Origin of the sequence: Blautia sp. OF09-25XD, from assembly GCF_003482095.1 — a bacterium.
Lineage (GTDB): Bacteria > Bacillota > Clostridia > Lachnospirales > Lachnospiraceae > Fusicatenibacter > Fusicatenibacter saccharivorans.
Genome location: NZ_QUMG01000005.1, coordinates 57672 through 173014 on the forward strand (window position 1 = coordinate 57672; position 115343 = coordinate 173014).

At 48.2% G+C, this 115343-nt stretch carries 111 protein-coding genes, 9 pseudogenes and 1 riboswitch (2 of these 121 cut by a window edge); of the genes and pseudogenes, 30 read left to right on the forward strand and 90 right to left on the reverse strand.

The window, feature by feature from the left end:
• From DXA93_RS05785 to rsmH, 17 genes and pseudogenes are all read left to right on the forward strand, one after another.
• Positions 1–501: the final stretch of a penicillin-binding transpeptidase domain-containing protein gene (locus tag DXA93_RS05785; protein WP_118666237.1), read on the forward strand. The gene continues 2484 nt to the left of window position 1, outside the view; the window shows 501 of its 2985 coding nt (coding positions 2485–2985); its start codon lies beyond the left edge, outside the window; its stop codon occupies positions 499–501.
• 129 nt (positions 502–630) lie between these two features.
• Positions 631–1409: pseudogene (gene minD, locus DXA93_RS05790) on the forward strand (septum site-determining protein MinD).
• A gap of 12 nt (positions 1410–1421) precedes the next feature.
• Positions 1422–1682, forward strand: coding sequence for a cell division topological specificity factor MinE (locus DXA93_RS05795; protein WP_022462853.1), 261 nt, complete (start codon positions 1422–1424; stop codon positions 1680–1682).
• Positions 1666–2862 carry an FtsW/RodA/SpoVE family cell cycle protein gene (locus DXA93_RS05800; RefSeq protein ID WP_118700302.1) on the forward strand — a complete coding sequence of 399 codons (1197 nt, stop codon included), beginning with the start codon at positions 1666–1668 and terminating at the stop codon, positions 2860–2862. Before DXA93_RS05795 ends, DXA93_RS05800 begins: the two co-directional genes overlap by 17 nt.
• On the forward strand, positions 2837–3241 hold the full coding sequence (mgsA, locus tag DXA93_RS05805) for a methylglyoxal synthase (protein ID WP_022462855.1): 405 nt from the start codon (positions 2837–2839) through the stop codon (positions 3239–3241). The genes DXA93_RS05800 and mgsA overlap by 26 nt, the downstream gene beginning before the upstream one ends.
• The gene (locus tag DXA93_RS05810; protein WP_242998322.1) at positions 3216–4301 is read left to right on the forward strand and encodes a D-alanyl-D-alanine carboxypeptidase family protein; all 1086 of its coding nucleotides are present in this window, start codon (positions 3216–3218) and stop codon (positions 4299–4301) included. Before mgsA ends, DXA93_RS05810 begins: the two co-directional genes overlap by 26 nt.
• Before the next feature lie 221 nt (positions 4302–4522).
• Positions 4523–4942 (forward strand): hypothetical protein, encoded by a 420-nt coding sequence (locus tag DXA93_RS05815; RefSeq protein WP_022462857.1) that lies wholly within the window; start codon positions 4523–4525, stop codon positions 4940–4942.
• A 205-nt stretch (positions 4943–5147) separates the two neighbouring features.
• The gene (locus DXA93_RS05820) at positions 5148–6431 is read left to right on the forward strand and encodes an HlyD family efflux transporter periplasmic adaptor subunit (RefSeq protein ID WP_147398221.1); all 1284 of its coding nucleotides are present in this window, start codon (positions 5148–5150) and stop codon (positions 6429–6431) included.
• 20 nt (positions 6432–6451) lie between these two features.
• The gene (locus DXA93_RS05825) at positions 6452–7147 is read left to right on the forward strand and encodes a YggS family pyridoxal phosphate-dependent enzyme (protein WP_022462859.1); all 696 of its coding nucleotides are present in this window, start codon (positions 6452–6454) and stop codon (positions 7145–7147) included.
• A gap of 89 nt (positions 7148–7236) precedes the next feature.
• Positions 7237–7848 (forward strand): cell division protein SepF, encoded by a 612-nt coding sequence (locus DXA93_RS05830; RefSeq protein ID WP_055217838.1) that lies wholly within the window; start codon positions 7237–7239, stop codon positions 7846–7848.
• Between the two features lie 133 nt (positions 7849–7981).
• Complete coding sequence (aroB, locus tag DXA93_RS05835; protein WP_055217839.1) at positions 7982–9094, forward strand: 3-dehydroquinate synthase; 1113 nt, start codon at positions 7982–7984, stop codon at positions 9092–9094.
• The gene (gene lspA / locus DXA93_RS05840) at positions 9084–9620 is read left to right on the forward strand and encodes a signal peptidase II (protein ID WP_022462862.1); all 537 of its coding nucleotides are present in this window, start codon (positions 9084–9086) and stop codon (positions 9618–9620) included. Before aroB ends, lspA begins: the two co-directional genes overlap by 11 nt.
• Complete coding sequence (locus tag DXA93_RS05845) at positions 9613–10542, forward strand: RluA family pseudouridine synthase (protein ID WP_118640613.1); 930 nt, start codon at positions 9613–9615, stop codon at positions 10540–10542. Before lspA ends, DXA93_RS05845 begins: the two co-directional genes overlap by 8 nt.
• Positions 10543–10715: 173 nt before the next feature.
• A complete protein-coding gene (locus DXA93_RS05850) occupies positions 10716–11354 on the forward strand; it encodes a cytidylate kinase-like family protein (protein WP_117508930.1) in 639 nt (212 codons plus the stop codon).
• A 75-nt stretch (positions 11355–11429) separates the two neighbouring features.
• Positions 11430–11870 carry a D-aminoacyl-tRNA deacylase gene (gene dtd, locus DXA93_RS05855; RefSeq protein ID WP_022462865.1) on the forward strand — a complete coding sequence of 147 codons (441 nt, stop codon included), beginning with the start codon at positions 11430–11432 and terminating at the stop codon, positions 11868–11870.
• A 166-nt stretch (positions 11871–12036) separates the two neighbouring features.
• Positions 12037–12984: an RluA family pseudouridine synthase gene (locus DXA93_RS05860; RefSeq protein ID WP_118640612.1), complete on the forward strand. Its 948-nt coding sequence runs from the start codon at positions 12037–12039 to the stop codon at positions 12982–12984.
• 29 nt (positions 12985–13013) lie between these two features.
• Positions 13014–14063, forward strand: a complete 1050-nt coding sequence (gene rsmH, locus DXA93_RS05865) for a 16S rRNA (cytosine(1402)-N(4))-methyltransferase RsmH (RefSeq protein ID WP_118640611.1) — start codon at positions 13014–13016, stop codon at positions 14061–14063.
• A gap of 97 nt (positions 14064–14160) precedes the next feature.
• Here the strand turns inward: rsmH and DXA93_RS05870 are convergent, their stop codons facing one another.
• Positions 14161–15237: a tyrosine-type recombinase/integrase gene (locus tag DXA93_RS05870; protein ID WP_022462868.1), complete on the reverse strand. Its 1077-nt coding sequence runs from the start codon at positions 15235–15237 to the stop codon at positions 14161–14163.
• Between the two features lie 206 nt (positions 15238–15443).
• Positions 15444–16112 carry a transcriptional repressor LexA gene (gene lexA, locus DXA93_RS05875; RefSeq protein ID WP_055217843.1) on the reverse strand — a complete coding sequence of 223 codons (669 nt, stop codon included), beginning with the start codon at positions 16110–16112 and terminating at the stop codon, positions 15444–15446.
• Between the two features lie 253 nt (positions 16113–16365).
• Between lexA and DXA93_RS05880 the strand changes: the two genes are divergently transcribed.
• Positions 16366–16740 (forward strand): LysM peptidoglycan-binding domain-containing protein, encoded by a 375-nt coding sequence (locus DXA93_RS05880; RefSeq protein WP_022462870.1) that lies wholly within the window; start codon positions 16366–16368, stop codon positions 16738–16740.
• Between the two features lie 193 nt (positions 16741–16933).
• Here DXA93_RS05880 and DXA93_RS05885 read toward each other — a convergent pair whose 3' ends face one another.
• From DXA93_RS05885 to DXA93_RS05905, 4 genes and pseudogenes are all read right to left on the reverse strand, one after another.
• Positions 16934–17308 (reverse strand): ArsR/SmtB family transcription factor, encoded by a 375-nt coding sequence (locus DXA93_RS05885; RefSeq protein WP_055217845.1) that lies wholly within the window; start codon positions 17306–17308, stop codon positions 16934–16936.
• A gap of 17 nt (positions 17309–17325) precedes the next feature.
• Positions 17326–19193: pseudogene (locus tag DXA93_RS05890) on the reverse strand (heavy metal translocating P-type ATPase).
• 186 nt (positions 19194–19379) lie between these two features.
• Positions 19380–19598, reverse strand: a complete 219-nt coding sequence (locus DXA93_RS05900) for a cation transporter (protein WP_055266075.1) — start codon at positions 19596–19598, stop codon at positions 19380–19382.
• A gap of 195 nt (positions 19599–19793) precedes the next feature.
• On the reverse strand, positions 19794–21527 hold the full coding sequence (locus DXA93_RS05905; protein ID WP_119207881.1) for a glycoside hydrolase family 5 protein: 1734 nt from the start codon (positions 21525–21527) through the stop codon (positions 19794–19796).
• Positions 21528–22126: 599 nt separating this feature from the next.
• On the opposite strand from DXA93_RS05905, the gene DXA93_RS05915 reads away from it, so the two are divergent.
• Positions 22127–23824, forward strand: a complete 1698-nt coding sequence (locus DXA93_RS05915; protein WP_022462875.1) for a carbon starvation CstA family protein — start codon at positions 22127–22129, stop codon at positions 23822–23824.
• A gap of 167 nt (positions 23825–23991) precedes the next feature.
• On the opposite strand, the pseudogene DXA93_RS05920 reads toward DXA93_RS05915, so the two are convergent.
• The 8 genes and pseudogenes from DXA93_RS05920 to DXA93_RS05950 form a co-directional block, all read right to left on the reverse strand.
• Positions 23992–24135: pseudogene (locus tag DXA93_RS05920) on the reverse strand (aldo/keto reductase); the annotation flags it as partial.
• Positions 24136–24300, reverse strand: coding sequence for a hypothetical protein (locus DXA93_RS17770; protein WP_022462877.1), 165 nt, complete (start codon positions 24298–24300; stop codon positions 24136–24138).
• A 46-nt stretch (positions 24301–24346) separates the two neighbouring features.
• On the reverse strand, positions 24347–24841 hold the full coding sequence (locus DXA93_RS05925) for an HD domain-containing protein (protein WP_117508936.1): 495 nt from the start codon (positions 24839–24841) through the stop codon (positions 24347–24349).
• Positions 24842–24994: 153 nt separating this feature from the next.
• Complete coding sequence (locus DXA93_RS05930) at positions 24995–25870, reverse strand: phosphoribosylaminoimidazolesuccinocarboxamide synthase (protein ID WP_055217859.1); 876 nt, start codon at positions 25868–25870, stop codon at positions 24995–24997.
• A 159-nt stretch (positions 25871–26029) separates the two neighbouring features.
• On the reverse strand, positions 26030–26623 hold the full coding sequence (locus DXA93_RS05935) for a glycoside hydrolase family 1 protein (protein WP_330416875.1): 594 nt from the start codon (positions 26621–26623) through the stop codon (positions 26030–26032).
• 27 nt (positions 26624–26650) lie between these two features.
• Positions 26651–27697, reverse strand: coding sequence for an electron transporter RnfD (locus DXA93_RS05940; protein ID WP_118594433.1), 1047 nt, complete (start codon positions 27695–27697; stop codon positions 26651–26653).
• A gap of 174 nt (positions 27698–27871) precedes the next feature.
• Entirely contained in the window at positions 27872–28285 is a 414-nt protein-coding gene (locus DXA93_RS05945) for an SGNH/GDSL hydrolase family protein (protein WP_147342480.1), read from the reverse strand.
• A 57-nt stretch (positions 28286–28342) separates the two neighbouring features.
• On the reverse strand, positions 28343–31444 hold the full coding sequence (locus tag DXA93_RS05950; protein WP_158583266.1) for a glycoside hydrolase family 2 TIM barrel-domain containing protein: 3102 nt from the start codon (positions 31442–31444) through the stop codon (positions 28343–28345).
• 226 nt (positions 31445–31670) lie between these two features.
• Here DXA93_RS05950 and DXA93_RS05955 point away from each other — a divergent pair, with 226 nt between their 5' ends.
• Complete coding sequence (locus DXA93_RS05955) at positions 31671–32540, forward strand: helix-turn-helix domain-containing protein (RefSeq protein WP_158576321.1); 870 nt, start codon at positions 31671–31673, stop codon at positions 32538–32540.
• Here the strand turns inward: DXA93_RS05955 and DXA93_RS05960 are convergent.
• From DXA93_RS05960 to DXA93_RS06090, 28 genes and pseudogenes are all read right to left on the reverse strand, one after another.
• A complete protein-coding gene (locus DXA93_RS05960) occupies positions 32526–33062 on the reverse strand; it encodes a nitroreductase family protein (RefSeq protein WP_117508939.1) in 537 nt (178 codons plus the stop codon). The genes DXA93_RS05955 and DXA93_RS05960 overlap by 15 nt on opposite strands.
• 20 nt (positions 33063–33082) lie before the next feature.
• Positions 33083–33619 (reverse strand): DUF3877 family protein, encoded by a 537-nt coding sequence (locus DXA93_RS05965; protein WP_158583267.1) that lies wholly within the window; start codon positions 33617–33619, stop codon positions 33083–33085.
• A gap of 220 nt (positions 33620–33839) precedes the next feature.
• Positions 33840–37934, reverse strand: a complete 4095-nt coding sequence (locus tag DXA93_RS05970) for a penicillin-binding Tp47 domain C-containing protein (protein WP_119207885.1) — start codon at positions 37932–37934, stop codon at positions 33840–33842.
• On the reverse strand, positions 37934–38686 hold the full coding sequence (locus DXA93_RS05975; RefSeq protein WP_158583268.1) for an FMN-binding protein: 753 nt from the start codon (positions 38684–38686) through the stop codon (positions 37934–37936). Before DXA93_RS05975 ends, DXA93_RS05970 begins: the two co-directional genes overlap by 1 nt.
• Positions 38687–38968: 282 nt before the next feature.
• Positions 38969–39493, reverse strand: coding sequence for a Gx transporter family protein (locus DXA93_RS05980; RefSeq protein ID WP_055266099.1), 525 nt, complete (start codon positions 39491–39493; stop codon positions 38969–38971).
• 30 nt (positions 39494–39523) lie between these two features.
• On the reverse strand, positions 39524–39907 hold the full coding sequence (locus tag DXA93_RS05985) for a NusG domain II-containing protein (protein WP_117804978.1): 384 nt from the start codon (positions 39905–39907) through the stop codon (positions 39524–39526).
• A 20-nt stretch (positions 39908–39927) separates the two neighbouring features.
• The gene (locus DXA93_RS05990; protein ID WP_117761496.1) at positions 39928–40800 is read right to left on the reverse strand and encodes a 4Fe-4S binding protein; all 873 of its coding nucleotides are present in this window, start codon (positions 40798–40800) and stop codon (positions 39928–39930) included.
• A gap of 1 nt (position 40801) precedes the next feature.
• Complete coding sequence (locus DXA93_RS05995; RefSeq protein WP_055228158.1) at positions 40802–41290, reverse strand: FMN-binding protein; 489 nt, start codon at positions 41288–41290, stop codon at positions 40802–40804.
• A gap of 12 nt (positions 41291–41302) precedes the next feature.
• Complete coding sequence (locus DXA93_RS06000) at positions 41303–42367, reverse strand: FMN-binding protein (RefSeq protein ID WP_119207887.1); 1065 nt, start codon at positions 42365–42367, stop codon at positions 41303–41305.
• Positions 42253–43341 carry an FMN-binding protein gene (locus DXA93_RS06005; protein ID WP_119207888.1) on the reverse strand — a complete coding sequence of 363 codons (1089 nt, stop codon included), beginning with the start codon at positions 43339–43341 and terminating at the stop codon, positions 42253–42255. The genes DXA93_RS06000 and DXA93_RS06005 overlap by 115 nt, the downstream gene beginning before the upstream one ends.
• 2 nt (positions 43342–43343) lie before the next feature.
• Entirely contained in the window at positions 43344–44507 is a 1164-nt protein-coding gene (locus tag DXA93_RS06010; RefSeq protein WP_117804979.1) for an FAD:protein FMN transferase, read from the reverse strand.
• 246 nt (positions 44508–44753) lie between these two features.
• The gene (gene pflB, locus DXA93_RS06015; protein ID WP_117508947.1) at positions 44754–47006 is read right to left on the reverse strand and encodes a formate C-acetyltransferase; all 2253 of its coding nucleotides are present in this window, start codon (positions 47004–47006) and stop codon (positions 44754–44756) included.
• Between the two features lie 195 nt (positions 47007–47201).
• The gene (locus tag DXA93_RS06020) at positions 47202–49082 is read right to left on the reverse strand and encodes a DUF5696 domain-containing protein (RefSeq protein ID WP_055267920.1); all 1881 of its coding nucleotides are present in this window, start codon (positions 49080–49082) and stop codon (positions 47202–47204) included.
• A 116-nt stretch (positions 49083–49198) separates the two neighbouring features.
• On the reverse strand, positions 49199–49552 hold the full coding sequence (gene rsfS / locus DXA93_RS06025; protein WP_022462899.1) for a ribosome silencing factor: 354 nt from the start codon (positions 49550–49552) through the stop codon (positions 49199–49201).
• Positions 49553–50154, reverse strand: a pseudogene (gene yqeK / locus DXA93_RS06030) (bis(5'-nucleosyl)-tetraphosphatase (symmetrical) YqeK).
• Between the two features lie 12 nt (positions 50155–50166).
• On the reverse strand, positions 50167–50499 hold the full coding sequence (locus DXA93_RS19570; RefSeq protein WP_330425719.1) for a nicotinate-nicotinamide nucleotide adenylyltransferase: 333 nt from the start codon (positions 50497–50499) through the stop codon (positions 50167–50169).
• A gap of 92 nt (positions 50500–50591) precedes the next feature.
• A pseudogene (locus tag DXA93_RS20515) lies at positions 50592–50786 on the reverse strand (nicotinate-nicotinamide nucleotide adenylyltransferase); the annotation flags it as partial.
• A 67-nt stretch (positions 50787–50853) separates the two neighbouring features.
• Positions 50854–51147, reverse strand: coding sequence for a ribosome assembly RNA-binding protein YhbY (gene yhbY, locus DXA93_RS06040; protein ID WP_022462902.1), 294 nt, complete (start codon positions 51145–51147; stop codon positions 50854–50856).
• A 28-nt stretch (positions 51148–51175) separates the two neighbouring features.
• The gene (gene obgE / locus DXA93_RS06045) at positions 51176–52474 is read right to left on the reverse strand and encodes a GTPase ObgE (protein WP_022462903.1); all 1299 of its coding nucleotides are present in this window, start codon (positions 52472–52474) and stop codon (positions 51176–51178) included.
• Between the two features lie 110 nt (positions 52475–52584).
• Positions 52585–52875 carry a 50S ribosomal protein L27 gene (gene rpmA / locus DXA93_RS06050; RefSeq protein ID WP_022462904.1) on the reverse strand — a complete coding sequence of 97 codons (291 nt, stop codon included), beginning with the start codon at positions 52873–52875 and terminating at the stop codon, positions 52585–52587.
• A gap of 4 nt (positions 52876–52879) precedes the next feature.
• Positions 52880–53200 (reverse strand): ribosomal-processing cysteine protease Prp, encoded by a 321-nt coding sequence (locus DXA93_RS06055; protein WP_055228163.1) that lies wholly within the window; start codon positions 53198–53200, stop codon positions 52880–52882.
• Between the two features lie 5 nt (positions 53201–53205).
• Positions 53206–53510, reverse strand: a pseudogene (gene rplU / locus DXA93_RS06060) (50S ribosomal protein L21).
• 115 nt (positions 53511–53625) lie between these two features.
• Positions 53626–54501, reverse strand: coding sequence for a DegV family protein (locus DXA93_RS06065; protein WP_055267903.1), 876 nt, complete (start codon positions 54499–54501; stop codon positions 53626–53628).
• 156 nt (positions 54502–54657) lie between these two features.
• Entirely contained in the window at positions 54658–55668 is a 1011-nt protein-coding gene (locus DXA93_RS06070; protein ID WP_055267901.1) for a type II CAAX endopeptidase family protein, read from the reverse strand.
• A 27-nt stretch (positions 55669–55695) separates the two neighbouring features.
• Positions 55696–56895, reverse strand: a complete 1200-nt coding sequence (locus tag DXA93_RS06075) for a ribonuclease E/G (protein ID WP_118594426.1) — start codon at positions 56893–56895, stop codon at positions 55696–55698.
• Positions 56888–57595 (reverse strand): TIGR03936 family radical SAM-associated protein, encoded by a 708-nt coding sequence (locus DXA93_RS06080; RefSeq protein ID WP_117508951.1) that lies wholly within the window; start codon positions 57593–57595, stop codon positions 56888–56890. Before DXA93_RS06080 ends, DXA93_RS06075 begins: the two co-directional genes overlap by 8 nt.
• Positions 57579–59444 (reverse strand): TIGR03960 family B12-binding radical SAM protein, encoded by a 1866-nt coding sequence (locus tag DXA93_RS06085; protein WP_118594425.1) that lies wholly within the window; start codon positions 59442–59444, stop codon positions 57579–57581. The genes DXA93_RS06080 and DXA93_RS06085 overlap by 17 nt, the downstream gene beginning before the upstream one ends.
• 25 nt (positions 59445–59469) lie before the next feature.
• A complete protein-coding gene (locus tag DXA93_RS06090) occupies positions 59470–60516 on the reverse strand; it encodes a M42 family metallopeptidase (protein WP_117509152.1) in 1047 nt (348 codons plus the stop codon).
• A 294-nt stretch (positions 60517–60810) separates the two neighbouring features.
• On the opposite strand from DXA93_RS06090, the gene DXA93_RS06095 reads away from it, so the two are divergent.
• A complete protein-coding gene (locus DXA93_RS06095; RefSeq protein ID WP_055267889.1) occupies positions 60811–61686 on the forward strand; it encodes a YitT family protein in 876 nt (291 codons plus the stop codon).
• A gap of 80 nt (positions 61687–61766) precedes the next feature.
• Here DXA93_RS06095 and DXA93_RS06100 read toward each other — a convergent pair whose 3' ends face one another.
• On the reverse strand, positions 61767–62354 hold the full coding sequence (locus DXA93_RS06100; protein ID WP_118600932.1) for a 50S ribosomal protein L25: 588 nt from the start codon (positions 62352–62354) through the stop codon (positions 61767–61769).
• A 230-nt stretch (positions 62355–62584) separates the two neighbouring features.
• Positions 62585–63586 carry a DnaJ C-terminal domain-containing protein gene (locus DXA93_RS06105; protein ID WP_117804994.1) on the reverse strand — a complete coding sequence of 334 codons (1002 nt, stop codon included), beginning with the start codon at positions 63584–63586 and terminating at the stop codon, positions 62585–62587.
• A gap of 216 nt (positions 63587–63802) precedes the next feature.
• On the opposite strand from DXA93_RS06105, the gene DXA93_RS06110 reads away from it, so the two are divergent.
• From DXA93_RS06110 to DXA93_RS06120, 3 genes are all read left to right on the forward strand, one after another.
• Complete coding sequence (locus tag DXA93_RS06110) at positions 63803–65005, forward strand: iron-containing alcohol dehydrogenase (protein ID WP_055267885.1); 1203 nt, start codon at positions 63803–63805, stop codon at positions 65003–65005.
• An 85-nt stretch (positions 65006–65090) separates the two neighbouring features.
• Entirely contained in the window at positions 65091–65570 is a 480-nt protein-coding gene (locus DXA93_RS06115) for a DUF6465 family protein (protein ID WP_055267883.1), read from the forward strand.
• Between the two features lie 130 nt (positions 65571–65700).
• Positions 65701–67086: an MATE family efflux transporter gene (locus tag DXA93_RS06120; protein WP_119207889.1), complete on the forward strand. Its 1386-nt coding sequence runs from the start codon at positions 65701–65703 to the stop codon at positions 67084–67086.
• A gap of 82 nt (positions 67087–67168) precedes the next feature.
• On the opposite strand, the gene DXA93_RS06125 is transcribed toward DXA93_RS06120, so the two are convergent.
• The 12 genes and pseudogenes from DXA93_RS06125 to DXA93_RS06180 all read right to left on the reverse strand — a co-directional run bounded on the left by DXA93_RS06125 (position 67169) and on the right by DXA93_RS06180 (position 79386).
• Positions 67169–67942: a histidinol-phosphatase gene (locus DXA93_RS06125; RefSeq protein ID WP_055217914.1), complete on the reverse strand. Its 774-nt coding sequence runs from the start codon at positions 67940–67942 to the stop codon at positions 67169–67171.
• Positions 67943–67969: 27 nt separating this feature from the next.
• Positions 67970–68827 (reverse strand): transporter substrate-binding domain-containing protein, encoded by an 858-nt coding sequence (locus DXA93_RS06130; protein ID WP_055217916.1) that lies wholly within the window; start codon positions 68825–68827, stop codon positions 67970–67972.
• A 122-nt stretch (positions 68828–68949) separates the two neighbouring features.
• The gene (locus DXA93_RS17945) at positions 68950–69693 is read right to left on the reverse strand and encodes an amino acid ABC transporter ATP-binding protein (protein WP_055267879.1); all 744 of its coding nucleotides are present in this window, start codon (positions 69691–69693) and stop codon (positions 68950–68952) included.
• Between the two features lie 3 nt (positions 69694–69696).
• Positions 69697–70371: an amino acid ABC transporter permease gene (locus DXA93_RS17950; RefSeq protein WP_022462789.1), complete on the reverse strand. Its 675-nt coding sequence runs from the start codon at positions 70369–70371 to the stop codon at positions 69697–69699.
• 207 nt (positions 70372–70578) lie between these two features.
• Positions 70579–71879: pseudogene (gene eno, locus DXA93_RS06145) on the reverse strand (phosphopyruvate hydratase).
• Positions 71880–72076: 197 nt separating this feature from the next.
• Positions 72077–72505: a Fe-S cluster assembly sulfur transfer protein SufU gene (gene sufU, locus DXA93_RS06150; RefSeq protein WP_055267877.1), complete on the reverse strand. Its 429-nt coding sequence runs from the start codon at positions 72503–72505 to the stop codon at positions 72077–72079.
• Positions 72495–73712, reverse strand: a complete 1218-nt coding sequence (locus DXA93_RS06155) for an aminotransferase class V-fold PLP-dependent enzyme (RefSeq protein WP_118659664.1) — start codon at positions 73710–73712, stop codon at positions 72495–72497. The genes sufU and DXA93_RS06155 overlap by 11 nt, the downstream gene beginning before the upstream one ends.
• Positions 73699–74757 (reverse strand): SufB/SufD family protein, encoded by a 1059-nt coding sequence (locus tag DXA93_RS06160; RefSeq protein ID WP_118659666.1) that lies wholly within the window; start codon positions 74755–74757, stop codon positions 73699–73701. The genes DXA93_RS06155 and DXA93_RS06160 overlap by 14 nt, the downstream gene beginning before the upstream one ends.
• A gap of 13 nt (positions 74758–74770) precedes the next feature.
• Positions 74771–76177, reverse strand: a complete 1407-nt coding sequence (gene sufB, locus DXA93_RS06165) for a Fe-S cluster assembly protein SufB (protein ID WP_118659668.1) — start codon at positions 76175–76177, stop codon at positions 74771–74773.
• Between the two features lie 30 nt (positions 76178–76207).
• The gene (sufC, locus tag DXA93_RS06170) at positions 76208–76960 is read right to left on the reverse strand and encodes a Fe-S cluster assembly ATPase SufC (RefSeq protein WP_055217927.1); all 753 of its coding nucleotides are present in this window, start codon (positions 76958–76960) and stop codon (positions 76208–76210) included.
• 175 nt (positions 76961–77135) lie between these two features.
• Entirely contained in the window at positions 77136–78458 is a 1323-nt protein-coding gene (locus tag DXA93_RS06175) for a sodium-dependent transporter (RefSeq protein WP_055217929.1), read from the reverse strand.
• A gap of 88 nt (positions 78459–78546) precedes the next feature.
• Complete coding sequence (locus DXA93_RS06180) at positions 78547–79386, reverse strand: helix-turn-helix domain-containing protein (protein WP_117761482.1); 840 nt, start codon at positions 79384–79386, stop codon at positions 78547–78549.
• A 231-nt stretch (positions 79387–79617) separates the two neighbouring features.
• Here DXA93_RS06180 and arfA point away from each other — a divergent pair.
• Both arfA and DXA93_RS06190 read left to right on the forward strand, forming a co-directional pair.
• Positions 79618–81116 (forward strand): annotated as a pseudogene (gene arfA / locus DXA93_RS06185) (arabinosylfuranosidase ArfA).
• An 80-nt stretch (positions 81117–81196) separates the two neighbouring features.
• Entirely contained in the window at positions 81197–81496 is a 300-nt protein-coding gene (locus DXA93_RS06190; RefSeq protein WP_118594421.1) for a hypothetical protein, read from the forward strand.
• A 192-nt stretch (positions 81497–81688) separates the two neighbouring features.
• Here DXA93_RS06190 and DXA93_RS06195 read toward each other — a convergent pair whose 3' ends face one another.
• The 14 genes from DXA93_RS06195 to DXA93_RS06250 form a co-directional block, all read right to left on the reverse strand.
• The gene (locus tag DXA93_RS06195; RefSeq protein ID WP_022461732.1) at positions 81689–82291 is read right to left on the reverse strand and encodes a folate family ECF transporter S component; all 603 of its coding nucleotides are present in this window, start codon (positions 82289–82291) and stop codon (positions 81689–81691) included.
• A 67-nt stretch (positions 82292–82358) separates the two neighbouring features.
• A riboswitch (THF riboswitch) is annotated at positions 82359–82458 on the reverse strand.
• A gap of 100 nt (positions 82459–82558) precedes the next feature.
• On the reverse strand, positions 82559–82711 hold the full coding sequence (locus tag DXA93_RS17780) for a DUF6198 family protein (protein WP_156338179.1): 153 nt from the start codon (positions 82709–82711) through the stop codon (positions 82559–82561).
• A gap of 134 nt (positions 82712–82845) precedes the next feature.
• Complete coding sequence (locus DXA93_RS06200) at positions 82846–84090, reverse strand: glutamate-5-semialdehyde dehydrogenase (RefSeq protein ID WP_055267915.1); 1245 nt, start codon at positions 84088–84090, stop codon at positions 82846–82848.
• 40 nt (positions 84091–84130) lie between these two features.
• Positions 84131–84679, reverse strand: coding sequence for a 5-formyltetrahydrofolate cyclo-ligase (locus DXA93_RS06205; protein ID WP_055228183.1), 549 nt, complete (start codon positions 84677–84679; stop codon positions 84131–84133).
• The gene (locus DXA93_RS17955) at positions 84657–84875 is read right to left on the reverse strand and encodes a DUF896 domain-containing protein (protein WP_055267865.1); all 219 of its coding nucleotides are present in this window, start codon (positions 84873–84875) and stop codon (positions 84657–84659) included. Before DXA93_RS17955 ends, DXA93_RS06205 begins: the two co-directional genes overlap by 23 nt.
• A 278-nt stretch (positions 84876–85153) precedes the next feature.
• Positions 85154–86308, reverse strand: coding sequence for a DUF3048 domain-containing protein (locus DXA93_RS06210; protein WP_055267863.1), 1155 nt, complete (start codon positions 86306–86308; stop codon positions 85154–85156).
• Positions 86309–86358: 50 nt separating this feature from the next.
• On the reverse strand, positions 86359–86862 hold the full coding sequence (gene ybeY, locus DXA93_RS06215; protein WP_055228185.1) for an rRNA maturation RNase YbeY: 504 nt from the start codon (positions 86860–86862) through the stop codon (positions 86359–86361).
• Positions 86859–87890, reverse strand: coding sequence for a PhoH family protein (locus DXA93_RS06220; protein WP_055267861.1), 1032 nt, complete (start codon positions 87888–87890; stop codon positions 86859–86861). Before DXA93_RS06220 ends, ybeY begins: the two co-directional genes overlap by 4 nt.
• Positions 87877–89037 (reverse strand): sporulation protein YqfD, encoded by a 1161-nt coding sequence (locus tag DXA93_RS06225; RefSeq protein WP_119188718.1) that lies wholly within the window; start codon positions 89035–89037, stop codon positions 87877–87879. The genes DXA93_RS06220 and DXA93_RS06225 overlap by 14 nt, the downstream gene beginning before the upstream one ends.
• Complete coding sequence (locus tag DXA93_RS20850) at positions 89034–89174, reverse strand: sporulation protein YqfD (protein WP_158580094.1); 141 nt, start codon at positions 89172–89174, stop codon at positions 89034–89036. The genes DXA93_RS06225 and DXA93_RS20850 overlap by 4 nt, the downstream gene beginning before the upstream one ends.
• 45 nt (positions 89175–89219) lie before the next feature.
• Complete coding sequence (locus DXA93_RS06235) at positions 89220–89513, reverse strand: YabP/YqfC family sporulation protein (RefSeq protein ID WP_055267857.1); 294 nt, start codon at positions 89511–89513, stop codon at positions 89220–89222.
• Positions 89514–90027: 514 nt separating this feature from the next.
• A complete protein-coding gene (locus DXA93_RS06240) occupies positions 90028–90567 on the reverse strand; it encodes a DUF2284 domain-containing protein (RefSeq protein WP_055217961.1) in 540 nt (179 codons plus the stop codon).
• 21 nt (positions 90568–90588) lie between these two features.
• The gene (locus DXA93_RS06245; RefSeq protein ID WP_118594418.1) at positions 90589–91569 is read right to left on the reverse strand and encodes an alpha/beta fold hydrolase; all 981 of its coding nucleotides are present in this window, start codon (positions 91567–91569) and stop codon (positions 90589–90591) included.
• A gap of 7 nt (positions 91570–91576) precedes the next feature.
• Complete coding sequence (locus DXA93_RS06250) at positions 91577–92272, reverse strand: YjjG family noncanonical pyrimidine nucleotidase (protein ID WP_158564995.1); 696 nt, start codon at positions 92270–92272, stop codon at positions 91577–91579.
• Positions 92273–92440: 168 nt separating this feature from the next.
• Between DXA93_RS06250 and DXA93_RS06255 the strand changes: the two genes are divergently transcribed.
• On the forward strand, positions 92441–92719 hold the full coding sequence (locus DXA93_RS06255; protein WP_055228190.1) for a type II toxin-antitoxin system HicB family antitoxin: 279 nt from the start codon (positions 92441–92443) through the stop codon (positions 92717–92719).
• A 65-nt stretch (positions 92720–92784) separates the two neighbouring features.
• Here DXA93_RS06255 and DXA93_RS06260 read toward each other — a convergent pair whose 3' ends face one another.
• A complete protein-coding gene (locus DXA93_RS06260) occupies positions 92785–93480 on the reverse strand; it encodes a DNA alkylation repair protein (RefSeq protein ID WP_022462562.1) in 696 nt (231 codons plus the stop codon).
• 160 nt (positions 93481–93640) lie between these two features.
• Between DXA93_RS06260 and DXA93_RS06265 the strand changes: the two genes are divergently transcribed.
• Positions 93641–94102, forward strand: coding sequence for a hypothetical protein (locus DXA93_RS06265; protein ID WP_117812766.1), 462 nt, complete (start codon positions 93641–93643; stop codon positions 94100–94102).
• Positions 94103–94166: 64 nt separating this feature from the next.
• Here the strand turns inward: DXA93_RS06265 and DXA93_RS06270 are convergent, their stop codons facing one another.
• The 13 genes and pseudogenes from DXA93_RS06270 to DXA93_RS06330 all read right to left on the reverse strand — a co-directional run bounded on the left by DXA93_RS06270 (position 94167) and on the right by DXA93_RS06330 (position 106635).
• A complete protein-coding gene (locus tag DXA93_RS06270; RefSeq protein ID WP_117812765.1) occupies positions 94167–95108 on the reverse strand; it encodes a GTP-binding protein in 942 nt (313 codons plus the stop codon).
• 57 nt (positions 95109–95165) lie between these two features.
• Positions 95166–95663, reverse strand: a complete 498-nt coding sequence (locus tag DXA93_RS06275; protein WP_117812764.1) for a pyridoxamine 5'-phosphate oxidase family protein — start codon at positions 95661–95663, stop codon at positions 95166–95168.
• A gap of 26 nt (positions 95664–95689) precedes the next feature.
• A complete protein-coding gene (rlmH, locus tag DXA93_RS06280; protein ID WP_117508974.1) occupies positions 95690–96169 on the reverse strand; it encodes a 23S rRNA (pseudouridine(1915)-N(3))-methyltransferase RlmH in 480 nt (159 codons plus the stop codon).
• Between the two features lie 105 nt (positions 96170–96274).
• Positions 96275–97669, reverse strand: a complete 1395-nt coding sequence (gltA, locus tag DXA93_RS06285) for an NADPH-dependent glutamate synthase (RefSeq protein WP_022462566.1) — start codon at positions 97667–97669, stop codon at positions 96275–96277.
• Complete coding sequence (locus tag DXA93_RS06290; protein ID WP_055217977.1) at positions 97669–98556, reverse strand: sulfide/dihydroorotate dehydrogenase-like FAD/NAD-binding protein; 888 nt, start codon at positions 98554–98556, stop codon at positions 97669–97671. Before DXA93_RS06290 ends, gltA begins: the two co-directional genes overlap by 1 nt.
• A 123-nt stretch (positions 98557–98679) precedes the next feature.
• Positions 98680–101220: an FtsK/SpoIIIE family DNA translocase gene (locus DXA93_RS06295; protein ID WP_055267847.1), complete on the reverse strand. Its 2541-nt coding sequence runs from the start codon at positions 101218–101220 to the stop codon at positions 98680–98682.
• Between the two features lie 24 nt (positions 101221–101244).
• Positions 101245–102111 (reverse strand): undecaprenyl-diphosphate phosphatase, encoded by an 867-nt coding sequence (locus DXA93_RS06300; RefSeq protein ID WP_022462569.1) that lies wholly within the window; start codon positions 102109–102111, stop codon positions 101245–101247.
• A gap of 121 nt (positions 102112–102232) precedes the next feature.
• On the reverse strand, positions 102233–102892 hold the full coding sequence (locus tag DXA93_RS06305) for a ClpP family protease (protein ID WP_022462570.1): 660 nt from the start codon (positions 102890–102892) through the stop codon (positions 102233–102235).
• A gap of 83 nt (positions 102893–102975) precedes the next feature.
• Positions 102976–103704 carry a YebC/PmpR family DNA-binding transcriptional regulator gene (locus DXA93_RS06310; protein ID WP_022462571.1) on the reverse strand — a complete coding sequence of 243 codons (729 nt, stop codon included), beginning with the start codon at positions 103702–103704 and terminating at the stop codon, positions 102976–102978.
• Between the two features lie 137 nt (positions 103705–103841).
• Positions 103842–104189, reverse strand: a complete 348-nt coding sequence (locus tag DXA93_RS06315) for a type II toxin-antitoxin system PemK/MazF family toxin (RefSeq protein WP_022462572.1) — start codon at positions 104187–104189, stop codon at positions 103842–103844.
• Between the two features lie 6 nt (positions 104190–104195).
• Complete coding sequence (locus DXA93_RS18900; protein WP_256372507.1) at positions 104196–104330, reverse strand: hypothetical protein; 135 nt, start codon at positions 104328–104330, stop codon at positions 104196–104198.
• 51 nt (positions 104331–104381) lie between these two features.
• A pseudogene (locus DXA93_RS06325) lies at positions 104382–105889 on the reverse strand (NAD(P)H-hydrate dehydratase).
• Between the two features lie 89 nt (positions 105890–105978).
• Positions 105979–106635, reverse strand: a complete 657-nt coding sequence (locus tag DXA93_RS06330; protein ID WP_022462574.1) for a redox-sensing transcriptional repressor Rex — start codon at positions 106633–106635, stop codon at positions 105979–105981.
• 154 nt (positions 106636–106789) lie between these two features.
• Between DXA93_RS06330 and DXA93_RS06335 the strand changes: the two genes are divergently transcribed.
• Positions 106790–108715: an ABC-F family ATP-binding cassette domain-containing protein gene (locus DXA93_RS06335; RefSeq protein WP_117812762.1), complete on the forward strand. Its 1926-nt coding sequence runs from the start codon at positions 106790–106792 to the stop codon at positions 108713–108715.
• A 98-nt stretch (positions 108716–108813) separates the two neighbouring features.
• Here DXA93_RS06335 and DXA93_RS06340 read toward each other — a convergent pair whose 3' ends face one another.
• The 4 genes from DXA93_RS06340 to DXA93_RS06350 form a co-directional block, all read right to left on the reverse strand.
• Entirely contained in the window at positions 108814–110016 is a 1203-nt protein-coding gene (locus DXA93_RS06340) for an NADP-dependent isocitrate dehydrogenase (protein ID WP_055217983.1), read from the reverse strand.
• Between the two features lie 165 nt (positions 110017–110181).
• The gene (locus tag DXA93_RS06345) at positions 110182–111027 is read right to left on the reverse strand and encodes a S8 family peptidase (RefSeq protein WP_055227885.1); all 846 of its coding nucleotides are present in this window, start codon (positions 111025–111027) and stop codon (positions 110182–110184) included.
• Between the two features lie 88 nt (positions 111028–111115).
• Positions 111116–111289 (reverse strand): hypothetical protein, encoded by a 174-nt coding sequence (locus DXA93_RS17785; protein ID WP_158578914.1) that lies wholly within the window; start codon positions 111287–111289, stop codon positions 111116–111118.
• 224 nt (positions 111290–111513) lie between these two features.
• Entirely contained in the window at positions 111514–112881 is a 1368-nt protein-coding gene (locus DXA93_RS06350) for an MATE family efflux transporter (protein WP_118596001.1), read from the reverse strand.
• Between the two features lie 123 nt (positions 112882–113004).
• Here DXA93_RS06350 and DXA93_RS06355 point away from each other — a divergent pair, with 123 nt between their 5' ends.
• Positions 113005–113892 (forward strand): LysR family transcriptional regulator, encoded by an 888-nt coding sequence (locus tag DXA93_RS06355; protein ID WP_117508979.1) that lies wholly within the window; start codon positions 113005–113007, stop codon positions 113890–113892.
• Here DXA93_RS06355 and DXA93_RS06360 read toward each other — a convergent pair.
• Together DXA93_RS06360 and DXA93_RS06365 are read right to left on the reverse strand one after the other, a co-directional pair.
• On the reverse strand, positions 113861–114355 hold the full coding sequence (locus DXA93_RS06360) for a GNAT family N-acetyltransferase (protein ID WP_055227881.1): 495 nt from the start codon (positions 114353–114355) through the stop codon (positions 113861–113863). The two genes, DXA93_RS06355 and DXA93_RS06360, sit on opposite strands and share 32 nt — an antisense overlap.
• Positions 114356–114433: 78 nt before the next feature.
• Positions 114434–115343, reverse strand: partial view of a M28 family metallopeptidase gene (locus tag DXA93_RS06365; protein ID WP_118596002.1) — the 3' portion only. The gene runs 314 nt beyond the window's last position; the window shows 910 of its 1224 coding nt (coding positions 315–1224); the start codon falls outside the window, past its right edge; the stop codon is at positions 114434–114436.

The window sequence follows — 115343 nt, forward strand, 5'->3', positions numbered from 1 at the left end:
AACAACTATACGACGACACAGCTTGCACGCTATGTCACAACGATTGCAAATTCCGGTACGGTTTATAATCTTTCCCTTCTGCAGAAAGCAACGGATTCGGATGGCAATGACATCGATATGGGCGCAGATTTCGGCCCGACGGTAAATTCAGAAATGGATGTTGATTCCAGCATCTGGGATCTGGTACACGAAGGCATGCGAAAAGTAATCAGCGTATCCAATGCGGCCATTTTCCCGGAATCCTGGCCGGTAGAGCTTTCCGGAAAAACCGGTACCGCGCAGGAAGACCGTACACGTGCAAACCATGGACTGTTTATCGGCTTCTCTCACTATGAGAGCAGAGACGATATTGCTCTTGCCGTCCGCATTCCGTTTGGATATTCTTCTATGAACGCAGAGTTGGTAGCTAAGGATATCTTAGATTATTACTATGGCCTCTCAGACGATATTCTGTCCGGTCAGGCAAACTCCAACGGTGTTGCAAGCGTGAGAGCAGACTAAGGAATTTTTCCGGCAGAAACGAAGCCTGGGAAGAAAGCTGCAAAAGAGAAAGGATGCGTTTTTAAACAAAGGTTTGGACGCATCCTGCGGCATGAAAATGCAGAACAGTTTTCAACAAGGAGGTTCCAGATGAGTGAAGTCATTGTAATTACATCAGGAAAAGGCGGCGTCGGAAAGACGACAACCGCAGCAAATATCGGAATCGGGCTGGCACAGCTTGGAAAGAAAGTTGTGATGGTAGATACCGACATCGGTCTTCGAAACCTGGATGTCGTGCTCGGCCTTGAAAACCGGATTGTCTACAATCTTGTGGATGTTGTGGAGGGCAACTGCCGGATGAAGCAGGCGCTAATCCGCGACAAACGGTACGAGCAGCTCTACCTTCTCCCGTCTGCCCAGACGAGGGACAAGACAAGCGTAACGCCCGAGCAGATGAAAAAACTCTGCGATGAATAAAACAGAGCTTTGATTTTGTTCTTCTTGACTGTCCGGCAGGCATTGAGCAGGGATTTGCAAATGCAGTTGCCGGTGCCAATAAGGCAATTGTTGTGACTACGCCGGAGGTTTCGGCCATCCGGGACGCGGACCGCATCATCGGCCTTCTGGAGGCGCAGGATCTGAGGGATATCTCTCTTGTCATCAATCGTATCCGGCCGGATATGGTAAAACGCGGTGAAATGATGTCGGTGGATGATGTACAGGAAATTCTTGCTGTTCCGCTGCTCGGCATTCTGCCCGATGATGAGCAGGTAGTAATCGCCACCAACCAGGGCGAAGCGATCGCTGGAAGCGGTTCCAAGGCAGGAGAAGCCTTTACGAATATCAGCCACAGGATCCTCGGGGAGAGTGTTCCCTACTTGGATCTTGACAGCAAAAAGGGATTTTTCCGCCGCGTATTCGGGCGATAGGAGGGAACTGGTATGGGTTTATTTTCAGGCAGAAAGCCGCACTCCGGCCTCGTTGCAAAAGAACGTCTGTCCAATCTTTTAATGGCAGAACGTCTGAACTGTTCTCCGGCATCGCTTCAGATGCTGAAAAATGATCTTTCTGCTGCTGCAGGAAAATACCTTACCGTTGAGGCGGATGAAATTTCCGTCACCATTACACAAACAACCCCTGTCATACTGACAGCGAAAATACCATTAAAAAGAAACGAGGAGTATCATGTTAAGACGATATAAGCTGAAAAATTATAATTTCCGGCTGGTCATTCTTCTGATTGCCATCAGCATTATTGGTGTGCTTCTGATCGGAAGTGCAGACAGTGCAGACCAGAAAAAACAGGCCATCGGAGTCGTATTGGGCGTAGTCATCATGATTATTGTCTCTTTGCTTGACTATAGCTGGCTTCTGAATTTTTACTGGGTTCTTTACATCGGAAATCTGATGATGCTTGGCGTTCTTTATCTCGGCGGTTCTACCGCAAAAAACACGTTTGGTGCGACCCGTTGGATTCAGATCGGAAGCTTTCAGTTTCAGCCGACCGAGCTGTCAAAAATCTTTCTGATCATGTTTTTTGCGATGTTTCTGATGAAGCATGAAGAAGATCTGAATACGGCGAAAACCATTTTTACCGCGATCGGGCTTCTGATTCCGCCGCTCGTTATGATTTACCGTCAGCCGGATTTGAAAAATACGATTACGGTCATGGTTCTGTTCTGCTTTATGATGTATGTGGCGGGCTTAAGCTACAAAGTTATCGCCGTTGTTCTGGTTTCCGGTTCAGCACTGGTACTTGCGTTTCTGCTTGTCATTACGCAGGTGAATTTCCAGCTTCCGGCGGCTCTTGACAAGACGATTGGTTATCAGCTTGGGCGAATTCAGGACTGGTTAAGCGATGATGCCGACAACGCCGACGGCCGTCTCCAGCAGCAGAATTCCATTACAGCCATCGGTTCCGGAAAGCTGACCGGAAAAGGACTCAACAACAATAAAGTTTCTTCCGCAAATAAGGGAAATTTCGTTTCCCAGAACCATAATGACTTTATTTTTGCAGTGGCAGGAGAGGAACTTGGTTTCTTTGGATGCTGCGGAATCATCCTGCTCCTGTTCCTGATTCTCGTCGAATGCATCCGGACTTCCCGGAAAGCAAAAGATCTGTCAGGAACGTTGATCTGCTGCGGTATGGCAGGACTCATTGCCTTTCAGAGCTTTCTGAATATCAGTGTTGCAACCGGAATCCTGCCGAACACCGGTACACCGCTTCCGTTCGTCAGCTATGGACTGACCTCCCTTGTAACACTTTACATCGGAATGGGGCTTGTCCTGAATGTCGGACTGCAGAACCGGGATTTTGTAACCAGAAACTATGAATTACTAAGGAGGAAAACCATCAATGAACATCGGATTGATCGCGCATGATGCAAAAAAAACGCTGCTTCAGAACTTGTGTATCGCCTACCGCTCGGTACTTGCCAAGCATACTCTTTACGCAACCGGAACTTCCGGCCGTCTGGTAGAAGAGGCAACCGGACTTAACGTCCGCAAATATCTGGCTGGACACGTTGGAGGCGTTCAGCAGATGGGTTCTCAGATTGAACAGAATGATCTGGATCTTGTGATTTTCCTGCGGGATCCGGAACAGCCGAAACAGCATGAGCCGGATGTCCATCGGATTATCCGTCTCTGCGACGTACACAGCATTCCGCTTGCCACCAATCTTGCAACGGCAGAAATGCTGATCAAATCATTAGACAGAGGAGAAATGGACTGGCGTGAAATCTACCGGAGAAACGACTAATACTACAGAAAAAGAACAGAAACTGCCTGTAACGGAGAAAAACGGGACTGCTCCGGAAAAAACCGAACATATTTTAAACCGCCTGATCATCGGCGCGGGTGTCTGTGTTGCTGTTATTGCGGTTCTGATCGGTGTGAAACTGTACCGTCAGGACCGCCAGATGGACATTACAGAGCCGTTTGCGCGAAGTATGGTGCTCGCCTCCGATCCGCTTTCGGCAGAAAAACGGTTTCAGGCTGAAACGCTCTCTGCCGATCTCTGTGTCGGTGAGACGAGCGTACCGCTGAATGATATCTCGTTTTCTTCACAGGTAAAGGCCGGACTGTTTGATCTGGATCACAAAAAAGTATTGTTCGCGCAGAATATGTATGATCAGGTCTACCCAGCCAGCATCACGAAGATCATGACGGCTCTCCTTGCCATGGAATACAACCAGCCGGATACGCAGGTAACGATCACAGAAGAGGATCTTGCGCTGGAAGATGGATCCCAGATGAGTGGACTGGCCGTGGGCGATACGGTAACGATGGATCAGCTTTTCCATGCATTGTTGATTTATTCTGCCAACGATGCTGCTATGGCGATTGCCCGCCAGGTAGGCGGAAGTGTAGAGAATTTCGTTCAGATGATGAACGATAAGGCAGCTTCCCTTGCCATGACCGGTACGCATTTTGCAAACCCGCACGGTCTTCACAATGAGAATCATTACACTACTGCATATGATGTTTATCTGATGCTGTATGCTGCCTATCAGCATACGGAATTCCAGAATACGATGTCAATGTCTTCCTACACGCTGAACATGACGCATGCGGACGGTACGGCGGGAACGATCTATTTAAGCTCCACGGACAAATATCTGACCGGAGAGAAAAACGCACCGGAAAATGTGACGGTGCTCGGCGGAAAAACCGGAACGACCGATGAGGCCGGTTCCTGCCTGGCACTGGTATCCCAGAATGCATACGGAGAACCGTTTATCTCTGTCATTCTTCATGCATCAACAAAAGTGGAACTGTACGAGGACATGAACACTCTTCTTTCCAATATCAACTCCTGACGTAATCTTTTTGCAATCCCCCGGACGGCGTTTTTTCTGCCTATCCGGGAGATTGTCGTATCCGTTCAGAAAAACAGAGCTCCTTTCCCTGCGAATTAGAAGATTTTTCAGAATTTTTTCATTTTACCATTGAAAACGTTGGTGAATTGTACTATAATTAAACCATGAACTTAAAGGTTTTTGGTGAAAATATCTTATTCTAATCTAAGGAGGAAACTGCTATGGTTCAATTAATTGTAGGCAAGAAGGGAAAAGGCAAAACAAAACAGCTGTTAGACAAAGTAAATGCAGAGGTAAAAACCGCAAACGGAAATATCGTGTATATTGACAAGAGCACAAAGCACATGTTTGAATTAAACAACAAAGTACGTCTGATTTCCGCAACCGACTATCCTCTGAAAAACAGTGATGAATTTATCGGATTTATCTGCGGTATCGTTTCTCAGGACCACGATCTCGCAAGCGTTTATCTCGACAGCTTCCTGAAAGTAGCAAAACTGGAAGGAGAGGACATCACAGATTGTGTTGAACAGCTGGAAGGCATTGGCAAGCAGTATAACATTACCTTCGTATTAAGTGTCTCCATGGATAAAGAAGAGCTTCCGGAAGGCATGCAGGATAAGATTATCGTTGCACTGTAACCAAAACTGTATTATAATAATTGCATAGCGACAAAACCAAAGGACGGCGCTTACGGCACCGTCCTTTTAGCGCATGGATTAAACAATAAAAGGAGCATACATTTTGTCTAAGCAGAAAAAGAACAGCCGCCGGCATTCGAGAATCCGTTTCCCTTTTCCAGCGTTGAATATTGGAAATATCATCTTTGGAGCCCTTTTTTTCTATATGGCAGTTTCACTTTTCTTTTACCTGACCGCCGATCATATCAAATCTTTTCAGGTTGTGCAGGGAACTTTATCCCGGAATGATACCTATACCGCATTCGCCATGCGGACAGAGAGTGTGCAGCTTTCCTCCGGCAGCGGATATGTTCAGTTCTATACCCCAAATGCATCGAAAATCAGCCGCGGAAGCGCTGTTTATGGGATTTCCGCAACAGAAAATGCCGATACCTCTGGTATTTCGGCAGATGCGGCAACGAGAACGTCGCTTCGTTCCTCGCTCGCACGTTTTTCTTCTGATTATGATTCCAGTTCCTTTTCCGGCATTTATCAGCTGAAAACAGAACTTTCCGCAAAGCTGCTTGCCGCTGCCGCTGAAAACGGAGATTCCTCATCACAGACGATATTTTATGCAGATCAGGACGGTGTTGTCGTCTACGGCAGTGATGGATATGAAAGCTATACGGAGGACAGCCTTACGCCGGAGCTTTTCTCTACGAAAGCCTCTGTGGTTTCCTTTGATTCCGGCGCGCAGACGGAGCCTGGAAATGCAGTATACCGTCTGGTGACAGATGAGCAGTGGGAAATTGCCGTTCCGGTGACGAATAAGCAGGTCGTTACACTTTCCAATTTCAGTACGATAAAAGTTAAATTTCTGAAAGACGGAAAAACACAGACGGGAACACTGAATCTAAAGTCCATTAACGATCAGAACTATGCTGTCATTTCGTTTACAAGCGGGATGATCCGTTATGCGGAAGACCGTTTTCTTTCAATAGAGCTGGTCACAAACACTGGAAGCGGACTGAAAATTCCAAATACTGCCATCACGGAAAAAGATTTCTATAAAATCCCGGCGCAGATGCTCGTACAGGGCGGAGACAGCAATTCTTCCGGTTTCCTGCGGGAAAAGACCGATAAAAAAGGAAATGTCATGCTGGATGATAACGGACAGCCGGTGACAGAATTTGTAAACGCCACGATCTATGAGCAGGTCAATGATGAAAATGATAATCCGGTCGAATATTACGTCGACATGGCCGCTTTTAATGATGGAGATATACTTCGTGCACAGGATTCCGCCACAACGTATCAGATTGGAGAAACGGTTCCGCTGCAGGGTGTTTACTGCATCAACAAAGGATATGCTGTATTCCGCAAAATTCAGATCATCGATCAGAATGCGGAGTATTCTATCATAAAAAAACAAACGCAATACGGCATTTCGCAGTATGATTATATTGTGGAAAATGCATCCACCGTCAGTGAAGAAGATATTGTGCATTAAATACTGGAGGTTAGAAAGATATGCTGAAAGAGAACTATGAAGAAGTCCAGAAGAAAATTACAGAAGCCTGCAAAAGAGCCGGACGGAACCGGGAGGAAGTTACCCTGATTGCGGTCAGCAAGACAAAACCGGTCGAAATGCTTTCCGAAATCTATGATCTTGGCGAACGCAATTTCGGTGAAAACAAAGTGCAGGAGCTGACAGAAAAAGAGGAAGTGCTGCCAAAGGATATCCACTGGCACATGATCGGTCATCTGCAGCGGAATAAAGTAAAATACATTGCAGGAAAAGTTGCCCTGATTCATTCTGTCGATTCTCTTCGTCTGGCAAAAACGATCAGTGAGGAAGCGGTAAAGCACAACTGCGAAATCCCGATCCTGATCGAGGTAAACGTTGCCGGCGAGGAAAGCAAGTTTGGTGTCTCCGTAGAGGAAACCCTTCCATTGATTGAAGAAATCGCAAAACTTCCGGCAATTCATGTGGAGGGACTTATGACCATTGCACCGTATGTGGAAGATCCAGAAGAAAATCGTCCGGTTTTTCGCAAATTAAAGGAATTAAGTGTTGACATTGCCGCCAAAAACATTAATAATGTACGTATGGCCATTTTGAGCATGGGCATGACCGGCGATTACGAAGTAGCAGTAGAAGAAGGCGCCACTTTAGTACGGGTTGGAACCGGAGTCTTTGGCGAACGGGATTACAGTAAAAGATAACAGGAAGTCTTTCCAAGAAGAGTGACCCCGCGCATTCTGCACGGCTGTCTGGCCAAATGCCACAGGACTAAAAATAGGAGAGTATAAGAATGAGTGTTTTAGACAAATTTCTGGATGCCATCCGGCTGAACGACGATTACGAGGAAGAGGATGCTGATTCGGATAGCTTCTTCGATGAAGAAGACGATGATATAGAAGAAAAACCAAAGAAACGTTTCTTCCGTAAACTGGAGAACGAGGATGAGGACGAAGAGGAAGAGCCGCAGGCGAAACCGGTTCACACTGCACCGCGTAAACAGCCGGCGCCAAAGACCACCGCTTCAAGCCAGGCTGCTGCTGCACGAGCTCCAAAGCCAGCTGCTCCGGTTTCCTCGAAAGTTACTCCAATGAGAAAGAAAGCAGGTGCATTAAATATGGAAGTATGCGTCATCAAACCGGCTTCCATGGAGGATACCCGTGAAATCGCGGATACGCTTCTGGCCGGATGTACCGTTGTCCTTAACTTAGAAGGCATTGATGTGGATATTGCCCAGAGAATCATTGATTTCTGCTGTGGTGCATGCTACTGCATGAGCGGAAGTCTGCAGAAAGTTTCCAGCTATATTTTCATCCTGACACCGTCCAGTGTAGAAATTTCCGGCGACATCCAGGATATCTTAAGCGGAGCTTTTGATCTTCCAAATATCCGTACCGATTATTAAAGAAAATTATCTTTGCAGTAAATTAAAATGGATCTACTGGATCAATTATTGATTTACTTAGTAACAAAGGAAAAGCATCAGATGCAGGATTCTGATGCTTTTTTCATGAAAGAACATACAGGAGGCATAATTTATGAAAACACTTACCGTTAAAAGAGAAGGCACATCTACTGAATTTTCTTATGAAATTGTCTGGGACGGCAGCTACGAACGCCTCGCCGGCTGTGTGGAGAACTTAAAACTCCCTGCAAAAAAGGCCTGCATTGTCACAGACAGCACGGTTTCAGAACTGTATCTGGAAGAGGTAAAAAATGTACTGTCCCCGCTGTTTGAGACCGTAACCGCATTTGTTTTCCCGGCTGGTGAAGCAAGCAAAAATCTGGATACCGTCAAAGATCTGTACACGCATCTGATTGAAAACCACTTTGAGAGAAAAGACATTTTATTCGCACTCGGCGGCGGTGTCGTTGGGGATCTGACCGGCTATGCGGCGGCAACGTATCTGCGCGGCATTGATTTCATCCAGCTTCCGACGACACTGCTTGCACAGGTAGATTCCAGCGTTGGAGGAAAAACGGGCGTCGATTTCGACCAGTACAAAAATATGGTCGGTGCATTCCATCATCCACGTCTTGTCTATATGAATATGGCAACCTTAAAATCCCTGAACGGCGAACAGTTTGCCTGCGGTATGGGAGAAGTCCTGAAAACAGGTCTGATCCGCGATGAAAAATTCTACATCTGGACCATCAATCACATGTCTGAGATCGAAGAGCGGATTGAGCCGGTATTAACGAAAATGATCCAGAAATGCTGCGATATCAAACGCCAGGTTGTAGAAAATGACCCAACAGAACAGGGAGAGCGTGCCGTTTTAAATCTTGGCCATACGATCGGTCATGCCATTGAAAAGCTCAAAAACTTCGAACTGCTCCATGGCCAGTGCGTTGCACTTGGAACCGTTGCTGCTGCCTATATTTCCTACAAGAGAAGTTATCTCTCCGATGAAGAGTTTTACGAGATTCGTGATATGAACGTCGGTTTCTATCTGCCAATCACCGTGGACGGCCTGAAATCGGAAGATATTCTGGCTGCAACAAAATCGGACAAGAAAATGGAACAGGGTACGATCAAATTCATCCTTCTGGAGTCTGTCGGCCATGCTGTGGTGGACCGCACGGTTACAGATGAAGAAATGCTGGAAGCTATCAATTCTATTAATGGAGATCTGATCGATGAAGAGTAAAAAACTTTCTCCGCTGGCCGTTTATCTGGTTTGCGCGGCAGCAATTGTCCTTCTGCTTGCAGCAGATCAGTATACAAAATCACTGGCAGTGCAGTATCTGAAGGACCAGCCGTCGATCGAGCTCATTCCAGGGGTTTTGGAGCTGTTTTATCTGGAAAACCGCGGTATGGCATTCGGACTTCTGCAGGATCAGTACTGGCTGTTTGCTATGATGACGGTATTGTTTCTGATCGTCATGGTGATCGTCTTTTACAAGCTTCCAAAGACACGCCGCTTTTTACCGCTTTTTGCCGTGCTGACTGTTCTGACGGCTGGTGCGGTCGGAAATTTTTACGATCGTTTTCTGAATCACTATGTCGTTGATTTCATCTACGTTTCGCTGATCAACTTTCCGGTTTTTAACGTAGCTGATATTTATGTCACCGTATCGGTCGCTGTCTTTTTACTGCTGTATCTGTTGTACTACAAGGACGAAGACTTCGCATTTCTGCATAAAAACGCCAAAAAGGAGGAGTCCGATGGCTGAAGAAGAACGGATTTTGGAAGTTACACCGGATTTTGACGGAAAACGGATTGATCAGTGCCTGGCCGCATCTTTTTCGGACTGTTCCCGTTCTTTTCTGCAGAAGCTTTTAAAAGACGGAAAGGTTTCGATCAACGGAAAAACGCAGAAAGCAAGCAGTAAGGTTGCCGCCGGTGATGCCGTTCTGGTGCTTCTGCCGGAACCGGAAGAACTGAACGTGGATCCAGAAAACATTCCGCTTGATATTCTGTACGAGGATGATGATCTTCTGGTCGTCAATAAGCCCAAGGGGATGGTCGTACATCCGGCGGCAGGCCACAGCAGCGGAACACTGGTCAATGCGGTTCTGTATCACTGCCGCGGAAATCTCTCCGGCATCAACGGCGTTCTGCGCCCCGGAATCGTCCACAGAATCGATATGGACACAACGGGTGCCCTGGTTATCTGTAAGAGCGATTTCGCCCACCAGAGCCTCGCAGAACAGCTCTCTGTACATTCCATTACCCGAAAGTACCGGGCAATTGTCCATGGGAATCTGAAAGAGGACGAGGGAACCGTGCGCGGTGCAATCGGCCGCCATCCGACAGACCGGAAAAAGATGGCGATTAATGAACGGAACGGAAAACCGGCGGTCACACATTACCGTGTGCTGGAACGCCTTGGAAATTATACGTATATTGAATGCCAGCTGGAAACCGGCCGGACGCATCAGATCCGTGTCCATATGGCAAGTATCGGGCATCCGCTGCTTGGCGATGCGGTTTATGGCCCGAAGAAATGCCCGGTGAAAAACCTGCAGGGACAGACGCTGCATGCGATGGTACTTGGATTTATCCATCCACGGACCGGTGCCTATATGGAGTTTGAGGCGCCGATTCCGGAATATTTTTCCAATCTGTTGCTGCAGTTTCGAAAAAATGTCTGAAACCGCTTAAAAAGAATGATATTTTAAAAAGTATATAGTTAATTTGTATAAGTTTTATCAAAATGTTCTGTACTTTCTGTGAATTCTGTAGTATACTGGATGTAACGAAAAAACGCGAGTTACTACATCTGTGAAAGCAGATTATTGTGACGGAATGGAAAGGAGCGGATTATATGAAAACTATCATAACGATTGGACGTCAGTACGGAAGCGCCGGACATTCCATTGGTAAGATTTTAGCGGATGACCTGGGAATTAAGTACTATGACAAAGAGCTGCTGGAGAGAGCAGCAAAGGACAGCGGATTATGCCAGGAATTGTTCGAAAACCACGATGAAAAACCAACCAACAGCTTTTTATACTCTCTGGTTATGGACAGTTACTCCTTCGGCTATGGATCTACCATGATGGATATGCCGCTGAACCAGAAGGTATTTCTGGCACAGTTTGATGCCATCAAGAAGATTTCGCAGGACGGTCCGTGTGTCATCGTAGGCCGCTGTGCAGATTATGCACTGGAGGAAAATCCGAACGTGCTGAGCATCTTTATTAAAGCAGATATGCAGGATCGCATCCGCCGTATCGCAAAGCTGTATGATCTTTCCGATGCAAAAGCAAAAGACAAGATCACAAAGATCGACAAACAGCGTGCAAGCTACTACAATTACTACACCAGCAAACGCTGGGGCGAGGTAGACAGCTACGACCTGTGCCTGAACAGCAGTGTATTCGGTATCGATGGAACCGTAGATATGATCAAACAGGCAATTGAAGTTAAAGAAGCGGGAATCCGCAAGATTTTCAGCACCTGATCAAAACAGAACATAGGAGAAACGACCCTCCTCTTAAAAATAAGAGGAGGGTCATTTTATGAAAGGATTTTAAAGATGAGAATTGTTATACAACGTGTAAAAAGAGCAAGTGTTTCGGTGGAAGAGAAGGTTGTCGGATCGATTCAGAAAGGTTTTCTGGTTCTGATCGGTGTCGGCCAGGGGGACGATGAAGCAACAGCAGACAAGTATATGAAAAAACTGCTGGGACTGCGTATTTTTGAAGATGAAAATGGAAAGACGAACAAGTCCCTGGCAGATGTGGATGGACAGCTTCTGATGGTTTCACAATTTACCCTGTATGCCAACTGTAAAAAGGGAAACCGTCCAAGCTTCACGGAAGCAGGCGAGCCGCACAGAGCAGAAGAACTGTATGAATATATGGTCGCGAAAGCACGGGAACAGGTTCCTGTTGTCGAAACGGGAGTGTTCGGGGCTGAGATGGAAGTATCACTGGTGAATGATGGGCCGTTTACGGTGATCTTAGAGGATCTGTAAATAAAATTTTTTTGTTTGCCGAATCGGTAAAACAGAACGTGGTTTGCGAGATCTGTGAAACCTGTTTTTGTCTAGAGATAGTGTACCATCATCGTACTGAATTGTTTGTATTTATATAGTTTACATAAAATGATTATGTGAACTTGTGAAGAGGAGAAAATCTTTTATGCCGCAATTTGACTATCAGCAGCTGTGTCACTTTGTCCTTCCGGAACAGGGGGGACTGTCGGTGGAAACAATTCTAAAACGTTTTCTGCACCTGACACCACGTGAAATCCGCCATGCCAAATATATTCCGGATGGAATTCAGAAAAATGGTGTTTCCTGCCGCACAAATGCAGTCGTCCAGACTGGAGATACGATCACTTTTCGATATGAGCAGAAGTGTCCCCACCTTTCCGAAGATCAGGTTCTGCCGGTATCAGGTGATTCTGCCGGCGTACGGATTCTCTATGAGGACAGTGATCTCTGTGTCGCAGACAAGCCATCCGGTATGGTCTGCCACGCTTCCCACGGCCATTATTTCGATTCCCTGACACATGCTGTCGCATCCCTGTTAAAAACACCGACAGCGCCTTCTGAACTCCGCTGCATCGGCCGTCTTGACAAAGATACATCGGGTCTGGTACTATTTGCAAAGAATCAGCTGGCTGCTGCCAGACTGTCCCGGCAGCGGGAGAGCGGCGCGCTGAAAAAAGAATACCTGGCTCTGGTACACCATCCCTTTTCCGAAGAAACGCAAAAAGAAACCATTCGTCTTTCCATGGAGCAAATTCCAGGAGATGACCCTGATTCTTTCGATCCGTCTGGGAAACGTATCACTAAAATGCGTATCTGTAAAGAAGGGAACGGCCTGTGGGCTATTACACACTACGAGGCTGTCCTTCAGGATCCTTTCTGGGCCGTCGTGTGCTGCCGTCTGGAAACCGGCCGCACGCATCAGATCCGCCTTCACATGGCATCTATTGGACATCCACTTTTCGGAGATCCGCTCTACGGAGTCCGCGACGGCGGTACCCGTGCCGCGCTCCATGCCTGGAAACTGCACTTTCTGCAGCCGATGACAGGAGAACCAATTGATCTGGAAAATATTCGAACGCACATGTTCGATTAAATATATTTGAAGTATAAGGAGAACATTTTATGGAAGAACAGAAAGAACACAAACGCCGCGTCCGCTACAAAGGCACACATCCGCGGAATTACAATGAGAAATACAAAGAACTGAATCCGGAGAAATATCAGGGGACCATTGAGCATGTGATCCAAAAGGGAAGCACACCGGCCGGCATGCATATCCCGATTCTCGTAGATGAAATCCTCGATTTTCTCAAGATCGAGCCGGGACAGAACGGACTTGATGCAACACTCGGATACGGCGGCCACAGCTCCCGTATGCTTGCATGCCTGCAGGGAAAAGGGCATCTCTGTGCGCTGGATGTCGATCCGATCGAGATGGCAAAAACAAAAGAACGACTGGCCGCGCAGGGGTACGGCTCTGAGATTTTAACGATTCTTCATCAGAATTTTGCCAATATTGATCAGGTTGCTGCCGAATACGGCCCCTTTGACTTCATTCTGGCGGATCTTGGTGTTTCCTCCATGCAGATTGATAATCCGGAGCGCGGCTTTTCCTACAAATATGATGGACCGCTGGATCTTCGCCTGAATCCGGAGGCAGGAATTTCTGCGGCCGAGCGTCTGCGCACGGTTGCACGCGATGAACTGGAAGGCATGCTCATTGAAAACGCCGATGAACCGTATGCAGAAGAAATTTCCCAGGCTGTTACGCGGGCACTTCGGAAAGGAAAGAAAATTGACACTACGTTTACACTGCGTGATCTGATCGCTGAAGCACTGGATTTTCTTCCGAAAGACGAGAAAAAAGAAGCCATCAAAAAATCCTGCGCCCGCACCTTCCAGGCACTGCGGATCGATGTAAACAACGAATATGAGGTTCTGGAAGCATTCATGGAAAAACTCCCGGATGCTCTTGCTCCGGGCGGCAGAGCGGCAATTCTGACGTTCCATTCCGGCGAAGACCGGCTTGTGAAAAAGTCCATGAAGGGACTGTATCAGATCGGTATTTATTCCGAATATTCAAAAGAAGTCATTCGTCCTTCCAAAGAAGAATGCATCCGCAACAGCCGTGCAAGTTCAACGAAAATGCGCTGGGCAATTAAGGCGGAGTAACTAAAAAAAGCAGGAGAGAAGTCGTCTCCATAAAAAAGAGGAATCAACGAATGGGATATAATCCCTGTTGATTCCTCTTTTGGTTTCTGATATGTTTTTATTCCTCATGCTCCGGCATGGACTCCCGCAGCCGTACCGCTGTGGCAGCCTGACGGCGCCTTGCATCGTCCATGGCAGCATAATGCTTCTTCGTCGTATTGACATCCTTATGGCCGAGAACATCCGCAACAAGATAAATATCGCCTGTTTCCTGATACAGCGTCGTACCGTACGTACTACGCAGTTTATGCGGCGTAATTTTCTTCGTTGTCGTCACCTGGGACGCATATTTCTTCACCAGATTTTCCACCGTCTTGACGTTGATCCGTTTTCTCTGCGCCGAATAGAAGAGTGCGTGTTCGTGTCCTGCCACAGGCGTAATACCTGCGCGGACTTCGATATACTTTTTCAGTGCCTCGGCAACTTCATCTCCAAAGTAGACAAACATTTCATTTCCACCTTTTCGAAGCACTTTGATGCCATTGTTTTTAAAATCGACATCCTCAATATCTAACCCGACACATTCCGACACACGGATTCCCGTGCCAAGCAGAAGAGTAATGATTGCAAAATCACGTTCCTTTGTTTTTTCATAGTAGGCCCGCTGATGATTGCTCAGCCCGTCGCCGCAGGATTCAATAAAATCGAGAAGCTCCGCAACCTCATTTGGCTCCAGACGGATAATTTCTTTTTCATGGAGCTTCGGCATATCGATAAGCAGCGTAGGATTTGTCTCAATCAGTTCCTTTTTGAAATAATAGGAATAGAACGTCCGAAGTGCCGACAATTTTCGTTTCAGGCCTTTTTCCCCGTTGGTGGTATAAGATTCCTGGGAACCGATATAAGCCTTTAAATATTCTGTGTATTCCTCAAGATCAAGTGCAGTGACCTGGTCAAGCACATCAACGGACATCTGATCCATGGGAATTTTGGCAAGTTCCGGATTTTCTTTCTGCAGATACTGAAAAAAGATCCGAAGGTCATATGCATATTTGATTCGTGTGCTGGTCGATGTCGTTGTGCTGATGCCGCGGAAAAATTCGGAAGTAAAAGAGGGAAGCGTCTTCAGAACCTCGCGGAGCTTCAGTGTATTTTCCATATCGGTTTGTTCGTGATACGTAATTTTTGATTTCATAACTGCAAATGAGCCTTTCTAAACAGAAAAACCGGGAAAATGAAAGAAGTATTTCTTCTATATAACTATTCGGGAAACGCAGGTTTTTCGAATAGTTGAAGAGTTACTTTCAGAAATCACCGGTTTTTCTTCTGAAACCGCCGAATTTTACAGGCCGATTTCTTGTTCGTTTTTTCACAACATTTTTTATTTTCTTCTTTTATTTTTCAGGATAAAAATCTTAATACTCCGATTACCTTTCCTACGATCTGCAGATCATTCACAAGGATCGGATCCATCTCATCGTTTTCCGGCTGCAGGCGGAAATAACCGTCTTCCTTGTAGAATGTTTTTACTGTAGCGGAATCATTGACCAGAGCGACAATTTTTTCTCCATTTTCCGCAGTTGCCTGTTGTTCCACAAGAACAAGGTCACCGTCTAAAATACCTGCATTTACCATGCTTTCGCCCTGTACCTTTAAAAGGAACGTTTCTGCGTTTGGCAGACGGTCTACCGGCATCGGAAAATATCCTTCAATATTCTCTACCGCAAGAATCGGTTCTCCGGCAGCTACTTTGCCGATCAGCGGAATCTGTGCAACCTCACTCTGGGATGCGGTGTCTTCCGATGCAATTCCCTGGATTGCACCAAGGCGGCCGGTATGGAATCCTTCATCGCAGATTTCAATGGCTCTCGGTTTTGTTGCATCTCGTTTGATATAGCCTTTCCGCTCCAGTGTTTCCAGATGTGCATGTACCGAGGATGTAGAACGAAGGGAAACCGCTTCGCAGATCTCACGCACAGACGGCGGGAATCCTCTCTGCAAAATTTCCTGTTTTAAATATTCGAGAATCTGTCTCTGTTTCTCTGTCAGTTTATTTTTGTCTCCAGCCATCGTATGTTCCTCCTGTCGTTTCGTTTTTTATATGAATTAGGGTAGTCCCCTCTTTCTATACGATATTTGCTTAAAATATACCAAATAAATTTTACCATAAATCCAACCGGAACGCAAACAAAAGTTTCGAAAATTTGTTCGTATTTCGTATTGACAAACATACGTTCTTTTATTATAATGAACATATATTCGAAAGAACAAATGTTCACGTAGCACAACTACTCTTCTATCACAAATCAAGGGGGAATTTTACATGAGTACCAATGCAAAGAAAAGAAAATCACTGAGAGAAAGACGAAAAATCCAGAGAAGAAAACTGCAGATCCGCGCAGCCGCCGCTCTCCTGTCTCTGGTTGCCGTCACATTTCTTTTAATCTTCCACTTCACGCCGCAGAATACGCAGGCAGACAGTGAGCCGAAAGCTCCAACCTACAAATACTACACCAGTATCCGCGTTTCTTCCGGCGATACACTGTGGGATATCGCCAAAGAATACCGTACAGAAGAATACTCCGATATTTCCAGTTACATTGCTGAGGTCCGTGAGATCAATCACCTGAGTTCCAACCAGATCACGGACGGTATGTATCTCTGCATTCCGTATTACTCCGAGGAGTATAAATCATGAAATTCAAGAAATAATTTACATAATTCGGTTATGTAAACAAAGCAAAAAAACAGCTTCCAAAATGCACGGAACCTTCTAAAACAGCATGTTCGGGAAGCATGGTTTACCAAATAAAGAATGAATGTGAAAAGCAGAAACGTCCCGCAAATGAAATTTCTCATCTGCGGGACGTTTCTGCTATCTTATGCTTTTTTTAATCCTCTTCAATATGCTCCTGTCCCTGTGCGATGATTGTCCGTACATGACCATCTGCAAGAGAGTAGAACACCGATTTTCCTTCTCGTCTGCTCTTTACCAGCTTATTCTGCTTCAGAATGCGAAGCTGGTGGGAAATTGCGGACTGTGTCATGTGCAGTGCTTCTGCCAGGTCGCAGACGCATACCTCTGCCTCAAACAGGACAAACAGGATCTGGATCCGCGTGGAATCACCAAATACCTTGAAAAGCTCTGCCAGATCGTAAAGCTCTGTTTCATCCGGCATGGTCTCATTGACAATCTTTACCAGATTTTCATGAACCTCACAGGAGTCACAGCACAGATCAGCTTCTTCCGGATTGATTTTTGCCATTTTGTGTCCTCGTCTTTCTATAAATTTTTCACAAACAGAGCACGAATTGCATTCAGAACCGCCAGAATCATAACTCCGACATCTGCGAAAATTGCCATCCACATGTTAGCGATACCGATGGCTCCCAGAAGCAGGAACAATACTTTGATACCAATTGCAAAATAAATATTCTCATAAACAATGTGAATACATTTTCTGGAAATGTGAATTGCTTTGGAAATCTTGAGCGGATCGTCGTCCATCAGAACGATATCAGCTGCTTCAATTGCTGCGTCGGAACCAAGTGCTCCCATCGCAATACCGATATCGGCACGGGACAGTACCGGTGCATCGTTGATGCCGTCACCTACGAAGGCAAGTTTTTCTTTTTCTGTCTTTGCAGCAAGCAGCTCTTCCACTTTACTTACTTTGTCACCAGGAAGCAGTTCGCTGTAAACTTCATCAATTCCAAGATCTGCAGCTACCTGATCGGCTATCCGCCTGGAGTCTCCGGTCAGCATAATCGTCTTTTTAATACCGGATTTCCGCAGCGCCTGAATCGCCTCTTTCGCATGCGGTTTGATCATATCACAGATCAGGATATGTCCGGCATACTTGCCGTCTACAGCAACATGGACGATGGTGCCGACGCTGTGGCAGTCGATATAATCAACGCCAAGGCGCTCCATCAGTTTTGCATTTCCGGCAGCGACATTTTTACCGTCTACCTTTGCTGTTACACCGTTTCCGCTGATCTCTTCGATGTCCGTGACACGGCTTCGGTCGATCAGTTTTCCATATGCTCTCTGCAGACTCTTGCTGATCGGATGGCTCGAAGCACACTCAGCAAGTGCTGCGTATTCCAGAACATCTTCCTGACTGATCGTATTGTGGTGAATACCGGCTACTTCAAAGACACCCTGTGTCATGGTACCGGTTTTATCGAATACAACGTATTTGGTCTGGGAAAGTGTTTCCAGATAGTTGGAACCTTTCACCAGGACACCTTCATGGCTTGCGCCGCCGATACCGGCGAAGAAGCTGAGCGGAATACTGATGACCAGTGCACAAGGGCAGCTGATAACCAGGAAGGTCAGCGCACGGTAAATCCATACGCTCCACTCAGGAGCGGCACTTAAAAACAGCATCCGTACCAGCGGCGGCAGGATTGCCAGCGCCAGCGCACCGTAGCAGACGGCCGGTGTATAGTATTTCGCAAATTTGGAAATAAAGTTCTCGGATCTTGATTTCTTGGAGCTGGAGTTTTCCACAAGGTCCAGAATTTTGGATACGGTGGACTCTCCAAACTCTTTCGTTGTTTTTACTTTAATCAGACCGGACATATTGATACATCCGCTGATGACTTCGTCTCCATCCCGGGCGTCACGCGGAACACTCTCTCCGGTCAGGGCACTGGTATTCAGTGTGGTGTTTCCTTCTTCGATCACACCATCGATCGGAATCTTTTCACCAGGCTGTACAACGATGATTGTGCCAACCTCAACTTCATCCGGATCAACCTGCTCGAGTTTTCCGTCTACCTCGATATTTGCATAATCCGGGCGGATATCCATCAGTTCGCTGATGTTCCGGCGGCTCTTTCCGACAGCATAGCTCTGGAACAGTTCGCCGATCTGGTAAAACAGCATAACGCTACGCCCTCCGGATACTCGCCAAGCAGAATGGCACCGACCGTTGCAACAGCCATCAGAAAGTTTTCATCAAATACCTGTTTGTTCAGGATTCCCTTCCAGGCCTTTTTCAGGATATCGTATCCGATGACCAGATAAGGAACCATAAAGGTTGCAAATCGCACATAGCCGGTTGTCGGCAGTACCGCGCAGAGAATCAGAAGAACCGATGCAACGATGACGCGGATGAGAACCTTTTTCTGTTTCTTATTCATACATATGCCTCCTTTGTTCTTACCGCCGGATGAAAAAATCCAGCATTTCATCCCAGAGATTTACAGATCCAAATCCGCTGCTCCAGAGAGAAAATACTGGATTTTTCTCGAGCTGAACCGCAGACAGGTTTTAGAATCTATTCTGCTCCAGCTTTTTCTTCCATCCGCCGATGAAAGTTTTTTATTTTAGAGGAAGATCTCGCAGTCATCCTCAACTTTTTTGCAGTTTTTCAGAACATCCTGCATAACGCTCTTTGGATCCTGTCCGTCTTCGAACTCAACGATCATTTTGAGCATCATAAAGTTTACGGTAGCATCCTTTACACCTGCTGTGTTTTTTGCAGCCTCTTCCATTTTGTTTGCACAGTTTGCGCAGTCAACATCGATCTTATACGTTTTCTTCATCGCTTTTGATCTCCTTTTTCATTTTCACTGTTCATATGAACATTTATTCATATGTTTGTTTTTATTATAGCACCAGTGATGCAATTGTCAATGGAAAACTGAAAAAAATCAAAAAAATCTGCCCGTCGGATTTTTTTGATTCCTGTGGGCAGATAGATCTGTTATTTATTCCTCATAAAGAAACGTTATGTTCTGCTATTTTTCACTTTTCCGAATCACAATCTGTCCGAACCGTGCACATCCGTCCAGAACCTCTATTTTCAGAATGCCTTCTCCTGTAACGGTACCGAGTGTGAACCGTTCGAGTGTGTTCGGTGCTGTTTCATATGCAAAATATGGATGAACATCCGAAGTTACTTTCTCACCGGCAGGAGGCATTACCCCTTCAAAAAGAGTCTCTCCCTGAATAGCTGCCTGTACCTTCACCTCTTTGTCTGCACAGTAAGTTACAGAAACGGTATAGGTTTCTTTTTCACGGATTGTATAGGAAGCATACTCTCCTGCTCCCAGCTGAAGCTGTACATGATCTCTCGGATGTTTGATCGGACCCGGTGCGGCAAACCCGGCCGGTTCAGGATGATATCCTTTTTCATAAATCAATTCAAACCGGTCATACAGACGATATCCTGCAGCATTCGGAAGATCACTAAGACCACGGTGTGAATCCATCGGCAGCGCGTTGTAGCCGATCGCCGGGATCTCAAAATTGCCCTCTCGAAGCAGATAAGGATGATACTGCGTATTTTCTTTGCATTTATCGACCGCCAGGCATTCCAGGTAGCTGTCCCAGATGGCCTGCGCATGCTCGTAGGACGGTTTTGCAGCTCCATTAATTGCATAATCGGTAATCAGATGCCATTCATCCGGAACATTAAAGTTCAGAATCGAAGCACATCCTGCTCCCTCTACCGTTTTCCAGCACCACAGATTATAACCGGCGTGGTACTCGGCAAGAATCTCATACATCGTTGTCTGCCATGCGTGCTCATTTCTTCCTCCTGTCTCGCCCATCCACAGGCAGATCTTCTGTTCCCGGCAGGTACGGAGAACGCTGGCAAGAGAAGCTACCTCCGGAACAACCATCTCATACGCATGAAGACTGATGCCCCAGTTGTGGTATTCCGGGTCAAACTCATGATCAAAGAAATATGTAAGAGAGGAAAACTGTGTACCATTCAGCAAAAATAAGTGTTTCTGGTCGATCTTTCTGCAGCGGCGGATCATTTCCTCGTAAAAATAGACCAGCTTCGGTGTCAGCTCCTCGCGGCGCGGCGTCATGGAGATCGGCTCGTTGATACAGTCATATGCGCCGATGATCCAGCGGTCTTTGTATCTTCTCATAAACTCTTCCATCAGAAGAAACATCCGCTCCATCGATTCTTCATCGTCATACAGATGCTGTCCATTGTCCACGCCGTCATCACACGGAATTCCGGACTGGCCTGCCGTTGCCGCATGGAAATCTACGACAGCATAAACCTGATACGTCTCACACCAGTCGAGAACATCATTCAGCATGGCAAAGGAATCTTCATTATACGTAATCCCCGGCTCCTCATACAGAAAGCTTCCTGCGCGGATCGGCAGACGCACGGAATTGTAACCGCGTCTGGAGAGAAGTGCAATATCCTCCTCCGTCAGATACAGCCGTCTCCAGCGTTTCCAGAACTCCTCCGCATATTTCGTTCCGCAGGTCTCCCGTAGAATCTGGTCCATACTTCTTCCACGGTCCATGCGTCCCATCGGCGCATATTTTCCAGGCTCGAACAGTCCAAAGCCGCTCTGGGTGCCGAGCATAAATCCTTCCGGATTATCCCAGTTTCCCATGCCCCAGCCGCGGAGAATCACCTCTTCTCCGAAATCATTCACAATAATACCGTCCTGATTGTGCAAAAATCCCCTTACACGTTCTTTGTCATAATACCCCATACAAAAATACCACCTTTCCGCAGAAGCCTTCTGGTTCTGCGCTTTTTCTTCTATTATAAAAATTTTGGTTTTCTGTGTCAAGAAATAGATTTTTACTATTTTCAGGGAAAAAACATGATATTTTTTTTAAAATTGCTTGACAAACCGAAAAATGAGACTATAATGCAAAGTGTTCAAAAGAAAAAAGGGATCAGAAAAAAGCAATGAGCAGGACAACATTTTTCGGGTGAGCCTTTGCAGAGAACCATCGGCTGGTGCGAGATGGCAGGTATCCCAAAGAACAATCCCCTGTGAGCTGTACAGACGAAACCAGAAATGGAAAGTAGTCCGGACCGGCCTCTCACCGTTAGCAGAGAAGAGATTCACCGGAAAGTGTATCATCGGGGATCTTGTCTGAGTGATCGACCAAAAGAAACAGCCGATAATTAGAAGTGGTAACGCGGAGCGTTTTTGAAAGCTTCGTCTTCTTGCATAAGTCAGGGAGACGAAGCTTTTTTTGTTTCCAAGCATACCAACACAATTGCCTTTTCCCTTTTCTTTTTCCATTTGGAATCCATGTAAACTGGAAATATCATTTTTGAACGAGGAGGAATTTTATTATGAACACGTTGGTTATTGTACTGATCGCCGCCGTATGTCTGATAGCAGGTTATACCTTCTACGGAAGCTGGCTGGCAAAGAAATGGGGCATCGATCCTAAAGCAAAAACACCTGCCGTTGCAAAAAATGACGGTCAGGATTACGTCCCTACCGATGGATGGACCGTATTCGCCCATCAGTTTTCTTCAATCGCAGGTGCAGGCCCTGTCACCGGTGCCATTCAGGCCGCTGTCTTTGGATGGGTTCCCGTCCTTTTATGGATCCTGATCGGCGGTATCTTCTTTGGTGCTGTTACCGATTTCGGTGCGCTGTATGCGAGTGTCAAAAACGAAGGAAAATCCATGGGACTTCTCATTGAGAAATACATCGGCAAAACAGGAAAAAAACTGTTTCTTCTCTTCTGCTGGCTCTTTACACTGATCGTTATCGCCGCCTTTGCAGATATGGTTGCCGGAACATTTAATGCTTACGAAACGGTTGACGGCGTCACAAAGCTTTCTGCCCAGGCAACTGTAAACGGCGCTGCCGGAAGCATCTCCCTGCTATTTATCGCTTTTGCTGTTGTCTTCGGACTGCTCCAGAAAAAACTGCAGTGGAAAGGCTGGAAAGAAATGGTACTCGGCCTTGCCTGCACTGTTGCAGCCTTTGCAATCGGCATGAATGTACCGCTTGTAACAAGCAAAGCAACCTGGACTTATCTGGTATTTGCCTACATCTTTCTTGCCGCTGTCCTTCCGATGTGGCTTCTGATGCAGCCGCGTGACTTTATGACAACCTTTATGTTTGCCGGCATGATCCTTGGCGCTGTTGTCGGACTTGTTGTTGCACACCCGAAAATGAATCTTCCAATGTACACCGGTTTCCACAATGCGGCATCCGGAGATCTGTTCCCGATCCTGTTTGTCACCGTTGCCTGTGGTGCTGTTTCCGGATTCCACAGCCTGGTATCGTCTGGAACCTCTTCGAAAACCATTGCGAATGAAAAAGATATGCAGAAAGTCGGATACGGAGCTATGGTTCTGGAGAGCCTGCTTGCCGTCCTCGCCCTCTGCGTTGCCGGTGCTGCTGCTTCTGCAGACGGTACGGCTGCTGTCGGAACGCCATTTGCGATCTTTTCTTCCGGTGTTGCCGGATTTCTGGAAATGTTCGGCATCCCGGTATACGGAGCACAGTGCTTCATGACTATGTGTGTATCGGCGCTGGCACTTACCAGTCTTGACTCCGTTGCACGAATCGGCCGTATGTCCTTCCAGGAACTGTTCACTGTCGATGATATGGAACATGCTGCCGGATGGAGAAAGCTGCTCTGCAATAAATATTTCTCTACCATTGTTACTCTGCTCTGCGGCTACATCCTGACTCAGATCGGATATGCCAATATCTGGCCACTGTTCGGAAGTGCAAACCAGATGCTGAGTGCACTCGTTCTGATCACGCTCTGTGTCTTCCTGAAAGTCACCGGCCGTGAAAACAGAACCCTGTTCCCGCCGCTTATCATCATGCTCTGCGTCACCTTTACCGCACTGGTAGAGCGTGTCATCGCACTTGTAAAAGCGTATGGAGCAGGAACCGCTGTCTTCCTCGTTGAGGGACTGCAGCTCATCATCGCCATTCTGCTGATGGTTCTTGGTGTCATCATTGTCATCAGCTGTGGAAAAGAACTGTTCCGGAAGAAAGCGGGACAGGAAACGAAATAATATAGATGTTTCTTCAAAGAGCTTCCTAACGCAAAACGCGTCAGACTACAACAAGTCTGACGGCGTTTTACATGCCATAATTTTTTACGAAACAATTGCCGCCTTGGTCGCACCGATAATCGGGGAGCTGACTCCCTTCGCCCATTGCCATGCCAGTGCGGTCATACATTCAGGGCTTCCATTGTTTCCTCAATCGGAGTTTCGTAGTCAAAACGGTGAATGATATACAGATCCAGATACTCTGTTCCCAGCCGTTTCAGTGTACCGCCAATCTCTCTGTGAATGGCTTCTGCCGACAGATTGCCAAAATTTTACTCCGTATAATACTGTGCCTGCGCATTCCAAAGCTCATAGTATTTGCCGTTTGTATCCACAAATCCCCTGTTCCATAAGGTAGCATCCAGATACTTCGGGATCTCCCGGTTGACCGCCATAAAGGTTAAATGACCCCGGCTGTCCTGCTGTAAAAGTGACATCCTCCACCACCTGTAGAGGTGGTGGAGGATGTCACACTTCATGACCTTATTCCTTCTCCGGAAACATACTCTTCAACAGATGCGTTCCCGCTTCCGTCCGAAATACTTTTCTGCAGAAATTTTCAATCGCCTGTTTTGAATATTCGCTCTCGCCGGCATTGACCAGAAAATCGGCTTCCAGCAGGATCTGGTAATCCATTCCCTCTACATTTGTATAGGTATGATGATGCGTAACCAGCCATGTGATGCGTTCGACATCCAGTTCTCCTGCCGGTACATCTTTGAAAAATTCTGCAACGAGCGGCGCACTTTCCTCTTCCTGATGCTTTCCGCTGGTATTTCCGTATTTTTCCCGACACAGCGGGCAGGCAATATCATGGACAACAGCTGCCATCTCCAGCGTTTCCTGTGTTTTTGGATCCAGTCCTTCCGCCTCGCCGATGTTCTTTGCAAAGGCCCATACCTTCAGAAAATGATAAATATCATGAATATTTCCCTTATAAAAATCTGTCATTTTTTCAATTGCAGCAGCAATTTTCATATCGTGTTTCCTCCTTCGCATCCTGTCTTTCTTCCCATTATATCACATGTTTCACGCATTTGAGTATCAGATTATCATCTGATCTTATCACAAAATATGCAAAAACAGGAGGCAGAACCTGCCTCCTGTAGCTTTTTAACACTATGATGTTCTTTATGCCAGCGGTTTTCCTGTCAGCATCTCATATGCCTGAAGATATTTCTCGATCGTCTTGTCTACGATTTCCTGCGGCAGAGTCCAGTCGTGGTTTCCATCGTTGGCTTTGAGCCAGTCGCGCGCGAACTGTTTGTCAAAAGATGGCTGACCATGGCCTGGTTCATAACCATCTGCAGGCCAGAAGCGGGAGCTGTCCGGAGTCAGCATCTCGTCGCCGATTACGATATTTCCGTTTTCATCGAGACCAAACTCAAATTTTGTGTCTGCAATGATAATGCCTTTGCTTAAAGCATAATCAGCACATTTTTTATACAGAGCGATGGTGTAGTCGCGAAGCTTCTCTGCATACTCGGCTCCTTTTCCCGGGAAGTATTTTTCCAGATGGGCGATGCTCTGCTCATAAGAGATATTTTCGTCATGATCTCCGATTTCAGCCTTTGTGGACGGAGTGTAGATTGGCTCAGGAAGCTTGTCAGATTCTTTTAATCCTTCCGGAAGCTCGATGCCACATACTTTTCCTGTTTTCTGATAGCTTGCCCAGCCGCTTCCGGTAATGTAGCCGCGGACAATGCACTCGATAGGAAGCATTTCCAGCTTACGGCACATCATGCTGTTTCCGTCAAATTTCTCCTGCTGGAAAAATTCCGGCATGTCTTTTACGTCTACAGAGATCATATGATTCGGAAGGATGTCTTCTGTCAGATCGAACCAGAATTTGGACATCTGGGTCAGAACGGTACCTTTTTTTGTTACCACATTGTTCAGAATGACATCAAAACAGCTAATACGGTCGGTTGCTACCATGATCAGGCTGTCGCCGTTATCATAAATCTCGCGTACCTTACCCTCTTTGATTGGCTTTAATTCTTTCATCATGAATACCTCTTCTTTTCGTATAGGATAGTGAACGGAATTACACCCGATCCGGTGAAATTCCTTTGACACCTTTACCCTACACCACTCCTTATAAATTGTCAAGTATTTATTATTAACGCTACTAAATAAACCCCAAAAGGGATCTTTTATTTCCATTTATAATTCTGCTCCGTTTGTTTCTATCACGTGTTTATACCAGAATGCGGAATCTTTCATAATTCTCTCCTGATTTCTGTAGTCCACATATACGAGTCCAAATCGATCTGAGTAACCTTTGGCCCATTCAAAATTATCCATCAAAGACCACTGGAAATATCCTCTGATATCCGCTTCCTCTGCTGCTTTTCTCAGTTCTCGCAAATATCTTGCAAGAAAATCAATTCTGTTTGGATCATGCACTTTTCCATCTAATGAGATCACATCATGGCAGGATAATCCGTTCTCTGTGATGTAAATTGGCTTATGATATCTTTCATATAAAAACTTCGGTCCCCACTGCAGACATTCCGGTGTTACCGGCCATTGGATCGCAGTTTTAGGAAATCCTTCATATCGGCAAACCTCCTGTGGCTTTCCGTCTTCCCCCATACGGACGCATCTTCCATTATAAATATTCTGTCCATAGATATCGATCGGTTCTGAGATCAGACGCATATCTTCTTCTGTGATTTTCGGAAGATATTTTTCATAACGCACCAATCCCTCATCCGGATAATGTCCTAATAAAACCGGATCAGACCACCAGGATATCTTCCTCTTATTACTCTACTATTCTAATTATTTCCATTCCTCGATTCCCAGATTCTCTATATAATCAGCAAGTTCTCTCGCCATCTCATAGGTTTCTGGAATTCTGAGATGTCCTGGAGTCGCTGCTCCGTTTCTTTTAAAGATACAATGGGAAATCTTACGGTCTCCCATAGAAACCACTACATCGTCAATTGCTTTGTCCCAAGAACTGTCATGCTCAAGCAATGTCGTACAGCAGATGACCGATGCCTTCGGATATACCTGACGCAGTTTTTTTAAAAATTCTGTATAGTGTTCTCTCCAAAGAATTGCTTTCTCACACATATAGTCTTCTGACATGTAATCAAACGGATGATTATCATTCTGGCCAATTGCCACGACAACAACCTGCGGTGTATACTGATTAAAATCCCATTCTGTCAGTTCACCAAATGTTTTATTGAAGCGGATTTTATTCCAGGCACTTTCCATTCCAATCTGATCCGGCTCATGGAACCAGCCTTGTCCATCCAGCAATGCAATTCCGCCCTGTGCGATATCATGGATCTGTGCATTCAGCATACGTGCTGTCATCCATGCATAGGAATACCAGCTGTTAGAATAACCTCCCTGATGTTCAGGGTCCGTCTTTCCTGTATAATCCACTGCTTCTGTCACTTCTCCTGCTGATACAGAATCTCCGTAAACTTCAATTTTTCTTGTCTGTGCATCCGGAAGTTCCAATAATTTTGCTCCGTCTTCAATTTCAAATCCAAGGATGTGCATCTCATGGCAGGAATCCTGACGTTTAAAGAAAAGAACATGATGTTCTCCGTTTTCATTCTCAGGAACACGAATCTCTATTTCATTCTCTTTCTCGTTATCCAGATAATAACACGACTGCACTCCATCTAAAATACATCCAAGATAATTCTGCCAGTATTCATTTTTGTTTCTCAGGAAAATTTTCAAATATTTTCCTGTAAATTTAAATTCCACAGATGTACATGGATAAACCCAGATTGGTTCTTTTGGATTCGCCCAGTCAATCCTTCCGCTATAACGTATTTTTTTATTATCAGGATTAATTCTCATCTTATCTCCTCCATATTTTACAGTAAACTTGCTGCACCGATCATTCCAGCTTCATTTCCAAGTGCTGCTGTCTCAATCTCCAGAAACCTCTCCTTCAAAAATCTTATGCAATAATTAATGACATCAGATAAAATGGAGTTGTATCCGTTACCTCTTCCGGAAGAATTGTTATATCTACCGTATGAATTTTCTTTTCTCCACTGCACTGCAGGAAGCAGTCACCTCAAAATGAATAGAATCCCCGGCTTTTTTCCCGATCCATCCATTTTTAAAATGATCAAGATGTCCTGTTTTCTCTTCCATATCTGCATGAAATCCGCAAAGTTTTGGTGAAATTTCACGGATTGTCAGGCGTTTTGCATTCTCGTATGCATTCTCCGTCATTGCCTTCGGAAAAACAGGTTCTTTTTCCTCAACTTCTAATTCTGCTTTCACGCTTTCAAGGAATTTTTCAATTTCTTCTGCAACAAGTTTGTGTCCTTTATCATTTGGATGAAGTCCATCTGGTGTAAGTTCTTCCCTTATATATTCACCAGCCTTCATTCGCTGATAAATCGTATCTCTTGCTTCAACCTTTGCAGCATTCACGAGAAATCTGTAATTTGTTCCGTAAGAATCCAATAGGCAGTTGGCCGATTTTTTCTTTTATGCGAAATGGAAACGGAACGTATAGCTGTATCTTCCCTTGCATACACGATATTCCGGGTGAATATTTTTCGTCCAGCCGGTATCTCCGCCAAGGCCTGCGTGTGCTGCATCCAGGATCAGCCAGGTTCCTGTCGTATGCTCCGGAAGTTCTTCCTCATATGCGGCTTTTCGATATTCTGCCATAGAATATGGAAGCGCACTGAAATGGAAATCATCACTGCCTACAATCTGAACGGTATGTGTTCCATCTGAAAGAACGGCAAATCGCGTATCCTCATGGCCACCGCATTCGCAAGGTACTACAAACGGAACGTGCTGTTCTGCTACAGAAGATGTGTAAAATCCGGTAAAAGCTGCGTCCTTTCGGTCTGCATACGTCTCCCAGGGACCTTTTCCATACCAGGTGAGCGTATCAAACGCTGCAGGGAAGCGGAACGACTGTCCGACTCTTGCGATGGTCTCAAGACCGCTGTTGTTTGTTACTTCGTTTTTCAGCTCCATTCCCTCACTGCCGATGCGATACAGAGTATGAGCGGTAAAGAGTACTGCGTTGTCCGGCTCCGCGGTATAGGAAGCCTGCACTTCAAGAAGCACCTGATTTCCGGCACTGACAGCCGATACTAACTGTACTTCCTTTTTCAGACGATCCAGACCTTCCGCGCGCCAGATATCATCGTAATCACTTTCATGGGTTCCCTCATCAATACCGGTTGGGGCACGATAAAATTCATCTTTTCCGCCGGTCATAAAAGAAACGCTCTTTGCCTGATATCTGGTAAATTCACCTGTCTTTTTATCAAAGATAATTTCGGTCTCTTCGCCGGTGATGCGAACATGATTTTCATCCTCCGATACGGTCAGTGGTTTCCCGACAATCGTTTTCTCGTCTGCCAGATAAACACCTGAAGTAACCGGAATCTGACGGCGGTATAGTTCTGTTCCCGCCGGTGCATAGAAGGTATCTTGGGCAAGCTCAACGTAATAATTTACATACGCCTCGCCATGCAGTTTCGCCGGAAGCTCCGGAAGCGTCTCTGTTGTTCCGGCTGCCGTGTAAAATGTCGGATAGCTGCCTTTGGCAAGCGTTTCGCCGTTCTGCACAATTTCATAACGCACCTGCAGATGAGAAAGATCGAGGGTATGGTAGCGGTTTGCCAGCACCCATATAGTTTCGCCGGTATATGGATTTTTCACCTGCTCAATCGTAACCGGGGACTGGCCGTTTCTCACCTCATAGGCGCCCGGTTTATAGGAAAGATCGGCAAAGACAACACCATTCAGACACATATCCGGAACCGGATCGGTCACATCCTCTCCGAACGCTCCGCCGTAGCCGTATTTGATATTTCCGTCCTCCTCGTGGATCGCAATCGCCTTGTCCGCGAAATCCCAGATAAAGCCGCCCTGGAAACGCGGGTATTTATTGACATAGTCCCAGAACTCCTTGAAGTTTCCGTTGCTGTTGCTCTTTGCATACGCATATTCGCACATGATGAACGGGCGGAGATCAGAATCGTCTGCCATCACATCCGTAAGCCAGCTCATCGTCGGATACATCGGGCAGATGACGTCGGAAATATTACTCTTTGGGTTGCCGGACTCATACTGAACGTATCTTGTCTTGTCGTATTCGCGGATCCAGCCGTGCATCGCAGCATGATTCGCCCCGGCACCGGATTCATTTCCAAGGGACCACAAGACGATGGAAGGATGGTTTTTATCACGCAGTACCATACGGGTTGCACGCTCCAGATAAGCGGCTGTCCACTCAGCGGATGCACTGAGCTGTCCGCCGTAACCGTGCGTCTCAAGATTTGTCTCATCGACAAGGTAAATGCCAAGCTCGTCACACAGATCATACCATTTCACGGAATTCGGATAATGGCTGGTACGAACAGCGTTGAAATTCAGGCGTTTCATCACAGCAATTTCTTTTCGCATCTGCTCCTCAGAAACGGTACGTCCCGTCTCGGCGCAAAAATCGTGGCGGTCAACACCTCGGAGCACAAGGCGTTTGCCATTCAGGGTCAGAACACCGCGGCTGTTGATTTCCACCTGACGGAAGCCGACCTTGCAGCTCTCGATATCAACCGTCTCATTCTCTTTGTTCTGTAGCTCGACAACGAGGGTGTAAAGTGTCGGAGTCTCTGCAGTCCAGAGTGCCGGGTTCTCTACCGGAGCAGTAACGGTTGCGATGAATTTCGGCATCAGATAGAAGCCGCACTCAGCAAACGGTCTCGAATCCATCTCGGTTACTTTGTTCTGTTCTGCATCATACAGCGTCACTTTGGCATGATACTCGCCGTACAGCGGTTTGGAGTTGTCCGGCCAGATCGTGACAGAGAGGGTAGCTTTCGTGTAATCCGGGTGTGTGAACAGTGTCTCTGCCTTATAGTCCAGGATGTGCTGCACCGGTTTCGATACGAGGCGGACATCGCGGTAGATACCGGACAGATGCCAGTAATCCTGATCTTCCAGGTAAGTACCGTCACAGTAGCGCATTACCTGTACGGCGAGGGTGTTCGTTCCCTCCTGCACATATTCAGTGATGTCAAATTCCGCGTTCACTTTGCTGTCCTGGGAATACCCCACCTGTTTTCCGTTGACCCAGAGATAGAAGCAGGACTCCACACCGCCGAAATCGATGAGAAGCTGTCGGCCGATATAGTCTGTTGGAACCTCAAAGGTTCTGAAATAGCAGCCAGTCAGATTTTTCTCCGGTACGTACGGCGCATTCAGCTCGTAGGTGCCTTCGGTAATCTCGATCTCAAATGCTTCGCCGTTTGCCTCCCGTTTGAACGGATACAGCATATTGGTGTAAACCGGCTTTCCATATCCCTGCAGTTCCCAGTTGGACGGCACCGGAATCGCATCCCATGCTGCGTGATCGAAATTCTCTTCATAAAATGCTTCCACCGCTTCCGGTGACGGATACATTTTGAATTTCCAGTCTCCGTTCAGATCCATTACAAAGCGGGACGCGTTCCGATTTCCGGCGAGCGCCTGCTCTACCGTCTCATACGCACCGTATGGCGTATGCATCGGATAACGATTTTTCTGCGTTATATACTGATTTTCCCAGTCTCTTGTCTGTCTCATGTTCTTGAAACCCTCCTTGCCTTTGCTTTCGCATTTTCCGACTGTCTCTCTTCTTTTTATCCAGATTGGTGTTCCTTTTTTGCTTTCCTGTGATATAATACATCTGTGGATTTTCAGAAGATTCATGCAGTTATCTTATGATTCAGTATAAAACACTGCACGTGGATGAGAAATAGTTGATCTGGTGTTTCTTTTATCCAAAATGGGAAAGCAAAGGAGAAGTCGTATGATACCGGAATATCTGCTTGCAAAAATAGAAAAGAGCGATGTTATCTATCGCTGTATTGGAAATGAAATGAAGAACGGGATTCTGGCGTGCGGTTTTATGCGGAAAGAGACGGCGGACCGCTCGCAGTATCATTTTTCGAACGAGTATTACAGCTGTTTCGTGCTGCTGCGCGGGAGCGGGGAATATATTGCCGAGGACGGCACCTCCTATCCGCTGCAGGCGGGAAGCCTGGTCCAGCGTCTGCCGGGTGTGCCGCATTCCACACGCGTAGACCCCGATGGGAAATGGCTGGAATTTTTTATCTCGATTGGGAAACCGTTTTTTGATTCTTTCTGCTCGCTTTCGGTTCTGAACCGGGAGCCGGTGCTAAAGGCAGAGCTGCTTCCCGGCGATCTCGAGCGGTATCAGAAGCTTCTGCAGTCGTTAAAGGCCACACCGGACAGTCTGCTGCCTTTGCGGATTCCGGAGATGGAAAAAGAGATTCTGCGAATGTACGGCTACCATGCGCACCGGGTGAATCTGCAGCGGGATCCGATCGAGGCCGCCTGCGATATGCTCTCGCAGAATCTTGATGAAGAAATTTCTCTCGAAGAGCTTGCCCGGTCACTCCAGATCGGTTATGAGACGTTTCGAAAAGTATTTAAAAAACAGACCGGCGTCTCTCCTGCACGGTACCGCACTAGGAAGAAAATGGAGCAGGCCTGTATTCTTCTCGAGGGCGGCGTACCGATGAAGGAAATTGCCGGTCTTGTCGGATATGGCGATGTCTATGCGTTCAGCAAGCAGTTTTCCCGGTTCTTTGGATTCCCACCTGGAAAGTACCGCGCACGTCTTCACACGGATGCGCCGGATTTAGAACAGTTTTAAGATATCGTCCACGGTTTTACGTTTCGGCTTGTCCGGGTTGATGGCACGGTAGCCGACAGCAATGACAGCACCAAGGAGCTCATTCTCCGGAATGGAGAGGGCTTCACGGATAGCTTTCTCATCACGGATTCCCATAATCAGAGTATCAAGGCCGAGTTCTCTTGCGCGCAGGATCAGGTTTTCGTCATGCAGGCCAAGATCGTAATAGCCCCAGCCGTTTCCGACTTCATTGTCCGGTGTTCCGTCCTGCGTGAAGCCGGAGCGGTCTTTTACGAATGCTGTTACGACAAGTGCGGCTCCCTTTGAACTCTTCTGATTGAATTCTGGAAGGCATTTTGCGGAAAATTCTTCGACTTTCTCCGGTGTTACAAGGGCATAGTACCGTGTTGTCTGTGAGTTTTTCCAGGATGGTGCCTGAATCGCTGCCTGTACGATCTCCTGGATCTGCTCTGCGGTTACGTGTTTCTCCGGATCAAACGCGCGGATGCTTCTTCTTTCTTCCAGCAGTTTTGTAAATTCCATGGTGTATATCCTCCTTTTATTTATAAAGCCTCGTAATCTTCCCGTGAAAAACGGTGATACGTCAGGCCGAATTCATTTTCTTCGACACAGTAACAGTATTCATCTACAGACGGGTCTGAAAAAGAAAATACATGGCCCATCTCATGCTCCTCGGATGCGTTTTCTTCCACGGTAGTATGCATTTTCTCTGCATAGGAAGAAAAGCAGTTTCGAACCTGTTCCATTGTGTTTCCAGGCGTTGTGATCACCTGCAGAAGGTTCTGCAGGAGCTCCGGAACAGGGATTTCCCGCTCGATATAAGAGCATCCCTCCTCCGGGATTTCCACACAGTAGCGGTCTTTGACTGCCGAAATAGCGAGCATTCCAAGGCGCGGCTGTACGTTCTTACAGAACGCGGAAAGCGCTTTAGCCAGGTCTTCTGTTTCGTCTAAAGAGAGGGAACAGCGCAGGGACTCCGCCGGGTAGTAGAGCTTCATCGTACCGCCCTCATAGCCGATCTTCACCTGCCATTCCCGAATTGTATCGGTAATATGTTTTTCCAACAGTTTTGCTGTCATGTTTTCTAAGTCACCTCCATTGTGCTGCATGTGCAAAAAACACAGTATTATTATCGCACGAATTGGGCATTGTGTGAACACTTAATTTTTTGTTTTTTACAAAAAGAAAAGAATCACTTTTTTACTCCTCGAAACGGCAGAAACCTCCGCCAGAAAAGCTGGAACAGAGGTTTCTGTGATTTCTTATGTCAGAAGAATTTCTCAGTTATTTCGTTCTGAATTACTCTTCGTCTTCGTTTTTCTTTCTGCCGCGGAGTTTGAATCCAAGTCCGCCGGCACCAAGAGATGCAACTGCCATGCTTACCCATCCCCAGATGTTGGTAGCATCACCGGTCTTTGCATTATCGCTCTTCTTGGAAGTAGAAGTATTGGATACTTTATTACTTGCAAGCGGAGTAGATGTTGCTTTCGGGGTGCTTGTCGGGGTCTTCGTCGGCTGCGTCGTAGGTATTGTGGTAGGAGCAGTCGTCGGGGTTGTGGTTGGTGCTGTTGTAGGTGTAACCGTCGGAGTCTCAGTTGGGGTTACGGTCGGGGTTTCCGTCGGGGTAACAGTCGGAGTCTCGGTCGGGGTTACGGTTGGGGTCTCTGTAGGAGTAGGAGTCGGCTCTTCTGCTGATTTCTTCCAGGTGAAGCTAAGATCCTGATATCCCAGTGAAGAAACTGTAATTTCAAAGGAATCGCCCTCTGCGAACGGTGCTGCATCTGTCTTTAAGGAACCATCCTCATTGAACAGTACAACAGCTCCTCTTCCGCTTGCTGCATATGCTTTTCCATTTACAGTAACAGAGGTAATGTTCTTCAGATAATCTGCAAACTCTTCATCTGTTGCATCCCCGTTCTTAAACAGACCCGGTGTTGTCGTATCTTCGTTAAATGCTGCCGGCATCTCTTCCGTGTAAAGGATAAAGTCTGCGGAAAGATCTGCATATTTACCATTCTTATCGCTGACAGTCAATGTATAAGAACCTTTCTCTGCATTCTTGAAGTACAGAGTATCACCGGACACGGTTCCCGTCAGACCTTCTACTGTATAGACAGCATCGTAATCATCCGGCAGGCCTTCCAGTTTAACAGAAGCATTTCCAGATGTGACAGACGCATTTTCTACAGAAAATTCATATGCAAACTTAACCGGTACATATACATCTGCGTCGACTTCGTAAATTCCCTTGCTGGTGTAATAGGTAATTTTGTTGATGGTCTGTCCCATCATGCTCTTGTAATGTTCCGAGGAGGTCGGGCAGTTATGAACGCTTGTCGTAAATCCAGTGCTCCATGCCAGCTCAGACACTCTCCAGATATTCTCCAGATGACGCATTCCGTAATCGTTGCCCTCTTTTGTGCTGACAACAACACCATATACGGTATCTTCGCCTGCTTTGATGGTATCAGTAAGACCATCCAGATCCAGCTGATAATCACCGTATTTGCTGTTAGTGGAGAGCTCTGCCGTTACATTTTCCAGCTTTGCTGCCTCGGTTCCCTGAACAGCACCAAAGGTTACATTGCCGTCTGCATCTACAGATGCTTCTTTGTAATAAGACGGAACCTCATGTAAAGTGTAATATGCATAGCTTGCATTCTCATACAGTGCATCTTTTCCGGTATACGTTGTGGTGGATGTTTGTCCACGGTTGGTAACGGTGATTTCTACAGAATCCTCATCTGTCACTTTCGTGTATTTGCTCAGATCCATACCCTCTGTTACTTTTACTGGGAAGGTGATACCTGTAATATCGCTTCCGTCTGCATTCACATGGTAAGATCCGCCAGAAAGGGAGGCTGTTCTTGTTTTGTTCTTGGTTGCGGAAGTAAATGCATCTACTGGAATATCGTTATGAACCTCTGCCTGATAGAACTCAGCATACGGAATGTTCATTAATACATACTGGGACTGAAGTGCTTCGATTGCTGCATTCAGATGCTCTGTTGCTTCGTCTACGGTTCCCTGGCTCTGTTTTTTCTCCAATGCTTCTTTTGCTTCTGCCAGTTCTGTCTGCATATTATTCCAGGAAGTTTCCGTGTAAAGATCTTTATTCAGTGCATCTGCCTTTGCAATTGCCTCTTCCAGTGCTGCTGTGCTCTCTACCGGATCAGCTCCTACAATATTCGCTTTGGTTGCTTCAAAAGTGTAGGAAGCATCTGCATAGCCAAGTGCATGAATCGTAATCTTCCAATAACCGGTTCCATCCGTTCCCTCCGGTAAAGTGCAGCGCAGGGAATCGGTAAGGCCAAGCTGGATTCCCATTACTTTATGCATCCAGTTATCTGCTGCGAATTTTGTTCCATACGTTGCTTTTGCATTCGTATAAGTGGAATCATCACCGTAATAAGTCCAGGTTACGGTCTGCAGATTAGCAGCCAGATCGCCGTAATCTCCCGTTAAATCTACGCGAAGGAATTCTCCATAAGAACCATTGGCTTCTTTCACGGTCAGTCCTACGGTCTCAGCATCCGGAGCTGTCTTCAGCGCCTGATCTTTGATTCCGGATTCACTTCCTGTTGTTCTTGCAGAGAAGGAGAAGCTTCCATCTGCATTTTTCACTGCTATCTTCAGACCGTTTGTGTTTTCTGTTACATCTGCAACCAGGCCTGTATAGCTCTGCAGTTTATTTTCAGAAAATCCACCGGAAAGTGTTCCGCCGTTTTCTACCACAGCATACTTTTTGCAGAAATCTTCGTAATCATCTTCCGAAACTTTTACAGGCACATATTTCAGACCTTTTACTTCATAATGATCAATCTGGCTCTTATCGTAAGTTACGGTCTCGCCGTTCGTCAGAACTGCCGTGGTTGCTGCGGTATAATATGCTACATCATAGGTTGTGCCATCTTTCATGTAGATAGTCGCTGCGCACTGGAAGCTTCCTCTGTGCAGTCCATGGTTTGTAGTCGCACGGGTTACAACATCAAAAGCGCCTTTATCACTTTCTTCGCGACTGTCAGTTTCATCCGAACCAGCGTCGCTTCCTGCCGCCTGAACTCCTTCTGCTGCCCAATACTCAGCCCAGGTAAGACCTGCATATACATATTTATATGTTGTTTCTTTCTTCTCATAAGTAAAGGAAAGCGTCTTGTAACCTGTTGCAGTTACTTCGATTTCAAATTTATTTCCTTCTGCAAAAGCGGCAGCTGTCAGATCAAGCGTACCGTCTTCTTTGATCAGAATTGTTTTCCGTTTTCCAGTTGCTGCATATTCTTTTCCATTTACTTTTACCGAAGTGATGTTCTTGATATAATCAGCAAAGTCATCTTCTGATGCATTCTCTGCTTTTACAAGCGCCGGAGCACTTCCTTTTTCGTTGTAAGCAGCCGGCATTGCATCTGTATACAGAGTAAAGCTCTGTGTCAGATCTGCATAAACACCTTTTTTATCATGAATCGTCAGAGTATACATTCCTTTTTTCGCATTTGCGGAATAAGAAATGGTATTTCCGTCTACTGCAAATCCATCCAGACCATCTACGGAATATTCTGCATCATAATCAGCCGGAAGTCCGGTTACGGTCATCGTTGTCTTTCCAGCGGAAAGAGAAGCGTCTTCTACGGATACACTTGCCTCAAATTTTGTTGGAACAAAAATATCATTCACTGGAATCGTGTAGATTCCTTTGCTGGTATAATAAGTAACCTTATTGATATGCTGTCCCATCATGCTCTTGTAATGTGCAGAAGAAGTCAGGCATCCATGTACCTGTGTTGTAAATCCAGTTGACCATGCCAGCTCTGTTCCGCGCCAGATATTTTCCACATGACGCATACCATAGTCATTGCCTTCTTTCGTGCTGACAATAACACCATAGATCTGATCGGTTCCAACATCAATCGTGTTCTCCAGTCCGTCGAGATCCAGCTGATAATCTCCATATTTTGATTCAGTCATAAATTCCGGAGATACATTGGTCAGTTCAATTGCAGTTCCAACTGTTTTTCCAAAAGAAAGAGAGCCATCTGCATTTACCGTTGCTTCTTTGTAGTAAGAAGGTACTTCGCTTAATACATAATATGCATAGTCTGAGTTTTCAAATAAGGCGTCTTTTCCAGTGTATGTCTGTGTAGATGTCTGACCACGGTTTGTTACTGTAATACTTACAGAGTCAGAATCTGTTACTTTCTTAAATTTGGAAAGATCCACTCCTGTTACTTTAACCGGGAAGGTAATTCCATTGATTGCACTTCCATCTGCATTGGTATGATAAGAACCACCGGCAAGAGTGGCTGTTCTTGTTTTGCTCTTCGTTGCGGAAGAAAATACATCCACTGGAACAGAGTTGTTTACATCTGCAGCATAAAATTCATCATACGGAATGTTCATCAGAACGTAAGCCACCTGCTCAGTTGGAGTCTCGGTCGGGGTCGCCGTTGGGGTTGCGGTTGGCGTTGCTGTCGGGTCGCCGTCGGAGTCGGTGCTTTAACAAGGCCTTTTACTGCAGTATTCAGCGCATCTTTCGCGGTATCAACAGCGCTCTGGGATTCTTTTGCAGAAAGAGCAGATTTTGCTGCGGTAAGAGCAGTCTGGACAGCTTTCCAGGAGTCTGCGGTGTAGTCAGCTTCCTTTAATGCTTCGGCATCTGCGATTGCTTTTTCAAGTGCTGTGGTGTCTACTGCTTCTGGAGTCGGGGTTGCTTTTTGGGTTGCTGCAAGAGCCGCGGTTTTTACTGCATTCGAAGTTCTGGTTGCACCCGATACAATATCCCATCCTTCAATGTTTTCAATCGTTGCATCTTTTCCAAGAAGTTTCGTTTTGAATCCTTTGCTGTTTGTAGCTGCTTTTTTAAAATATGTAGCATTTTCTGTATTGTATCCAGAACCAGGTGTTACTGCAATATCAGAAAACTTACCGTCTGCAACTGTGATTTTGACATTAACGTCATATTCATCCCATGCATTCTCATCCTCATCGTCTTCTGCAGTTCTGGTAACATGAGCCGTAGACTCATAAGTGCCATCTGCCAGCACGCCACTTGTAGCATCCGCCAGTGCGGTTCCCGGGAGCAGGCTCATGGTCATGGAAGCTGCCATTACGGCTGCTAATGATTTTTTCTGAAGTTCTTTTCTTTTGATCATAACTTCCTCCTTTTTCCTTTTCCACAGTTTTGCAGGAAAAACAGGGGCAAAACTGTCCTTCATTATTATATTAGTTTTCACTAATCAATAATTGTTTTAACTAACCGTAGATTATTCTACTAATTTTTGATCGTTTTGTCTAACTCTTAACTGATTATTTTTTCTCAAAAGAGGCACAGATTCTGCTTATTGAGTATTTTTACTATTTAATGATCCGATACTGTGAAGTTTGTGGGATGATTTTCGTTCCCACACAGAAAAAATTCCGTAGATATGGAGTTTTCACCGCGAAGAACTCTTTCGTCCATCGCGTTTTACCGCAGAAAGAATGCGGTCCGAAAGGATTCCGATCAGCATTCCGGTGATGACTCCGGCCACGAGAAGCGCCGGCAGATAATAGAACAGTTTGCGGTTCTGCACCACGAGAGCCGCCACGCAGATCTGCGCGACATTGTGCGTCACGCCTCCTGCAATACTTACGCCGGTGATACTAAAGCCCTTGATGTGTTTCAGCAGAAGCATCACAAGAAAGCTCAAAAGCCCGCCGGCAAGGCTGTAAAGGATGGACATTCCATTTCCGAACAGATACCCCATCAGAAGAATGCGGGCGACGGAAATCATCAGGACTTCCCCTGCCGGAAGGAAAAAGAGGCCGACGACTACAACCAGATTGGCAATGCCGAGTTTGATTCCAGGAACACCGAGGTTGATCGGGATCAGTACCTCCACATAACTGAAGATCATGGCAAGTGCCATCAGCATGGCGCATAAGGCAATTTTTCTGCTTGCAGTGCGGCTGTCTCTCATAAATTCCAATTCCTTTCTTCTAAGCTGGTATTATTTTACAATCACATCCGGCGCATCGTCGGCGTCGTCCGTTGTGGATCCGTCACTTTCTACCTCCGCAACCAGCTTATGCGGCAGGCACACGATCGTCTCATTTACCTGGGAAATCGTACCCTGTCTTTTGCAGTAGCCGTCCGGGCAGTCAGCTTCTTCCATATGGGCACTTCCGTTTTCGATCACCAGGACATTCGTTCCGTGACCCGTCTGAATTTTCACGGTCTGATTTTCTGCGAGTGAATACGTTCCGTAGACCTCGCCGTCCACCGTGACTTTCATGGTATTTCCATTTTCCGTTTTCGGCAGCCGAAGTGCCAGGGCAAGGATTCCAGCCAAGAGCAGAACGGCGCCTGCCAGAATCAGATCTTTTTTCTTCATATAGTTTTCCTTATTCTGAATCAGATGCCAGCCCATAACAGCAGTGTCAGCAGGAATACAGCACGGAACAGCGTAAAGAGGATTTCATTTCCGTGAAATTCCTTTACCCCGCAGCGGATATTACCTTTCGGACACGTATCAATACATTTCTGGCACTGGAAACAGTCGCCGGAGATCTCCACGTATCCATCGGATGGCAGTTCCACCGCTGACGGGCACTGTCTCGTGCAGGCGCTGCAGCCGCGGATGCAGTTTTCGCGTTTCCGGTGCAGAGTAAAGAACGGCAGGATCGGAAGCAGAGAAAAGACAGCTCCCATTGGGCACAGGAAACGGCAGAAAAAGCGCTCCTCAAAGAACATGCCGACCAGGATCAGCACCAGAAGAACAATGCCTGGAATATAAGAGGAAAGTCGGAAATTTCCCGCATGCAGCATGGAAAAGACATCCCACGGGCTTGTTCCTCTTGCTTTCTGATAAACTCCTGCAAAGCAGCAAAGAGCAATCAGAAGCAGAATGCCGTATTTGACCAGCGCCAGTTTTTTTGCCAGCTCCGGTTTGATGCATCTGGGCTTCTTTTTACGTTTCTTACAGATTATACCATAAATTGCGTGCATTGCATCCCCCAGACTTCCAAAAGCGCATGCAAAACCGCAGAAAAATCTGCCGAAAACAATCGTAAATGCACAGACAAGAAGCAGAGCCGACACAAACGCGGTCATCTCAATTTTTTCACCCTGTCCAAGCTGCGTAAAAATGTATTTCACTCCGTTAAATGCAGCGGTAAATACTGACGGAAGAAACAGGAAATATAAAAGCTGGATTCCGGCACGCAGGCAGGAAACGATCTGTTTTCTCTTCTTTGCCGGTAATGTGGATAGATCTAAATTTTTCATGTTATTTCTCCGCCTTTTCTATTGCTTCCTGCGCCGCATTTCTGATACCGGTGGAGCTGAATGTTGCTCCGCTGATCGTATCAACATCGGCGGACTGTGCCTCAATAATCTTTGGAATGATCGCCTCCGCGTTTGACAGATACGCACTGTCCTCGCCGTCGGCGGATGTGATGGCAAGATCGGTAATCTGGCCGCCCTCTACGGTTACTTCAACTGCAATGGTGCCGCCGAAGCCGTCAGCTTCACCGTCATACGTACCGTCCACGTACTGCCCTTCTGCTTCTGCTGCTTCACTTGCGGCCGTATCCGCCGTGTTGGATGCAGCTGCTGCGGCCTGCAGATTTTCCTTCTGAAGCTGGGTCGTCTCAAGCTCTGCCGAGAGCCGCGCGATCTGATCCTCTTTGTCTCTTTTATCGAGTACGGTATTGTAGCCGATCAGAACAGCAGCAATGACAGCGACATTCAAAAAACGAACAATCAATTGTCTCATCTGTTTTCCCCTTTATTGCGTTACTTTCGCAGCATCCAGCGCATTCCGGCATGCCTCAAGAATGGCTTTTGAGGAGCAGGTTGCACGGGAAACGGTGTCGATGTTTTCAAGCGTTCCGGTTTCCAGAATCTGAGCGGAAACGCCTTTGATTTTGGAGGTTCCTTCGGATGCGCGGCGGATGTAGGAGGCATTCTGACTGTCTCCGTCACCGGTGATGTTGCTTAACGCTACGATTTTATCGTTTTCAATTGTTACCGTCACAGAAAGCTGATAAGCGGTAAAATCTTCATCTTCATCCGGCTCGCAGACGGCAATCGCTGTGTATTCGCCGTCCTGATAGATCTTTTGTTCCGGAGTTTCCGTCGGGGTTGGTGTTGGCGTCTCAGTTGGCTCCGGGATTTCGGTCTGGGTTGGTGTTTCCGTCGGTGTCGGGGTTGGATTTTTCTTTTCCTCAGTTACGCGTTCTGCCTCTTTTAAAGCTTCCTCGATTGCCGCAAGAATTCCCCTGGAGCTGTAGGTTGCGCCGGAAACGGTGTCAACTTCCAGTGTCTGGTTTTTCACAACGTCCTTTGCTGTCTGTTTTGCGCGTTTTAAGAATGCTTCGTCATCTTCACTCTCGGTCACGAGAATTGCCTTGATCGTCTCATCCTGAATGACAACTGCCGTTGTAATGTCTCCCAGATAGCCCTCGCCGGTTCCGTAGTAAATGCCTTCCTCGTATGGGAATTTTCCTTCCGGAATCGTTGTGGTTCCGCCGCTGCTCGTTCCGTTATCCGGAACGGTCTCGCCGTTTGTTGCCTTCTTCGCATTTTCCAGCGCCTGTTTTACTGCGTTCTGGATGCCGCGGGAGCTGTACGTTGCGCCGGATACGAGATCCACATCGGTTTTCTGTCCGTCTACGATGCGGTCCGCTACGACTTTGGCACGGTTGAAGAATGTCTCGTCATCTTCGTTTTCCAGAATCAGTACCGCTTTGATCGTCTGATCCTGCAGGCTACCGCCACTTTGATGTCTCCCTGGAAACCGGCGGCCGTGCCGTAATAAATTCCGTCCTGATAAGGGAAACTTCCCTTGGATGCAGACGAATTGTTATTGTTCTGATTATTATTCTGGCTGTTGTTTCCGTTGTTTGTATTGCTCTGGCTTCCTCCGTTTGTACTGGAAGACCCGTTCACTGCCGCCTGACTTAAGGCACTCCGCACAGCTTCAATAATACCGCGGGAGCTGTATGTCGCGCCGGAGACCGTATCCACATTCGTACTCTGTGTTGAGATAATCGTCGAAATCAGAGAGGAAGCACTGGAAAGGTAGCTTGGCGTATCGCTGTTTTCCACAATATCAATCGAAGCAATTTTTCCGCCGCTGACAACAACGCAGACTTTCATTGTGCCGCCAAATCCTGTTCCGGTTCCGTAATACGTTCCATCCCGGTAGGCAGCCGGTTCTTCGATTTTAGATACTGTAACGGTTCCGCCGGCAGAGGCTCCGCCGCCTGCCGCTCCTGATGCGGATGCCGGTTCTGAAGTGTCCTCCTGACCGGTCAGTGCATTTTTCACGGCTGCAAGGATACCTTTTGAACTGAAAGTTGCACCGGAAACCGTGTCCACATCCACACTCTGGGATGCGATGATACGGTCGATAACTCCCTTCGCACGGTTCAGGAAAGCTGCGTCCTCGCCGGGAGCGCTTACAATCGAGATCGACTGAATCGTTTTGTCTTTCAATACGACAGAGACTGTAATCGTACCGCCAAAACCTGTTCCGCTTCCTTCGTACGTTCCGTCCGCCAGCTCAAAGCTGCCGGAACCGACGGCTGCGACAAGTTCTGCTTCGGTATCGGTTGTCTTTTTGGTATCGTCCTTCTTTTTTGTATCATCTTTCTTTTCCGCTGCATCGGTATCCTGTTCCGGCTCCGGTGTCACCAGTGCCTCCGGCTGCTCTACGGCGTAAACCGGTGCAGTGTAGCCGTTCAGCGAAATACCGGCACAGGCTGCTACGATAACTGCCGCGAGAGCCGGTGCAAATGCTGTCAGTTTTTTCCATTTTCCCATGGTTATGTATCACCGTCTTTCCTGATAATGTTTGTCTCGTGATCGGATGTGAAATCGTCAGCAATTCCTTCGGTTACATACAGAACGCCGTCCGCATCCTCCAGAATGGTGTCAAATTCATCGCTGTGTGCACGCCAGTATTCGGCCGCCTTGTCCTTCCCCATGATGAAAAGAGAAGTAGAAAGGCCATCCGCCAGTGTTCCGTCAGCACTTACGATCGTCACCGACACCAGACCGTTATTTGCCGGATGACCGGTCGATGGATCGATGATGTGATGATATTTCATGCCGTCCTGTTCGAAATACCGCTCATAGCCGCCAGAAGTAATAACCGCCCGGTTGGCCGTCGAGAGAATGCCGAGATAATCATCCTCTGCCTCCGGACTCTGCACGGCAACGCGCCATTTACTGCCGTCCGTTTTCGTGCCGACAACCTGAACGTTTCCGCCGAGGTTGATGAGCCCGCTCGTCACACCGCATTCCCGGTAAATATCGGCGATTCTGCCGGAGGTATAGCCCTTTGCGATTCCGCCGAAGTCAATTTTCATGCCGTCCTTGGCAAAGCTGATGGATGCGCTGTCCTTGTCGTATAGGATATCATTGGCATCGGTCAGCGGAAGGAGGCTTTCGATCGTCTCATCCGAAGGAATCGTATAATTTCCGGTTGTAAAACCCCAGGCGTCCATGATCGGATAAATTGCGATGTCGAAAACGCCGTTTGTGCTGTCATACAGATCCAGCGAGCGTTCCAGCAGATAGGTGGTATCCTCCGATAAGGTTCCGCCGCCGTTTGCATTGATCTGCGCTACTTCACTCGTCTTCTCTCCGGTCGACAGAAGTGCATCCAGCCGCTCAATCTCCTGCTGCGCCTGATCCACCGCCGTTTCTGCATTCGGACCATAGGCAGTGACCGTCATGTACGTATCCATCGCAAAAATATCTCGGCTGCTCGATGCATCTGCGGCATCGGAAGAAGCTGTGGATGATGCGGATTTCTGCGTGGAATTCTCTTCCGAAGCGTCAGAACTGCTCGAAGACTCCGAAACAGACGCCGGCTGTGTCTGACTTTCACTGCTCTCCGGCTGCGCTGCTGTCCCCGCACCGGAACATCCGCCGACCGTCATCACCATGGCAAGACAAAATGCTGCAACAATTTTCTTTTTCATAAATAAAACTCCATTTTTTCTTATGTTAGGAAATCCTAACTTTGGTATTATAACATTAACTCGTAACTTACGCTATGAATTACTTGATAAAAGTTTTTCAATTAGCGTTCTGCATCTGATAAATTTTCTCATTTTATGTACTCTAAATCAAGTGGATTTTACTGGAATTCAAGCAGCGATATACAAAAAGCCCCCACAGCCGCATTGCTGCGGCCGCGGGGGCTTTAGAAATAACATTTTCAGAAATTACATATGATCGTGGCAGGTACGTGCAATTACGTCCATCTGCTGCTCTTTTGTCAGGTCGATGAATTTAACTGCATAGCCGGATACACGGATTGTGAAGTTTGCATACTCCGGTTTCTCCGGGTGCTCCATTGCGTCGATCAGTTTTTCGGTTCCGAATACGTTTACGTTCAGGTGATGTGCACCCTGCTCGAAGTATCCGTCCAGAACGTGTACCAGGTTCTCGGTACGCTCTTCGTCGTTGTGGCCAAGTGCGCCCGGGTTGATGGTCTGGGTGTTGGAGATTCCGTCCAGAGCGTCCTCATACGGCAGTTTTGCTACAGAGTTCAGGGAAGCAAGAAGTCCGCTCTTCTCTGCGCCGTAAGACGGGTTAGCTCCCGGAGACAGAGGCTCACCGGCTTTTCTTCCGTCCGGCAGAGAACCAGTTGCTTTACCATATACAACGTTGGAAGTAATGGTAAGGATAGAGGTAGTCGGCTCAGAATCACGATAGGTATGGCAGTATTTCAGTTTGTCCATGAAGGTACGAAGCAGCCATACAGCGATCTCGTCTGCTCTGTCATCGTCGTTGCCGTATCTTGGGAAGTCGCCGGTTGTCTCGAAGTCAACAGCCATTCCTTCTTCGTCACGGATAACTTTAACTTTAGCGTATTTGATTGCGCTTAAGGAGTCTACTACGTGAGAGAATCCTGCGATACCGGTTGCAAAGGTACGTCTTACATCGGTGTCGATCAGAGCCATCTCTGCTGCCTCATAGTAGTATTTGTCATGCATGTAGTGGATCATGTTCAGAGTTCCAACGTACAGATGAGCCAGCCAGTCCATCATAACGTCGTATTTCTTCATAACCTCATCATAGTCCAGATACTCAGCAGTGATCGGCTGATATTCCGGAGCAACCTGCTGTTTTGTCTTCTCGTCTTTACCGCCGTTGATCGCGTACAGAAGGCATTTTGCAAGGTTTGCACGAGCGCCGAAGAACTGTATCTCCTTACCGGTCTCGGTAGCAGATACACAGCAGCAGATGGAGTAATCATCGCCCCATACCGGACGCATTACATCATCGTTCTCATACTGGATGGAGCTTGTCTGTACAGAAATATGAGCTGCATATTTCTTGAAAGCTTCCGGAAGATTCTCAGAGTACAGAACAGTAAGGTTCGGCTCTGGGGACGGTCCCATGTTTTCCAGTGTATGCAGGAAACGGAAATCGTTCTTTGTAACGATAGAACGTCCGTCGATTCCCATACCGGCAACTTCCAGAGTAGCCCATACCGGGTCACCGGAGAACAGCTGATTGTAAGACGGAATTCTTGCGAATTTAACCATACGGAATTTCATTACCAGATGGTCGATCAGCTCCTGAGCCTCTTTCTCGGTCAGGATTCCTTTTTCGATATCTCTTTCGATGTAGATGTCAAGGAAAGTAGATACACGGCCAACGCTCATTGCAGCACCGTTCTGAGTTTTGATAGCTGCAAGGTATCCGAAGTACAGCCACTGAACAGCTTCTCTTGCGTTCTTAGCCGGCTCGGAAATGTCATAGCCATAGGACTGTGCCATAACTTTCATATCCTGCAGTGCTCTGACCTGGTCAGCGATCTCTTCTCTTAACTGGAAGTCACCACGACGCATTCCCTGACGATTTGTTGCAGCGAAGTCTGCTTTTTTGCGCTCGATCAGGTAATCAATACCGTACAGAGCAACACGACGGTAGTCGCCTACGATACGGCCACGGCCATAGGTATCCGGCAGACCGGTCAGGATTTTATTATGACGGGCTTTCATCATCTCTGGTGTGTAGATGTCGAATACACCCTGGTTATGTGTTTTGTGATATTTAGTGAAAATTTCATGAAGCTTCTCACTTGGTTTGTAGCCGTAAGTCTCGCAGGACTGCTCAGCCATTTTAATTCCACCATACGGCATAAATGCACGTTTCAGCGGTTTGTCTGTCTGAAGACCAACTACCTGCTCCAGATCTTTCATGCTGTCATCGATATATGCTGCGCCGTAAGCTGTGATTCCGCTTACAACGTCTGTCTCCATATCCAGAACGCCGCCTTTTGCACGCTCTTCTTTCTGGAGTTCCTGTAATTTGCCCCACAGACGGTCTGTAGCCTCTGTTGGTCCCTCCAGGAATTTCTCATCTCCGTCATATGGAGTATAGTTGTTCTGAATAAAGTCACGTACGTCGATGCCTTCTTTCCAGAGTCTTCCGGTAAAGCCATCCCACTGTTCAAATTCTCTCATTTGCTTTGTTCCTTTCTGGTGTTATTTTGTTTCGTCACGCTCCGGCATCTTCTTTGCACCGGGCATGAACACCTCCGCATGCATAATATAACAAATCTCTGCTTTCCGCGCAAGATATGCACTTGAAAAAATACAAGGAAAACCACAAAATCTTGTATTTTTATAAGAACAAAATCTACATGTGGCGCTTTTCTTTTATGCCCCGTATCCGATTTCATATATCTGCTCTGCAAAGTCACAAATAACATATGTTCCATCGGAAAATTCACTCTTCTGTACGCTTCCGTCCACCGTCATACACTCGTGGCGTACCAGTTCCAGGAGTGCCGTTTTTTCATGCAGCTCCGTTACAACGCGGCATCTTTCTGTCATCTCTTCCAGACTGATTTTCTCCCCGTCAAATGCACCATCTGTATTCGGATATGCGCCGTCCCGTACAAGATACGGTGCACCGCCTGCAAGAAGCGCATACAGCATATAGTCCTCGTCTTTTGAAACACGGTCCATCATCCACGGCTCGATCACACAGTCATGATACACAAGATTAAAGAGCGGCACCGGGATTCCTTTTTTCGGTGTCTCTGCCGGGCGCAGCATAAAGTCGTACGGCGCATAATGGCAGAATACCAGATACGGAACGGCCCAGTCGCTGACCTCCTCGGAGCTTGAGAGAATCCCCTGTGATAGCAGCCAGGAGAAGCAGTTTCCGCGGTACGTATAGCAGTCTCTTCTCGTCATCACATGCTCCGGATTTGCGCACTCGTCGCCCTCGTTGCACGTAAACACATCGAGGTATGCACCGTCAAGCCGGATTCCGTTTTTCTTCAGCTCGGCAAAATTCCGTTTCACATAGAACGGTGCCTGCGTTGCACAGAGATAGCTCTGCGGTCCGCCCGCCCAGTAACTGTGTCCCGGTATCGTTCTATCCGGAAGGCGGCAGGCATAATTTTCATCGTAGCTCGGCGCTGCATGGTAATAATCGCGGTACTGGTCGTGAATACCGAATTTGTAGCCGAAATCATGCATCGTATCGACAAGCGATTTCATGTCTTCCCATCCGCCGGCCGCTTGGCATGCCGGTGTGTAGTCCGGATGCTGGTTGTCATACCCCGGTTCTGCCCAGCCGTCCAGATGAAGATAGACTTTCTCTACGCCGAGATCATGAATTTCGCGGATCTGCTGTTCGCGCACGGAAAACGGCACTACGCGGTTATTTTTCTCCGGATTCTGCGGATCGAAAAAGCCGGACTCCGGCTGCACAACCGTCTTGATTCCCGTATGAACAAAACACGTTCCCACAAGATCGTGAATGGACGGATTCTGTACTGCCTTTTCTTTCAAAGTGCGCAGATGGCCCTGTTCCCGTACATACTGACGGTATGTTTTGCAGAGGTCGTTATAATCGCAGTTATTTAAAAACGTATAACGGAATACGCGGCGGTAATTCATTGTTCCAAGGCTTGGCTCCAGCCATGCCCCCACGCTGGTATACGGGCCGCCTGCCGGGTGCTCTGCCTGATAACCGACGTTCCACGGTGTTGTACAGATCGCTGTATAGCCGCATCTTTCCTTCACCTGGCCAAACCACGGCATATAGCCGCCGGAGGTCTCAAATCTGCCGTCAAACGAAAGCTTTCCAAGTTCCGTCTTCCAGGTATTCGGAATCAGAAGTCCCTGTCCCTCGGTAAGGAGTGTATACCAGTCATCGCGCCCGTTTGTAAACTCCATTGCCGTCGGCCACAGCACCTTTACCGGATGCAGTCCCTCCTCGCAGAGCGGAATCCACTCCATCCAAAATGTTTCATCCACAGCTTCGATCCAGATAATCGTCTCGAAGGCATACGGTGTTCCCGCAAATCCCGCATAACGGCTCCGGATGCCGCATCCGACGCCGAAGGAATAGACCTCATGGGAAATCTCCTCTGCATCCAGGAAACGGTATGTTCCCTCTGCAAAAATCAGTTCCGGTGTCTTTTTCGGATCCGTATTCCAGACAACGCCGTCTTTTTCGATCCTAAGTCCCAGCGTCTCTTCATCGAGCATCACAGCAAGCGATCCGCTTTCTATTTTTTTCATCGTGTGATATTCCCCTTTTTCTTTATCATATGCGTTCCAAACACCAGAAAGGCGCAGAGAACCCGTCCGCCTTTCTCTGCACGGTTCCGGATTTTCTGCGCCTTTTTCCACCTAACTTACATAATCTCTTCTTTTTCTACGACTTTACCGTCTCTCCAAATTCTCTCCAGATCGTAGAACAGGCGGTTCTCCTCATCAAAGATGTGGATGACAACATCGCCGTAGTCCATCAGAATCCAGTTTGCGGTCTGATAGCCTTCGATCTGTTTTGGATGTACGCCGGCCTTTCCGAGTACCTCCTCCACGTTGTCTGCCATTGCCTGCACCTGGTTACGGTTGCTTCCGCTGGCGATCATGAAATAATCTGCCAGGGTAGAAACATGGGTAATGTCCAGAATGCGGACATCCATTGCTTTTTTATCTTCCAGTGCTTCCAGTGCAAGTTTTGCAGTCTGTTTTGCTTCGCTCATTTATACTTCCTCCTTTGCCGTCCGTTCCCGGTGCAGTGCCTCATAGAACTGATATGCCTGCTCCGTCATCGGGTCCATCGTCTTCGGGTTTTCCGACAGATACGCCATACTGTCTTTTAAAATTTCATACATGCATTCGTCGATATCGGTGAATGCCAGCTTCCGAAGGCGGGTAAGATGAGGCGCCTTGTTTCGTGCCGGCTCGATATATCTGCGATATAGATGATCTTCTCCAGCAATGTCATATCTTCTTTTCCTGTCGTATGCCAGGTGATGGCGCTTAAGATCTCCGGATCTTCCACCTTATACTTGTCCTTCGCCAGAAATGCACCGAGCTTGGCATGGATCAAAAACGGATTGTTCCGCTCAAACTCAGTGATTTCAATCTTATTTTTCTCACACATGGTGATTTTTTTCTTATTCGGAATGCATTTTGCACAGTCGTGAAGCAGTCCCGCGACACGGGCTTTTTCGAGATCCTCGCCCCATACCATCGCCATGGATGATGCGGTAAACATCACACCGAGCGTGTGATGATAGCGGTCTTCATCGACTTCCTTCTGGAGTTTTTTGTCCAGTTTCCATAAATCGTACTGTTCCATCCTGCTCTTCCTCTAATCCTGATAGATTTTCTGCTCCTGAATGTAGGAAATCACAGAATCCGGCAGATAGTATTTCACGGATTTTCCTTCCCGGATCCATTCCCGCAGTTCGTGGGAAGAAACATCCAGATTCGGTGTGTCGAGTTTCAGAAAGGTACCGTGAAGTTTTTCTGCATTTCGTTCCATACAGGCCAGAAGCTCTTCCTCTTTTGCCCGATCCCTGGTCGCCACAAGGATCTTTGCCGCGGCGCAGATCCGCTCTGGATTTTTCCACTCATCAAAATAGAACAGGGAATCCGCTCCAATGATAAAGTAAAACTCCGTGCCCGGATGTTCCTTCCGCATCGCCTCAAGCGTCCGATAACTGTAGGTATAGCCTCATCTTTCATCTCTTTGGTGCAGAGCACAAAATGCGGATTGGATGCGATGGCACGGCGCACCATCTCGACACGCTGTGCATCCTTTGCCTGTCCCGCCCGGTTCCGCTTATGTGGCGGATTTCCGGCCGGAAGAAACCAGACTTCATCAAGCCCGAACTGCTCGTACGCCGCCTCGCCAAGGATCAGATGACCGATATGAATGGGATCGAATGTGCCTCCCATAATGCCAATTTTTCTGTTTTTCTTTTCCATACGTTTTCCTCAAAAAGCGCCGGAACTGCAGCGGTATGCTCCGGTCCCGGCGGTTCTTTCCTGCGGATTATTTCGGAAGCTGAATTTTCTTTTTCTCTTTTTTGCCCTCTTTGTACAGCACGATCTTTTTGCCGATCACCTGTACGACCTGGGAATTGGTGCGTTCTGCCAGAACTTCTGCGATCTCTCTTGGATCATCGAGGCAGTTCTGCAGTACATTGATTTTAATTAGTTCTCTCGCCTCAAGTGCCTCTGCTACAGCAGCGGTATGCTCCGGCGTGATGCTGCTTTTTCCTACCTGCAGGATCGGTTCCATGGTCATGGCAAGGCCTTTCAGGTATGCTCTCTGCTTGCTGGTCATACGTCTCCTCCTTCGTTATTTATTCGTTCTATTTATAATAATCAAATTCAAATCCATACATCTTGACGGTATCGCCTTCCTGGATGCCGGCCTGCTCGAGTTCGTCTAAGATACCGGTATCTTTTAAGAACCGCTGGAAGAAAGCAAAACCTTTCTCGGAATCCAGATTGGTGTAGCCGAGCATTTTCTCGATCTTCGGTCCCTCGATGATGAAGCGGTGCTCGTCCTCCGGGTCCTGCTCGACGGTGTACGGCAGGTTCTCGGCAAGAAGCATATCCTCCGGGAAGAATTCCTGCTCGAAGACCATACGCTCTTTCGGAAGCTCATCGAGTTTTTTCTGTACGGCATATAAAAGCTCTTTTAAGCCTTTTCCGCTGACGGCAGAAATCGGATAAACCGGGATGCCTTTCGGCTCGAACTCTTTTTTCAGACGTTCCACCGGATCCTCTTCGCCCTCTTCTACATAGATCGCATCGGTCTTATTGGCCGCGATGATCTGCGGGCGTTTTGCGATCTCCGGGTTATAGGCTTCGAGCTCTTTGTTGATCTTGTTGATATCATCCACCGGATCTCTTCCCTCGGTCGATGCAACGTCTACTACATGGATCATCACGCGGGTTCTCTCGATGTGGCGCAGGAATTCATGGCCGAGGCCGACTCCTTCCGATGCACCCTCGATCAGTCCCGGGATATCTGCGATAACAAATCCGCTGCAGCCCTCAAGGTCTACGACACCGAGGTTCGGGGAAAGTGTGGTAAAGTGATAATTTGCAATTTTCGGTTCTGCATTTGTCACGCGGGAAAGCAGGGTCGATTTTCCAACGTTCGGGAAACCGACGAGTCCGACGTCCGCGATGACTTTCAGTTCCATTCTTACTTCCAGCTCCTGTGCCGGCTGGCCTGGCTGGGCGTATTTCGGAACCTGCATGGTAGCGGTTGCGTAATGCATATTTCCGTTTCCACCTTTTCCGCCTTTTAATACAACCTGACGGCGGTTTTCACCGGACATATCTGCGATGACTTTTCCGCTCGCAGCGTCCATAATGACGGTTCCTTCCGGTACTTTCAGGACAATATCTGCGCCGTTTCCGCCATGGCATCTGCGTTTTCCGCCCGGCTCGCCGTCGGTAGCAGAAAACTTTCTTCTGTGGCGGTAATCAACCAGTGTATTCAGTCCTTCGTCAACTTCAAAAATAACGTCTCCGCCTTTGCCGCCATCGCCGCCGTCCGGCCCGCCGTTCGGTACAAAAAGCTCTCTGCGGAAACTGACATGTCCGTCTCCGCCCTTACCGGAGCGGATCAGAATTTTTGCTCTGTCTGCAAACATGGTATTCTCCTGTCTTGTTTTATCTAAATCCCAATCGGTCTGCTGGACCTTTAATTATTATTAACAAAAACGGCTTCAAACCTCTTAAGATTTGAAGCCGCACCTTTGTCTTACTCTTCTGTTGCTACCGGATATACGGAAACCTGTTTTTTGTCACGTCCTTTTCTTTCGAAAGCTACGCGTCCGTCAACCATAGCGAATAAGGTATCGTCTTTTCCGATTCCTACGTTCACGCCTGGATGAATCTTGGTTCCACGCTGTCTGTAAAGAATGTTTCCAGCCTTTACAACCTGTCCGTCAGCTCTTTTTGCTCCTAATCTCTTGGACTCGGAATCTCTACCGTTCTTGGTAGAACCAACTCCTTTTTTATGAGCGAAAATCTGAAGGTTCATATTTAACATGGTATTACACCTCCTTGAATGCGATCTCTAAGTATTGTGCTCCATAATCGCGGCGGATACTTTCGAGGCCCAGCAAAAGTGATTTTACAAGAAGTGCGGTACTTTCAGAATACCCATTCGGGAATGAAAAATACACGTATCCATCTCCAGCCTCACTTATAATCAGATCCTCTGTCAATGTTTCCACGGAATTTACGGTGTTTACAATCAATGCGGAGACAGCGGCACAGATGATATCCTGCCCTTCCTCTGCATAGCCTGCATGACCGTTTGACTCCACGGAGATGTACTCGCCGTCAGACTCTGTTACGGTTATACAAATCATAAGACTTAAGCGTTGATTTTTTCAATCTTCACTTCAGTGTACTGCTGTCTGTGACCGTTTTTCTTATGATAACCAGTTTTTCTCTTATACTTGTAAACGATAACTTTTTTGCCTTTACCGTTTCCAACTACAGATGCGGTTACGGATGCATTTTTAACGTCCTCGCCAACTTTCAGTCCGTCATTGCTTACTGCAAGTACCTGATCAAAAGTTACGGTTTCTCCAGCTTCAACGCCAAGTTCTCTACTCGGATAACATCGCCTTCAGCTACCTTGTACTGTTTACCACCTGTTGCAATAATTGCGTACATATGGCACCTCCCTATCAATTACTCGCCAGATCGGTGGTCTTTCGACTCTTTTACCTCTCTGTGCGGCATACTTCTACAATATATCATCACGTCTGCTGTTTGTCAATAGTATTTTTCAGGAAATTGCAGATTTTTTTTCACATGCAATTGCCAGTGCGCCAGGTCCGATGTGGCAGGCAACGCTTAAGGACAGTGGATGCGCATCGACTTCAAAATCCGGGAAGGCTTCTTTTACTTCGACAATCCATCCATCGATTACTTCTTTGTCGTTTGCGGTATAGGCAATGTGAAGTCCCATGATGCCGGCTGCACGCTCTTTTGCGAAGCGTTTGTCCATATCTTTTTTCATAGCCTTGATCATGGCTTTCTTTGCCTGTTTCACACCGCGCGCTTTTTCAAACGCGTCAAGCTTCTCTCCCTGGATCGTCAGCACCGGTTTGATATTTAAAACGGTTCCGATCATGGCTGCTGCCGGCGTAACGCGGCCGCCTTTTTTCAGGTATTTTAACGTATCTACCATAATATAGATACTTGCATCCAGCGCATCCTCTTCCAGAATTGCTTTGATGTCTTTTGCTGCCACGCCGCGGTTTGCCATTTTCTTTGCATCCAGAACAGACTGCTGCTGCGTAACGGAGATTCTCTGGTTGTTGACAACCTGCACTTTTCCTTCATAGTCCTCGGACAGCACGGTCGCTGTATCACAGGAGGTGGAAAGGCCGCTTGACATCGGAATGTAAACAATGTCATCGTACTCTTCGAGAATTTTGTTCCAGAAATCCATCAGATCTCCCGGAGACGGCTGAGATGTGGAAACAGCCGCATCCTCTGCCAGAATCTCGTAAAACTGTTCCTGTGTCAGGTCGATATCCTCAAACTGGATTTTTCCGCGCATGAAGAAAGGCATCGGAAGGACAAAAACGCCCAGCTCTTTCGCCTGACTCTGTGTAATACCGCTGTTGCTGTCGGTAGCAATAGCTGTTCTTGCCATAGTTCTTATTCCTGCTGTCTCTTTTTAGAGAAACAGCTTTTCCTTTCTGTAATATCGTGTAACGCTTGATTTGCTGTTATTCTATCATAAATCGTACCTGTTTTCTACCCGGCTTGGACATTTCTGCAAAATTGCTCAAACTGCTTTTGATTCTTTTTACATCATACCAATACCAAGAAAAAACAGTCCGCCAAGGATCAGCAGAATGGTCGGAATTACGATTTTTGCAATGGTCTTTTTTCTTCTCTCCTTCGGGAAAAATCCTTCGCTTTTTGTCTGCTGGTACATCAGAAGACGGCTTCCCATATAAAGACCGATCGGCATCAGCGCCGCTTCGATCAGATACATGCCGATGTACGTTTCCGTTGCGTATCCGCTGCCTGCTGCTGCGTTCCCCTGCGAGAACATATAGAGGAAGCTTGCCGCAATGCTCGCCACAATCGTCGATGCGTTATGGACGAAATGAAACAGCGAGCTGTAAAACATGTTGTCGGTCTTCATCCGAACATACGAGAGAACGATTCCCATCATCATCATCGGAAGAAAACGGACGATGCTCATGTGGAAAGCGCCAAAATAAACGCCCATCAGAAGCAGCATCACCCATTTCTTTTTGATTCCGCGCAGGCTGTACTGCAGAAGACCGCGGTGCAGTGCTTCTTCACAGATGGCCGGTGTCAGCGCAACGACAAGCAGCTCGCCGAAATAGGAAAGGCCCGCCATACTGCTGTCCATGGATTCCGAGAGGCTTGCGTATTCCTGCGGGAAAATCCATTCCATCAGAAGGAAAAGGGCAAGCACACCGCGGTACGTCACATACCACATCAGAATGGTTCCGAGGATTCCGGCTCCATCCGGCTTTTTTAATGGGAACACTTCTTTTAACGGAATATGAAGTGCCCGTACGACGAGAATGGATCCGATCAGGAATACAATGATCTCGTCCAGCGCATTTCCATACATCCCGCCTGCAAGAACCAGCGGGATTCCGGCGAGATTAAAAAGAACCATCAGAAAGGCAAACACCAGCAGGCCCTGCCATGGTTTCAGTATCTTTTCTTTTTCCGCCGGATGCGGCCGTTTTGCCGGCATCTGGTTTCGAAAGGGTTCGTAAAGATATGGGGTATCATTTTCATTGAGGTGAATCGGTTTCTTTTGTGGTTCCATATTCATTCCTCCTTTGTAAGGTCACCGTCATTTCATCTGTTCTGCCAGCGGCCGGCGGATTTTCTTTCTCGTCAGTTCCACGAGATGAAGCGCCGTCATATCCACAACTTTGGTCTGGACGGGATCTTCCCGCACAAGACCCTGCAGGAAGCCGAGAAGGCGCTCCTCCTGCTCTTTTTCCGGCATGTTGATAAAGTCAACCAGGATCAGACCGGAAATCCCGCGCAGGCGGATCTGGCGGGCGATTTCGCGGGCTGCCTCCTGGTTTACGCTGTACAGAAACGTATTTTTCCGTCCGCCGAGCTGCTTTCCGCTGTTCACATCGATCGCGGTCAGCGCTTCGGTCGGTTCGATCACGAGGAATCCGCCGGAAGGCAGATCCACACGTTTGTCGAGTGCCTGTTTTACGTGATTTTCGAGATTTTCTTTCTTTGTCAGTGTGGTAAGCTGATCCTCATACCAGGTCAGGCGGCAGTCGTGAAAATCATGGCGCTCCAGATATTCTCTGCAGATCTCATACGTTTCTCTGTCATCTGTCACAAGTTCTGAAACTGACGGTGCATACCGTTTGACGAGCTCCGGCACGGCATCTGACGCCCGATACAGGCAGGAGTACAGGCTCCGCATCGTTCCATACTGGACAATCCGCGCGAGTTTTTCGGACAGCTCGAGATATTCCTGCCGGATCTCTTCTTCCGAAGCATCAGCGGATGCGGTGCGGAAGATCACGCCAAACGGAAGGCTTCCGCCGGAAAGCTCTGGAAACATCCGGCTTCCCAGTTCTTTTAACCGTTTTTTCTGCTCCGGCAGAAGGCGTCCCGAGCATGAGATTTCCGGCTTTCCATAATAGAGCGCCAGGGCACTTCCCGAAAGAGAAAGTTCTGCTGTCGCCGACGGAAGCTTCGTTTTCTGCGCTTCCCGCTGGATCTGCACGACAATTTCATCTCCGACATGCAGTTCCGTTCCCGGTGCTTTTTTCAGAAGATACCCTTCTTTTACACGGGACAGATCAAGAAAACAGCTCTGCTGCTCCGCAAACGAGACAAATGCCCCGCGGATCCCGGGCGCCAGTTTTTCCACCCGGCCGACATAGATATTGCCAAGCAGCGTTTCCTTCTCCCTGCAGAGGGCCGTCAGTTCGACCGGTCTTTCTCCTTCCACCAGCGTGTGTACCAGGTAATCTTTTCCCTCCCACGGCAGATGGGCAATGACAACTCGTTTACTCAACTTCTTCTCCTAATGCTTCCAGCGGAACCAGCTTTCGCTCTTCTTCCGTTCCGATGTCTGCGTAAACTTCCTCGCGCAGAATCGTGTATGCAAACGGCGGCAGTTCAACCCCGCACCATTTGCAGAACGCTTCCATCACGAGCTCCGGTTTCAGGTTCGAAACACTTCCGGTGGAGAGCTGCATCCAGACACCGCTTTTCTTTGCTTTCATATCGTAAATCCATGGGCGGATATCGGTCAGCTTTTCGCTTCGTTTTGTCTTTCGCATGATCTCAATCTGCGGAAGTGCAAAAAACACCGGTACTTTCGTTTCCAGATCAATCTCCGGCATTTTTCCCTCGCGGAACTGCACGAGATAATCGGCTCCTGCTACGAGAGACATTGCCTTGCTTGCTTTTCCATCCGGCACATGGCGGGCGGAAAGCACTTCCATTCCCTCAACCATCGTCGCATTCAGACGTTTTACAATCTCGTCGGTTTTCATATCTTCCGCGAGCACCATATCGAAATATTCACCGGTGCTGCTGATGCCGACACCGAGCGGAGAAGCAAACGACAGCAGCATGTGCGGGCTGAAGCCCTCGGAATAAGCGATCGGAAGTTCCGCACGGCGGATTGCTTTCTGGAAGTAACGCATCACATCCAGATGACCCACAAATTTCATCACACCTGTTTTGGCAAACTTAATTCTGATTTTCATAGCAGACACCTCCTCCGAATGATTTTGCTCCGCAGCCGGAACACTGCATCTTACAGTTCGGGGTAACGGTTTCCTGCTGTGCCCGCTCCCATTCGCGGATCAGGAATTTTTTCGTCACGCCGATATCAAGGAAATCCCACGGAAGGATCTCATCGGTGCTGCGCTTACGGCAGGCATAGAACGAAACGTCAATGCCGGTCTCTGCAAACGCTTCTTCCCAGGCATCTTTCCGGAAATACTCGGACCAGGCATCGAAAATAGCACCTTTTCTGTACGCTTTTTCAATAACTTCGGCACATTTCCGGTCACCGCGTGCAAGGAATCCCTCCAGAAGGGAAATATCTGCCTCATGATAAATGTAACGGATGCTCTTCTGATTCAGCTGTGCGCGGACCTCTGCCTTTACAATCGCCGCTTTGTCAAGAAACTCCCTCTCCGTGTTCATCGGTGCCCACTGGAACGGAGTGAACGGCTTCGGAATAAAGAACGAGGAGCTTGCCGTAATCTGGCATTTTCCGTTTCTCTGGTCTTTCGGAATCTCATAGTAACGCTCTGCGATCTTTTCCGCCAGATGCGCAATTCCTTTGATATCATCCTCGGTCTCGGTCGGAAGGCCCAGCATGAAATACAGTTTTACTTTATTCCAGCCGCCCTCAAACGCTTTTCCGGCTCCGTCGAGAATGACTTCCTCGGTCAGACCTTTATTAATAACATTCCGCATCCGCTGGCTTCCCGCCTCCGGTGCGAAGGTCAGGCTGCTCTTTTTGATATCCTGTACCTTGCTCATGACATCGAGGGAAAATGCGTCGATTCGAAGAGACGGAAGGGAAATATTGACACCTTTTTCCGGGCAGCTGTCGATCAGATAGTTGACAAGCTCCGGAAGATGGCTGTAATCACTCGAGCTCAAAGAACTCAACGAAATCTCATCGTGGCCGGTATTGCGCAGCATATGGGTCGCAAGTTCTTTTAACTTCTCCACATCGCGCTCTCTTGTCGGACGGTACACCATACCCGCCTGGCAGAAACGGCAGCCGCGGATACAGCCGCGCTGGATCTCCAGAACGACACGGTCCTGTGTTGCCTTGATAAACGGCACGACCGGTTTCTCCGGATACGTTGCCTCGGTCATATCCATGACGAGCTGTTTTTTGATCTTTTCCGGCGCTTCCGGGATGGACGGCGTAAAGGCTGCAACGGTTCCGTCCTCGTGGTACGTTACTTCATAAAACTGCGGTACGTAAATGCCCGGGATCTGGCATGCCTTTTTCAGAAAATCCAGACGGGTTCCGCCGTTCTTTTTATTTTCCAGATACGTGTCGAAAAGCTGGTCGTACACAACCTCACCCTCTCCGATGTAAAACAGGTCGAAGAACGGAGCGATCGGCTCCGGGTTGTACGTACACGGGCCGCCGCCGATGACGATCGGGTCCTCGCCGGTACGCTCCACCGCATGCAGCGGGATTCCGGCAAGGTCGAGCGCCTGCAGAACGTTTGTATAACACATCTCATACTGCAGGGTGATGAACAGGAAATCCTCGTTTTTCACCGACTCCTGGGATTCCAGGCCGAACAGCGGAATGTTCTGTTCACGCATCACGCGGTCCAGATCCGGCCATGGGGAATAAACTCGCTCGCACCACATGTCCTCGCGTTTGTTGAACATATCGTACAGGATCTGGATGCCAAGGTGGGACATACCGATCTCATACACATCCGGGAACAGGAATGCGCCGCGCAGGGCTACTTTCTCTTTGTCTTTTACGACACTGTTGAATTCATTTCCAATGTATCGCGCAGGCTGCTCAATCTGGAGCAGCACTTCTTCTGGCAATGCTAATTTTCTCATGCAATTCTCTCACTTGTTCTTATTTTTATTTGTCCAGATACGCCGCAAGCAGTTCCAGCGTATTCTTCACGCCGTCCACATGGCTTCTCTCATATCCATGGGATGCGTACACACCGGCGCCGATCAGGGCATGGCGTGCGTCTGCGCCGCCGCGGAGCGTTGCCTCCACGTCAGAGCCGTAGTGCGGGTAAACATCCGCCGCATAGTCGATTCCGTTTGCTTTTGCTGCCGCAATCAGCTCACCGGTAAAATCGTAGCTGTAAGGGCCGCCGCTGTCTTTGACGCAGATGGATACCTGATGCTCTTTACACTCCAGTCCGTCGCCGACACAGCCCATATCAACAGAAAGGATATCCGTCACACCCTCCGGCACGGAAGCAGATCCGCCGTGGCCGACTTCTTCGTACACGGTGATGTGCTGATAAACCGGACGGGACGGTGTGATATTTTCTTCTTTTAAATACTTCGCATAGCCGAGCAGGATTGCAACGCTCAGTTTATCATCGAGAAAACGGCTCTTGATGTATCCCTTCTCGGTGATGCGGGTTCTCGTCTCAAAGCAGACGATATCACCGGTCTCGATGCCGAGCGCTTTTGTCTCCTCTTTGGAGAAGACCATCTCATCCAGAACGACCTCCATATTGTCGTAGGTGCGGTCCTGCTGGTCGTAGGAACCGTTGACATGGATCGACGGGTTGTTCATCTGGAAGCAGCCCTCGTACCGTTTTCCGTCTCTTGTGATGACAACGCAGTTTTCCGTCTCCGCATTGTTCGGATTCATACCGCCGAGCGCGGTGAGACGAAGACGGCCGTTTCCTTTCACTTCCGCTACCATGCCGCCGAGCGTATCGGTATGTGTCTCCACAAGGACACCGCCGTTTCCTTCACAGCCTTTGGCAAGCTGCACCAGAAGGCCGCCCTTTGTGGTGATCACCGGCGCATAGCCCATCGCTTCGTACTCTGCTTTCAGCCATGCAATGGCATCTTTCGTGTAGCCGGTCGGGCTGTCGATGGAGAGCAGTTTTTTCAGTTTCTCTGTTATAAAATCAACATAAACCTTTGTATTTTTCATGTTTCTTCCTCCATTTTTGTTTCTGTTTTTTCTTCTTTTTTCGAAACATTTTGAAACAGAAACTGCAGATTTTTTTCTTTCCGAAAAAAGATCCTGCCCTTCATCATACCACAGAAATAAATTGGATACAACCATCGGAAAACGGAAAAATGGAAATAAGGAAAATGTAACTGGACAAACTACCATATGCCATGCTATGTTTGAAGAGGGGGATACATTATTAGCTGTTATTCAAAAAAGTTTCTTCTATAATAAAATGAAGGTCGCCTCAAATTCAAATAAAGGAGCAAAAAAATGGACACAAAAGAACAGGCATCGCAGCCTGCATTACAAACGTTAAAAGAATATGCTGTCATTACCGCAGCTGTTCTGATCATGGACATTGGAATTTATGTTTTTAAATTCCCCAATAATTTTTCTTTCGGCGGTGTATCCGGTATGGCCGTTGTCATCTGCCGGTTTCTTCCGTTCACTGCCTCACAGATCAACCTTTTTATCAACCTGCTGCTTCTGCTGGTTGGTTTTGCTGTGCTGGGGCGGAACTTCGGCGTCAAGACAGCCTACGTGACCGTGCTTTCCTCGGTTCTTCTGAACATTTTTGAAAAGCTGTTTCCGATGGCACATCCGCTTACCGATGAGATCATGCTGGAGCTCTGCTTTGCCATTATTCTTCCGGCACTGGCGGCAGCACTGCTGTTTTTTGAGAATGCCTCCGGCGGCGGCACAGACATCATCGCCATGATTATTAAAAAATATTCTACAATGAATATTTCCACTGCCCTGCTGGTGACCGACCTCATCGTTGTCATCCTTGCTTTCCTGATTTTCGATACCTTAACCGGACTTTGTTCGGTTCTCGGTCTGATAGCGAAAACACTGCTGATTGACAAAACGATTGAGCGGATGAAGCTGAATAAATTTTTTACGATTATCTCCAACAATCCGCAGCCGATCTGCGATTTCATCACAAAGGATCTCAATCACAGCGCAACCCTTTACGACGCCGTCGGCGCTTACTCCGACCAGCAGCGGACAGTCATTCTCACGGTTGTGGATGTCAAGCAGGCCGTCTATCTTCAGCGGTTTATTCATGATACCGAGCCGACCGCGTTTATTGCGATCACAAAGAGCAGCGAAATTATCGGAAAAGGCTTCATGAGTTATATCTGATCGATTCAAACCATATTTTTCACGCAAAAAATCCGAAGGTTTTTGACGCCTTCGGATTTCTTTGTATGTGCTTATTCTGTTTATTTCTCTTCTGCTTCTTCGGTATCTTCTGCCGATGCTTCTACGTTGTGGGAAGCCATCAGACTTACGACAATGGATTCCGGATTGGTCTTTATGGTGATATCCGGGTCAGCGGCCAAGGACAGATCTTTGACGCGGATGACATCACCGATCTTCATCTCTCCGACATCGACCATTACCTGATCGACCAGGGATGCCGGGTATGCCATGTAGGCAACCTCGTTCAGATCCTCCTGCAGAACGCCTTCTGCGATCTTTTCATGGTTTACAAGGACAATCTCTGCAACGGAATGAACTTTCTCGTTGCTGACCAGTGCCTGGAACTCGATCGAATCGATCTGTCCGGCTACCGGGTTATAATCAACATTTTTGATCAGGACATCGTATGCGGTTCCGTCGACATCCAGCATAATCTGGCTGCCTTTGTGGTCTGTCTTCAGCAGTTTCTCGATATCTCTTTTTACCATCTTAACTGGAATGGATTCTTTCATCTCTCTGCCGAATACATTGCCGACAACGTATCCTTCTCTTCTAAGTCTTTTTGCTTTTACATCCAAACTTCTCTTTTCAGCTTTTAAAGTATTCATTTACCTTTTCCTCCAAAAATCTGATTCTTAGCAGGCTTCTTATCTTGTGAAGGGTGTTAAGTTTGCTTTGCCTTGTGGCTATGAATAAGTTTCTTGGAACAGGATGTTTGGGAACATGCAAGGAAGAATTGGTTTCTTGTTGATTCCTTTTCTTTGTTCTAGATGTAATATAATACCACAAACACGATTTGTCAACCCGGATTTTCCGATTTCACAGTTTCTTCACATTTTCAGCACGCTTCCTTATATTCCATCAGTTTCTGGCGTGCTGTGCGGTTCAGACTGCGCGGTACAGCAATCTCAATCGTCGCATAATGATCACCGTGCACGTTCGCATCTTTCATCGATACCATGCCCTTGCCGCGCAGACGGAGCTTACTGCCGGACTGTGTTCCTTCCTTGATTTTGCAGACCACATCTCCGTACAGTGTCGAGACACGCGCTTCACCGCCAAAGACTGCCGTTGTGTATGGAATCTGAATCGTCGTGTAGATGTCCATTCCGCGCCGTTCAAAGCCTTTCTTTTCTTCTACATTGACCTTCAAAATCAGATCGCCGCGGCGGCCGTTTGATCCTGTATGGCCTTTGCCGCGCAGACGGATGCTCTTTCCGCTCTCGATACCGGCCGGGATTTTAACCAGCAGCGTATTGGTCGTTCCATCCGGGTTCCGCAGGGTAATCTGTTTTTCACAGCCCGATGCCGCTTCCTCCAGGCGGATCGAAACCTCAGCGTGCAGATCGAGATCCTCTGCCGTACCGCGGCCGGAAAATGCATCCTCAAACGGATGTCTGCTACTTCCCGAACGCGTATACCGCTCGCTTCCGAATCCACGGCTTTTGCCATGAAACATCTGATCAAAGAAATCGCCGAACATATCGTCCGCGTTTCCTTCAAAGTGAAATTCGTGATAGCCGCCGTTGTTTCCGCTTCCGCCGAACGGGTTTCCATACGCACTGCCGTACGGATTTCCACCGCCCTGCTGGCCGTACGCGCCGGCTCCCTGGTCGAACGCCGCGAATCCGAACTGATCGTACATTTTCTTCTTTTCCGGATCGCTTAAGACAGAATACGCTTCTGTCACTTCCTTAAATTTCTTTTCCGCATCCGGGTTTCCCGCATTCGTATCGGGATGATATTTTTTCGCCAGTTTCCGGTATGCACGCTTGATTTCTTTCTCGTCTGCATTCCGGCTGACGCCTAATACTTCATAATAATCTCTCTTTGTTTCCATCATCAGGCACCTCCAGTCAAGCCTTTTCCTGATTTCCCAGGTGAACAATTCCTGGCTCTCTTTATCTGTTCTATTTGTACTATAACACGCATTTTTTACACTGTCAATTCTTTTCACGGAAGATTCAAAATTCCTATACGAATTGAAAAACCTGCCGTGCACTGTTACAATAAGAGATATACGATTCTCACGATTTTTTATGGAGGTACTTGATTGATGCATTCCATTTTCTGGTTCCGCACCCGGCAGTGGGTGTTGAGCCGCGTTCTTCATCTGACAGAGCATAAGAAACAGACACTCCTTGCAGCACCGGATGCCGTTCTGCTGCTCCCCACGTTATTCCGGAAACGCCGGATCTCCCGGATTCTCCTGGTGACTACCCCCGGCTTTGTCCGCCGCGGAACACTGACGTCTCTGCTGGACGGCTGTAAAAAAGAAAACATTTCCGTCACCATTTTCTCCGAAATCGCCCCGGATCCGCAGATTGAGAGCGTGGAACAGGGTTTCCGTCTTTATCAGCAGATTCAGGCGCAGGCTATCCTCGCCATCGGCGGCGGATCCGTTCTCGATGCAGCAAAGCTGATCGGTGCCCGCGTCTGCTGTCCGAAAAAGACGGTTCCTGCGATGCGGGGCCTCCTGAAAGTCCGTCGGAAACTTCCGCCGCTGTTTGCCGTGCCGACGACAGCCGGAACCGGTTCGGAGGCAACGGCGGCAGCTGTCATCACAGACTGTATCGACGGGAAACCATACAAATACGCCGTCAATGACCTCTGTCTGATCCCGGATACGGCAGTTCTCGATCCGCGTCTTACGATCAGCCTCCCGTCCTCTATGACCGCAGATACCGGTATGGATGCCCTGACCCATGCCATGGAAGCTTTTCTGAACCTCTTCGCCTCCCACAGCGTGCAGAATGCATCCATCGAGGCAGTCTGCGAAAATTTCCATGCCCTGCCCGAAGCCTGGCGTGACGGCTCCCGTCTTGCCGCACGGCAGGAAATGCTTCATGCATCGTATCTGGCCGGTTTCGCTTTTACCAACAACTTTGTCGGCTACGTCCATGCCATCGCTCACGCCGTCGGTGCACTGTACCACATTCCGCACGGAAGAGCCAACGCGGTTCTGCTGCCTGCTGTTCTGCGCGAATACGGTTCCTGCATTGCGCCTAAACTTGCCGTTCTCGCCGATGCGCTTTCTCTCGGCGGAGATACCGTTTCTGAAAAGGCTGAGCGGATGATTGCAGCTATCGAGGCTATGCGCGATTCGTTTGACATTCCATCCACTCTGCCACACCTTTCGCCGAATGATTACACAGAAATAGCACGCCGTGCTTTAAAAGAAGCAAATCCCACCTACCCTGTTCCGCAGATCTGGGATTCTGAAAAAATCTTTTCTGTGCTCCGCCGTGTACAATCCTAAAGCCGCTGTTTTCTCGAATTTAAATTTGACAGAACGCAAAAAACATGGTAATTTATTAGAGATATCGCATAGAGGAGTGAATAAAATGAATAAAAGAACCATGAAAAAAATGGCCAAAGCGAAACAGCAGGCTGCAGAAGCTGCAAAAACAGCGGAAACCGTTGTAAAGACAGCGGCACCGGCAAAAGAAGTAAAACCAACGACTGAAAAAACCTTACATACAGAAGCAGCAGAAGGAAAAGCAGAAGCTGCAAAAGAGCCGAAAAAAGCAACCAAAAAAGAAACCGTTAAAAAAACAGTAAAAAAGGAGACCACGGAAACCATGGCAGAAGCAACCAAAACCCCACGTAAAATGACAAAAGTATCTGATACCGTTCTTGAGATCTTCGAGACAAAAGTATCTATGAAAGACCTCGAAGCAGTCATCAAAAAAGAAGTAAAAGCAAACGGATTAAAAGGCGAGATCAAAATCTACCTGAACGCAGAGCAGAGAGCCGCTTACTACACCGTAGACGGACAGGGATCTGACGATTTCAAAGTAGATCTGACCACTCTTGCTGAATAATTTTTCTGTCAGCTGATCTATCAGAACAGACCAAAAGCGGCATGTCCGAAACAAAGTCTTCCGGATTTTGTTTCGGACATGTTTTTTGCTGTCTGTTCCCAAACCCAAAAAAACGACAAGGTATTTTTCTATGAAAACTGTAAACCATCTCGGAACCGATCCGATCGGAAAACTGGTTCCCCGTATTGCTTTTCCGAGCATGCTGGCACAGTTCGTGAGTGTTCTGTACAGCATTGTAGACCGTATGTACATCGGCCACATTGCCTCTGTCGGTGATCTGGCGCTCGCGGGTGTCGGCGTCTGCGGTCCCATTCTCACCATGATCGGCGCGTTCTCCTCCCTCATCGGGGTCGGCGGCGCACCGCTGCTCGGCATCCGGCTCGGAGAGAAAAATGAAAAAGAGGCATCCCGCATCCTGGCTAATGCGTTTCTGATGCTTGTTTCCCTGTCTCTCGTTCTGACAGCCGCGGCGCTTTTTTTAACCCGCCCGATGCTGATGGCATTCGGAGCCAGCACCGTTACGTATCCTTACGCCAGAGCCTATTTTATGATCTACGTTTCCGGCTCTGTGTTTGCGCTTTTATCGACCTGCCTGAACCAGTTTGTGATCTGCCAGGGCTTTGCCAGTGAGGGAATGAAATCTGTTCTGCTAGGCGCCGTCCTGAATCTGCTGCTGGACCCTGTGTTTATCTTCGTTCTGCATCTCGGCGTGCGTGGCGCAGCAATTGCAACCGTGCTCTCCCAGATCGCAAGCTGTCTGTATGTGCTGCATATTCTGTTCGGAAAGACGATTCCGATCCGCATCACCTTCGGCGGGTATTCATTTGCGATCATGAAACGCATTCTGACAGTCGGTTTTACTCCGTTTCTAATCATTGCCATCGACAATGTGATGATCATTGCGATGAACGCCGTCCTGCAGCGGTATGCACCCGCCGGACAAGGAGACAGCTTCATCACCTGTGCAACGATCGTTCAGAGCTTTATGCTGATTATTACGATACCGCTCGGCGGAATCAGCGGCGGAACGCAGTCAATCCTCGCATACAATTATGGAGCTGGAAATTCCGGGCGTATTCTTGAGGCACAGAAAACCATCATCGCACTCTGTGCCGGATTTACGACCTTGATGTTCCTCGTCTCCAATGCCGCCGGAACGCTGTTTGCGCAGCTTTTTACTTCCGATCCGCAGATCGTCTCGATGGTGGTCCGCGCGATCCATATTTCGACACTCTCAGTCATTCCGCTCGGCATTCAGTACGAGATTGTAGACGGCTTTACTGCAATGGGCTGCGTGCGCTATTCGTTTGCACTCTCCTTCTTCCGGAAATTCGTCTACTTTACCGCTCTGTTTCTTCTGCCGCGGTTCTTTGCACTGGAAAACATCTTCTACGTGGAACCTATTTCCGACCTGATCGGGCCGGTTGTCTCAATGATTGTTTACTGGACTTCGATTCAGAAGATTCTGAAACAGCGGGAAGAGGCGGTACGGCTGATGCACACAAAAAAAGCATAAAAAATCTCATATCAAAAAAGCTGTTCTTTTCCGCGGAGTTTTCAAAACTCTCACCAGAAAAGAACAGCTTTTTCTGCTTCTGTTAAAATGTCTTCGGCATCGGAACGGTTTCCTGTACTTTCAGACCGTATTTTGCTGCCAGCTGCAGTGCCTTCTGTTCCGTCTCCGGATTCCAGACGGCTTTCGGCGTATGGGCATCACAGCCGAAAACGGCGGTGTTTCCTTCTTCGCCGGCGATCTTCCAGAACTTCTCGTTCGGATACCATCTTTCTTCCATCAGACCAAGGAAATTGATCTCCAGCGGAATGTTTCTCTTTTTCACCTCACGGCAGAGTCTCCGGTATTCCCGGTCGAACACTGCTTCGTCGCCGTTGAATAAAAAGAGATCCGGGTGTGCCAGATACAGGTATTTTCCGGTATCGATGCCTGCCAGGCACTGGTCCACATACTGTTTCAGGTAGCTTCCGTCTGTTGTTCCATGGCCGCTGTAGAGAATCTTTTCGATCTCATTTCCCAGGCTGTGCTGGCCAAGCACAAAGTACTCAAACGGATAGTCCGACAAAAAATCAATCAGCTGATCCCAGAATCTCGGGAAATACTCTGTTTCGAGTCCGAGATGGATTTCAATATCCTTGTCATACTCTTTTTTCAATGCCAGCACGGTGTCTACATAGCCTTCCACCTGATCGAGCCGCATCCGCATGCCGGAATCGTAGCCGTCCGGGAACGGATAAGGCGAATGGTCGGAAAAACCGAGAATTTTAAGGCCGCCCTCAATCGCGCGCTCCACATACTCCCGCTCCGTTCCGTCCGCATGGCGGCACCGCCATGTATGGGTATGATAATTTGCAATCATGATCTGTAACCTTCTTTATTTTGTATCTTATTCTGCTGCTTCTTTGGAGATATCCGTTCCAAAATATTTTTCCGAAAGCTCTGTCAGTGTTCCTTCTTCTGCGAGCTCGCCAAGTGCTTTGTTGACTGCCTCAAGCAGCGTCTTGGTCTCATCGCCTTTTTTCATCGGAATACCGACTTTTGTGGATTCCGGATCGAGACATGCAATTTTGATCTCTGCATCCGGGTGTGCTTTCATATAATCGTAATACGTTACCTCTGCGTTCAGAGTTGCATCGATACGGCCGCTTAAGAGAAGCTCGAAAGTCTGCTCCAGATCGTCAACACCGGTAACGGCTGCGCCATATTTCTCGGCAACTTCTGCATACGTACTGGAAATGGTGTTCGCGGTGCTCTTTCCGTCGAGATCCTCCATGGACTGGATTTCATCGTTAGCAGAGTTTACGATAACAGCGGTGCGGTTGTATGCGTATGGATCGGAAAAGCTGTATTTCTCAGCGCGCTCCTCTGTGATATCTACGCCGTTTACCATGATATCGTACCGGCCGGAATCGATTCCTGCAAGAAGGCCGTCCCACTCACCCTCTACAAAGGTTGCTTTCACGCCGAGTTTCTCTGCGATCTGCTGTGCCACTTCTACGTCATAGCCGACCAGGTTGTCGTCCTCATCGTGATACGTCCACGGTGCCCAGGTTCCTTCCATTGCCACAACGATCTCACCCTTGCTCTGGATCTGCTCTAAAAGATCCCCAGACGCACTTGCAGAAGATGCTGATGAAGAGGAAGAAGCACTGCTGTTATCTGCCGTGCTGTTTCCGCATCCGGTCAGTAAAAAGGATGATGTCAGGATACCTGCCAGAAATACTGCTGCCATTTTCTTTTTCATAATATTCGCCACTCCTTTTTTGTTTTGTTCTGGAAGAAGCTGCCTTTGCTTCTTCTGTTTTCTTTATTGCAAACTGTCCGGATTCCGTGCTCCGGGCAGGATTTGCCGCTTTGCGGGATACCTTACTCGTAATGCTGTTCAATATTCTGCAAAAATGTTCTCGTCCGCTCTTCCCGCGGATTTGCGAAAAATTCCTTCGACGGACCTTCCTCAACGACAACGCCGTTTTCCATAAAGACAACTTTGTTCGAAACGTTTCTTGCAAAGCCCATCTCATGCGTGACAACGAGCATTGTCATTCCCTCTTTGGCAAGCTGGCGCATAACACCAAGCACCTCGCCGGTCAGCTCCGGGTCGAGTGCTGAGGTCGGCTCATCAAAATAGATAATTTCCGGATCGGTTGCCAGTGCACGGGCGATTGCCACCCTCTGCTGCTGTCCGCCGGAAAGCTGATGCGGATAGTAGTCCGCACGGTCCAGCATGCCTACTTTTTCAAGCGCTGCACGCGCTTTTTCCTCCGCCCTGGTTTTTGGCATTTTTCTGCCGATGATCAGGCCTTCGGTTACGTTATGAAGGGCTGTTTTGTTCAGGAACAGGTTATAGTTCTGAAATACAAATGCGGTTTTCTGACGGATCGCCGCGATATCTTTTTTGCTGATGTTGTGGAACGGATATTCTTTCCCGTCAAAGATCAGGCTGCCGCCGTCCGCATGCTCCAGAAAGTTGACACAGCGCAGCATCGTCGTTTTTCCCGAACCACTCGGACCGAGGATTGCAACAACATCGCCCTGTTTTACTTTTAAATCTACACCTTTTAATACTTCCAGGCTGCCGAACGCTTTCTTTAATCCTTTAATTTCCAGCATGGCTTATTCCCCTTTTTTCTGATATGTACTCAGTTTCTTCTCTCCGATTCCCTGCAGCTTCGTGAGCACAGTGGAGAACAGCAGGTAGATCAGTCCTACTTCAATATACAGTGCCAGCGGCTCATGGGTGCGCGCTACAATCCGCTGCGTTACCATAAACATCTCCGTTACGGTGATATTTGCGGCAAGGGAAGTATCCTTTACCATGGCGATCAGAGAGTTGGAAAGCGGCGGGAAAGCGGTGCGCATCGCCTGCGGAAGGATAATTCTCCGCATGATCTGCAGATACGACATGCCGACACAGTAGCCGGCTTCGAGCTGGCCTGCCGGAACGGCTTCCAGGGCCGCACGCATCGTCTCGGCACTGTAGGCGCCCTCATTCAGGGAAAAGACGAGAACTGCCGCCGGAAACGGATCGATCAGAATACCGGCGCGCGGAAGTCCGTAAAACACAACGAAAAGCTGGACCAGAAGCGGGGTTCCGCGGAAAATCCAGATATAGAAACGTGCAATCTGACGAAGGCCTTTGATGTTTGCAAACTGTACCATAGCCATTGCCGTCGCAATTACAAGTGCAATGGAAAACGAGATTACAGTAAGCGGAATCGTCACCTTAAGGCCCGGCAGAAAGATTTTCCAGAAAGAATCCAGAAGAATATTCCATAATCTTTCGCTCATTTCGATATATCCCCCTTATTTTTACATTTTCCTAGATAGGATAACACTTCAAGTCCGCTTCAAGTCAAGTGTTTTTTCATATACCCCTCCCCCGCATGCAAGAATCCCCGGGAAACACGTTTTTCAACGGCCCCGGGGACACTTATTTATGGTTGGTTTTAAGAGGAAGGATCTTGTCTTTTTTTATGGTATTATGTTATTTACTGCTTAGTCCTGTGTCACATTAAATGCTCTTGCACCAGGGTATACAGCGGCCGTTCCAAGTTCTTCTTCGATTCGGAGAAGCTGGTTGTATTTTGCAACACGCTCGGTACGGCTCGGTGCACCGGTCTTGATCTGGCAGGTGTTCAGGGCAACAGCCAGGTCTGCGATGGTGGTATCCTCGGTCTCACCGGAACGGTGGGAGGAAATTGCGGTGTAGCCTGCTTTGTGAGCCATTTTGATTGCCTCAAGGGTCTCAGATACAGAACCGATCTGGTTCAGTTTGATCAGGATGGAATTTCCGCAGCCAAGGGAGATACCTTTTGCCAGACGCTCAGTATTGGTTACAAACAGGTCGTCACCGACAAGCTGTACTTTTCCGCCAAGCTCTGCGGTCAGCTCTTTCCAGCCTTCCCAGTCTTCTTCATCCAGAGCATCCTCGATGGAGATGATCGGATATTTCTCTACCAGTGCTTTCCAGTGAGCGATCAGCTCTTTGGAAGTAAATACAGTGCCGGCTTTCGGCAGTTTGTATTCACCCTTGGTCCTGTCTTCCACTCGGAGGAAGCAGCATCCATCGCGATCTTGAAGTCTCTGCCTGGCTCGTAGCCTGCTTTTTTCACTGCCTCAAGAATGGTCTCGATGGCTTCTTCATCGGATTTCAGAGCCGGTGCAAAACCGCCTTCATCTCCAACCGATGTTGCCAGTCCGCGCTCTTTTAAGATGGCAGCCAGTGCATGGAAGACCTCAGCGCACCATCTTAAGCACTCTTTGAAAGAAGATGCTCCAACCGGCATGATCATGAACTCCTGTACATCCAGGCCGGAAGAAAGTGCGTGGCATCCGCCGTTGATGATGTTCATCATCGGAACCGGCAGACGATTTCCGGAAACGCCGCCGAAGAAGCGGTACAGCGGAATCTCAAGTGCGTTTGCTGCTGCTCTTGCGCAGGCAATGGATACAGCCAGAATGGCGTTTGCACCCAGGCGGGATTTATCTTTTGTTCCGTCTGCATCGATCATGGCTTTGTCTACAGCGTAGGTATCGGATGCATCCATACCTTTTAAGGTATCGTTGATGACGGTGTTGATGTTTTCTACTGCTTTCTGCACACCTTTTCCAAGGTATCTTGCTTTATCTCCATCTCGTAATTCCAGTGCCTCAAACTCACCGGTAGATGCGCCGCTTGGTGCCATGCCGCGCCCTACAACGCCCCCTGCAAGAACAACCTCAGCTTCTACGGTTGGGTTTCCTCTGGAATCCAGAATTTCTCTTCCTTTTACTTCCTCAATTTTCAGGCTCTTCACTTTTCGTGTGCTCCTTTCTCGTTTGTTTCTGGAGTTTCCCGCCTGCGAAGTGTCCAAGATCCGCAGACGGGAGATAACAATGATTGATTCACTTTGGTTAGTCTTTACTAACTGTAATTCATTATAACTAATTTTTTGAAAATTGCAAGTGGGTAAAGTGATACTTTTTCTCAGAAATGCAAAAAGTTTTTCTGTTCTTATTTTTCCTGTTTAAATGCCTCTTCCAGCGTATGCCATCCAAGCACTGCACATTTCACTCTTGCCGGCATGTGGGAGATGTCCTTCAGTGCACCAGCCTCCTCGAGTTTGTCAATCTCCTCGTCGGATGCTTCTCCTTTGATCATGCGCAGAAACAGATTTCCCAGGCGCAGTGCCTCGTCCTTCGTCTTTCCGATGATCATGCCGAGCATAATGTCCGCCGATGCCTGCGAAATCGCACAGCCGTCGCCCACGAACGCACCGTCCGTGATCACATCGCCGTCGACTTTTAATTTCAGCCAGATATCATCGCCGCAGCTTGGGTTGACGCCCTCGAGTACGATGTCCGCATCCGGCAGATCATGCTTGAATTCCGGACGCAGATTGTGCTCCGTCAAAATTTCGTTATAAAATCCTCTACTCTCCATAGCCCATTCTCCTTCTGATTGTGGATACACTTTCGATCAGTGCATCAATCTCTTCCGGTGTATTATAAAACATCATGCTGGCTCTTGTCGAACTTCGGACGCCAAGATATTCCAGAAGCGGCTGTGCACAGTGGTGGCCTGCCCGCACATCGATGCCGTCAGAAGAAAGAATTTCGCTCACATCGTGCGGATGCACGCCGTCAATCGTAAACGAAACGATGCCCGTATGGTTGGCCGGATCTTTGGAACCGAGGATATGAACGTACGGCAGCGCGCCGAGTCCTTCCATAGCACGTTGCGTCAGTTCCAGCTCTTTTTTCTGGATATAATCAAATCCTTTTTCCTGCAGATACCGGATCGCTGCGGCCAGCCCCACCGCACCGGCTGCATTTACCGTTCCCGCCTCAAATTTCTGCGGAACCGGTGCAAAAACGGCTCCGTCGCGGTGAACGGAATCGATCATCTCGCCTCCGGTTAAAAACGGCGGCATTTTTTCCAGCAGTTCCAGTTTTCCATACAGACAGCCGATTCCCATCGGGCCCATCAGCTTATGGCCGGAAAAGGCGAGAAAATCTGCATCCAGCGCATGTACGTCGACCGGCATATGCGGAACGCTCTGGGCGCCGTCCACAACGACAACGGCTCCCACGCGGTGCGCCATCTCCGTGATTTTCTGGAGCGGATTCACGCAGCCGAGCACATTCGATACCTGCGCAACAGCCACAAGACGTGTTCTCTCATTAATGCCCTTTTGGAGCTCCTCATCGGTCAGCTCGCCCTCACTGGTACATTCCAGATAATGGAGCTTCGCCCCAGTCATACGCGACACCATCTGCCACGGAAGCAGATTGCTGTGATGCTCCATGATTGTTACAGCGATCTCGTCGCCTTCCTTTAAAAAGTTCAGGCCATAGCTGTATGCCACAAGGTTCAGGCTTTCCGTTGTATTCCGGGTAAAAATAATCTCCTCCGGCTCTTCTGCATGAATAAACTCCTGTACGGTCTTTCTTGCCTCCTGATAGCTCTCCGTCGCCTCCAGGCTTAAAGGATAGAAGCCTCGCAGAGGATTTGCATTTTTCTGTTCGTAAAATTCCTGTACTGCAGCAAGAACGCATGACGGGCGCTGTGCCGTCGCCGCGTTGTCCAGATAGATCGTGTCCATTTGCTGCAGAAGCGGGAAATTTTTTCTGATGTTATCTGTTGTCACGGTCAAGCACCTCCGCAAGCTGTGTTTTTACTTTCTGTTCGATGTCCGCATCGCCGATCTTCTGGATTTTTGCTTCCAGTTTCGCCCGCGCTATCGTATTTTCTGCCTGTGTACGGTCCATGCCGCGCGCACCGAAGTAAAACAGTGTCTCTTCATCGAGTTCTCCGATTGCCGCGCCGTGGCTTCCCTGTACGTTTTCCTCTGCACAGAGGATCACAGGAATCGTCTTGTTGACTACATCATCGCCGAGCAGCAATACCTGTTCTGTCTCTGCTCCGACGGAATCTGCCGAACCGCGCACAAAGTCGATTGTGCCGCGGAAGATCTTTTCCGCCGCATCCATCAGCGTTCCGTCTGCCTGGATCGTGCTCTCGGTTACTTTTCCGAAGTGGCGCACATTCAGATTGACATCAAATTTCTGCTGATTCTGCAGAAGATAGCCGATTTCTGCCTGCAGTGATGCGTGATCCTTCTGCAGTTCGGTCCAGATACCGTCATAGACATCGCCTTTTCCGACAACGACCTGTAAAAGATCCAGTGCACCATTTTCCTCGCAGATGCATCCGACATCATTTAAAAGCTCCTGTTCCTCACCGCGCATCATCACCTGCACGAGCCGGATGCGGCTGTTTTTTTTCGCGTAAAGTTCTGTCCGCACCGCGAGCTGTCCCGCTGCCTGTGCCGGTTCAAATACCTCGAAAACGGTAAGGGAAGCTCCCTCTTCTGCCGCCGCGCGGATCTTTCCGGATGAAACCTTCTCTTTTCCCTGTCCGATGGAAAGCGTGACCTGTTTCGTCTGCCCCTCCTTTGCAGAGACACTCCAGTTTTTCGTCTGCTCCGGTGCAAAAAGGACATCCGTCTCTTTTCCTGCCCCGGTATTCATAGCTTCCGGAAAACCCGTTATCTCATCATCCGCAGACGGCTCTTCCGCGCAGATTTCACACGGCGCACCCGCCGCCCATTTTACTTTTGTATCATTTAATCCCAGCCAGTACCATGTTTTCGATGGAAGCTGGTTGATTTTCATGCTGTTCTGTTCTTCCATGTGTCTGGCCTCCTTATCCAATGCTGCCCTTCATCTCGAGGCGGATCAGATTGTTCATCTCCACCGCATACTCCAGCGGCAGTTCTTTTGAAACATCATCCGCGAATCCGCTGACGATGCACGCTCTCGCATCCTCTTCCGTCATGCCGCGCGACATCAGATAAAAGACGGCTTCATCGCTGATGCTTCCGATCTGTGCTTCATGGCCGATGTTCGCATCTTTTGTACGGATATCCATCGCCGGAATCGTGTCCGACCGGGAGATGTCATCGAGCATCAGAGACTGGCAGGAAACGGCTGATTTCGTGTTCTTTGCCGCTTTTGTTGCAGAGACTGACGAACGGAAGGTGCTGATGCCTCCGTCCTTCGAGATCGATTTCGTGTTAATATAGGAACTCGTATCCGGCGCGCTGTGGACAACCTTCGCTCCGGTATCGAGATTCTGGCCCTTACCGGCGAACGTGATGCCGGTAAATTCCATCTTTGCGCCTCTTCCTTTCAGCACGCTCATCGGGTACAGGTAGGAAACGTGGGAGCCGAATGAACCGGAAACCCACTCGATTTTTCCGCCCTCCTCGACCTGCGCGCGCTTCGTGTTCAGGTTGTACATATTCTTCGACCAGTTTTCAATCGTAGAATAACGGAGTCTTGCATTCTTTCCGACAAACAGCTCCACACATCCGGCATGGAGGTTGGCCACATTGTATTTCGGTGCGGAACAGCCCTCGATAAAGTGAAGGTCCGCGTCCTCATCGACAATAATCAGCGTATGCTCGAACTGGCCTGCGCCCGGCGCATTCAGGCGGAAATACGACTGCAGCGGGATTTCCACGGAAACCCCCTTCGGCACATAGACAAACGAACCTCCGGACCAGACGGCTCCGTGCAGTGCGGCAAATTTGTGGTCGGTCGGTTTCACCAGTTTCATAAAGTGTTTCCGCACCATATCCGCGTACTCACCATGCAGCGCACTCTCCATATCGGTATAGACAACACCCTGCGCCGCAACTTCCGCGCGGACGTTGTGATAGACCAGCTCCGAATCATACTGTGCGCCCACGCCGGCGAGTGATTTCCGCTCTGCCTGCGGGATGCCGAGACGCTCAAACGTATTTTTGATGTCATCCGGCACATCGGACCACTTTGCTTTCATTTTGGTATTCGGGCGGACATACGTTACGATGTCATCCATGTTCAGAGCCTCGATCGACGGACCCCAATCCGGAATCGGCATCTGGTTGTAGATCTGTAAAGAACGCAGACGGAACAGCTGCATCCAGGCAGGGTCTTTCTTCTCATCCGAAATTTTCTGTACAATTTCCGGCGTCAGGCCGGCTTTTACTTTATAGGCATCCTTTTCATCGTCTTTGAAATCATAGATGCTTCGGTCAATATCCTCTACATAACTTTTTTCTCTCACAGCGTTTTCATCCTTTCTGTACCTTCGGTTTTACGCCAGTGACTTTTCGTATTTTCCAAATCCGTCCCGGTTGATCTCCTCTACAAGAGATGCATCGCCAGTTTTGACGATTTCACCTTCCACCATGATGTGGGTCTGATCCACCATCAGCGATTCCAGAATCTTCGTGCTGTGCGTGATGATCAGAAGACTTCCTCCGCATTTTCTGCGGTATGCCTCAATTCCGGCAGAAACGGTGCGGACCGCATCGACATCCAGGCCGGAGTCGGTCTCATCGAGAATGGTAAGGGACGGCTCGAGCATCAGAAGCTGCAAGATCTCGGCTTTCTTTTTCTCACCGCCGGAAAATCCGACATTCAGATCACGGTCTGCATACGACGGATCCATCTGCAGAACTTCCATTGCTTTTTCCAGTTCTTTCCGGAACTCAAACAGACGCATCCGTTTGCCGGTCTTTAACTCGACGGCGCTGCGGATAAAAGAGCTTAAGGTTACGCCAGGCACCTCAAGCGGATTCTGAAACGAGAGAAACAGTCCCATTTTGGCGCGTTCATTGACCGGCTCTTCTGTGATGTTCTTTCCCTGGAACCAGATTTCGCCGCGTGTCACGTTATATTTCGGATTGCCGAGCAGCGTATTGCCAAGCGTCGACTTTCCGGTACCATTCGGTCCAAGCAGCACATGCGTCTCCCCTTTTCCAATCGTAAGATTGACGCCGTGCAGGATCTCTTTTTCTTCTACATTTACCGTTAAATCTTTCACTGTTAAAAGATTTTTTCCCATATTGATATCCTCCTTATTTTGCTTCGAGGTTAAAATCTCTGTTTTCGCCTCCGATTGTAGATCTTTTTTCCGAGTATTTCAATCGGATTTATATATTTGAAAAATTTTATCAAAAAACGCACCTGCCGCCGGATTTTTTTTCCGCACGACAGGCGCGTTTTCTATCAACATCGTTTCAGCCGATTCCGCCCAGCACGATTCCGAGAATCAGAACCAGCACACAGATCGGCACGTAGATATATTTGCAGATCGGATAATACAGATCCGTGAATTTGCTGCTTCTTCCCTTGTCTACCTGGGACTGCACATACTTCTTTCCGCAGATCCAGAAGAACATGACTCCGGCAAGGCCGGCGCCGAGCGGGCAGATGTAGATCGACAGAACATCCATCCACTGGGATACAATGCCCTGGATCAGAAGAGATACGACCACACCGATAACCCCGATCACACCGCAGGCTGCTACTCTTCCGAGATGAAATTTTTCCTGTACCGTTGCAATCGGTGCTTCGTACAGGTTAATCAGAGAGGTAAGGCCGGCAAAAAAGACAGCGACAAAGAAAACGATTGCGATCAGCGCGCCACCCGGCATAGACTTTATCAAATTCGGAAGGAAAATGAACAGAAGTCCAGGTCCTCCTGTATTTAACTGTGCTCCCGTAGTTGCCATCGCCGGGATAATAACCAGCGCAGCAAGCATAGCAGCGAGCGTATCAAAAAATGCTACTCTTCCGGCGGCGGCCGGAATATTTTCTCCATCTGACAAATAGGAACCATAGATCAGTGTTCCGTTTCCGGCTACAGACAGGGAAAAGAATGCCTGACCAAGTGCAAAAATCCAGGTCTTCGGATCTGCAAGTGCTTTTGGTTCCACACGGAAAATATAACGGTATCCATCCGCTGCACCGGGCTGAAAGGCAACATAGATACCAAGTGCAACAAACAGGAGAAAGAAAACAGGCATCAGCACCTTATTGACCTTCTCAATTCCCTTACCAACACCAAATGCCAGAATGACCATCGCAACCACAAGAGCTACGATCTGCCAGAAATTGTTTCCAAACGCAGATGCCATGGATTCAAACGCTCCGGCAAAATCCTCTACGCTCACAGCTGACAGTGTCTTTCCGGTAAAGGTTCCGATCATGTACCTGAAAATCCACCCCATGACAACCGTATAACCGATCGCCATTGCCAGGGAACCCAGCACCGGAATCAGACCAAGCGCCTCTCCGGCTTTTCGTTTTCCTTTCGTTTCACATGCAAAACCGAACGCATCAACCGGACCGGATCTTGTGGCACGGCCAAAACTCATCTCCCCGCTCACACCGGTAAAGCCGATCAGTGCAACGAACAGGAAATACGGAATCAGAAAGGAACCTCCTCCGTACAAGGAAACCCGGGTAGGGAACATCCAGATGTTGCCCATTCCAACTGCAGAGCCGATGCAGGCCAGGATAAATCCCCACCGACTGTTAAATGACTCTCTCTTTTTCATACTGCTCTCCCTTTTTCTTACTTTTTCTGAAGATATCATGGCCAAAGTACCTTTTGACTCCAACATCTTCTGAATATTTTATCATAAGCTATTGGGAAAAGCTATAGCATTTCTCATCTTCCTGCAACTTCACTTTATATTTTATGCTTTTTCCGCCTTGCTGCTGCCATTCCCGCGGAGAACATCCGCAGTGGCGTTTGAAATAGCGGCTGAAATGAGACAGATTGGAAAAACCGCAGATTTCCGCGGTCTGTCCGATGGAAAGTGCCTGATTTGTCAAAAGATTTTTCGCCTTGTCGAGCCGTACTTCAATCAGATCGCTGTGCGGGGTGCTGCTGAAAAACTGTTTATAATAAGAATAAAACTGGCTTTTTTCCATATTGGCCATCTGGCAAAGCTTTTCTGTCGTCCAGCCTTTCTCATAATGGCTCAACATCTTAAGGCGCAGCTCCTGGAATTCCTGATACAGTCCGGCCGGCTCCTCTGCCGCTTTCTGGTACAGCCGCATACCGCGCGATGCCGTAATCATCATCTGACGAACCAGTGCTTCCTCATATTCCACTGCGTATGGATCTTTCACAATATATTCCCTCTGCAAAAGGCGAATCAGCTCATCAATTGCTTCCGTATTCTGTGGATAAAAAACAGCATTCTGCGGAATTCCATACGTTTCACCCAGATTCTTACCGCACCAGAAATGGACATAGCTGTTGCGAAACTTCTGAACAGCCTGATAATGCTGCTCGTGATCCGGCGTGTAAAAAAGGCAGGCATTTTCCTGTGCAATGAAAAACGCAGTTCTGTCATACACCTTCATCGGCGTTTTAAACAACAGAAACAGATAGTCCCCGCTGCCCTCCGGCCGATATATCGTCTCATAATCGGCGTTGGATCTATTATATTCACAAATATGAACTGAAAATTCCATTCTTCTCGTTTCCCCTTTTCTTTTCTTCTCCCTATTTTACCGCAAAACCGGAAAAAAAGTCAAATTTGCCGGACAAAAATCTCTGGTTTTTTTCTATCTTCCTGTTAAAATTGAAACTATCCAAAGCGAAAGCGAAACGGTGGAATAAAATCATAGACACGCCGGTGATCCTTTGTTTTTCTGGATCGTGTCTGAAAACGAACATTTCTTTTAACAGGAGGATTTTTAAGTATGAAAAAAGCAGAGATTATCATTGACAAATATTTTCTCACCGGAAAAGTTGACAAACGAATCTTCGGTTCCTTTATCGAGCACCTGGACGCGCCGTTTACGAAGGCATCTATCAGGAAGGAAGTGCTCTCTCCGACGAGCAGGGCTTCCGAAAAGATACCCTGGATCTTGTCAAAGAGCTTCAGGTACCGATCGTCCGTTACCCGGGCGGAAACTTTGTCTCGGGCTATCACTGGGAAGACAGCGTAGGTCCGAAAGACAAACGGCCTGCAAAACCGGATCTTGCCTGGGGCGTGATTGAGACAAACGAATTCGGTCTGAATGAGTTTGCGGACTGGTCGAAAAAAGCCGGCAGTGATATTATGATGGCCGTTAACCTCGGAACCCGCGGACCGGAGGATGCCAAAAATGTGCTGGAGTACTGCAACTTCAAGGGCGGCACCTACTACAGTGATCTGAGAAAATCCCACGGTTACAAAGATCCACACAACATCAAACTCTGGTGCCTCGGCAACGAGATGGACGGACCGTGGCAGATGGGACATAAGACCGCTTCTGAGTACGGACGTATTGCAGCAGAGACTTCCCGTCTGATGAAATTCATGGATCCGACGATTGAAACTGTTGCCTGCGGAAGCTCCAATCTTACGATGCCAACCTTCGGTTCCTGGGAATATACGGTTCTGGACGAATGCTATGATGAGGTGGATTACCTTTCTTTACACCAGTACTACGGAAATTATGCAAATGATACTGTCGATTTCCTGGCAAGCTCCAAGGGCATGGATGATTTCATCTCCGGTGTAGTTGCGATCTGTGATGCAGTCAAAGCGAAAAAACACGGCAAAAAGCAGATTAACCTTTCCTTCGATGAGTGGAACGTATGGTATCACAGCAATGAGCAGGATCAGAAGCTGGAGAAATGGGTACGCGCACCGCATCAGCTTGAGGATGTTTACAACTTTGAGGATGCACTTCTCGTCGGAAGCATGCTGATCACACTCCTGCGCCACGCAGACCGTGTCAAGATTGCCTGCCTCGCACAGCTTGTCAACGTTATCGCTCCGATCATGACATCCGATACCGGTGCATGGCGTCAGACGATCTTCTATCCATACATGCATGCAAGCGTATACGGCCGCGGAACCGTCTTAAATACACAGGTTCTGACACCGGTTTACGAGAGCAAAACGTACGGCGAAGCTCCGTATCTCGATTCTGTCTGCATCTGGGATGAGGAAAACGATGCACTGACCATTTTTGCAGTCAACAAGAGCCTGGATGAGGATATGGAGGTTTCCTGCGATCTGCGTCAGTTCGAAGGATGTCGTCTGGCTGAGCACATCGTGCTGACAAACGACGATATGAAAGCGGTCAACACCGAAGCAGATCCGAACCACGTTGCTCCGACCCATTCCGATGCTACCAAACTGGAGAATGGAAAAATGCACACCGTTCTTGGAAAACACAGCTGGAATGTGATCCGTCTTACAAAATAATGGAACCGTATAAGGTATGGCCTGAAAAACAGAACATCTGAATTTTTCATCCAAACATATGCATAAAGGAGTTTTATTTTATGGCACAGGCATATTTATTTGTTCATTTTCGGGAAAAAACAACACCGGACGGCGAACAGGTTTATTTCGGCATAAGCCGCGATGGTTTCCACTGGGAAGCTGTCAACGACGGCGTTCCGGGTGCCGGCCAGGGATATGTGCCGTTTGTTGCAGACAGCCTTGCTTCCGGAAAATTTGTTCGTTCTGATGCTTCCTTCTCGTTCCCATACGGCTACAAGCATGGAACGATTCTTCCGATTACAGAGGAGGATTACGAGCGGATCAAAAACCAGGACTGGTCAGATCACGGATATCAGTAAAATCGCTGTCCGCCTGATGGGATTTTCATACAAAAAGAACTGCGGCAGGCTTCCTTTTGGGGAAGTTCCTGCCGCAGTTCTTTTTCGCTTTTCTTTTCCGACAAAACCCATCCGCTTCCTTTTTGTTCTGGCGGACAGTACCTTTTCTGCAGATTGGTAAATGTATCGTTTTGATGGTGTCTGAATTTTTCTTTATCTCTGTGCCTGTGCAGCGGTTCTTGCATGGAACATGCGGAAGACGCCGGTCTGCTCGATCAACTTCGTCAGGCTATAGAAAATGATGGAATCGATCGGCCACATAATCAGGTTCTTTAAGGCACGTGCCGGAAGAAGCACCATGATTCCTTTTCCATACAGCATGCTGATCCACAGGGTGTTCAGCAGTACGTTGACAGTCAGCATAACGATGAACTTGGCTGCAAGCACACGTTTGATGGTCAGTTTTTTGCGATAGTAGAAGCATCCATACATAAAAGATGCCAGCATCGCATTAAAGGTGAATCCGAAGAAGAACGGGCCGCTCGGTTTCAGGAAGTATTTTACGACATCAAGAATGCCGGAGAAAAGACATCCTGTCACTGGTCCGAACAGGTAATCGACAAGGCGGTTCGGGATTCCAGAAAATCCGATGCGGACATAAGGTCCGATATCAATCGATGCTACCTGGTTCAGAATCATCGCCAGCGCTGCGAACATGGCACAGGCTGCGAGGGTTGTGACTGCTTTCAGCTCTTTTGCTGACTGCAGAAACATGTTTTTTGTTTCTTTTGCTGTTTCATTTGCATTTTTCTGCATAAAAAAATTACCTCCTTTACAGATATCTGACTACAATAGGAGATAATCTCTTGTCTCTATCTTCTGTTGCAGCGAGATGCAATTCATATACCGCAAGATTTTCTCTTTTCGTCTCCCTGGCTACTCTCTATCCTGGGAGCACTTTACGCATATGAACTTACTCTGCAGTTGTTTTTGTCCTGCTCATTATATAGTAAAATCCCCTTGATTTCAAGAGGATTTTACATTTTTTTCTAATTTTTTACGATCAAATATCAGCCCTGCATTTTACGGTCTTTCCGGTGATAAAACGGAGACAAACGCAAACTTTTTATCCAGCAGTTTTCCCATCAGCACAATGCCTTTTCCCATCGTAAAAGCAGCTGCTACCGTTCCGATTCCAAGACCTTCGATTCTTCCAAGTCCGAAGAAGGTGAACAATGCGGCTGTTGTCTGGGCTGTTGATCCAGAAAAGGGACAGTTGGGAGTTGGTCAGTGATCGGGTGACGGGTGGTCGTCAGCAATCGGTCACTGGATCAACTGGGTTGCCCTTTGACAACAAGATCTTTCTTCTTTTATTTTCGGATCTGTCCCGTTCCGTATACGATATTTTTAATCGATGTCAGCGCCAGCAGTCCCATCGGGCCTCTGGCGTGGAGTTTTTGGGTGCTGATTCCGATTTCGGCGCCGTAGCCGAATTCGAAGCCGTCGGTGAAGCGGGTGGAGGCGTTGACGTAGACTACAGCTGCATCGATTTCGTCCAGGAATTTCTGGGCGTGGGTGTAGTTGTTGGTGATGATTGCTTCGGAGTGTTTTGTGTTGTAGTGGTTGATGTGTGCAATCGCTTCGTCGATGGAAGAGACGGTTTTGATGGACACGATGTAGTCGAGATACTCTTTTCCCCAGTCCTCTTCTGTCGCTTCTTCTGCTTCCGGCATGTATTCTCTTGCCTTTTCGTCTGCGCGCATTTCCACATGTTTTTCTTTTAATCGTTCCTCCAGAACCGGGAGCAGTTTTTCACGTACATTTTCGTGTACCACAATCGATTCACATGCATTACATACGCCAACGCGCTGTGTTTTTGCGTTCAGAATAATATCCACTGCCATGGAAAGATCGGCTGTCTCATCCACGTAGATATGACAGTTTCCGGTTCCCGTCTCAATGACAGGAATCGTGCTGTTTTCCACGACAGCGCGGATCAGTCCGGCGCCGCCGCGTGGGATCAGGACATCGACATAGCGGTTCATCTTCATAAACTGCGCCGTCGTCTCGCGGGAGGTATCTTCGATCAGAAGCAGGGCGTCTTCCGGCACCTGCTCCTCTTTCAGTGTTTTCCGAAGAGAGGCAACAATCGCCGTATTCGAGTGGATTGCATCGCTTCCGCCTTTTAAAATCACGACATTTCCCGTTTTGAAGCAGAGTGCAAATGCATCCGCCGTCACATTTGGGCGTGCCTCGTAGATGATGCCGACAACACCGAGCGGAACACGTTTCTGTCCGATCAGAAGACCGTTCGGGCGTTTTTTCATTCCCAGCACTTCCCCGATTGGGTCGTCCAGTTCGGATACCTGACACATGCCTTCTGCCATTGCTTCAATCCGGCTTTTGTCCAGAAAGAGCCGGTCCAGAAGTCCCTGAGACATGCCTTTTTCTTTTCCATGCTCCATATCCAGCGCATTGGCCGCGATAATCGTTTCGGCGTCTGCCACAAGGTTTTCCGCTGCTTTTTTCAGCACACGGTTTTTCTTCTCCGTCTCCATGATTCGAAGCACAGGCTCCGCCTGGCGGGCTCTCGTTCCGATTTCTTCCAGCTTCATCATACTCGTCTCCTCCTCGTGTTGTCTTATCGTAATTGGCTTAACGGTAAATCTTCTGCTCTGTCACCAGCATCTGCGGCAGAACATCCGTCTCTTCAAACGGCACCGCATCAAACAGCTGAAACTCAAACGCCGCTGCAACCGTTGTAAACCCTGGATGTGCGGCAAGAAAGCGGTCATAAAATCCTTTTCCATATCCTACTCTGTGGCGCGCCGGATCAAAGGCCACACCGGGTACCAGCAGAAAGCCCTCTTCCCGCGTGCAGACCTTTCCGCCGTCCGGCTCCATAATGCCAAAATAGCCGGATTTCAGCGTGGAGAAATCTTTGATCTCATAATAAACCATATCATCGCCTTCCACGCGCGGCACAGCGACCGTCTTTCCCATTTGCAGGGCCTTCTCGATCAGATCCCGTGTCATGACTTCTTTTTTGAAGTCCATATACGCAAAAAAGCAGTCCGCATCCAGAAACTCCGGCAGAGCCGTGATTTTTTCATAAATCATACGGCTCTTTTCCTGAATTTCTTCCTGTGTGGCTGCTCTTCTTCGGGCAAAAACTTCTTTTCTAATGTTTCCTTTTGCTTCCATAGCGCTCCCCCAGATTTACAATTGTTCCGTCTTTCTCCTGCACATCAATATTGTCGAGCTGGGTACGGAGGTTCATTTTCACGGCTGCAATATATTCTCTCCGCAGCTTCTGCTGCTCTTCTTTCTCCGCCGGTGTCAGCCCCTCTGCTTTCGCCTTGCGGGCAAGTTCGTTGATTCTCTGTATATTAATTTCCATTTTCTGTATTTTTCTCCTTTGTTTCAACTCACAGTCGGTATTTTCACAGAGTCTGACATGTCGAAAATAGTTCGACTGTGACTCGCCTCATGTCAGTGGAGGATACCGATTTCTCTCCGCCTGCCACTACCGTTATGTTTCTTTTAACAATTCATCCCACCGCTTTAGAAGCGAGGGACTTGCTTGATTCGGTTAAATGACCGGATTTTCTTTTTATCTTACCGCAAAACACAGGATCTGTCCAGCCGATCTGAGAAAAATCCTGAAATCCAGCTTTATCACCGGATTTCAGTCTCATCTGCATAATTATCTAAAACAATCAGAACCCATGTTTTTCCAAGATTCAGTTTAATCTCCTCTCCATTGCTGTCCCGGTACTTTGTGACACCCCACGGATCATCCTTGCTCCATGTCACGTCGATGGCCTTTCCGCTTGTGATATACGTTCCCATTCCGCCGTTTACCACATCAATATCGAGATATTCCGCATTGTCATCATACTTTTTCCAGGAACAGTACTGCACGATAATGTTCTTCACCGCAAGCTGTTCCTGTGTCATCTCATCGATCTGCGGTTCCCCGAACTGATAACGCAAATACGTGCCGCTCGCCTCATCGTACGAAAACCATGGATTATTGTGGAAATATCCGCCCGGTGCCACATAGGCGGCATTTCGTCCCTGTTCCAGCGTTTCCGGTTCTGTCTCGGATGCAAACTGGAAAAATCCGTCATAACCGTCTTTGTAAGATGTCCGGTAGCCGCAGAGATCGATTCCCGCTGCAATCCCGGCCGCATCCAAATACGCATTGTGCGGCGACGGACGATCCGACGTCCGGTAATACACCTGTTCCGAATACTCCATGCCATTCACATTGTCTATGTGATCCGATTCGAGCAGCGGAATCGCATACGCCGCCTGTCCATAGTGGTAATACAGAGCGTCAAATCCCGCTGCCAGATACACATAATATTCGCGGCAACTCCGCACCGATCCGATCTTTTCGAGATCATCATAGTTTTCAAACAGCCCCATCAGGCGCGTAATGCCGCCTTCGACCGGCGCTTCATAGATCACTCCCGCACGGCTGATACCGCTCTGCGGGCAGGCGCTGATGATATTGCTCAGCATAACCGCCACCGGGCGCCTTCTTCCCTGTACTTCGGCGACAGGTTCTCCTGTCAGATAACTTTTCACCATACCTTCCGGCAGCGCATCCTCCGCGGGTGTCGGCTCAATCGCTTCCGGAACCAGCGGTTCCGGTGCCGGATCTTCGGTCGGGGCCGGTGGTTCCGTAGCTTTCGTTTCTGTCTTGCTTTCCCCTGCTGTCTCTTCTGAGACATAAGAAGTTCCTGCCGATGCAGTTTCCGGTGCCGTTTCCCCAATTTTCCGGCATCCGAACAGCATCATGCTTCCCAGCAGAGCAATCCCCAATGTGTAAAACCCTCTCTTTTTGATAAAGACCCCTCCTTTTCTTCTTTCAATCAGTCTCTTGTGATACCGAGACGCTGCAGCACCTCTTCCTGCTTTGCCTCCATCACGGCTGCTTCCTCCGGTGTCATATGATCATAACCCAGAAGATGCAGCATACTGTGTGCAACAAGAAAAGCAAATTCGCGTCTTAAAGAATGACCGTATTCCTCCGCCTGCGCTCTTGCGCGCGCAACAGAAATCACAATATCACCCAGCATCAGCTCACCGCTGTCCGGGTTAAAACAGTCATCTCCCTCTTCCGTCTCCAGAAAATCGAACGAAGCCGGAGAAGGATAATCTACCATCGGGAAAGAAAGCACGTCTGTCTCCCGGTCAATGTTTCTGTGTTCCCGGTTCATGGTGCGGATATTTTCCGGATCAGTCAGAATCAGTTCTACTTCTGCCTCATACGGGCACGCTTCCTGATCCAGCACACCATTGATTACCGCTGCTGCAACCTCTTCCGGATCAAATCCAAGGTCAAAATCCTGTTCATTTTCAAACGTCAGTGTCATTTATTTTCCCTCCGTTTTCTCGTCGTACTTTTTGCTCTGCCGCTGTGATTTTCCGGCTTTGCTTTCTTTTCATATTCATCGTAAGCCTGTACAATCTTCTGCACCAGCGGATGACGGACAACGTCCTTGCTCGTCAGCTCGCAGAAGGAAATTCCGTCTACTTTTTTCAGTACCTGCATTGCCACATCAAGGCCGGAGCGTGTACCGGAAGGAAGGTCCTTCTGAGAGGCATCTCCGGTTACAATGACTTTGGAACCGAAACCGATACGGGTCAGGAACATCTTCATCTGCGCCGGTGTCGTATTCTGTGCCTCATCAAGGATAATAAACGCATTGTCGAGCGTACGGCCTCGCATGTACGCGAGCGGCGCAACCTCAATCAGGCCTTTTTCCATGTTTTTCTGGAAGCTCTCTGCTCCCATGATCTGATACAGCGCGTCGTAGAGCGGCCGCAGATACGGGTCAATTTTACTCTGCAGGTCGCCAGGCAGGAAACCGAGTTTTTCACCCGCCTCAATCGCCGGACGCGTCAGGATAATACGGCCTACCTCATCGTTTCGGAATGCCGTGATCGCCATCGCCATCGCAAGGTACGTTTTTCCGGTTCCGGCAGGGCCGACGCCGAAGACGATCATCTTTTCCCGGATCGCATCCACGTACGCTTTCTGACCGAGTGTTTTCGGTTTGACCGGACGGCCTGCGACCGTGTGGCAGATGCAGTCACTGTCGATTTCAGCAAGGCTGCTTCCGCTGTCCTCCATAACAAGTGAGATTGCATAATTGACGTTCTGTGTGTTGATATCATTTCCGCGGCGTGAGAGCTCCAGAAGCTGTGTCAGACATTCCTTTGCGCGCGCTGCATTCGATGCCGGGCCCACAATTTTTAAAACGCCGTCCCGGGAGATCAGCGTAACCGCCAGGGATCTCTCCAGGATTTTGATGTGTTCATCAAACTGGCCGAATACTTTCTTTTCATGTTCGATGGGCAGTTCCATCTGCAGTTCTATCATGTTGTTATTGCTGTTCATCTACCATTGTTTCCTTTCCATCCGACATCTTCTGCATTTCGCAGGGCTGTGCTTCTACGGCCCGTTCTATCACGCGAAGTGTCCCTTTTGTGATACATGACGTATCGTTAAGTTCTATTGTAACATGATTCTCCGATATTTGAAGTCCTTTTTCTGATAAATTTCTGTGGAATTTCTGATAATTCTGCGAGGCTTTTTCTTTTGCCTCGTGTTCTGAGTAGGTTTCTTTCTGAACTTCAAAAGGAAATTTCTGACGGTAGCCGAAATAAAACGGAAGGGCAAAGTTTTCTGTCAGATAAAGCTGCTGAAGGGACACTTCCTCGTCTGCTCCATTTTCCCTTTTCTCTGTTTTCTGATCCGCCGTTCCGGTCATGCTCCGCAAACTCTCCACAAAATTCTCCGGCAGCAGATTTCCAAGGAAAAATCGGTAAGCAGAAATCTGGAATACCGGCGTTTTTTTCTCTGCTTTCTGATATGTCCGTACCGTATGGGAAAGCGGAAAGGTATCATAATAGTACCACGTCGTCTCAAGGTCAATATCCGCGTCTGCGTGAACATAAGAATAATCATACGTTTCCCCACTGTCATTCACAAGCGGAATCTCGCCCTTTACAAGAATGTCTCCCGCTTGACATGTATCACCGGGGAGCACCTGCGGAATGCCGTTCCGTGTGATAATACGCACGACCGTCCCTTCTTTTTTCGCCACAAGATTCTGCGGATCATCTGCTTTTTCTTCGATCACATAGCCGTCTACGTTTTCTTTTACCGCAAGGACAAGCTGCGTCCCTTCTATTTTTGCGGACACCCAGGTCAGATTCGGAAACTGCTCCCGCAAATACGATGCGGTCTGGCTGCAGTCCACACGTTTTTTCCAGCTTCCATGATGAATCCCGGCCGCGTCAAGGCTGTTTAAGATCGTCTGCGTACTGTTCGCGTAATTTCCTTCCACATGAATATTCCAGATGAACTGCGACAGCGTGTAAAGTCCCGCCAGGCAGAGAAAAATACCAATAAAAAATGCCTTTCTTTTTAAACTTCGCCGGTAAAAGAAAGGCAGTCCCTGTTTTTTCTGTATTCGGATGCGCACACCGCTCTTGCGGCGGATCGGCAGGAGGCGGAAAAAATCTTCCGGCAGAAGGCTCATCTCAAAGCAGCCTGATGTTCTGTCACGTCCCACAGTGTGATGTTATGGTGCCCGCACAGATTGAAAAAACGCTCCGGTTCACGGCCCGTCACACGAATCCGCACACTGCCTTTCCAGAAAACCTTTCCCCTCTGCAAACGCACACCCCCTTTTCAGCATTGGAATGATTGGAATCATTACACTTATTGAAACGTCGCCTGATCGATTCTCCCTTCCACCCGCATCTCCTCCCCGGAATACGAAACAATCCGGATTCCCTCTCCCACAAGGAGCAGCCTGCCATATTGTGTAAGCACACAGAGGCGGCACGCATTATATTCCAGAATCCTGCGGAAATTTTCAATCTGCACTTCTCTCCCGCCGTAAAACGTCACAACCGGCTCGCCAAAAGCAAGATCTGACGGAACCTGCATCGCCGAAAGCAGCTCCCCGCCCGGCGGATGGAGTGATTTTTTCTGCTTTTTCTTTTTTCGCATCCAAAACCTCCTCCGCTTTGCGGGTCTGCTTTTTGTTCTATCGCTATTTTATGCAGAAAAAAGCACAAAAATACCCCACAGCCGCTGGGGTTTCCTGCCCGATCAGGCTGCGGGGTTTCATTTCTCTTTTTAAAAACATTTTTTGCAGGGTTCATACCCCTGGGCTTCTGCATTTTCTCTCGTCATCTGAGCTTCCGTTACCTGTGGTTCTTCAGCAGTCACTGCCGGCTGCGTTTCTTCCGCTGCCTGCGTTTCAACGGTTTCTTCCGCCGCAGCTTCTATGGTTGGCTCAGGGGTCGGCGTTTCGGTTGGAGCAGCCGTTGGAGTTGGTGTCTCAGTCGCTGTCGGTGTTGGTGTTTCGGTCGGCGTCGCTTTTTTCGCCGGCTCTGCCGTAGCGCTGACGGAAACAGACTCCGCAGATGCTTCATTCCCCCTCCTGTGTATTTTCTGAATTTCTTACAGCGAAATCCTCTATTATAAATACGTTTGAAAGAATGGAAAATTACATCACAGATTACGATTCTTTATAGAAAATCATGCTGAACCATATGACCATATGCTCGCCGAGGTAATAATCCATCATGTTTTTTTCAATCAGGTTTGCAACAACGATGCCGTGGCTCTCGATGCATGGATGCATCAGTTCAAGATGGCGGCAGCCGCCTCTCGGGTAGGTACATTTATCACAGAGCTGGCAGGAATCGGAGGAAAGGGCGAAGGTGAGCAGGGTTTTGTCTTTTAAATGCTGCTCGATTTCGCGTGTGATTTTTTCGTGCTCCGATTTTGTTTTTAATGTCTCATCCATATCCATGATGTTGTCCACTTCTGCGATGCTGGAGAAGAACAGAACGTGATCGTAGTTCATGCAACGCTCCTTACAGACTTCAACAGTGCCGACCGCCGGCGGGCAGGACCAGGAGGCTCCGTAGCGGGAGCACTCCTTTTTGCAGATCTGGCGGACCCGGTCATTGAATTCGATGTCCTCCGGTTTTACAAATGCATACTGATAGATAGGAAACTGGGTAATATATTCTTCGATTTCTGTCTGTGTCATTTTGTCATCCCTTCTCTTTTGTTACAGATCTTTTTCAAAAAAAGCAAATACCATATTCCAGTACGTCTGGAGCATGCGCCCTCTGGTTCCAAACAATTCATGCTTTGCGCCCGGTACTTTTACCATTTTTGCCATGCCGGGACGGCGTTCTGCCATTTTCCGGATCATCCGCTCCTGGGCACGGTTGGACACAAGATGATCGTTCTCCGCCTGAAATAAAAGGACAGGAGCCTCGATCCGTTTCCATCCGCTCCGCATCAGATCGCGGTACAGATGTGCGGCGGCATGGAGCCATCCGTAAGAAGCGGCATTTAGGTGATACAGCGGCTCTTTTTCCCGCTTCTGCTGGTAATAGAGAAAGCGCGGACGGGAGAGGGACGAACTTTGTTTAAAGCTTTCGATTCCCTGGTATGGTTTCTGTCCTACCACATACTGTGTGCCTCGTTCTGTGGCACAGGCAAAAGCTGCGATCCGTTTTGCATCGGCGAACGGCACTTTTCCGGTCAGCGGACGGATCATCGGCGAACTCAAGACCACTTTCCGGAACAGATGCGGCGCTTTGGCGGCCGCTGCTGCTGCGATTCCGCCGCCCATCGAGTGAGAATAGAGAACGAGCGGAAGACCGCATGCCTCTGCTTTTGCTTTTCGTGCAACAAAGAGCAGATCTTCTACATAACGATGGTAGGAATCGACATAAACAAGCGACGGATCATCCACCAGACGGTAGCTCTTTCCGTGGCCGCAGTGTTCCGGCAGATAAACATGAAAATGCTCTTTGATAAAATAATACACGATCTCTTTATATTTCTCTGCATTTTCCGTAAAACCGTGTGAGATTACAACAACACCTCTCGGGCGGAATGCGCGGTAACGAAGAACATGAATCGGATGACCGCTCTCCCTTTCCCAGTAAAATTCTTCTGCATGAGCGGCGAGGTACGGCTCCACACCATTCTGCATCCGCTCCGCGTAATTTTTTTCCTGTAATACGCGTGTTCTCATTAGCAAATCACCTGCTTTCATCCAGATACGAAAGGATATCCTGAAGATTGTCGATGGTACAGTCCGGTGTAACTTCAATTTTGTTCGGAAGATGATCCGGGTTGTACCAGCAGGTCAGGATTCCTGCATTTTTTCCGCCGCGGATATCACTTGTGAGGGAGTCGCCGACGATCACAACCTCATCCGGTGCATAACTTCCGATTTCGTTCCATACCGCATCAAAAAAAGCCTTCTGCGGCTTGTCCACACCGACCTGTTCCGAGATAAAAACGCCGTCCAGAAGCTGATCAAGCCCGGAAAAGCGGAGTTTACGCTCCTGTGCAACAGTGGTTCCATTTGTTACTGCATACTGTTTTACGGTAGCTTTCAGCCGTTTTACCAGTTCATCTCCGTGATCGCAGAAGAAAGCCTTATCGCCGAGGCGGATCTGATATTCATCATTGAATACCTTTACCTGATCCGTCGGCAGTCCTTCCGATTCAAAAAATTCATGGAATCGTCCAAGCATCACCTGTTCTCTCGTAAGCTCTCCCGTCTCCAGCCGCTCCCAGTAACCGCGGTTGATCACGCTGTAGCGCTGCAGCATTTCGTCCGTGCAGGTTCCCATATGAAACTTGTTGAAACAGTACTCAATTGCATATCGTTCCGACATCTTAAAATTCAGAAGTGTTCCGTCGATGTCCCACAAAATTACTTTTATCAAAGAGAAATCCTCCCTTGGTTTCATTTGTATTTTCCAATTATCTGTTTTTCATTCTAGCATAGATTACAAATACGATCAATTGTATTTTAGGCATTGTATCTTTTGAGAAAAAGTGCTACGATAAAAAAGAATTTCCGTGAAAAAGAAAAGGAAGAAGGAAGAAACACTATGAAATTTACTTATCCAGCCGTTTTTCATAAAACCGAACAGGGAACCTACGAAGGTTATTTTCCAGATCTCGCCTGCTGCTATGCAAAAGGGGATACCCTCGACGAGGCGCTGGAAGATGCCATTCACTCCGCCTATGACTGGATCTCTCTGGAACTGACGGAAGAAGAACCTGATTTTCCGCCGGTATCGGATGTGGCAGATCTCGGGAAAAGCGAAGGTGAAATTGCAAGAAATATTGCCGTCAACATCCGGCTTTTTGAGGGATGGGACGAATAAGTTCAAAAAAGAGAAAGAAAACCGTATTGCTGCGATATTCAAAACGCGGCGATACGGTTTTCTTTTTATCTCTTCCAGGTTTTCAGCATCTCTTTTTCTTCTTTGCTGATCCGCAGCGACTCTCTGATTTTCTGAATTGTTTTGTTATGTGTCCAGTCATCGAGACTGTTTTCTTTCAGCAGTTTCTGTGTTTTTTCCGGAAAATGAATATAACAGATCGATACTGCCCAGGCGACGGCCATTTTTACGTAATAGCCATCGTGATGAATCTTTTTCATCTCCTCCAGCACAGCATCGATATACGCTTCGTTGATAAAAAAGTCCAGCAGACACACAACACCAAACCGGATTTCATATTCCCGGCTGCTTTTCAGCCATTTCTGCAGATATCCATACCAATACTCCTGGTCTTTCTTCATAAAATGGCACGTTGCACAGGAGCTGTCACAGATTCCCCAGCTGTTGATCATCGGCACGAAGCGGTCCAGTTCTGCCGTCTGTTCTTCACGGGTCAGCTTTCCGTAGCCGATCATCATTCCGCGGATCAGAAGCTCCTCGTAGACTTCCGGATTAAACTGTTCGGTATAAACTTCATAATGGTCTCTTGCTGTCGCTTTTGCAATCCGTCGCGAAACCGGAATGCGGACACCAAGAATCCGACAGTTCTGTCCCGGAACAAGAGAGCTGTGAAATTCCCGGTATTTTGCATCTATATTGCTTTCCAGTTCTGCCCGAATGGCCTGCATTACTTCCTGTTCCATATGATTTCCCCTCTCTTTTCTTTCTCTTTAAGATGTTTTACACGCTTTTTACAAATGTTTAACCCTGTTATTTCTGCACTTCTGATAAGATAAAATTAAAGTAAACGATAACATCCACCCTGCCAAATGCCAGATCTTTTCCGGCTGAAAGGTGAGTCTTATGAGAAAGAAATATACATTTTTTCAAAATATCCCATTCCTGTGCAAATTTCAGAAGCAGCCAGCCCTTGCAGAAGAAGCGCCAGTTGTTTCCACAACGCTGTCTATTCCGTTTTCCGGACCCGCAGAAAGATCCTTATATTTTACCGAAAACCCGGATTTTACCGCTCCCTCTGCCGGTATCCATTCCCGTCGTTTTCCGGGAAGCCGGATCTTTCTATATTCCAGCGATCCCGAGCACGATCTTGCGGCAGTTCCATCCTCTCTTTTCGATGTGCTGCACCGCTATTTTGCCGTCCATTCACCGGATGATGTCGTTTTATGGAAAGATGGCATTCTCTCCTTCCAGACCATGGAAAATCAGCCGCAACCGTTGACTGCTCTTTGTACACCGGATGATGCACGGGATTCCAAAATCATTCCGTTCCCCACACTGTCAGAACGGCAGCGCATTTTACAGTAACTGCTATTTAGCCAAACCAGCAGGAGCATGATGGAAAATACCCCTTTCCGTCATGCTCCCTATTTTACTTAATTCCGAGAATTCCACTAATCCGCTCTTTCGAAAGCCCCGCGCCGATTACAATCAGCACTTCCTGGCTCTCCGGCACTGCCTGGAATGTCATCTGTTCCCGCGTCGCATTGATTTCGCTCCACACAGTTTCGCCCGTCTTTACAATTCCTTTGATCCGGAATACATTGCCGCATGATGAATCCGCAAAGATTGCTTCTGCTGCCTTTTTCAGCGCTTCTTCCGTAATCTTCGGCTCCAGAAAGCAGAGCGAATCAAATGTCTGCTGCTCGCCGAAATCCAGCTTCCGGTAATCCTCCGAACGGTAATTGCATTCGGAGAGCATTTTGAAATCATCCTCTGTCAGATCATCCCAGTTTTTCTGTAAAATTTCTGCATCAGAAAACTGTCTTCTGCAGCCTGCCTGCTCGAGCGTGCGGTTCAGATGGGCAATCGTTTCTTCTTTCTTTTCCTCCGAAACATTCTGTACTTTGCTCAGCACGATTTTACCAGCGTTCGCCGCCTCGGAAGCCAGCAGATACTCTTCTTCCTCCGACAGCTTCTCATCGAGCCCGGCATCCAGAATCGTGATGACGCTTCCCGCCTCATACCAGCGGTTCAGCGGCTCGTCATACAGCGTGTCAAAGAACTCATCCACATCGTAAATCCCCGACGGTTCCACGAGAATGCGGTCGTAGCCGCTCATGCCCATCGAGATCAGTTTCGTGCGGAATCGTCTGCGGTGTGTCTCTTTGTCGCATCCGCCGGAAATCATCTCCAGCTCGCACTGATCGCCGCGCAGTTCCTGCAGAAGCAGCATATCCACATTGACTGCCCCAAAATCATTCTCCAGGATGCCGATGTTCTTTCCCTGTGCCATCAGATACTTTGCGTACTGTTTCAAAAAAGTCGTCTTCCCTGAGCCAAGGAAGCCTGTAATCAGATCAATTTTAATCATTTCTGCTGTCCTTTCTGCTGTCTTTTTCCGTCTGCAGCCTGCGGAGCTTCGAACACTCTATTTTCGTCTGCGCTCTTTGCCGGTAAATATATCGATGTCTATGCGCCATACGGCAACGCGCTCCACCATCTCCGGCAGAAAAGCGATCTTCGCCTCCGGTGCGATATGCGCCATGATTTTTTCCAGGCCTTTCTTCTTTACCTCCGGATCTGTCACCTCCGTGATGGTTCCGTTTCCCATGATACTGCGGTACGCATAGGAATACGCACACGTATAGTCACCTGTAATCACTTCATGGTTGTAATCCATCTCCACCGCCACGCGCGGATCCGCTGCAAATGCAGCCGCCTTCCGCCCTTCTTTTGCCCCATGCAGGTACAGACAGACGTGAAGAGTTCCATCTTCTTCCCGGACATCATATCCATAATTCATCGGCACGATAAACATGCCTTCCTCATCCATCGCCCCGATCCGCACAACCTCGCAGCTTTCCAGAATTTCTCTTAAAATTTCAGGATCTGTAATCTCCCGCTTTTTTAAACGCATTTCACGCATCGCAATCACACCTCTCTTATTCGCAGCTATTTATGATATGGCTCCCCGCAGTTAATGCGGTAGCTCCGGTAAATCTGTTCCAGCAGAATAACCCGCATCAACTGATGCGGAAATGTCATTTTCGAAAAACTGAGCGCATAGTTCGAACGCTTCAGAACTTCCTCGCCAAGCCCTAAGGAACCACCGATCACAAAAATAATATGGCTCGTTCCCTGCACGCCGAGCGTATCTATTTTCTGGGCCAGCTCCTCGGATGTGAGCTGTTTTCCCTTAATTTCCAATGTAATCAGATAAGCGTCATCCCGGATATATTTGAGAAGGCGCTCTGCTTCTTTGTTTTTGATATTTGTCTCTACGGTTTCACTCGCGTTGTCCGGTGTCTTTTCATCCGCCACCTCGATAATTTCCAGCTTTGCATAGCGGCTGAGGCGCTTCGAATACTCGGCAATCGCATCCCGCAGATATTTTTCTTTGATTTTTCCTACTGTCAATACTGTAATTTTCATTCTGTAATCTTAAAACCCTTTCGGATATCTGTCAAAAACACCAAAAGCCATATAGATCACTTCTTGTCCGCGTCTATATGGCTTTTAGTTTAGAAAAGCAATGCCTTATGCATTTTTGCTTTTGATATACTCATCAATTCCTTTAGCTCCGGCTTTTCCGGCACCCATAGCAAGGATAACGGTTGCTGCACCTGTTACAGCGTCACCGCCGGCGTAAACGCCCTCTTTGCTGGTCTTTCCGGTTTCTTCCTCAGCTACGATACATTTTCTTCTGTTGACATCCAGACCGTAGGTGGTGGAAGAAATCAGCGGGTTCGGGGAAGTACCAAGAGACATGATAACTTCGTCTACTTCAATTTCGAACTCAGATCCTGGAATCTCAACCGGTCTTCTTCTTCCGGAAGCGTCCGGCTCGCCAAGTTCCATACGGATGCAGCGGATACCGGTTACCCAGTCTTTGTCGTCGGTCAGAATTTCTACCGGGTTGGTCAGAAGGTCGAAGATGATACCTTCCTCTTTTGCATGATGAACTTCCTCTGCACGGGCCGGAAGCTCTGCCTCAGAACGACGGTAAATAACGTGTACCTCTGCGCCGAGACGAAGTGCGGTTCTTGCAGCGTCCATAGCTACGTTGCCGCCGCCGACTACAGCAACTTTCTTGCCGTGTGCGATCGGGGTATCGTAATCATCGCGGAATGCTTTCATCAGGTTGTTTCTGGTCAGGAACTCGTTTGCGGAGAATACGCCGTTTGCGTTCTCACCCGGGATTCCCATGAACATCGGAAGGCCTGCACCGGAACCGATGAAGACTGCTTCAAATCCTTCGTCTTTTAACAGCTCGTCGATGGTAACGGATTTTCCGATGATAACGTTGGTCTCAATTTTAACACCGAGAGATTTTACGTTCTCGATTTCAGCGGCAACTACTTTGTCTTTCGGAAGACGGAACTCCGGAATACCGTAACTTAATACACCGCCGGCTTTGTGAAGTGCCTCGAAGATGGTTACATCGTAGCCAAGTTTTGCAAGGTCTCCTGCGCAGGTAAGACCTGCAGGGCCGGAACCGATAACCGCGATCTTGTGGCCGTTTTTCTCTGCTGCCGGAACCGGTTTGATACCGTTTTCTTTTGCCCAGTCAGCAACGAAACGCTCCAGTTTGCCGATGGAAACAGCGTCGCCTTTGATTCCGCGGACACATTTGCCCTCGCACTGGCTCTCCTGCGGACATACACGGCCGCAGACTGCCGGGAGTGCACTGGACTCACCGATAATTTTGTATGCTTCCTCGAAGTTTCCCTCTTTTACCTGTGCAATGAATGCCGGAATGTTGATATTAACCGGGCATCCTGTGATACATTTTGCATTTTTACAGCCCAGGCAGCGCTGTGCTTCTTCTACTGCTTCGTCTTTGTTGTATCCAAGACATACCTCGTCAAAATTTGTGGCACGTACCTTCGGCTCCTGCTCACGTACCGGTACTCTGTTTAATCCCTTTGCCATTATTTGTCACCTCCGCACTGGCCGCATCCACCGTGATGGGTTGCGCCTTCCTGGTATCTTAAGAGAGCTCTTCCCTCTTCTGTCTTATACATCTGCTGACGTTTCATAGCCAGGTCGAAGTCTACCAGATGACCGTCAAACTCCGGTCCGTCTACGCAGGCAAATTTTACTTCATTGCCTACCATTAGACGACAGGCACCGCACATACCGGTTCCGTCTACCATGATCGGGTTCATGCTTACAACGGTCGGGATGTTCAGTTCTTTTGTCAGAAGACATACGAATTTCATCATGATCATCGGTCCGATGGCAACACAGACATCATACTGTTTGCCCTGGTTCTGTACAAGGTCGCGGAGTACATCGGTACCCATACCTTTTCTTACGTAAGAACCATCGTCTGTGGTTATGTACAGATTGCTGACAGCAGACATTTCTTTCTCGAGAATAACGAGATCTTTTGTCTTTGCTCCGACAATGGCGTCAGCAGTGATTCCATGCTCATGCAGCCATTTTAACTGCGGGTAAACCGGTGCAGTTCCAACACCGCCGGCTACGAATACGATCCGTTTTTTCTTCAGTTCTTCGATATCTTCGCTGCAGAACTCGGACGGCTGCCCCAGAGGTCCTACGAAATCCATGAAAGCATCTCCCGCTTTGAGATCTTTCATTTTTTTGGTAGATTCTCCGATCGGCATGAATACGATGGTGATAGTTCCTGCTTCTCTATCGTAATCACAAATGGTCAGAGGAATTCTTTCTCCTTCTTCATCTGCCTTGACAATAACAAACTGTCCAGGGAGGCAGTGCTGTGCTACTCGCGGTGCTTCTACTACCATACGGTAGATATTATTCGCGAGCATTTCCGCTTCTTGAATCTTGTACATAATATCCTCCTAATCTTGTTAGAAATATTTTAACAAAAGCACGACTTGGATTTTCGCGCATTTTATGTTAATACTTTATCACGTTTCCGGTTATTTGTAAACAACGGACAACATCTTTTCCCATCATCCGTGTTCCTCCAGATAATTTTCGAACTGTTCCATGGACATCAGAACTTTTCTCGGCTTGGTTCCTTCCTCCGGTCCTACGACACCGGCATCCGCGAGCTGGTCCATGATTCTGGCCGCGCGGTTGAAACCGATTTTCAGCACTCTCTGGAGCATGCCGATCGATGCCTTATCTTTTTCGATGATAAATTTTCCGGCTTCCACGAAGTAATTATCGCGGTTATCTCCGCCGCCTGCGGCAGAACCGCCATCCAGGCTTACGGTGTGAATCCGTTTTTCGATATCCGGATCATAAGCGTTCTCGCCGTAGTGATCTTTTAAGTAGGCAACGACATCGCTGACCTCTTTATCCGAAACAAAGGATCCCTGCAGACGGGCCGGTTTCTGGTAATCCTGCGGCTTGTAGAGCATATCGCCTTTTCCAAGCAGTTTTTCCGCACCTCCCATGTCGAGGATCGTACGGGAATCTACGCTGGAAGAAACCGAGAATGCAATACGGGACGGCATATTTGCCTTGATAAGACCAGTGATGACATTGACGGAAGGTCTCTGTGTTGCAATAATCAGATGGATGCCGGCCGCACGGGCAAGCTGTGCCAGACGGCAGATCGCATCCTCCACTTCTCCCGGCGCAACCATCATCAGGTCGGCAAGCTCATCCACGATAATGACGATCTGCGGCAGTTTTTCCGGTTTTTTGCCGTTTTCATCCGGCGGCAGCTCGGCAACTTTTGCATTGTAGCCTTTCATATCGCGCACGTTGAATTCCGCAAATTTGTTATAACGGTCTGTCATCTCCGCAACCGCCCAGTTCAGAGCTCCGGAAGCCTTTTTCGGGTCTGTGACAACAGGAATAAAAAGGTGCGGAATGCCGTTATAAACAGAAAGCTCAACGACCTTCGGGTCGATCATGATCAGTTTGACGTCTTCCGGTTTTGCCTTATAAATAATACTCATAATCAGTGTGTTGATGCAGACCGATTTACCGGAACCGGTCGCACCGGCGATCAGAAGATGAGGCATTTTCGCGATATCTGCGATGACCGGCTGACCGGCGATGTCTTTTCCGACAGCAAAGGCCAGATTCGAAGAAAAGTTCTTAAACTCCGGTGTTTCAAGAAGATCACGCAGCATCACGGCCGTGTTCGTCTTATTTGGAACCTCGATTCCGACTGCGGATTTTCCCGGGATCGGTGCCTCAATGCGGACATCTGCTGCTGCAAGACTCAGCTTGATATCGTCGGTCAATCCGACAATCCGGCTTACTTTCACGCCCTGTTCCGGCATCAGCTCATACCGTGTGACGGTCGGTCCGCAGCTTACGTTATTGACTGTAACTTTGACACCGAAGCTGTCCAGCGTCTCCTCCAGTTTCCGCGCTACTTCCCGCAAATGCGCATCGGAATCGCCCATGGCACCGCGCATCCCTTTTTTCAGAAGATTCATCGGCGGTGTTTTGTACTCCGGCCGCTTTTCCTCTGCTTTTTTCCCGATTTCCTGACGAATGCCGTCTATATCCGCCTCGATCTCTTCACAGGAAGACCGCGGATTTCTCGTATGATCCGCAGACGTTTTCTCTTTTTTCGCCTCTTCTGCAGCTTGCCGTGTCATCTCCGGTCCTGTCTTTTCCGGCTCTTCAGCCGGCACAGAACCACGGTGAATCGAAAGCTCCGGCGTCTCCATCTGATGGGTATCGTCGTTTTCGTTTAAATCAGCCTTCGATTCCACATGAGAAAGAAGGCGGGATTTCTTTTTCTTCCCGGCTTTTTTCGGTTCCTCCACTGGCTCAAGAATCAGCTCTTTTCCTTCCTCTTCCTCCATCGCAGCTTGGCGCGCCAGACGCTCCTGGCGGCGCTCCTCCGCCATCCGGCGGTGGTCATTCGTCTTTTCATGGATCGGCGCGAGAATCGGCTTCTGCGTCATCACGATCACGGAAATCACGATGGCGATCACAATAATCACCCACGCACCGATCTGGCCGAATCCCATGCCGAGAATTTTCACGACAGACCCTCCTAAGATTCCTCCGCCGAGATGATCGTAGGCGCTGTCAAAATAGTAATCCAGAAATGTCGTATCTCTCGTATAGCCGGACGCCAGAAGCTGCATAAAAGCGCAGAAAAAGACGAAGCAGCTGATCGCTCCCCCGGTTTTCCGCACAATTAAAAAGTTCTGTCTGTTTGCTATGTAAAATGCTGTTCCAAAGAAGATCAGAACCGGTGCTGCCCACTCTGTCACGCCGAAAAGGCCGAAAAAGAAGTCGCAGACAGCCTGTCCGATCACGCCGCCCATACCGAAATTACTGAGCATCAGCAGAATCGAAACAGCAAGCACGGAAAGCAGAATAATTTCTGCGCGCACTCCCTCGTCCATCGGCTCACGGACTGTGTTTTTCCTTGTGCCGGAGGTACGTTTTGCGGTACTGCTCTTTTTCGCCGTTGTTTTTCTGGCCGTTGTTTGGGTCTGTTTCTTTTTTGCTGTTCCGGAAGCAGAAGTTTTTTTCTTTGTCTTCCCGCTTCCCTTTGTTGTATTTGCCATGCAGAACTTCTCCCCTTTCTCGTATTACAGCAGAAAATATCCTGCAATGGAGAATGTCCCGACAAGAAGACAGTACAAAGCAAAATATTTCAGTTTCCGTTTTTTCACCACACGCATCAGAATGCGGATCGTAAAGTAACCGGCAAGTGCCGCCATGAAAACGCCGACCAGATATACCGGATGAAAAACAATTTTATTTTTTCCCATGGTCGCAATTTCAACGATCGTTGCCCCGATAATCGCCGGAACACTCACAATCAGAGAGTATTTCACAGCGTACGAACGGGTCATGCCGCCGATCACACACGCAGAAATAGTCGAACCAAGACGGGAAAGACCCGGAATCGTGGAAAAGCCTTGGAAGAATCCGGCAATCAGTGCATCTTTCGGCTTCAAATTTTTCTGCGTTTTTTCTCCCTCCGGAAGCATATCTGCCACCACAAGCAGAATCGCCGTCAGATACAGACCAACGCCAGGTGCCAGCAGATTCGAGGAGGTCAGTGTGACAAGGCTCTGAATCATGCCGCCGATTACAGCAGTCGGGATGGTGGTCAGAATCAGCAGGAAAGCAAGCATACGGTAGTTGCTGCCGAGTACCTTCCGGTACTGCTTTCTCTCCTGATGCTGACTGGAAAAGTGTTCCTTTAAATTATGAAACAGATCGATTATGATTCCGCACAGCGCGAGGAAGAGACGTTTCCATTCCTTCGAAAATGTGAGCAGAATTGCAATCATGGAGCCAAAGTGCAAAAGCACATTGAAAAACACCGTCTGCGTATCTTCGATCTTCATAAAGTGACGGAAGATAATCAGATGTGCGGAGCTGCTGATCGGCAGGAATTCCGTGATTCCCTGGATCAGGCCCAGAAATAAAGCTTCTATTACTGTCATTTTTTTATCCTGTTCCCTTATTTTTCTCTTTTGTGAAAGTCCGGCCAAAACTTCCGTTCGAATTTTCACAGCGAACTCATTCTAACACAAAATCCCCTGAAACACAAGCCGCGCCGTGAAGTCAATTTTCTGTCCCTGCTGCCTTTTTCATCAGCTCATTCAGCTTTTCGAGCGCGCGGGCAATGCCGCCGACCTCGTCGATCAGGCCTTCTTCCACTGCCTGCGGGCCGTCCAGCATTGTTCCGACATCCTTGACCAGCATTTTCGTATCGAGCATCAGCTCCTCGAGCCGTTCCTTGGTGATTTTAGAATGGGCCGATACAAAACCTGTGATCCGATCCTGCGTCTTTTCCATATTACGGTACGTCTGTGCAACACCGATGAACATGCCGTTTGTACGCACCGGGTGAATGACCATGGTGGCACTCGGCACGATCAGCGAATAGTCTGCTGCAACGGCGAGCGGGACACCGATCGAATGACCACCCCCTAAAACGAGCGATACCGCAGGCTTTCGCATGGACGCAATCATCTCTGCAATTGCAAGACCGGCCTCCACATCTCCGCCTACGGTATTCAGGAGAATCAGAAGACCATCAATACTTTTGTCCTCCTCGGCACGGGCAAGAGCAGGGAGAATGTGCTCATAGCGCGTCGCTTTCGTGCGCTCGCCGAGTGATTCATGCCCCTCCACCTCGCCGATGATGGACAGCAGATAAATGTTGGTCTTCAGTTCTACAATATTTTCTTTTTCTGTCTGGTTTTTCTGTGATTCTGCCATACGGATTTCCTCTTTTCTGCTATTCCAAAATAGCTTCATCAGTATGCGCAGATTCTTATGATTCTATGTAATTTCCAGTGAAATTACTCGTCCAGGTTGGTATATACGTACTGTACGTCGTCGTCGTCATCCAGCAGATCCAGGGTACGGTTCAGGTCTTTTAATGCCTGCGGATCGGTCAGCTCTACGTAGGTCTGTGGGATCATGGTAACGTCTGCCTCTGCCATGGCGATACCGTCTTTCTCCAGAGCCTCACGTACTGCGGAGAAGTCATCCGGATCGGTGATGATTTCGTAGCTGTCCTCTTCGTCTGCGAAGTCTTCTGCGCCTGCATCCAGAGCAAGCATCATCAGATCGTCAGCATCCATTTCGCACTCTTCTTTGTCGATGATGATCTGGCCTTTTTTGTCGAACATGTAGGATACGCATCCCGGTGTTCCAACGCTTCCGTTTCCTTTGGTGAAAGCGCTTCTTACGTTTGCTGCGGTACGGTTCTTGTTGTCGGTCAGAGTCTCTACGATGATCGCGATACCATTCGGGCCATAACCTTCGTAGGTGATACGCTCGTAGTTGTCTGCGTTTGCATCTCCGGCAGCTTTTTTAATACCGCGGTCGATGGTATCGTTCGGCATGTTGTTTGCTTTTGCTTTTGCGATAACGTCACGCAGCTTGCTGTTGTTTGCCGGATCCGGTCCGCCCTCTTTGACAGCGATTACGATCTCACGGCCGATGATGGTAAAGATTTTACCTTTTTTTGCGTCGTTTTTTTCTTTCTTATGCTTAATATTGGCAAATTTTGAATGTCCTGACATACCTCTTTTGTCTCCTTTATTTAAAGTATTACTTTTCTGTAAAAAGGTTTCCCCGAAAAACGGCAGAAGCCCATATAATATAGAATATAGCACGATCTTTCTCATTCGTCAACCGTGAACCGCGCCAAAAATACCCCTTATGTAGGCAGATCTAGGCTGATTTTCAGTGCTTCGTTCACAAGGGCCAGCTGTTCCGGCGTCAGATGACAGATTTTATCTTTCAGCCTTCTCTTATCGATCGTCCGAAGCTGTTCCAGTAAAATAACAGAATCCCGTACAATCCCATAGGCGGACGCTTCGATCTCAATGTGCGTCGGCAGCTTCGCCTTATTCATCCTCGATGTAATCGCCGCACAGATCACCGTCGGACTGTGCCGGTTGCCGATGTCATTCTGAATGATCAGCACCGGACGGACACCGCCCTGCTCACTTCCCACAACGGGCCGCAGGTCGGCATAATATACATCGCCACGCTTGATTACCACTTGTGCTCACTCTCCGATTCTTTCCGTTTTGCTTTCCCATACGATAACGATCCGGCGTTTTACGCCTTTTAAAATCGTTTCCATGTATTTAATATTGCCTGTTTTTCCGGAGGTATTCACAAATTTCATCCGGCGCTTCAAAAAAGTCCGCCCGGAGTCCTTTTGGGAACCCGTGATTCTGATCTGCTTTGCTCAGATTGACTGCAATCCTCTGATAATCTCGGATGCTGTTACATAGGAAGCACTGCTTTTTTCTTCCGCAGCCTCTCCCGCCTTTCCATGCGCATATGCCGCCAGTGCCGCTGTTTTGGCAAGGCTGATTTTTTTCTCGTTTTTTTCACACTGACGTTTTGCTGCAAAGGCGCCTGTGATTCCCGCGAGCACATCGCCGCTTCCCGCCGTCGCAAGCGCACTGCTTCCGCTTGTGTTTATGTAATACTGCTCACGCCCTTCCTCTGCTGTCACGGTTACGGAATCCTTTCGTACACAGCAGGCCTGGTATTTTTCGGCTGCCCTTCCGGCGCTTCCTGCCGGGTCACGCTGGCATTCTGCAATGGTCATGTGCAGCAGCCGTGCAAGCTCTCCTACATGAGGCGTTAAAATTTTTTCTGCCCGGCAGCCCGAAAGAATCTCTGCATCTTCTGCAATCAGGTTCAGCGCATCTGCATCCAGAACAAGAGGAACTTCTGTGTGCTGCACCGTAAAACGAGCAGTTCTTTTGCCGTCCGGCTTTTGGAAAGTCCCGGTCCCGCAACAACAGCGTCCGCCCAGGCGAGATCCTGCAGCAGGGCTTCTTCCGGAAGCGGCTCATCCTCCTTCCAGAAATCCGCCATTGCTTCCGGCAGGGCACAGAAAAGCGGCGTACGGTTTCTTTCCTCTGTCACAACCTTTACCATGCCGGCACCGGATGCAAGGACTGCCCTGGCACACAAAACAGCGGCTCCGCACATGGCACCGGAACCGGCAAGTACCAGCACCTTTCCGAAGGTTCCCTTATTTCCCATCGGCGTGCGGGTAAGAAACCGGTCCAGATCTTCTTTTTCCACTGAACCGTACCAGGGCGTCTCCTCTTCTCCTGCATCAAAGCCGATTCCGATATCACGGACCAGGACCTCTCCGGCATATCGTTTTCCGGGATCAAAGAGAAGCCCTGGCTTTGCACAGGCAAATGTCACCGTGGCTCTGGCTTTCACCGCCGCATCAAGGACCTCTCCGGTATCCGTGTGGATCCCCGAAGGGATGTCCACGGCAAGAACAGGAACACCGCTTGCGCAGATTGCTTCCACTGCCCTCCGGTACTCCCCTGCCAGCGGACGGGATACGCCAATTCCAAAGATGGCATCTATGATAACAGTATATTCCCGGAAATCCGGATTCTTAACCTCACGGACCCCATAATTTTCCGCAATTTTCTTCTGTGCTCTCATGCCTTCACTGTATTTTTCCGGATTTCCAAGACAGAACAGTTCCGCATCCACCCCTTTCGTCTTTAAAATCCGTGCAATTGCCGCACCGTCCCCTCCATTATTTCCGGAACCGCACACAGCAAGGACTTTTCCTGTATCCCATGTTCCATTTTGAAGCTCCTCCACGCAGGACAGCGCTGCGCGCTCCATCAGTACCAGGGACGGTACCCCCATGGTTTCGATCGTATTGCGGTCTGCCTGCTTCATCTGTGCTGCTGTAAGAATCCGTTTCATCGCTTTTCCTCCTTTTCCTGCCTTATCCGGAAAGTGAACAGAAAAAGTCTCCGGTTTCCCGAAGACTCTCCTGCTTTTGTTTTGGTTTCTTAATTGTTCTTTGGATGCTCCGCCTCATATCTGGTCAGATTGTAGGAGAGACGCATCAGACTTTCGGAAAGATGGACGTTCTCGACGATCACATCTTTCGGAAGTTTTAAGTTTAGATCGGTATGTGCAAAATTCCAGATTGCTTTTACACCGTTGTCCACGAGAATCTCTGCCATCTCTACCGCTTTTGCTTTTGGCAGTGTCAAAGCCGCAATCTCTACATGGTGTTCCTTGATAAATTCCGGAAGCTCGTCCGCCATGCGGATTTCAATTCCGCGCACGGAGATTCCTTTTAATACCGGGTTGACGTCAAAAATACCGACCGTTTTGAATCCGCTTCTTTCAAAGGCCGCATAATTAGCAAGCGCCTGTCCCAGATTTCCGGCTCCGACAAAAATCATATTGTGGACTCTGTCCAGACCTAAAATTTTTCCAATCTCGCTGTACAGATACCGCACGTTATAACCATACCCCTGCTGGCCGAAGCCGCCGAAATTATTTAAATCCTGGCGAATCTGGGAAGCTGTCACTTTCATCCGCTCGCTCAGCTCACCGGAAGAGATCCGTTCTACTCCGTCCTCCAGCAATTCGCCCAGGTAACGATAATATCTAGGAAGTCTTTTGATAACTGCCCGCGAAATTCCTTTTTCTTCCAAGATAAATTCCTCCTTATTTACACCTGCATATATTCATATTATATATGGTTGATAGAAAATTGTCAAAGATTTCTTGAAATTTTGTGTATTACTCTCTATAATAAGGATGGTGTATTATGTCAAAATACAGAAATATGTTATCTGGAGGAACCACATGATTCTTGCATGTCAGAATATCTCGAAAGCATTCGGGACAACGGAAATTATCAAAAATGCATCTTTTCATATAGAAGAACGCGAAAAAACCGCACTGGTCGGCATCAACGGTGCCGGAAAATCGACGCTGTTAAAAATCATCATCGGCGAAATGAGGGCCGATGAGGGAGAGGTCATCCTCTCCAAAGGAAAGACGATGGGCTATCTCGCCCAGCATCAGGATCTGACCGGACACCTTTCCATTTACCAGGAAGTGCTGACCGCGAAACAGAATCTGATCGATATGGAGGAACGCCTCCGTCAGATGGAAAGTGATATGAATACAAAATCCGGTGCAGAGCTGGATGAACTTCTTTCCACCTACACCCGCCTCTCCCATACCTTTGAACTGGAAAACGGATACGCGTACCGCAGTGAAGTCGTCGGTGTTTTAAAAGGTCTTGGCTTTTCCGAGAGCGATTTTGAAAAACAGGTGGACTCCCTCTCCGGCGGTCAGAAGACCCGCGTGGCACTTGGTAAACTGCTGCTCACCAAACCGGACATCATTCTGCTCGACGAGCCGACCAACCACCTCGATATGGACTCGATCTCCTGGCTCGAAACGTATCTTTTAAATTACAGCGGAGCCGTCCTGATCGTCTCCCATGACCGTTACTTTCTCGACCGCGTTGTCACAAAAGTCGTTGAAGTGGACAATAAAAAAGTAACAACTTTTGAGGGAAACTATACCGCCTACAGTCAAAAAAAAGCAATGCTCCGTGAAGCCGCTTACCATGCCTGGGTCAACCAGCAGCAGGAAATCCACCATCAGGAAGAAGTCATTGCAAAGCTGAAATCTTTCAACCGCGAGAAATCCATCAAACGCGCCGAGAGCCGTGAAAAAATGCTGGACAAAATGGATGTGCTGGAAAAGCCGACCGAAGTACGCTCCGATATGCGGATCCGTCTGGAACCGCGCATCACAAGCGGAAACGATGTGCTGACCGTCGAGCACCTCTCCAAAGCCTTCCCGGGACAGACGCTTTTCCAGGATCTGAATTTCGAAATCAAGCGCGGGGAGCGCGTCGCAATCATCGGAAACAACGGAACGGGAAAAACGACGATCTTAAAGATCTTAAACGAAGTCATCCGCCCGGATGCCGGCTCTTTTACACTTGGAAGCCGTGTACAGATCGGTTACTACGATCAGGAGCATCAGGTGCTCCACATGGAAAAGACCATTTTCCAGGAGATTTCCGACGCGTATCCGTATCTGACAAACACCGAAATCCGAAATGTGCTGGCCGCCTTCCTGTTTACAAACGACGATGTCTTCCAACCGATTCATACCTTGAGCGGCGGTGAGCGCGGACGAATTTCTCTTGCCAAGCTGATGCTCTCGAACGCCAACTTCCTGATCCTCGACGAGCCGACCAACCACCTCGATATCGTATCAAAGGAGATTCTGGAAAACGCGCTGAAGGATTACACTGGAACGGTACTGTACGTTTCCCACGACCGTTACTTTATCAATCAGACTGCAACCCGGATTCTGGAGCTGACGGGACAGACACTCGTCAACTATATCGGAAATTACGATTACTATCTGGAGAAAAAAGAAGAGCTGACCCGCATCTATGCTCCTGCTGCCGATGCCGCCGCTCCGGAAGAAACAGCGGCTCCTTCCGAAGCCTCCTCCACAAAGCTGGACTGGAAAGCGCAGAAAGAAGAACAGGCACGTCTCCGCAAGAAAGAAAACGAGCTGAAAAAGACGGAGAAACGAATTGAAGAGCTTGAGACACGCGATTCGGAAATTGATGAGGAAATGTCGAAACCGGAAGTCGCAACGAATGTGGCAGAGTGTGTGAAATTAAGCAAAGAGAAAGCAGAGATTGCCGCGGAACTCGAAGAGCTGTATGAAAAATGGGAAGAGCTTGCCGAATAGGCCTGGTTTTCCCCGGAAAATTCAAAACAGAAAAAGCCGGTCCGGCGCATCCCTTTTTGCGGGAATGCCGGATCGGCTTTCTTTTTTGCTTCGTTTAATTATTTCTCCAGCTCCTCGCGGATGGCCAGGATGAAATCACGGCTGTTTAATACGGTCGGATTTTCCATGGTGGTGATCAGCGCAAGGTCTTTTGTCATTTTTCCGCTCTCGATCGTTGCGATCGTTGCTTTTTCCAGACGGTCTGCAAATGCGGAAAGTTCTGCGTTTCCATCCATTTCCCCGCGTTTTCTGAGTGCGCCGGTCCATGCAAAAATGGTGGCCACGGAGTTGGTGGATGTCTCCTCACCTTTTAAGTGACGGTAATAGTGGCGCTGTACGGTTCCGTGCGCAGCCTCGTACTCGTAATATCCGTGCGGGGATACGAGAACAGAAGTCATCATCGCAAGGGAACCGAAGGCGGAGGATACCATGTCGCTCATGACATCGCCGTCGTAGTTCTTGCAGGCCCAGATAAAGCCGCCCTCTGCTTTCATGATGCGGGCAACGGCGTCGTCGATCAGAGTGTAGAAGTAGGTAATGCCTGCTTCTGCAAATTTCTCTTTGTACTCTGCATCGAAGATCTCCTGGAAGATATCCTTGAAGCGGTGATCATACTTCTTGGAAATCGTATCCTTGCTTGCAAACCACAGATCCTGTTTCGTGGACAGTGCGTACTCGAAACAGCTTCTCGCAAAGCTTTCTATGGAGTTATCCAGATTGTGCATGCCCTGAATGACACCGGCGCCGGTGAAGTTGTGGATCAGCTCTCTTGTCTCGGTGCCGTCCTCAGCCGTATAAACCAGCTCTGCTTTTCCCGGTCCCGGAATGCGCATTTCTGCATTTTTATAGACATCTCCGTATGCATGACGGGCAATCGTGATCGGTTTTTTCCAGTTGCGCACGCACGGCTCGATGCCTTTTACGACAATCGGGGTACGGAAAACGGTTCCGTCGAGCATGGCACGGATCGTTCCGTTCGGGCTCTTCCACATTTCTTTCAGATTGTACTCGGTCATACGCGCTGCATTCGGCGTAATGGTGGCACATTTGACTGCTACACCGTATTTCTTGGTAGCGTTTGCGGAATCTACGGTTACCTGATCGTTCGTCTCGTTTCTGTGTTCCAGTCCCAGATCGTAATATTCCGTTTTCAGGTCAATAAACGGGAGAAGCAGCTCATCTTTGATCATTTTCCAGAGAATTCTGGTCATCTCATCTCCATCCATCTCTACCAGAGGAGTGGTCATCTGAATTTTTTCCATAGTAGGCCTCCTTTTTCTATTCCCGTTTATTGTATAAAGTATCCTATAGCTTGTCAAGTCAAAATTCGCCTGATTTTTTGGCATTTTCCCATAAATTCACACAATTTTTGCAGGATGAGAGGTGTTTTCCTTCATTTTTCTTTTTTTATGCTGCCGCACAGTGTCTCACAGAAGAGACAGAAAACGGTCTGTTTGAAGCATCCCATGCCCCTGACGGTTGCGCGGAAGGCCAAGGTCTCTCGCCGATTCGCAAAGCAGCATTTTCGCCTGGACATTTGTAAGATCCGGAACCCGTTCAAGTGCCAAAGCCACGGCTCCGGACACCCGCGGTGCCGCCATCGAGGTGCCGCTCTTCACCACATATTCCTTCCTGCTTCTTCCAGGCGCGCAGGAAATGAGACGTTTTCCAGGCGCGACAAGATCCGGTTTGCAGACGCAGTCCCGTGTCGGGCCGCATCCGGAGATTCCTCTTCTTGGCTCCAGCAGATCGCCCGCTCCCACGGTGATCACTTTTCTGCTGCTCCCCGGCGCCGTAATACTGCCCGGAGCGGGCCCCAGATTTCCGGCCGCTGTCACAACAGTGATCCCGTCATCCCAGGCGCGCTCCACCGCCTGTACTAGCAGATCATCCACCGTTTTTTCCTGCTCTGTTGTTCCCACTGAAATATTTAAAATGCGGATATTAAGTCTTATTCGCTCTTTGCACACCCAGTCAATCGCCGCGAGGATATCCTGCTTTCTTCCATTTCCCCTTCGGTCCAGAATCTTCACTACGACAAACCGGCATCCCGGTGCCGCACCCTGGTATTTTCCGCCGGACGCTCTTCCACTTCCGCCAAGGATACCACAGACATGCGTTCCGTGTCCATTGTCATCGTAAGGCGTCTCCCGCCCGTACACAAGATCCCGGAAGGCTACAATCCGGCCGTCAAAATCCATATGGGGAAAAATCCCTGTATCCAGCACGGCGGCTGTAATTCCTTTTCCTGTCAGATTTTCCTGCTCTTTCATCCATAAGCCCCTGTGTATTCTTATCTTATGGTATGCAAAAAAGGCTGCCTTTCGCAAAGAACAGCCTTTTTGTTTTTCTTTTCTATACTTAAAACTGAATCTGCTTTTCCCCTTTCCGTTTCCAGAGAGCTGCTGCAAGCGGGATGCCGCAGAGCTCAGCCAGGACAAAGGCGCCCCATATCAGATTCAGGTTTCCAAATCCTTTGAGAAGAAATGCAAACACCAGCGGCAGAATCGCCTGGCGTGTCATGGATATGTACATACTTTCTTTTCCAAGGGAAAGTCCCTGCAGCGCCGCCTGATAGATCAGACCTGGAATCGAAAGCAGATAGGCACCGACAGAATGCGGAGCGCCGGGACTCCAATGCGCATCAGATTGTCCGAGGCATCATATTGTATGTATGGCAATAAAAAACAGGAAGATATCTGCCAAAACCGTTTCGGTAAAGATCTTCCTGTCCTTTTTTCAGAAACTTTTCAAAAACATTACTTCTGCTGCTCCATTCGCTTCAGTTCCGGCAGAACCAGAATCAGCATGGTGATAAAGCAGAGACTTCCGCCGATTACGTTTGATACCGGTTCGGCAAGGAATACACCGTCCGTTCCCATGTGGAGTACGTACGGCATCAGATAGGTGAGCGGTACAACAATGAAGACTTTTCGGAGCAGGGAGAAAAAGATCGCCTGCTTCTTTTTATTCAGAGATTTGAATACGGTCTGTCCAATGTACTGCAGATCCATGAAAATGAATGCTGCAAAGTACTGCTTCAGAGCCGGAACCGCATCTGCGGTCAGTACCGCATCCGAACTGAAAATACCGATCAGCGCATGCGGCGCCAGAACAATCACGCTCCACATCACTGCGGTATAGCCGAGGATCATCGCACTCATGACACACATCGCCTTGCGCACGCGGGCCGGACGGCGTGCACCGTAATTATAGCTCAAAATCGGAGAAGTTCCCTCATTCATTGCATAGATCGGTGTCTCGACGAGCTGACGCACGCTCGATACGATCGTCATAACAGAGATGTAAATATCACCGCCGGTCACAGAGAGTACGTTGTTGCAGCAGATCGTGACAAGGCTGTTGGTCAGCTGCATGATAAATCCCGCGGTACCGAGGCTGACAATATTTTTCGCATAGCCTGCACACTCAGAAATTTCATTTTTCCGCACAAAGCGCACTTTCAGTTCCGATTTCCGGGTCAGGAAATACAGAACGAACACTGCGGAAAGTGTCTGGGAAATCACAGTTGCAATCGCAGCCCCCTGCACACCAAAGCCAAACACAAAGATAAACAGCGGGTCAAGCAGCAGGTTTGCGACCGCTCCGATCGTGACGGAAAGCATACCAACGGTCGAGTAGCCCTGCGCGTTGATGAACGGGTTCATGCCGGTTGCCACCATCGACGGCAAAGTTCCGATCAGATAAATCATCATATAAGGATACGCGTAGACCATCGCATCTGCCGATGCGCCGAACAGTGATAGCAGTGGACGGGCAAACAAAAAGCCGATCACCATCAGTATGACAGCACAGACACATACCATGGAATACGACGTATTCATAATACGTTCCGCCTTTTTTTGATCATTCTTTCCACGCTCAATCGAAAACAGCGGAGCGCCGCCGCTTCCAAACAAGTTGCTGAATGCTGTGATGATAACGATCAGCGGAAAGCACAGACCGACTGCACCGAGTGCCGCCGTTCCTACCTCCGGGATCCGCGCGATGTAGACGCGGTCTACAATATTGTACAGCAGACTCAAAATCTGAGCAACCAGCATCGGGAGCGCTGCCCCGAAGATGTTTCCGGTTACGGTTCCATGTTCGAAATCAATTCGTTTCATTTGTTCCCTCATTCCCTTCTTTTTCACTTGCTTTTCAGTATAGCATGGCGTATTCTATATGTAAATTATTGTTTTTATATTGAAATTGAATAATTTTTATATAGTTTTTTCAGGAGGATTTTTATGGAACTTCGACAACTCGAATACTTCCGCGCCATCGTGGACGCGGGAACCATCAGCGGGGCGGCACGGGTGCTGCATATGACACAGCCGCCGTTAAGTTATCAGATCAAAATGCTGGAGGAAGAGCTTCAGGTGCCTCTTCTCATCCGCGGTACAAAGAAAATCACCCTGACCGAGGCAGGAAAAACACTGTATGAACAGGCAGGAACGCTTCTGATGCTTGCGGATCTCACCAGGCGCGAAGTCGTAAAATCCAGTCAGTCTGCGACACTCCACATCGGCATGACGCCATCCACCGTTTCGCTGCTCGCCGACTATCTCCTGCGATTTTCCCGGAAATACCCGCACATCCATTTTGATGTCCACGAGGGTTCTACCTTTGCTTTAAAAGACCAGCTCGAAAATCACATGGTGGATCTCACCACGCTCCGCACGCCAATCGTTTTAAATGGCTGCGAGACGAAGACCCTTTTAAAAGAGAGCATCACCGCCATGGCACTCCCTTCTCACCCGCTTTTTGCCGGGCGTGAAACCCTTTCGCTTACGGAACTTGCCGAGCAGCCGCTGATTCTGTCGAACCGCTACCGGAAATACATGCTCTCCGCTTTCGAGCAGGCGGGTCTGTTCTGCGATATCTATCTCACCTGCGAGGACGCCCGCACGGCAATGACAATGGCAGAAAAAGGCCTTGGCATCGCTCTTCTGCCGGCCTCCATGCTGAATCTTACCCATAAATTAAAGGCCTGCACCATCACAGATGCAGACCTTACAACCGAAATCCTGCTTGCCTGGCGCAAGGGGCGCCTTCCGTCTGAACTTCGGGCTTTTCTGGAATTGTGGGATGAAAATGACTCCCTCAATAATCAAATTCATGTTCCCCAACCGTAATCGTCTGCGTCAGTTTTTCATTCTGATACGGTTTACGGATCTCAATTAGATTCAGAACGGTGTAACCACGCTTTCTCAAAAATTCAATCATCCTGTGGTTATTGGGATGGACATAGTTGTAAACCGTATCGTTTCCATAAGAAGCTGCAATTTCTTCTGCCTTGCCATGCAGTGCGGCAGCGACTCCCTGCCGGCGGTACTCTTCTCTGACAAAGATGGATTCCACCCACACCACCTCGCTCTCAATACGACAGACAACATAACCTGCGTATTCGCCATGCACCGTAGCGGCAAACACTGGAAATCCTGCTAAAAGGTATTCCTTCATTTCTTCCCGTCCGTCTTCCACGTTCGGTTTTGATGCAATTCCTTTATAGGAACGCAGTTCTACTCGAAACAGCGCAACCATTTCTGCAAGGGCATCGTTTACCTGCCTGATTTCTACCAGTTCTATTTTTTTCATGGTTTCTCTCTCCTGCCACTGTCGTTCTTTTTCCTATTTGCAATTCGTCTCGCTGCTCATATCCGTGATCGAAGTATATCAGGCTTCTTTTCTCTTGCGAAACAAATATTCATCCAATTGTTTCCGAATCGTTTCCGGTATTTCTCTTGCCACCGGGCAGACCGCTGCGTTTGCGAATCTTCTGGTAAATACTGTCAGGAAATCAATATCTTTTTGCAGCTGCTCCATCGACATCACATCTTTGACATCGTAGCGGCAGTGAATCGGGGCGACATTTCCGTTGGCAATACGCGCAAACGAAACAGCCGGAACCCCATGATCGGCAAATGGCGTGGAATCACTGGAATAGACGCCGTTTTCTGCTGCGATTGGAAAGCCAACTTCTGCAGCCATATAGCTGATGTAATGGGTAAGCTTTTCTTCTGCCGATACGCAGGCGATAAATTTTCCCATATACGTTCCGATCATGTCCAGATTGATGTTCAGTACGATCTGTCTCAACTCTTTCTCATGATCTCTGACATACGCCTTCGATCCTAAAAGTCCTCTTTCTTCGCTTCCGCAGAATACAAACCGAAGACCATAATTCAGCTCTTTCCCTTTCATCTGCTCCATGATTCCAAGAAGCCCTGCGCATCCGCTCATGTTGTCATATGCACCATGCGAAAGCGATGTCGTATCATAATGCGCGCTTAAAACGATCCATTCTTCTCTTTTTCCCGGCAATTCTGCAATCACATTATGGGATTCTCCATCGTATTCCTTCTGCCGGATTTCCAGACGGATCTGTTTTACTTTATTTTTCACAAGTTCTACTGCCTGTGCGGAGTGAATCATAGCGCAGAGCACTTTCTTTTCCTCTCCGACAACGGCTTCCCGAAGATCTCTCTGATCAATGTCTGTATGTGGGTAATAGCTGTTTCCATATTGGAACAGAATCGCTTTCGCGCCTGCTTTCATCAAATCCTGGTACGCAAAAAATCCGATT

Excerpts from the sequence above, each read along its gene's own strand:
- DXA93_RS05795 (WP_022462853.1), top strand. The coding sequence starts at position 1,422 with ATGGGTTTATTTTCAGGCAGAAAGCCGCACTCCGGCCTCGTTGCAAAA.
- DXA93_RS05800 (WP_118700302.1), top strand. The coding sequence starts at position 1,666 with ATGTTAAGACGATATAAGCTGAAAAATTATAATTTCCGGCTGGTCATT.
- mgsA (WP_022462855.1), top strand. The coding sequence starts at position 2,837 with ATGAACATCGGATTGATCGCGCATGATGCAAAAAAAACGCTGCTTCAG.
- DXA93_RS05815 (WP_022462857.1), top strand. The coding sequence starts at position 4,523 with ATGGTTCAATTAATTGTAGGCAAGAAGGGAAAAGGCAAAACAAAACAG.
- DXA93_RS05820 (WP_147398221.1), top strand. The coding sequence starts at position 5,148 with ATGGCAGTTTCACTTTTCTTTTACCTGACCGCCGATCATATCAAATCT.
- DXA93_RS05825 (WP_022462859.1), top strand. The coding sequence starts at position 6,452 with ATGCTGAAAGAGAACTATGAAGAAGTCCAGAAGAAAATTACAGAAGCC.
- DXA93_RS05830 (WP_055217838.1), top strand. The coding sequence starts at position 7,237 with ATGAGTGTTTTAGACAAATTTCTGGATGCCATCCGGCTGAACGACGAT.
- aroB (WP_055217839.1), top strand. The coding sequence starts at position 7,982 with ATGAAAACACTTACCGTTAAAAGAGAAGGCACATCTACTGAATTTTCT.
- lspA (WP_022462862.1), top strand. The coding sequence starts at position 9,084 with ATGAAGAGTAAAAAACTTTCTCCGCTGGCCGTTTATCTGGTTTGCGCG.
- DXA93_RS05845 (WP_118640613.1), top strand. The coding sequence starts at position 9,613 with ATGGCTGAAGAAGAACGGATTTTGGAAGTTACACCGGATTTTGACGGA.
- DXA93_RS05850 (WP_117508930.1), top strand. The coding sequence starts at position 10,716 with ATGAAAACTATCATAACGATTGGACGTCAGTACGGAAGCGCCGGACAT.
- dtd (WP_022462865.1), top strand. The coding sequence starts at position 11,430 with ATGAGAATTGTTATACAACGTGTAAAAAGAGCAAGTGTTTCGGTGGAA.
- DXA93_RS05860 (WP_118640612.1), top strand. The coding sequence starts at position 12,037 with ATGCCGCAATTTGACTATCAGCAGCTGTGTCACTTTGTCCTTCCGGAA.
- rsmH (WP_118640611.1), top strand. The coding sequence starts at position 13,014 with ATGGAAGAACAGAAAGAACACAAACGCCGCGTCCGCTACAAAGGCACA.
- DXA93_RS05870 (WP_022462868.1), bottom strand. The coding sequence starts at position 15,237 with ATGAAATCAAAAATTACGTATCACGAACAAACCGATATGGAAAATACA.
- lexA (WP_055217843.1), bottom strand. The coding sequence starts at position 16,112 with ATGGCTGGAGACAAAAATAAACTGACAGAGAAACAGAGACAGATTCTC.
- DXA93_RS05880 (WP_022462870.1), top strand. The coding sequence starts at position 16,366 with ATGAGTACCAATGCAAAGAAAAGAAAATCACTGAGAGAAAGACGAAAA.
- DXA93_RS05885 (WP_055217845.1), bottom strand. The coding sequence starts at position 17,308 with ATGGCAAAAATCAATCCGGAAGAAGCTGATCTGTGCTGTGACTCCTGT.
- DXA93_RS05900 (WP_055266075.1), bottom strand. The coding sequence starts at position 19,598 with ATGAAGAAAACGTATAAGATCGATGTTGACTGCGCAAACTGTGCAAAC.
- DXA93_RS05905 (WP_119207881.1), bottom strand. The coding sequence starts at position 21,527 with ATGGGGTATTATGACAAAGAACGTGTAAGGGGATTTTTGCACAATCAG.
- DXA93_RS05915 (WP_022462875.1), top strand. The coding sequence starts at position 22,127 with ATGAACACGTTGGTTATTGTACTGATCGCCGCCGTATGTCTGATAGCA.
- DXA93_RS17770 (WP_022462877.1), bottom strand. The coding sequence starts at position 24,300 with ATGTCACTTTTACAGCAGGACAGCCGGGGTCATTTAACCTTTATGGCG.
- DXA93_RS05925 (WP_117508936.1), bottom strand. The coding sequence starts at position 24,841 with ATGAAAATTGCTGCTGCAATTGAAAAAATGACAGATTTTTATAAGGGA.
- DXA93_RS05930 (WP_055217859.1), bottom strand. The coding sequence starts at position 25,870 with ATGAAAGAATTAAAGCCAATCAAAGAGGGTAAGGTACGCGAGATTTAT.
- DXA93_RS05940 (WP_118594433.1), bottom strand. The coding sequence starts at position 27,697 with ATGAGAATTAATCCTGATAATAAAAAAATACGTTATAGCGGAAGGATT.
- DXA93_RS05950 (WP_158583266.1), bottom strand. The coding sequence starts at position 31,444 with ATGAGACAGACAAGAGACTGGGAAAATCAGTATATAACGCAGAAAAAT.
- DXA93_RS05955 (WP_158576321.1), top strand. The coding sequence starts at position 31,671 with ATGATACCGGAATATCTGCTTGCAAAAATAGAAAAGAGCGATGTTATC.
- DXA93_RS05960 (WP_117508939.1), bottom strand. The coding sequence starts at position 33,062 with ATGGAATTTACAAAACTGCTGGAAGAAAGAAGAAGCATCCGCGCGTTT.
- DXA93_RS05965 (WP_158583267.1), bottom strand. The coding sequence starts at position 33,619 with ATGACAGCAAAACTGTTGGAAAAACATATTACCGATACAATTCGGGAA.
- DXA93_RS05970 (WP_119207885.1), bottom strand. The coding sequence starts at position 37,934 with ATGAACATTCCGTATGATGAATTTTATGCTGCAGATGTAAACAACTCT.
- DXA93_RS05975 (WP_158583268.1), bottom strand. The coding sequence starts at position 38,686 with ATGATCAAAAGAAAAGAACTTCAGAAAAAATCATTAGCAGCCGTAATG.
- DXA93_RS05980 (WP_055266099.1), bottom strand. The coding sequence starts at position 39,493 with ATGAGAGACAGCCGCACTGCAAGCAGAAAAATTGCCTTATGCGCCATG.
- DXA93_RS05985 (WP_117804978.1), bottom strand. The coding sequence starts at position 39,907 with ATGAAGAAAAAAGATCTGATTCTGGCAGGCGCCGTTCTGCTCTTGGCT.
- DXA93_RS05990 (WP_117761496.1), bottom strand. The coding sequence starts at position 40,800 with ATGAAAAATTTAGATCTATCCACATTACCGGCAAAGAAGAGAAAACAG.
- DXA93_RS05995 (WP_055228158.1), bottom strand. The coding sequence starts at position 41,290 with ATGAGACAATTGATTGTTCGTTTTTTGAATGTCGCTGTCATTGCTGCT.
- DXA93_RS06005 (WP_119207888.1), bottom strand. The coding sequence starts at position 43,341 with ATGGGAAAATGGAAAAAACTGACAGCATTTGCACCGGCTCTCGCGGCA.
- DXA93_RS06010 (WP_117804979.1), bottom strand. The coding sequence starts at position 44,507 with ATGAAAAAGAAAATTGTTGCAGCATTTTGTCTTGCCATGGTGATGACG.
- pflB (WP_117508947.1), bottom strand. The coding sequence starts at position 47,006 with ATGAGAGAATTTGAACAGTGGGATGGCTTTACCGGAAGACTCTGGAAA.
- DXA93_RS06020 (WP_055267920.1), bottom strand. The coding sequence starts at position 49,082 with ATGAAAAAAATAGAAAGCGGATCGCTTGCTGTGATGCTCGATGAAGAG.
- rsfS (WP_022462899.1), bottom strand. The coding sequence starts at position 49,552 with ATGAGCGAAGCAAAACAGACTGCAAAACTTGCACTGGAAGCACTGGAA.
- DXA93_RS19570 (WP_330425719.1), bottom strand. The coding sequence starts at position 50,499 with ATGCGGAAGGAACATCCGGGCACGGAGTTTTACTTTATCATTGGAGCG.
- yhbY (WP_022462902.1), bottom strand. The coding sequence starts at position 51,147 with ATGACCAGCAAGCAGAGAGCATACCTGAAAGGCCTTGCCATGACCATG.
- obgE (WP_022462903.1), bottom strand. The coding sequence starts at position 52,474 with ATGTTTGCAGACAGAGCAAAAATTCTGATCCGCTCCGGTAAGGGCGGA.
- rpmA (WP_022462904.1), bottom strand. The coding sequence starts at position 52,875 with ATGTTAAATATGAACCTTCAGATTTTCGCTCATAAAAAAGGAGTTGGT.
- DXA93_RS06055 (WP_055228163.1), bottom strand. The coding sequence starts at position 53,200 with ATGATTTGTATAACCGTAACAGAGTCTGACGGCGAGTACATCTCCGTG.
- DXA93_RS06065 (WP_055267903.1), bottom strand. The coding sequence starts at position 54,501 with ATGGCAAGAACAGCTATTGCTACCGACAGCAACAGCGGTATTACACAG.
- DXA93_RS06070 (WP_055267901.1), bottom strand. The coding sequence starts at position 55,668 with ATGGAACCACAAAAGAAACCGATTCACCTCAATGAAAATGATACCCCA.
- DXA93_RS06080 (WP_117508951.1), bottom strand. The coding sequence starts at position 57,595 with ATGAAAATCAGAATTAAGTTTGCCAAAACAGGTGTGATGAAATTTGTG.
- DXA93_RS06085 (WP_118594425.1), bottom strand. The coding sequence starts at position 59,444 with ATGAGAAAATTAGCATTGCCAGAAGAAGTGCTGCTCCAGATTGAGCAG.
- DXA93_RS06090 (WP_117509152.1), bottom strand. The coding sequence starts at position 60,516 with ATGAAAAATACAAAGGTTTATGTTGATTTTATAACAGAGAAACTGAAA.
- DXA93_RS06095 (WP_055267889.1), top strand. The coding sequence starts at position 60,811 with ATGGACACAAAAGAACAGGCATCGCAGCCTGCATTACAAACGTTAAAA.
- DXA93_RS06100 (WP_118600932.1), bottom strand. The coding sequence starts at position 62,354 with ATGAATACTTTAAAAGCTGAAAAGAGAAGTTTGGATGTAAAAGCAAAA.
- DXA93_RS06105 (WP_117804994.1), bottom strand. The coding sequence starts at position 63,586 with ATGGAAACAAAGAGAGATTATTATGAAGTATTAGGCGTCAGCCGGAAT.
- DXA93_RS06110 (WP_055267885.1), top strand. The coding sequence starts at position 63,803 with ATGCATTCCATTTTCTGGTTCCGCACCCGGCAGTGGGTGTTGAGCCGC.
- DXA93_RS06115 (WP_055267883.1), top strand. The coding sequence starts at position 65,091 with ATGAATAAAAGAACCATGAAAAAAATGGCCAAAGCGAAACAGCAGGCT.
- DXA93_RS06120 (WP_119207889.1), top strand. The coding sequence starts at position 65,701 with ATGAAAACTGTAAACCATCTCGGAACCGATCCGATCGGAAAACTGGTT.
- DXA93_RS06125 (WP_055217914.1), bottom strand. The coding sequence starts at position 67,942 with ATGATTGCAAATTATCATACCCATACATGGCGGTGCCGCCATGCGGAC.
- DXA93_RS06130 (WP_055217916.1), bottom strand. The coding sequence starts at position 68,827 with ATGAAAAAGAAAATGGCAGCAGTATTTCTGGCAGGTATCCTGACATCA.
- DXA93_RS17945 (WP_055267879.1), bottom strand. The coding sequence starts at position 69,693 with ATGCTGGAAATTAAAGGATTAAAGAAAGCGTTCGGCAGCCTGGAAGTA.
- DXA93_RS17950 (WP_022462789.1), bottom strand. The coding sequence starts at position 70,371 with ATGAGCGAAAGATTATGGAATATTCTTCTGGATTCTTTCTGGAAAATC.
- sufU (WP_055267877.1), bottom strand. The coding sequence starts at position 72,505 with ATGGAGAGTAGAGGATTTTATAACGAAATTTTGACGGAGCACAATCTG.
- DXA93_RS06160 (WP_118659666.1), bottom strand. The coding sequence starts at position 74,757 with ATGGAAGAACAGAACAGCATGAAAATCAACCAGCTTCCATCGAAAACA.
- sufC (WP_055217927.1), bottom strand. The coding sequence starts at position 76,960 with ATGGGAAAAAATCTTTTAACAGTGAAAGATTTAACGGTAAATGTAGAA.
- DXA93_RS06175 (WP_055217929.1), bottom strand. The coding sequence starts at position 78,458 with ATGAAAAAGAGAGAGTCATTTAACAGTCGGTGGGGATTTATCCTGGCC.
- DXA93_RS06180 (WP_117761482.1), bottom strand. The coding sequence starts at position 79,386 with ATGGAATTTTCAGTTCATATTTGTGAATATAATAGATCCAACGCCGAT.
- DXA93_RS06190 (WP_118594421.1), top strand. The coding sequence starts at position 81,197 with ATGGCACAGGCATATTTATTTGTTCATTTTCGGGAAAAAACAACACCG.
- DXA93_RS06195 (WP_022461732.1), bottom strand. The coding sequence starts at position 82,291 with ATGCAGAAAAATGCAAATGAAACAGCAAAAGAAACAAAAAACATGTTT.
- DXA93_RS06200 (WP_055267915.1), bottom strand. The coding sequence starts at position 84,090 with ATGAAGCTGGAAGAAATCGGAACGAGAGCCCGCCAGGCGGAGCCTGTG.
- DXA93_RS06205 (WP_055228183.1), bottom strand. The coding sequence starts at position 84,679 with ATGGAAGCAAAAGGAAACATTAGAAAAGAAGTTTTTGCCCGAAGAAGA.
- DXA93_RS17955 (WP_055267865.1), bottom strand. The coding sequence starts at position 84,875 with ATGGAAATTAATATACAGAGAATCAACGAACTTGCCCGCAAGGCGAAA.
- ybeY (WP_055228185.1), bottom strand. The coding sequence starts at position 86,862 with ATGACACTGACGTTTGAAAATGAACAGGATTTTGACCTTGGATTTGAT.
- DXA93_RS06220 (WP_055267861.1), bottom strand. The coding sequence starts at position 87,890 with ATGAACAGCAATAACAACATGATAGAACTGCAGATGGAACTGCCCATC.
- DXA93_RS06225 (WP_119188718.1), bottom strand. The coding sequence starts at position 89,037 with ATGAGCCTTCTGCCGGAAGATTTTTTCCGCCTCCTGCCGATCCGCCGC.
- DXA93_RS06235 (WP_055267857.1), bottom strand. The coding sequence starts at position 89,513 with ATGCGAAAAAAGAAAAAGCAGAAAAAATCACTCCATCCGCCGGGCGGG.
- DXA93_RS06240 (WP_055217961.1), bottom strand. The coding sequence starts at position 90,567 with ATGACACAGACAGAAATCGAAGAATATATTACCCAGTTTCCTATCTAT.
- DXA93_RS06245 (WP_118594418.1), bottom strand. The coding sequence starts at position 91,569 with ATGAGAACACGCGTATTACAGGAAAAAAATTACGCGGAGCGGATGCAG.
- DXA93_RS06255 (WP_055228190.1), top strand. The coding sequence starts at position 92,441 with ATGAAATTTACTTATCCAGCCGTTTTTCATAAAACCGAACAGGGAACC.
- DXA93_RS06260 (WP_022462562.1), bottom strand. The coding sequence starts at position 93,480 with ATGGAACAGGAAGTAATGCAGGCCATTCGGGCAGAACTGGAAAGCAAT.
- DXA93_RS06265 (WP_117812766.1), top strand. The coding sequence starts at position 93,641 with ATGAGAAAGAAATATACATTTTTTCAAAATATCCCATTCCTGTGCAAA.
- DXA93_RS06270 (WP_117812765.1), bottom strand. The coding sequence starts at position 95,108 with ATGATTAAAATTGATCTGATTACAGGCTTCCTTGGCTCAGGGAAGACG.
- DXA93_RS06275 (WP_117812764.1), bottom strand. The coding sequence starts at position 95,663 with ATGCGTGAAATGCGTTTAAAAAAGCGGGAGATTACAGATCCTGAAATT.
- rlmH (WP_117508974.1), bottom strand. The coding sequence starts at position 96,169 with ATGAAAATTACAGTATTGACAGTAGGAAAAATCAAAGAAAAATATCTG.
- gltA (WP_022462566.1), bottom strand. The coding sequence starts at position 97,669 with ATGGCAAAGGGATTAAACAGAGTACCGGTACGTGAGCAGGAGCCGAAG.
- DXA93_RS06290 (WP_055217977.1), bottom strand. The coding sequence starts at position 98,556 with ATGTACAAGATTCAAGAAGCGGAAATGCTCGCGAATAATATCTACCGT.
- DXA93_RS06295 (WP_055267847.1), bottom strand. The coding sequence starts at position 101,220 with ATGGCAAATACAACAAAGGGAAGCGGGAAGACAAAGAAAAAAACTTCT.
- DXA93_RS06300 (WP_022462569.1), bottom strand. The coding sequence starts at position 102,111 with ATGACAGTAATAGAAGCTTTATTTCTGGGCCTGATCCAGGGAATCACG.
- DXA93_RS06305 (WP_022462570.1), bottom strand. The coding sequence starts at position 102,892 with ATGGCAGAATCACAGAAAAACCAGACAGAAAAAGAAAATATTGTAGAA.
- DXA93_RS06310 (WP_022462571.1), bottom strand. The coding sequence starts at position 103,704 with ATGTCAGGACATTCAAAATTTGCCAATATTAAGCATAAGAAAGAAAAA.
- DXA93_RS06335 (WP_117812762.1), top strand. The coding sequence starts at position 106,790 with ATGATTCTTGCATGTCAGAATATCTCGAAAGCATTCGGGACAACGGAA.
- DXA93_RS06340 (WP_055217983.1), bottom strand. The coding sequence starts at position 110,016 with ATGGAAAAAATTCAGATGACCACTCCTCTGGTAGAGATGGATGGAGAT.
- DXA93_RS06345 (WP_055227885.1), bottom strand. The coding sequence starts at position 111,027 with ATGAAAGAGCAGGAAAATCTGACAGGAAAAGGAATTACAGCCGCCGTG.
- DXA93_RS17785 (WP_158578914.1), bottom strand. The coding sequence starts at position 111,289 with ATGTACATATCCATGACACGCCAGGCGATTCTGCCGCTGGTGTTTGCA.
- DXA93_RS06350 (WP_118596001.1), bottom strand. The coding sequence starts at position 112,881 with ATGAAACGAATTGATTTCGAACATGGAACCGTAACCGGAAACATCTTC.
- DXA93_RS06355 (WP_117508979.1), top strand. The coding sequence starts at position 113,005 with ATGGAACTTCGACAACTCGAATACTTCCGCGCCATCGTGGACGCGGGA.
- DXA93_RS06360 (WP_055227881.1), bottom strand. The coding sequence starts at position 114,355 with ATGAAAAAAATAGAACTGGTAGAAATCAGGCAGGTAAACGATGCCCTT.